Origin of the sequence: Kitasatospora sp. NPDC059088, assembly GCF_042738155.1 — a bacterium.
Taxonomy (GTDB): Bacteria; Actinomycetota; Actinomycetes; order Streptomycetales; family Streptomycetaceae; genus Kitasatospora.
This window is the reverse complement of record NZ_JBHYGR010000001.1, coordinates 42,745-155,994: the sequence shown is the minus strand read 5'-3', so window position 1 is coordinate 155,994 and position 113,250 is coordinate 42,745. Positions and strand designations below refer to the sequence as shown.

Sequence of the window (113,250 nt, the reverse complement as noted above, 5' to 3'; positions counted from 1 at the left end):
GTCCAGGATCAGCACGGGCGGGTTGCGCAGGATGGTGCGGGCGAGCGCGAGGCGCTGCTTCTCGCCGCCGGAGAAGCGGTAGCCGCGTTCGCCGACCAGGGTGTCGTAGCCGTCCGGGAGGGCGGAGATGGTGTCGTGGATCTGCGCGGCCCGGGCGGCCTCGACCAGTTCGGCGTCGCTGGCGCCCGGCTTGGCGAAGCGCAGGTTCTCGGCGACCGAGGCGTGGAAGAGGTAGGTCTCCTGGGAGACCACGCCGACCGCGCGGGCCAGGGTGTCGAAGGACAGCTCGCGCACGTCCACGCCGTCCAGGGTGACCCGGCCGCCGGTGACGTCGTACAGCCGCGGCACCAGGTAGCTGAGGGTGGTCTTGCCCGAGCCGGTCTCGCCGACGACGGCCAGGGACGTCCCGGCCGGGACCTTGAGCTCGACGCCGTCCAGGGTGGGGCGCTCCTGCTCGGGGTCGTACCGGAAGTCGACGGCCTCGAAGCGGACCTCGCCGCGGATGTCGGCCAGGGTGACCGGGTGCGGCGGTTCGGCGATCTCCACCGGCAGGTCGAGGTACTCGAAGATGCGCTGGAAGAGCGCGAGCGAGGTCTGCACGTCCACGCCGGTGGAGAGCAGGCTGACGGTCGGGCGGAACAGCCCCTGCTGGAGGGTGACGAAGGCGACCAGGGTGCCGACCGAGACGATCGGCGCACCGGCGGCGGAGGTCAGTCCGGCCGCCCAGTAGATCAGCGCGGGCATGGCGGCCATCACGATCATGATGGTGTTCATCCGCCAGCGCCCGGCCATGCTGGAGCGCACCTCCAGGTCGGCGAGCTGGTCGGACTGCTCGGTGAACTCCCGGGCCAGCGAGTCGGAGCGGCCCATGGTGCGGCCGAGCAGGATGCCGCTGACCGACAGTGACTCCTGGACCGCCGAGCTCATCGCGGCCAGCTGCTTCTGCCGCTCGGTGGTGATCTTCTTGCGCTCCTGGCCGACCCGGCGGCTGATCCAGACGAAGAGCGGGAGCAGCACCAGCGAGATGACGGTCAGCCGCCAGTCGAGGGCGACCATGGCGACGATCGAGGCGATCACGGCGGTGAGGTTGGAGACCAGGCTGGTCGCGGTGGAGGTCACCGTGGACTGCATGCCGCCGATGTCGTTGGCGATCCGGGACTGCACCTCGCCGGTGCGGGTGCGGGTGAAGAAGGCCAGCGACTGCCGTTGCAGGTGGCCGTAGACGGAGGTGCGCAGGTCGTGCATGACGCGCTGGCCGACGGTGGTGGAGATCAGCGTCTGCAGCACGTTGAAGACGCTGTTCACCACGGCGGTGAGGATCATCCCGAGCGCGAGCAGGCTGAGCAGCCCGGTGCGGCCCTGCGGGATGGCGGTGTCCAGCACGGCCTTGAGCAGGAACGGCGAGACGACGGACACCACAGCGGAGGCGGCGACCAGCAGCCCCACCGTGGTGAGCCGGCCCCGGTAGGGGCGGAAGAGCGCGATGATGCGGCGCCACTGGGCCGGCGGGCGGGGGTCGCCCTCGGCGCGTTCGGGCGGGGTCCAGTTGATGGCGGGCCTCAAGTACGGGCCTCCCTGGGTCGGGCGCGCCGGGGTGCGGGCGCGGACGGGGGTGCGGCGGCCGGACGGACACCAGCATAGCGAGAGTAGCTCATAGTTAGGCAAGCTAATAGTGAGGGTAGCTCTATTCCCTCGCGCCGGATCCACTCCCGCCGGATCCCCTCCCACTGGATTCCCTCGCGCTGGAGCTGCCCCCGCCCGGCCGACCGGCCGCCGCGCGCGTCAGTTCGTCCGGTACGTGCGCGCCGCCTTCGAGGACAGCCCGCCGAGCTTGCCGGACGGCAGCACCCGGGCGAGCGCCACGGCCAGCTTGTAGCGCTTGCCCGGCACGGACACCGAGCGACCGCGGGCGAGGTCACGCATCGCCTCGTCCACCACCCGCTCGGCCGAGAGCCAGGACCAGGCGGGGATGTTGCCCGTGCCCATGCCCGCCCGCTGGTGGAACTCGGTCCGGGTGAAGCCCGGGCAGAGCGCCATCATCCGCACCCCCGTCCCGCCGAGGTCGCGCAGCACGCCCTGGGTGAAGCTGACCACCCAGGCCTTGCTCGCCCCGTACGTGCCGCGCGGCAGGAAGGCCGCCACCGAGGCGACGTTCACGATCGCGCCCCGGCCGCGCTCGCGCATCCCCGGCAGGGCGGCCGTGGTCAGCCGCAGGATCGCCTCGACGTGCACCTTGAGCATGTCCAGCTCGTCCTGGAGCGGGACGGTCCCGAAGGCGCCCTTGTTGCCGAAGCCGGCGTTGTTGACCAGGAGGTCCACCGGGCGGGCGGCGTCCGCGAGCCGGGCCTCGACGGCGGCGATGCCCTCGTCGGTGGCGAGGTCGGCGGTCAGCACCTCCGTCTCCGCGCCGTACTTGAGCTGCAGGTTCGCGCTCGCGCGCTCCAGGCGCTCGGCGTCGCGGGCCACCAGGACGAGGCGGTAGCCGCTGCGGGCGAGCCTGCGCGCGAACGCGGCTCCGATGCCGGCGGTCGCGCCGGTGATCAAGGCTGTGGTCATGCCCAGACCGTACCGACTCACCGCAGCCGCGCCCACACCCAGGGCAACGTCCCAGCTCAGCGAGCTGCGGATGCAGGCACCGGATCGTGCTCGTAGTGTCGGACAGGGGCATCGCCCGACCGGGTGATGAAAACCAGACGAGGAGGCACATCTGATGCTTACTCAGTTCCGTACCGAAACCGCTTCGGCGTCACGCAGCGCGACGCTCGCCGAGGCCGAGACACTCGCGAGCCTGATGGTGGAGGACGAGGCCGTCGTGTCCGACGCGCCCACGTACTCGCCCGAGGCCGCCGGTGTCCTGCTGGCGCTGATCCTGCTGTCGCCGAAGCAGCCCAAGGAGAAGCCGACCCGGTGAGCCCCGGGCGGCCCGACCGCCGGGCCGGTTCGCCACGGCGGACCGGCCCACTCCGTACCGGGACCCAGCGCCCGCAAGGGAGGCACCACCGATGCCGTTCGCCGAGACGCCGCTGCGCGACACCTACGCCGCCGCCGTGGAACAGGTGGCGGGCCGGACCCTCGACGCCCTCCGCAACGGAGACGGCGCCGCCGCGATCGTGGACCCGGACACCGCCGCCACGCGCCCGCTGCTGGCTGCGGTACGCGTGCTCGGAGCGGACCTGTTCGCCCCGCAACTGTTCACCGGAACCGAACCGGACGGCCCCACCGCGGCCCTCCTGTCCGAAGGACGACGCGCCTTCCCGGCACCCGCGCCGGCCTCGCCCGAGGCGGAACTGGTGATCGGGTGGCAGGACTGGGCGGCCGGCCAACTGCTCGCCCGCACGCCGTACGGGACCGCCGGAGCACAACCGGCCCCGCTCCCCGACCCGGCCGCCATGGGCTGGCAGGCCTGGTCGGTGCGGATGGCACAGCTGTCCGCGCTCGCGCTGCCGGGCCTCGACGGTCCGGTGCACGAGACGGCCCGGACGAACACGTCGGCGCTCGCCCGCGGCACCGTCCGCGCCATGCTGCGCCGCGACCTCACCACCGCCGCCCGACTCACCCGCTGGCTCGCCCGGGCCGCCGCCGACGGCCACCCGTCGCGGCTGGAACTCGAACCCGTCCTGGAGCGGATCCGGCTGGCCGGCGACGGCAGCGCCCGCACCGGACTGGAGCTGGAAGCCGCCCGCCGACTGCTCCTGCGCTCCCGGCCGCCGACCGCCGAAGGGAACCGGGTACCGTGACCGACACCCTCGTCCTCGCCACCGCCCAACGGCTCGCCTCCCGCGCGCTGGGCTGGCTGCACACCTCCCACCGCAACGGCCTGGGCCGGATCCCCGACGACATCGTCATCGACCTCGCCGACCCCAACGACGTCTACAAGCCGCTGGGCGAAGTCGCCCTGGCCGCCTCGCTCGTACTGCGCGACGGCGTCACCGGGCCCGCCGACAGCCGGGCCGCGCAGGAACTGCTCGACCACGCCTGGGCGCAGTTGCGCGAGGGCGACCTGCTCTACGAGCGGCAGCTGCGCCACCTGACCATGACCGACCCGCTGGAGACCTACGCCCACTTCGCCCGGGCCGGGTACCGCCACCCCGCACTGGAGGAACTCCTCGACTCGCTCAGCCGGTTGCGGTCCGTGCACGCCGCCGAGGTCCAGCCCAACCGGCGGCTCGCCGTGGCCAACGCCCGACGGATCGTCGGGCTCGGCCACCGGCCGGACTGGTCCGCCCTGGCCGCCGGCACCTGGCTCGGCGCGACCCCCGAGCCCTGGACCGTCAACTGGATGACCGGCTACCAGGTCACCCACACCGTGTTCCACCTCACCGACTGGGGCGCCCGCCCGGACGGCCTGCCCGCACCGATGCTCGACTACCTGCGCGACTGGCTCCCGGTCTGGCTCGACATCTGGGCGGAGATCGGACAGTGGGACCTGGTGGCCGAACTCCTCGTCGTCGACGCGTGCATCGGCGAACCGGCCACCGGGCGGCAGGGCTGGGAGGCGCTGGCCACCGTCCAACGCGAGGACGGACTGCTCCCCCGCGACACCGACCCCGTCGACGAGGACCCCGAGCGGGCGTTCCGCGACCACGAGCACACCGCCGTCGTCGCGGTGGTCGCCGGGGACATCACGCTCGCCCGGGCGCTCGGCGCGACCACGGCGGCCGGGTGAACCCGGCCCCCGGACTCGACCCGCTGGTCGCCCGGGCGGTGCGGGCGGCCGGGCCGCACGCCACCGCCGTCACCGTCGCCGTCGCACGAGGGGGCGCGGAGGAGATCCGGTGCCACGGACGGCTCGGGCACCGGCCGACCGCGCCGCCGTGCACCCCGGACACCGTCTTCGAACTCGGCTCGGTGACCAAGACCTTCACCGCGCTGCTGCTGGCCGACCTGGCCGTACGCGGTGAACTCGCCCTGGACGACCCGGTGGAGAACCGGCTGCCGCCCCACTGGCGCCCGGCGCGCGTCCGTTCCACCGAACCGATCCGCCTGCTGCACCTGGCCACCCACACCTCCGGCCTGCCCCGCCTACCGCCGGGGCTGCTCGCGAGCGCCGCGCCGGCCTGGTCCAGCAACCCCTACGCCGCGTACGGCGACGAGCAGTTGAGGGAAGGACTGGCCCGAACCACCGTACGCGGCAGACCGGGCAGCCGGTACGGGTACTCCAACTACGGAGTCGCGCTCCTCGGCCGGGCCCTGGCCGAGACCGCCGCGATGCCGTACGGGGAGCTGCTCGCCGAACGGATCTGCCGACCGCTGGGGCTGCGCACCACGGGCTGCGCACCGGACACACCGGGGCAGGCGGTCGGACACCGGCGCGGGCGGGCGCTGCCGCCCTGGCGGATCCCCGGCCTCCCGGGCGCCGGCGCGGTACGGGCGAGCGGGGCCGACCTGATGCGCTACCTGAGGCTCCATCTCGACGGGGCGGACGGCGAGTTGGGGGCAGCGGCGCGGGACGTCCAGCGCTTGAGGCTGCGGCTGCCGCACTCGACCGACCGGCTCGGCCTGGTCTGGATGCACCGGCAGTCGGGCGGGCGGGACCTGTACTTCCACTCCGGCGGCACCCGGGGGTTCACCGCCTTCGTCGGCTTCGCGCCGCAGGGACCGGCCGCCGTCGCCGCGCTGGCCAACACCGCGCCCGCGCTCAACGGACGGTTCGTGCAGGCGGGGTACGAGCTGCTGCGGGCCGCCGCCCGGGCTGGCTAGACGGCCACCGCCTTGGCCCGGTCGGCGGCGATGTGCACCGCCAGACCGGCGAGCACCGTGCCCATCACGTACCGCTGGACGCGCAGCCAGGCCGGGCGGCGGCCCAGGAAGCCCGCGATGCCGCCCGCGGTCATCGCGATCAGGCCGTTCACGGTGACCGCGATCACGATCTGGACCAGGCCCAGCACCAGGCTCTGCAGGGCGACGTGGCCGCGCTCGGGCGCCACGAACTGGGGCAGCAGCGAGATGTACACGATGGCGATCTTGGGATTGAGCAGGCAGGTCAGGAAGCCCATCGCGAACAGGCGGCGCGGCGGGTCCGGCGGCAGCTGCTGCGGGGCGAAGACCGCCGCGCCGCCGGGCTTGACCGCCTTCCAGGCCAGCCAGAGCAGATAGCCGGCGCCGGCCAGCTTGATCCCGGTGTAGAGGGCGGGGACGACCGAGAAGACCGCGGCCACTCCGGCCGTCACCGCGACCAGGTAGACCAGGAAACCGGTCGCGACGCCCGTCAGCGAGACCAGTCCGGCCCGGCGGCCCTGGGATATCGAGCGGGACACCAGGTAGATCATGTTCGGTCCCGGCGACAGCACCATGCCCAGCGCCACGGCGGCGATGCCGAGCACGGCGTGGCCGTCCACGGCGGATGTCAACGTGTCCCACGCATCCAGCTCGTCCATGCGAGGAGGCTAGGGCGCGGAGCCGCCTCGATGCAATGATGGCTTTGCACTCGGTGCAATGGGCCCTCGGCCTCCCGGGGCGCGAAGGAGTGGGGGACCGATGGACGACTACCGGCTGATCGCGGACGAGGTCGCCGCCGACATCATGACCGGACGGCTACGGCCCGGCGGGCAGCTGCCCACCCAGCGGGCCTTCGCCCGCCGCCGGGGCATCGCCGCCTCGACCGCCGGCCGGGTCTACCGCGAACTCGCCCGGCGCGGGCTGACCGTCGGCGAGGTCGGCCGGGGCACCTTCGTCCGGGCCGGGCGCGGTACGGCGGCCGACGACGGGCGGATCCCGCTCGCCGAACCGGCCGACGCGCCGATCGACCTGGAGCTCAACTACCCCACCGTGCCCGGGCAGTCCGAACTGCTGGCCGCCGCACTGGCGCCGCTGCTGCGGGCGGACGCGCTCGGCGAGGCGCTGCGGCCGGTCGGCGCGGCGGGGACGGCGGCCGCCCGGCGGGCCTTCGCGGACCTGCTGTCGACGGATGCGGGCGACTGGGGCGCCGACCCCGGGGAGCTGCTGTTCGCGGGCAACGGGCGGCAGGCGGTCGCGGGGGCGCTCGCCGCGCTGGTGCCGCCCGGGCGGCGACTGGGGGTCGAGGCGCTGACCTACCCGGTGGTCAAGGCCGTGGCCGGACAGTTGGGCATCCGGCTGGTGCCGCTCGCGGTCGACGAGCACGGGCTGCGGCCCGACGCCCTGGCGGCGGCCCACCGCGCGGCGCCGCTCAGCGCGGTGTACGTCCAGCCCCGGCTGCACAACCCGCTCGGCACCAGCCTGCCGCCCGAGCGAGCGGCGGCCCTGGTCGGGGAACTGCGCCGACTGGACCTGCCGGTGGTCGAGGACGCGATCTGGTCCTTCCTACGGCCCGGGTCGGCTCCGCTCGCCGCGCTGGCGCCCGAGCGGACGGTGCTGGTCGACAGCCTCTCCAAGCGGCTCGCCCCCGGACTGACCACCGGGGTCGCGGTCGTCCCGGACGCGCTGCGCGAGCGGGTCGCGGGGGCGCTGCGGGCCGGCGGGTGGACGCCGAACGGCTTCGCACTGGAGGCGGCGGTGCGCTGGATCGGGGACGGGACACCGACCGCGGTGGCGGCGGCGAAGCGGGCGGACGCGACCGCCCGGCAGACGCTGGCCCGGGAGGTGCTCGCCGGACAGCGGCTGCGGGCGGACCCGTGCTCGTACTACCTGTGGTGGGAGCTGCCGGGGGCCTGGCGGGCGGAGACCTTCGTCGCCGCGGCCGCCCGGGCGGGCATCTCGGTCACACCCGCGGCCGCCTTCGCGGTGGACCCGCGGAGCACGCCGTCCGCGGTACGGGTGGGGCTGGCCTCACCGCCGTTGCCGGTGCTGGGGTGGGCGCTGGGGGTGCTGGCGGGGATCGCGGGGGCGGGTGAGGGTGGCGGGTGACAACTGACAGATGACAGATTTCGAAAGTTGTTATCCGTCATCTGTTATCCGTCATCTGTCAGTTGTCAGCTGTTCGCTGTCAGCCGTCAGTCCCCCGCCCCGTCCGCTCCCTCCGCACCGCGGTGTCAGCCGCGCCGCCGGCCCCGACCGCGCGCAGGCGGGAGGCGGCGGTGGCCGCGAGCTGCGGGGCGAGCTTGGCGACGTCGCGGGAGCCGACCACGGCGATCAGGCTCGGCAGCAGCCAGCGCACCGGCTGCATCCCGCGCAGCCACGCCTGGGCGTACACATGGGCCGAGCGCCGGGCGATCCCGGCGACGATCCGGTCCACGGCCGGCTCCAGCGGGTACGTCTTGTTGGCCGGCCACGGCAGCCGGCTGCGCATCTGCTTGAGCACGGCGTCCTCGTCGGCACCGCGCACCATGTCGGTGTCGGTCCAACTCAGGTACCCCACACCGACCTTGACGCCCCGGTAGGCGACCTCGGCGCGGATCGAGTGGGCGAAGGCCTCCACCCCGGACTTGCTGGCGCAGTAGGCGCTCATCAGCGGTGCGGGCGTGAGCGCGGCGAGCGAGGCGATCTGCAGCAGGTAGCCGCGGCTCTCGGTGAGGACCGGCAGGAAGGCCCGCGCGGTGGCGACGCTGCCGAGCAGATTGACCTCGATCACCCGGCTGAACGCCCGGTGGTCGCTGTCGGCGAGCGGTCCGCCGATCGCGATCCCGGCGTTGGCGACCACGGTGTCGATCCGCCCGTAGTGCTCCTTGATCCGCTCGGCGGTGTCAGCAAGCGCCTCCAGATCGGTGACGTCCACCTCCCACGCCGTGGCTGCGGCGCCGCACTGCGCCGCGACGGCCTTCAACTCCTCGGGTTCCAGGCCCAGTAGCGCGACCTTGGCCCCGCGCCGGGCCAGCTTCCGGGCCAGCGACGCGCCGACTCCACGGGCGGCCCCGGTGACCACCACGACCTGCGCGGACAGCGGCGGGATGGCATTCATGCGACGGTGGTCCTCTCGACGGCGGGATCGACGGCAGGGTCGACGGCGGGAGCGGGGTCAACGGCAGGAGCAGGGTCGACGGCAGGAACGGGGGCGGGGACGGAAGCGGTCCCGGTGGGCGCACCCGCCAGGTGGGCGGAGGCCATCCGGTGGATCTCGGCCGCGACCTCCACCGGACGCTCCAGCGGCGCCATGTGACCGACCCCGGGCAGCAGCAACAGCCCCTGCGGGTAGGCGAGTTCGGCGACCATCCGGTGGGCGTGCACCGGCGGGGTGAGCCGGTCCGCGGTGCCCGCCACCACGGCGGTGGGGGCGGTGATCCGGCCGAGCCCGGCCCGTACGTCCAGCCGGTCGAGCACTCCGGCCCAGTGGTAGCGGACCGCGGCCGGGCAGGCGTGCACGATCCGGGCCGTCGCCTCGACCTGCCCGGCAGGTGAACCCGGCCCCATGGTCGCGTACTTGAGCGCGGCCCGGCTCACTCCCGAGACCGGCCCGAGCGGCATCCGGGAGCGCAGCAGCTGCCGGTGCAGGAAGCGCCGCAGACGCGGGGCGCGCAGGCCGTCCGGCAGGACGGTGAGTTCGGCGACCAGGTCGGCCGGGCCGGTGGAGATCAGGACGTTCGCGGCGGTGCGCTCGGCGACCTCGGGGCGGCCGCCGGCGGCCATGATGGTCATGCCCCCCATGCTGTGCCCGGCCAGCACGGCCCGCTCCCCCGCCGGGACGGTCCGCGCGAGCACGGCGGCCAGGTCCTCGGCGAGTGCCCGGGTGGAGTAGCGGGCCCGGCTGGGCGGGATCTCGCTCTGCCCGTGGCCGCGCTGGTCGTAGGCCACCAGCCGGTAGCGGTCGGAGAGTTCGCGGATCACCGGGGCCCAGAAGGCCGTCGAGCAGGTCCAGCCGTGGGACAGCACCACGGTGGGAGCGCCGGGTTGGCCGTGCACCTCGACGTGCAGTCGGATGCCGTCCGCCGATCGGATGCTCAACTCCTCGACGGGCGTGGGCTGGACGTACTCGGCGGGGAGCTGGACGGCGCTCACGCGGTGGCCTCCTGGGCGGCGGTGGAAGCGGCGGGACGGGTGGTCCTCGGCCCGGTGCGCATGATCAGCTCGTACTCGCCCAGGTCGACCTTGCGGGTGGCGCGGCGGAAGGAGGTCGTGGAACCGGGCCAGAGCACGGTGTTCTTGCCGCTCGGGTCCAGGTACCAGCTGCGGCAGCCGCCGGTGGTCCAGACGGTGCGGTCCATCCGGTGCTGGAGTTCCAGGTTCCACTGCCGCTGGGCCCGGACGGTGGGCTGCATGGCGGCGGCGCCCACCGTGTCGAGCGTGGTCAACGCGTCGATCATGTAGTTCAGTTGGGACTCGATCATGAGGATCATCGAGCTGTTGCCGAGGCCGGTGTTGGGGCCGATCACGAAGAAGAGGTTCGGGAAGCCGTGCACGGCCGAGCCGCGCAGCGCCTCCATCCCGTCCTTCCACTCCTCGGCCAGGCTGGTCCCGTTCGCGCCGAACACCCGGGCTCCGACGGGCATGTCGGTGACGTGGAAGCCGGTGCCGAAGACGATGGCGTCGACCTCGTGCTCGCTGCCGTCGGCGGCCACCAGGGTGGAGCCGCGCAGTTCGCGCAGGCCGGAGGAGACGACCTCGGTGTTGGCCGCGGCGAGCGCCGGGTAGTAGGTGTTGCTGAGCAGGATGCGCTTGCAGCCGATCCGGTAGTCCGGGGTGAGCCTGGCGCGCAGCGCCGGGTCCGCGACGCCCTGGGCGATGTGGCGTTCGGCGAGCTGCTGGACGACGCGCAGCAGCCCGGGGCGGCGCACGAAGGCGTCGACCTGCATCTCGCGGAGCGCGAACAGGGTGCCGCGGCGGATCTTGGCGGTGACCGGCAGCCGGCCGTGCAGCCATTTCTCCAGCTGGCTGATCTCGCGGTCGCGGCGCGGCAGGACCCAGGCGGGGGTGCGCTGGAAGACGGTCAGCTTGCCGACCTTCGGCTGGATCGACGGGATGATCTGGGCGGCGGAGGCGCCGGTGCCGACCATCGCCACCCGCTTGCCGGCCAGGTCGAAGTCGTGGTCCCAGCGGGAGGAGTGGAAGACCTTGCCGGGGAAGGTGCTCAGGCCGGGCAGGTCGGGGATCTGCGGGTCGGCGAGCGGTCCGGCGGCGGAGACGACGGCGTCGGCGGTCCACTGGCCGGCCGCCGTGGTGATCCGCCAGCGGGTCTGCTCGGCCTCCCAACGGGCCTCCAGCACCTCGGCGTTGAAGCGCAGGTGGGGGCGTATCCCGAAGACGGTGGCGACCTTCTCCAGGTAGGCGCGGATGTCGGGCTGGCCGGAGAAGCTGCGCGGCCAGTCGGGGTTGGGCGCGAAGGAGAAGGAGTAGAGGTGCGAGGGCACGTCGCAGGCGCAGCCGGGGTAGCTGTTGTCGCGCCAGGTGCCGCCGACCGAGTCCGCGCGCTCCAGGACGACGAAGTCGGTGATGCCGGCGCGGCGCAGTCGGACGGCCGCGCCGAGGCCGCCGAAGCCGGAGCCGATCACGGCCACCCGCACGTGCGGTACGGCCTCCGTCGCGGCGCCGGGGTCGGGCGCCGGGGTCGCGCCGGGGCGGGGGCGCTTGCTGCTGGATGCCATGCGGCCTCCTCCTGAGGGTGGGGCGGTGGTCTTCACGCTCTTCCGGGGGCGGCGCCCTCGGAAACCTCCGGGGCCGTGCCCCGGAACCCTGCCAATCGCGCCAGTAATCACTGGCATGGTTGGCAGGGTAGTCCTTGCTGACACCGGATGGAAGAAGCACGACGGCCCGGATCCACCGGAAGTCCCCGGACTTCCCCCAGGGCCCGCCGCCGACGTGACGGACCTATGCTGATCGCCGTGGACAAGGTCAGAGCTGCTGCGGGCGACAGAAAACGCGAGTACCGGGTGGAGGAACTGGCCGAAGCGGCCGGGATCACCACCCGCACCCTGCGCTTCTACCGTGAGCGCAAGCTGCTCCCACCACCCCGCAAGGAGGGCCGGATCGCCTGGTACGGCGAGGAGCACCTGACCCGGCTGCGGATGATCGGCGAACTGCTCGACCGCGGCCACACCCTGGGCGGGATCGCCGAACTGATCGGCGCCGGCGAGAGCGGGCGGGACGTCGCCGAGCTGATCGGGCTCGAAGCCGCGATCGTCGCCCCCTGGTCGGACGAGACCCCGGTGCGCCTGGAGTGGGAGGAGCTCAAAGCCGCCTTCGGGGACCAGCTCACCGAGGAGAACACCGCCGAATCGATCGCCCAGGGCTACATCACCGTCGAGGAGGACGGGATCACCCACGTCAGCCGCCGGCTGATGGACGCCACCACCGAGCTGGTCGCCGAGGGCGTACCGCTCTCGGCCGTCCTGGACGCCAGCCGGCGCACCCGGGAGCACGTCGACGCCATCGCCGAGATCTTCATCGACGTGGTCAGCGACCACCTGCTCAGCGTGCTCTCCGCCGACACCCCGCTGGCGCCGGGCGAGGCGGCCCGGCTCACCGAACGCATCCTGCGGGTACGGCCGCTCGCCCGCACCGTCGCCGACGCGCAGTTCACCCTCGCGATGGACCGCCGGGTGCGGGCCGAGTACGCCGAACTGCTGCGCCAGCGACGGGAGTACGGCTCCGAGGCGTAGCGGGTCGGCTGGGCGGGCAGGGATTTCCGCGCCCCGTCAGTCCGTTGAGGAGCCGCCGATGCCCCGCACCCTCGGCCGTCGAACCCCCGACCGCCGAACTCTCAGTCGCCGCACGGCACTCGGCCTCGCCGCCGGGCTCGCCCCGGGCCTCGCGCTCGCCGCCTGCGGGGCCGACTCCCCCACGCCGGGCGGCGGTCCGACCGGCTCCGGCGGCACCCGTACCGTCCAGCACGCGCGCGGCACGAGCACCGTACCGGACCGGGCCGCGCGGGTGGTGGCCCTGGACACCGACGCCCTCGACTCGGTGGTCACCCTCGGGCTGAGCCCGGTCGGCGCCACCACCGTCAGCGAGGGGGCGCCCTTCCCCGGGTACCTCCCCGCCGAGCGGCTGGCCGGGACGAAGGCGGTCGGCGCGATCGGCCAGCCCAACCTGGAGGCGATCGCGGCGCTGCGGCCGGACCTCATCCTCAGCAACCAGGTCCGCGACGACAAGCGGTACGACCAGCTCTCCAGGATCGCTCCGACCGTACTGTCCAGGACCACCGGCCCGACCTGGAAGGAGAACGTCCAGCTGCACGCTGAGGCGATGGGGCGCGCGACCGAGGCCGAAGCGGCGGACGCGGCGTACCGGACCAAGGTGCGGGACCTCGTGACGGCACTGGGCGGGCCGACCAAGGCAGCGGCCACCCGGGTCGAGATGGCCCGCTTCCTGGCCGGCGCGCCCACCCGGCTCTACCTCGACGACACCTTCGTCGGCTCGCTGTTCAAGGACCTCGGGCTCGGCCGCCCGGCCAACCAGGGCAAGCCGGGGTTCTCACTGGAGATCAGCCCCGAGCAGGTGGACCAGGCGGCGGCCGACGTCATCTTCTACTCGGTGTACGGGGACGCGGCGAAGTCCGACCGGGCCCGGATCACCGAGGGAGCGCTGTGGAAGAACATCGACGCCGTCCGCACCGGCCGGGTGTACCAGGTGGACGACAGCCTCTGGATGCTCGGCATCGGCTACACCGGAGCCGGGCTGATCCTGGACCAGATCCGCAAGGACCTGGCGTGACGGCCGGCGGGTGGGGACGGACGGCCGGCGACTGACAGATCACGGCGAACAGATCACAGCAAACAGATAACAGATTTCAACATCTGTTATCTGACATCCGTTATCTGTTCGCTGTCGCCTGTCGTCTGTCGTCTGTCGTCTGTCGCCCGTCAGCCGTCCGACGCACCCGACGCACCCGACGCCAGAACCCGCACCCGGGCCCCGCAGCGCCACCCCGCAGCGCGGCCACGCACGCACGACGGCGGGGGCGACGGTGGTCCGCACACCGTCGCCCCCGCCGCCCGACCCGGCCGTTCGGCACCCACAGTCCGACCGGGACCTGCTCGGACGCGCCCCGGGTCGGGCCTGCCCAACTCAGGCCCGACCCGGTTCAGGCCCGAGTCAGTTGACGTTGACCGCGGTCCAGGTGGCCGCGACCGCGTTGTACTCGGCGCTGTTGGCGCCATACAGGTCCGACGCCGCGCTCAGGGTGGCCACACGGGCGCCCGCGTAGTCGGTCGTCGAGGTGAAGTACGCGGTCAGCGCCTTGTACCAGATCTGCGCGGCCTTGTCCCGGCCGATGCCGGCGAGCGAGGAGCCGTCCGCCGTCGGGCTGTTGTAGTTGAACCCGTTGATCGTCTTCGCGCCGCTGCCCTCGGACAGCAAGTAGAAGAAGTGGTTGGCCACGCCGGACGAGAAGTGCACGTCCAGGTTGCCGACGTTGGCGTCCCAGTAGTCGGCCGAGTTGCCGTCCTGACTCGGCTGGTCCATGTAGCGCAGCGGCTTGCCGTCGCCGTTGATGTTGATGAGCTCGCCGATCTGGTAGTTCGGCGGGTTGGCGGGCAGGTTGGCGTACCACTCCACCATGGTGCCCATGATGTCGGAGGTGGCCTCGTTGAGGCCGCCGGACTCTCCCGAGTAGTTCAGGTTGGCGGTCGCCGCGGTGACGCCGTGGCTCATCTCGTGGCCGGCCACGTCGAGTTCGGTGAGCGGGGCGCTGTTGTTGTTGCCGTCGCCGTACGACATGCAGAAGCAGTCGTCGCTCCAGAACGCGTTGACGTAGTTGGAGCCGTAGTGGACCCGGCTGAGGGCGCCGACGCCGTCGTTGCGGATGCCGTTGCGGCCGAAGGTGTTCTTGTAGAAGTCCCAGGTGGTGGCGGCGCCGAACTGGGCGTCCACGGCGGCGGATTCGCGGCTGTTGTTGGTGCCGTCGCCGAAGCTGTTGCTCGGGTTGGCGAACAGCGACCCGCTGCCCGACTCGCTGTTGCTCATGTCCGTGGTGGACTGGCCGCCGCGGCTGGTGTCCTTGAGCTCGAACTGCGAGCCGTTCTGGTTGGTGTTGAGGGAGACCTGGCCGACGAAGATGCCGTTGCCGGTGCCGGTGGCGGTCTCGATCTTCTCGTGGGTGGAGAGGACCTTGCCGTCGGCCGCGTCGGTGACCAGGATCTGGGCGCTCGGGGTGCCGTCGGCGCGCACGCCCTCGACGGTGGTCCGGTAGGCCAGGCGCGGGTTGCCGTCGGTGGCCCAGACGACCAGCTCGGCCTTGCCGACCTGGTGGACGCCGGTGATCGGGGCCTGGTCGGCGTCGATGGTCTGGCCGATGGTGGCCTTGACCGTGCCGGCGGCCTGGTCGGCGGCCTTGTCCGCGGGGATCTTCGGGGTCAGGCTCGGCAGCGCGATCCGGGCGGAGACGGCCTTGTCGACCGACTTCACGCCACCGTCGGACTTCTGGTGGACGACCAGGTCGCCACCGATCACCGGAAGGCCGGCGTAGGTGCGCTCGAAGCGCAGGTGCTTGGTGCCGTCCTGGTCGACGACGGCGTCCTTGGCCACCAGCTTCTCCTGGCCGCCGAGGCCGAGCACCTGGGCGAGCGGGGCGGACTGGCCGTTGGCCACGGCGAGCACGGCCGCGTGCTGCGAGGCGGCCTGCGCCTGCAGCGACGGGGCCGCGGGGGCGGCCTGGGCGGTGGTGGCCACCTGGATGACACCGGTCAGCATGGCCGTGGCCGAGAGCACGGCGACAGCAGCGAGCTTACGCTTCAACGTAAGAGTCCTTCCGGGAAACCGCGTCTGGGCGCGGTCGCACCACGCTCCGGGGGCCGGGGTCGGCACCTGTGGGGCGGAGCGGGCGCTGACGTGCAGGAACCCCGTGCGGTCGAGCGGCTTGCCACCGAGGGGTGGGGGTGGGGGCTACCGCTGGGGGGTGACCAGAAGCATGACAATCCAACAGATGAATTGACAGGTCTGCATCAGTGATTGGCCAGGTCCCGCCAGTTGGTAAAGGGATTCAAAAGGCGGTCAAACCGGGGCAATGCGAGCGGCCTTGCAGGGGGTTCCGATCCGAACCAGGCCCGACCGCCTGCGCCGACAGCGGATCGGTCACCGACCACCGGCCGGGGTGTCAATACCGATGACCGGCCGATCGGCTTTTACATCCTTGTAGAAGTTTCCATACACACCCTTGACGCCCCATTGGCGAGGTCCCGCCATCGAACGCCCTTGCCCGCCGGGGCGACGGCCTGATAGGACCGGCGCCCCGGTGACCGGCCGCCTACGCGCCGTACTCCCCTGCGGCGGCCAGCAGTTGGCGCAACGAGGGGTTCACCATCGGACGGCCGGCCACCCGCACCGTCGGCACGGTCTCGTTGCCGTCCGCGACCGAGCGCACGTAGGCGGCCGCGTCCGGGTCCTTCCAGATGTTGACCCGGGTGAAGCGGCGGCTGTACCGCAGGCGGGTGAAGAGCAGCCCGAACCGCAGCTTCATGCAGTAGGTGCACAAGGGGCGCCAGTAGAGCACCACTTCACCGCTCCCGGCCACCCCGTCCGTCGCCGAACCGTCCGTCGCCGCGCCGCTCGTTGCACCGCTCGCCGCGCCGCTCGTTGCGTCCGTCACTGCAGCCTCCACTCCTGCGCCGTGTTCCCGGGTGTGCACGCGACCATGGTGAGCTCGTTGCCGGGGCCGTTGTCCGTCATGCACGACTGGTTCTGGTAGTCGCCCAGCGTGTACGAGCCCGGGGTGCTGCCGTTGCGAACCGTCCACCGGGTCAGGAAGCTGTAGCCGTTGCTCAGCACGACCTTGCCGTCCATGGTCTGGACGAGCTGCGGGCCGCCGTTGTTGCAGGCGTTGAACAGGATCCAGTTGCCCGGGTCGGTGGCACGCACCCAGCCGTACTGCGAGGCGCCGCCGAGGACGATCGGGTTGTCGCCGTTGAGGTTGTCGCTGCGCATCCCGATCGGGCGGCCGTCCTTGACGCTGACGATGGTGCTCCAACTGCTGCCGCCGCAGGACGCGGGGCGGCCGGCCGCCGGCGGGGCGGGCGGGTTCCCACCCGCCGACGAACCACCCGAACCACCTGAACCTCCCGAACTGCCCGAGCCGGCTGAACCGCCTCCCTGGGAGGCCGGGTTGCCGGGCTTGGACGGCGGCTGGTCCGCCGCCGTCCCCCCGCCGGCGGGCTGGCCACCCGAAGCCCCTCCGGCGGCCGCGCCGCCACCGGGATTCGAGCCGCCGCGCCCCTGGGCGGCGCCGCTTCCGCCGCCGCCCTGGGCCGGTACGGGTACGGGCAGTTGGGTGCCGGGCGGCGCCCCGCCGACGGTGGCCTGCTGGTCGGCGCTCGGGGCGGCCGACGGGGTGTCGGTCGGTGACGGCATGACGGGTCCGGAGGTGGTTGCGGCCGGGGTGGTGGCGGCCGGGGCCGCCGGGACCGTCACCACCACGGTGGGCTGGGCGGCGGGCGGCACGGCCGCGTCGGACCGGCCGGGGCCGCGGTCGACCAGCAGCACCGTCGCCGTGCCCATCGAGATCACGATCGGGACGACCACCGGGAGCAGCAGGGTACGGCGCGAGCGGCGTCGGCCCGGCTCGGTCTCCGCCTGCGGGTCCGTCCGCACCAACTGCTCCGGAGCGGCTGGTGCGGCGCCGACAGCGGCCCCCACCGGGACGACTGCGGCGGCGTCCGCGGCACCAGGAGCCGCACCGGCCGGGTCAGCGGGCGCAGCACCGGGCGCCGCACCGCCCGCCGGGGCCGCACCGGCGTCCGCCCGGAGGTCGACCGTCCCGCTGTCCGCAGCCTTCCGGGCCGCCCCCGGCAGCCCGATCGCCACCCGGGCCGCCGCCGCCATCCCGGCGGCGCTCTCGAAGCGGTCCTCGGGCTGCTTGGCCAGCGCGGTGGCGATCAGCGCCCGGACCGCCGCCGGGAAGGTCTCCGGCAACTCCGGTACCGGCTGGTTGACGTGCTTGAGCGCGACCTGCAGCGGCCCCTCTCCCTGGTACGGCACCCGCCCGACCAGGAGCTCGTAGCCGACCACGCCGATCGAGTACAGGTCGGAGGCCGGGCCGGTGGTCTCCCCCGAGGCCTGCTCGGGGGACATGTAGGCCGCGGTGCCGATGACCGCGTACGGCGCGGTGAGCTTGGTGCTGGCGACGGCCCGGGCGATGCCGAAGTCGGTGATCACCACCCCGCCGTCCTCGCGCACCATCAGGTTGGAGGGCTTGAGGTCACGGTGCACGATCCCCCGCCGGTGGGCGGCGTGCAGCGCGTCCAGGGCGTCGCCGAGCAGGCGCAGCGCCCGCTCGGCGCTCATCGGACCGTCGTCCTCGAGTACCCGGTCCAGCGGCCGGCCCTCGATCAGGTCCATCACGATGTAGGCGCAGCGGGCGTCGTCGCCGTCCCCGCCGCTCTCCCCGTAGTCGTGCACGCCCACGATGCCGGGGTGGTCGACCGCGGCGACCAGCTGGGCCTCACGGCGGAACCGCTGGAGGCCGGTGCCGTCCTCGAACAGGTCCGCGCGGAGGATCTTCACGGCGACCGGCCGGGCCAGCACCCCGTCCTCGGCCCGCCAGACCGACCCCATCCCCCCGCCGCCGACCTTCTCGACCAGCGTGTACCGCCCGCCGAGCACGGTGCCCGCGCTACTCATCTCCCCTGCCCCCAGGTGTCATGACCCTCCCCGCCGGGTCGTCGGCACACAGTGTGCCAGAGCGTGCCGCGGGCCCAGCAGCCGCTGTGAGGAGGGGGATTGCCCCGGGAAGTCAGGCCTTCCGGGCGATTCGGACCTGCCGGGACACGGCCCGGACGGCCTCGGCGACCACCCCCGGCCGGTCCTGGTGGACGGCGTGCCCGGCCCCGGGCACCACCAGGTGGACGCCGAGGACGGCACCGGCCGTGATCCGCGCCTGCGCGGCGGTGAACCGGGCCCGCAGCCCGCGGGGCAGCCCCAGTGTCGCGCTCAGCACGGTGACCGGTACCTCGGGTGACGGCCCTGCGTCCAGGTGCCGGACCAGCGCGGCCAGGTCCGCGACCTGCGCGGCCAGGGTCGGGGCCGGGGAGCGGTCGGGTTCGCTGGCGCCGAGCCCGGCCCGGTCGTACGCCACGACCCTGGCTCACCCGGCGAGTTCGGGCAGCAGCGGGGCCCAGGTGAGCGAGCTGGTGCCCATCCCGGTGACCAGGACGACCGGCACGACCGGCACACCGCCACCCGGCCCGGAGCCCGACCCCGGACCGTCGCCCGGCTCCGGCACCGGCACCGCGCCGGGCCCTGCCTCCAGCCAGCGCAACGCCCGTCCGCCACGGTCGAGTTCACCCCGTCGCACACCGCCGGGCAGGTGCTCGGCCAGTGCCTCGGCGATGGCCTGCTGAACTCCGGTCAGGGCCGGTGCCCGGCCGGTCCGCACACCCCACCTGCTGGTTGCCACTTCCGCTCACCCGGCCGGCCGTCACGACGGAGCCACCCTACGTCGCTCCGTCCACGACCGGCCGGGGGTGCCTGGGCTGCCTGGGGTGCCTGGGCGGCGAACCGGGGCGCTACGCCGGCAGGTTGCGCTTCAACAGGTCGAACAGTGCCGACCAGTGCCGGGCGTCACCGCCCGCGTCGTACCGGGTGGTGTCGGCCTGGGTGTAGCCGTGCCCGGCGCCCTCGTACACCTCCGCCCGGTGGCGGACCCCGGCGGCGGTGAGCGCCTCGTCGAGGCGGGCGATCTGCTCGGGCGGCATCGACACGTCCTGGTCGGCGTGGCCGAAGTACAGCTCCGCGGTGATGCGTTCGGCGCGCAGGTGCGGGCTGCCCGGGCGGTCGGTGGCCAGGTGGCCGCCGTGGAAGCCGCCGACCGCGGCGATCCGGTCCGGGTGGCTGACGGCGGCGCTCAGGGCCAGGTAGGCGCCGAGGCAGTAGCCGGTGACGCCGATCGGACCGTCCTGGACCAGCGGGGACTCCTCGAACCAGGCCAGGAAGGCGCCCGCGTCGCGCGCGGCCGTCTCCGGGTCCCTGGCGGCGAGGAGCAGCGGGCCGAGCTGGGCGAAGATCTCGTCGCACTGCTCGATGTCGATCATCTCGGGCAGTTCCACCAGCGGTGCGCGGCCGCTGCGGTAGTACAGGTTCGGGACGAGGACGGTGTACCCGGCCTCGGCGATCCGGTCGGCCATGGCCTTCAGGTGGGGCCGGAGCCCGAAGGCGTCCTGGTAGAGCAGCACGCCGGGGTAGGGCAGGCCGTCATCGGGGTGGGTGAGATAGGCGTCGGCGGCGCCGTCTGCTGCCGGAATGTCCACGAGAGTTCCGCGCACAGTCATGGGTGAGAGCTCTCCTTAGGGTCGCGGGCAGCGTAACCGCTGCGGGCCCGGAACCGGGAACGCTCATGTCGGGACGACACGTTGGGCCTGACATGGGGCTGGTCGTGGGAGTGGCGTGCGTGGCCTTGGCCGCGGTCGGGCTGGTGCTACTGGCGAGTTGGCAGGTGTGGTCCGAGTCCTCGCCGCGCCGTCGTGAGCGCACGCCTGGAGCCGGTGGTGGTGGCGGCGGTGGCGGTGGCGGCGTGCTGGGCGAGATGCACGCGCTGTTCAGTCCGGGCAAGCGGATCCAGGTCGAGCAGCGCCGGGAGCAGACCTCCCGCCGGGACGACACCCTGGCCGGAGCCCCGCCGCACTTCGGGGTCGACCTGGACCGTGGCGTGGCGGTGCTGCGCCGGCCGGACGGCGCCAAAGGCCCCGGCACCGGCACCGAGCGTTAGGGCAGGCGCGGGCCGGGCAGGGGCGGGGCGCGTTCCGTGGACCGTCCGTCAGAACCGGCGGATCCGCTCCTCGTCCGTGGTGCGCGGGCAGGTCAGACAGGCGAGCGCCTCGGGCCCGACGGCGTAGTAGAGGCAGCAGCCGAGCCGGGTGCGGGTGTGGTGGTCCTGGCCGTCCGGCGTGCGCAGCCGGCGGAAGTCGGCGGCTCCGGGCAGCGGCAGGGTGCCGCCGGGCAGCAGGGCCGCGGCGGCGACGACGGCGGCGTCCTCCCCGGCCGAAGTACCCCCCGCCGTGTCGTCCTGCGCGTCGAGCATCCGGCCGAGGTACCAGACGGCGGAGGCGAGGTCGTCGGTCACCATGCCCCAGAGCGCGCGGTCGCGGCGCCGGGTCGGTCCGGCGAACGCGGCGAGCACCGGTTCGAGGTGGGCCACCACGGCGGCCCGTAGTTCGGCGCGCAGTTCGTCGTCGCCGGGGAGGGTGACGTGCCCGCGCGGGCGCAGGGCGAGGTCGCCGGTCGGGGCGTGCAGCCAGAGGTCGGCGGGGTCGACGGCGGGGACGCGCCGGGCGAGGTGCCAGGGGCCGGCGACGAGCAGGCAGACGGACCAGGTGTAGTGGTGGAGCAGTCGGGAGGCGGTGACGTGCGGGCGGGGCGCGCGGCCGTGTTCGGCGGCGATCCGCTCCTCCGCCCCGGACAGGACGGCGGCCAGGGCCCGTTCGTCGGCGGCGAGTCGGGCGCCCGAGTACCAGCCGTCGGCGGCCGAGGGGTCGGGTTCGGCGGGGTCGAGCAGGTGCAGCCGGAGCGCGGGGCAGAGGTCGCGCAGCCGCCGGTAGTCGCCGGTGAGGGCGGCCAGGGCGGTCGGGTCGGCCAGCTCCGTCCGGTCCGTCCGGTCCGTCCGGTCGGCCAGGCCGCTCAGGGCGGTCGACCGGTCCCCGGGGCGAACGGGCCGGGAGTCGACCGACCGGGAGCAGGCGGGTGCGACGGGCAGGGGTGTTCCGGGGACCATCCGCACTCCCGAGTTCGACTCCGAGTGATCGTTAAGGTGAGGCTCACCTTACAATGCCTCAAAGGGTGCACCGACCACCGAGCTGCGCACCCCGGTGTGATGTACGACCATCGGCACGATCTTGACGAATTTAGGCAAACCTAACCTAAGATGTCGACTCGTGCTGAGAACCGACCCACCCGCCACCACAGCCCCGGCGACGCCCCGTCCCGCGGCGGCGCTCCAGCGGCCGCTGCTGCTGGTCGCCGGTGTGGCCGCACTCGTGCTGTGCGCCGCCCTGAGCCTCGCGCTGGGCTCCCGCGCCATCCCGCTGTCCACCGTCGTCGACGCCCTCACCGGCGCCGCCCACGGCGGGGACGCCGACGTGGTGACGGGCCTTCGGGTCCCGCGCACGCTCATCGGCCTGGCCGTCGGAGCCGCGCTCGGCGTCGCCGGGGCGGTCGCCCAGGGCGTCACCCGCAACCCGCTGGCCTCCCCGGTCACCCTCGGCATCAACGCCGGCGCGAGCCTCGCCGTGGTCGCCGCGATCTACGCGCTGGACCTCTCCCGCCCCTCCCAGTACGTCTGGTTCGCCTTCGCCGGGGCGGCCGTCGCCGCCGTCTCCGCCTACGGCATGTCCCGGCGCGGCGGGGACCTCGACCCGATCCGGCTCGCGCTCGGCGGCACCGTGCTCACCGTGGTGCTCACCTCCTGGACCTCCGCGCTGATGCTGGCCAGTCACCGCACCCTGGACGAGGCCCGGTTCTGGCTGGCCGGCTCGATCGCCGGACGCCACCTGGACACCCTCACCCCGGTGCTGCCGTTCCTGGCGCTCGGCCTGGTGGCCGCCTTCGCGATCTCCCCCGCGCTCAACGCGCTGGCCCTGGGCGACGAGACCGCCCAGGCACTGGGCGTGCCGGTGGCGCGGATCCGGGTGGTCGGCGGACTGGCCGTCGTCCTGCTCGCGGGCAGTGCGATCGCCGTCTCCGGACCGGTGGCGTTCATCGGACTGGCCGCGCCGCACCTGGTCCGCGCCCTCCTCGGCAACGACCACCGCTGGCTGCTGCCCGGCTGCCTGATCACCGGCCCGCTGCTGCTGCTCGCCGCCGACGTGCTCGGCCGGCTCGTGGTGCAGCCCTCCGAGATCGAGGTCGGCATCGTCACCGCCTTCCTCGGCGCGCCGCTGCTCGCGGTGCTGGCCCGGAAGGTGGCCAAGTGAACGACCGGAACCAGCGAACCGTCAAGAGGTGCACCGTGCGTGGCGTGAGCGGGACGACCGCCGGCCGGAACGGGGTGGGCGCATGAGCTCGCTCGCCGTCCCGATGGGCGCGATCGCGCGCCGCCGGGCCCGTACCGCCGCCTGGTCGCTGCTGGCCGTCGCCCTGCTGGTGGTGCTCACCGGCATCGCGCTCGGCACCGGCCAGGTGAACATCTCCGCCTGGGACGCGCTGCGCGCACTGTTCGGCCAGGGCCAGTCCGGCGACGTCCTGGTGGTGCAGCAGTTCCGGGCGCCGCGCGTGGTGTCCGCGCTGATCGCGGGAGCCGGGCTGGCGATGGCCGGCTCGATGCTGCAGCGGCTGTTCCGCAACCCGCTGGCCGCCCCCGACACCATCGGGATCACCGGCGGCGCCTCCTTCGGCGCGGTGCTGATGCTCGCCACCGGCGCCTCCCAGCAGCTGATCCCGCTGGCCGCGGTCGGCGGCGGGCTGCTCGCCGCGCTGCTGCTCGGCGGCCTGGCCTGGCGCTCCAGGATGGCCGTGACCCGGCTGGTGCTGGTCGGCCTGGCGGTCCAGCAGGGCCTGGCCGCCGCCGTGAACCTGATGATCGTACGGTTCCCGGCCGAACTGGCCTCCTCCGCCATGCAGTGGACCACCGGCTCGCTGTACGGGCGCAACTGGACCGAGGTGTGGATCGGCGGCACCGCCATCGCCCTCACCGCCGGGGCCCTCGTGCTCTGCCAGCGGCGGGTCGCCGTCCTCGACCTCGGCGACGACTCGGCCGGCGGCCTCGGCCTCGACCCCGCCCGGGACCGGCTCTGGCTGCTGCTGCTCACCATCACCCTCGCCTCGCTGGCCGCCGCCCTCACCGGACCGGTCGCCTTCGTCGCCCTCGCCGTCCCCCACCTGGTCCGGCTGCTCGCCGGGCCGCCCACCCCCGGCACCCTCGGCCTCACCGCGCTCACCGGCGCCGTGCTGCTGCTCGCGGCCGACCTCCTCGTGCTGCACGTGATCCCCGTCCGCGGCCTGCCGGTCGGTGCCGTCACCGCCACCCTCGGCGCGCCCTGGCTCCTGGTGCTGATGATCCGCCAGGGCCGGCTTCCCCAGAGGAGCAGCTGATGACCTCCCTCCCGGCCCCCGCGACCGCCAACCGGCTCGCCGCCCACGGCCTCGGACTGCGCTACGGCGACCGGACCATCGTCGACGGCCTCGACCTCGAACTCCCCGGCGGCGCCGTCACCGCGATCGTCGGACCGAACGCCTGCGGCAAGTCGACCCTGCTGCGCGGCCTCGTCCGGCTGCTCGACCCGGCCGCCGGCACGGTCACCCTCGACGGCGCCGACATCCACCGGATGCCCGCCCGCACCCTCGCCAAACGGATGGGCCTGCTGCCGCAGCAGCCCGTCACGCCGGAGGCGGTCACCGTCGAGGCGCTGGTCCGGCTCGGACGCTACCCGCACCAGCGGATGCTCAGCCCGTGGTCCAAGGCCGACCAGGCCGCGGTCGAGGAGGCGCTGGAGCGCACCGGGACCGCCGAACTGCGCGACCGGCAGGTCGACCGGCTCTCCGGGGGGCAGCGCCAGCGGGTCTGGATCGCGCTCGCGCTCGCCCAGGAGACCGACCTGCTGCTGCTCGACGAGCCGACCACCTTCCTCGACCTGCGGCACCAGCTCGACGTGCTCGACCTGGTCGCCGACCTGCACACCGAGGCCGGACGCACCGTCGTCATGGTGCTGCACGACCTCGGGCAGGCCGCGCGGTACGCCGACCACCTGGTGGTGCTCAAGGACGGGCGGCTCGCCGCGGCCGGTCCGCCCGCCGAGGTCCTGACGGCCGAACTGGTCGAGGCCGTCTTCGGCGTGCCGTGCCGGGTGGTGCCCGACCCGGAGACCGGCACTCCGCTGGTCGTGCCGCGGGCCCGGGTGCGCACTGCCGCCGTGTCCGCCGCGTCCGCCGCGTCGGCCACCGTCTGACCTCCTCCTCCCGTCCCCCCTTCTCTTCCGCCTCCCCGTTCGACCCGATCCAAGGAACTCCGATGAACCGCCGACTCCCCGTCGCCGTCCTCGCCGTCACGCTGTCCGCCACGCTCCTCGCCGCCTGCGGCAGCAACGGGGACGGCGCCAAGTCCGGCGGTGACTCCGGCTCCTCCGCCGCCGCCTCGGCCGGCACCGCCGCCGGCTTCCCGCGCTCCGTCAAGCACGCCGCCGGGACCGCCCAGATCAAGTCCCAGCCCAAGCGCGTCGTGGTGCTGGACAGCGGTGAGCTGGACGACGTCACGCTGCTCGGCATCACGCCGGTCGGCGCGGTGTCCCCGCACATGAAGACCGAGGGCGGGTTCCCGAACTACCTCAAGGACAAGATCAAGGACACCAAGGACGTCGGCCCGATGAACGAGCCGAACCTGGAGCTGATCACCTCCCTCAAGCCCGACCTGATCCTCTCCTCCAAGGTCCGGCACGCCAAGGTGTACGACCAGCTGAACGCGATCGCGCCGACCGTGCTGGCCGAGACCACCGGCTTCCCGTGGAAGGAGAACCTGGCGCTGTACGCCCAGGCCCTCGGCAAGGAGGACGAGGCGAAGAAGGCGCTGGCCGACTACGAGGAGCGGGCGCACAAGCTGGGCGAGGCGATCAAGGCCAAGTACAACGGGACGATGCCGACCGCCTCGGTGGTCCGCTTCGTGGCCGGGCCGACCCGCCTGTACGCGAAGGCCTCGTACAGCGGCGTGGTGCTCAAGGACGTCGGCCTGACCCGCCCGGCCCCGCAGGACGTGGACAAGAACATCATCGAGGTCAGCGCCGAGCAGGTCAGCCAGGCCGACGCCGACCTGGTGTTCGTCACCACTGCCGACGACCCGTCCAAGACCAAGGAGAGCGAGGTCCAGCAGACCCCGGTCTGGCAGGGCCTGAACGCCGTCAAGAACAACAAGGTCTTCACCGTGCCGGACGAGACCTGGATGTCCGGCATCGGCGTCCAGGCCGCGGACGCGATGCTCGTCGACATCGCCAAGGCGGCGGGCGTGGACGCGCCCAAGTAGTCGTCGCGCCACAACGAACAGCTGACGGCGAACAGATTTCAGAATTCAACTTTCAGAGTTCATCTTTCAGACGACAGATAACAGATAACAGATAACAGATTTCAAACTCTGTCATCTGTTCGCCGTCCTTCGTCCGCCCCCACGCCCCGAGGACCATCCCCATGCGGCTCTACCTGCTCGCCCTCAACCCCACCGACTCGGTCACCCGCGGATTCCTGCCCGCCGCCGCCCGGCTCGGACTCGACGTCACCGTCCTCACCGACCACGTCGAGGCCCACCAACGCGCGTACGCCAGAGCGGAGTTCGCCTGCGAGGTGGTGGAGTGCGACGTCCAGGACTTCCGCGAGGTCATCGGCCTGATATCCCAGCACCACACCCCGGCCGCGGTGTTCAGCAACAGCGACCACCTGCAGACCCAGACCGCCCTGGTCGCCGAGTACTTCGGCCTGGCCGGCAAGGACTGGAAGGCCGCCCTGCGGACCAAGAACAAGGGCGAGCTGCGCCGCCACCTCGCCGAGCGCGGCCTGGACGCGGTGGAGTCCGCCGAGCTGGCACCCGGGCAGGACCCGAGCGGCCTCACACCCTCGTTCCCGTGCATCGTCAAGCCGCGCGAGGGCGTCGCCAGCGAGGACGTCACCCTGGTCGCCGACGCCGCCGAACTCGCCCTGCGGGTCAAGGAGATCCAGCAGCGCCGCCCCGGCGCCACCCTGGTGGTCGAGGAGTTCCTGGCCGGCGAGCTGTGCACCCTGGAGACCCTGGGCGACGGCCGGACCAGGCGCGTCCTCGGCGGCTTCCGCACCCAGCTCTCCCCGCCGCCGGACTTCATCGAAGAGGTGCTGACCTTCACCCCGGCGCACCCCCACCCGGTGGTCGAGCAGGTGCTCGCCCAGCTCGACGCCCTCGGGGTCGGACTCGGCGCCTGCCACACCGAGTTCGTCCTCCAGTCGGACGGCCGCGCCCGCATCATCGAGGTCAACTACCGCGCCATCGGCGACCAGTGCGACCTGATGCTCGCCGAGATCCTCGGGATCCCCTACTTCGAGCTGGTGCTGCGCGCCCACCTCGGCGAGGAGCTGCCCGCCGACCTGGGCGCCCGCGGCGACCGGCGGGCCCGCCACGAGCGGGTCTGCGCCGAGCAGCCCGGCACCCTGACCGCCGCCCCCGAGCCGCACTTCGAGCGACGGGCCGACGGGGTCACGCTGTCCTACCTGCCGGTGCGCGAGCTCGGCGCCCGGCACGAGCTCTACCGCACCAACCGCGACTACCTGGGCATCGTCTGGGCGGTCGGTCCGGACCAGGATGCGGTGGACGGCGCGGTCGCGGAGTTCATCGCCGCCAACCGCTGGGAGATCACCTCATGAACCCGGCCGATCATCCCGCCCCCACCGCAACGGCCCCCGCCGCAACGGCTCCCGCCGCTTCGACCCCGGCCGAGCAGCTCACCCTGCGGGTGCTGTCCGCCCTGCTGCGGGAGGACGTGCTCGGCCTGCGCACCCGGGGCACCCTGGAGCAGCGCCCCGATGGACCCTGGCTGAGCGACGGCTCGCTCGCCCTGCCGGTCGCCCCCGACGGCTTCCAGGCCGACCACGCCGCCCGACTGCCGGAGCTGGAGGTCGACGGCGCCCGGCTCACCGAACTGACCGCCGTCCTGGCCCTGCTGGCGGAGCGGGCCGATCCGCTGGACCGCCCCGGCCACCTGGCCTTCGCCGAGGAGTGCCGGCAGACCCTCGCCACCATGGAGCTGCACGACCGGGTGCGGCCCGAGGTGCAGGCCGAACTCGCCGAGCGCTACGGCAAGGACGTGGCGGACTGGGCCGGCCCGCGCGCCGCGCTCGGCTTCGAGGCCCTCGCCGCCTTCCTGGACCACCCGGTCTACCCGACCGCGCGGGGCCGCTCCGGCCTGAGCGAGGCCCAACTCCGCTCCTACGCGCCGGAGTTCCACCCGAGCTTCGAGCTGCGCTGGCTCGCCGTCCCGGCCGGCCGGCTGACCGTGCACGGCGACGGCCCGCTGCCCGCCTGGTGGCCGAGCGCCGAACAGCTGGGCGTACCGCGCGAGTTCGCCACCGTTCCGGTCCATCCGCTCACCGCGGACGAGGACTTCACCCGGATCGCGCCGGGCGCGGTGCTCGCCCCCGAGCCGTACCTCGAAGTGCTCCCCACGCTGTCCATGCGCACCGTCGCCGTGGCCGCCGACCCGTCCTGCCACCTCAAACTGCCGCTCGCCACCGCCACCCTGGGCCTGCGCAACCGCCGCACCATCAAGCCGGTCACCCTGGTCAACGGCGCGGTCGGACAGCGCCTGGTGGAGGCCGTGGCCGCCCGCGAACCGCGCTTCGCCGGGCGGATCCTGCACGCCGACGAACAGCACTACGCCCACGCCGAGGACGAGCTGCTGGCCGTCCTGCTGCGCCGCTACCCGGAGGGCCTGGACGACGCCGTCAGCGTCCCGCTGGCCGCCCTGCTCGCCGAGGCGCCCGACGGCCGGCTGGTGATCGACCACCTGGCCGACCGCTTCCACCACGGCTCCGTCCCCGCGCTGTACGAGGAGTTGCTGCGGCTGCTGGTCGACTGGCAGACCACCCTGTTCGGCCACGGCATCGCCCTGGAGTCGCACCAGCAGAACACCTCGCTGGTCCTCGACGGGACCGGCCTGCGGCTGCTCTACAAGGACAACGACGGCCCCCGGGTCAACACCGCCCGGGCGGTCCGCTCCCCGGTCCGCGAACTGGCCGCCCTGGTGGCCAAGTTCCGTGATCCGCGAATCCTCGGCGAGCAGGACCGCGCACTCACCGACCTGTTCACCACCATCACCGGCCACCTGTGCACCGCCTCGCTCGCCTTCGGCCTGGCCGCGCACGGCCGGGTGCCGCTGGCGCGGAGCCTGGAGCTGCTGCGCACCGTCCTCGGCGAGGCGGTCGACCGGCTGGGACCGGCCGGGCAACCGCTGCGCACCGACCTGCTGGACGCCGAACGGCTGCCGGTCAAGGCCATGGTGAGCGCCGGGTCGCTGCTCAGCAAGGAGCGCAGCGGCGCCGCGGACATCAACAAGCACTACACCGACGGCCCCAACTACCTCCTGTCCGGGGACCGCTCGTGACGACCGTCGAACCCCTGTCGCGGCCGACCGAGGCCGCGGGGCTGGACCGGCGCCAGGTGCACGCGGTGGCGGCCTGCTACTTCGTCGCCTCCTTCGCCGCCCTCGGTCTGCCGCCGTACCTCACCGAGATCCTCCCCACCCTCGGGGACCACAGCGGCCACTGGGCCGGTCTGCTGTACGTCGTGCCGACCGTCTTCACCGCCCTCGGCGCCCCGCTGTGGGGCCGGCTGGCCGACCGCTTCGGCCAGAAGCGGCTGCTGTTGCGCGCCCAACTCGGCCTCGCCGTCTCCTTCCTGCTCGCCGGAGCCGCCGACAGCCTGCCGGCGTTCACCGCCGCGCTGGTGCTCCAGGGCCTCCTCGGCGGCACCTTCTCCGCCACCAACGGCTACCTCGCCGCGGCCCTGGACGGCTCCCGGCTGTCCAAGGCGCTGACCCTGATGCAGGGCAGTGCCCGGGCCGCCCTGGTGGCGGCGCCGATCCTGGTGGGCGCACTGTCGCCGTGGATCGACCCGCACCGGCAGTACCTGGTGATGGCGGTGCTGCCGCTGACCGCCGCGGCGCTGCTCAACTCCCTGCCGGAGCCGGTCCGTCCGACCGTCGCGCCGGCGGGCCGCGCCGCCGCCGCGACCGCCGCGACCGCCGCGACCGGCCCGGCCGACCCGGCCGACCCGGCCGACCCGGCCGACCCGCCCGGCTCCCTCCGGCTGCTCTACGCCTTCGAGTTCGCCTTCGTCTTCGCCACCATCATCTCCTTCCCGTACCTGATCACCCTGGTCCAGCAGCGGCTGCCGGGGGCCGGCGGCACCGTCGCGGGCCTGCTGTTCGCGCTGCCGCACCTGGTCTACCTGGTCGCTGCCGGCCGGGTGCACGCCGCCGTCGAGGCACGCCCGCGCAGCGGACTGGCCCTGGGCTTCGCCCTGGTGGCCGTCGGACTGGTCGGCCACGCCCCGGCCCACTCACTGCTCACCTTCGCCCTCACCCGGGCCGTGCTCGGACTCGGCATGACCTTCGGCCTGGTCTGCCTCGCCGTCCTCGCCGCCGAAGCCGCCCGCGGCCGCGCGCCGGGCCGGATGTTCGGCACCCGCGAAACCGTCTCCAAGTGCGGTGGCGGCGCCGCCGGCCGGGCCGCCGCGCTCGCCAACGGCAGCGGCGGACCGGCCGCCCCGGTCGTCACCGGCACCGTCGCTGCACTGGCCGCCGCCCTGCTCGCCCTCCTGACCCGTAGGAGTCCCCGATGACCGCCCGGCCCACCACCCTCCCCGCCACCCTCCCCGCCGCGCCGTCGACCACGCCGTCGGCCACGGACCCCGCCGAACTGCCCGGCGCGGACGCGGCGGTGGCGCACACCCTGCTCAACTGCCTGCTGCGCGAGGTGTCCGCCCCCGAGCACCAGACCGCCGTCGACGACGGGCACCTGCTGCTGCGCCTGCCCCGCCGCGGCACCCTGCTGCGGGTCGCCCTGCGCCGCACCTCGCTGCTCGGGGCGCACCGGTTCACCGGCCCCGTGCACGAGGAAACCCCCGAAGGGTGGCGCGAGTTGGGCTGGCGCGAGCTCGCCGGGTACGCCCAGGAGGAGCTGGAACTGCGCACCGGCACGGTGAACGAGGAGTTCCTCGAGCAGGTGGCCTCCAGCCACCAGGGCGTCGGCGCGGGCCTGGCCGACCGGCCGGCCGCCGAGGCGGACCGCTACCTGGAGTCCGAGCAGGCCCTGCTGTTCGGCCACCGCTTCCACCCGGCCCCCAAGTCCCGCTCCGCCGCCCGGGGGGACTGGCGCCACTACGCGCCCGAGTCCCGCGCGGCCTTCCCGCTGCGCCACCTGGCCGTGCGCGCCGAGCTGCTGGCCGAGGAGTCCCTGGACCGGGACGCGAGCGCCGTCCTGGACGGCCTCGGCAAGGTGCCGGACGGCTACCGGCTGCTGCCCGCCCACCCCTGGCAGTACCAACTCATCGGCGACCACCCGCTGTTGCGCGCCGCCCTGGCCCGCGGCGACGTCCTGGACCTCGGCCCGCGCGGCGAGCACTTCGCCGCCACCGCCTCGGTGCGCACCCTGTACGGCGCGGACGCCTTCCTCAAGTTCAGCCTCAACGTCCGGATCACCAACTGCCTGCGCAAGAACGCCGCCTACGAGCTCACCGGCGCCGTCCGGCTCACCCGTCTGCTGGACCCGGTGCTGACCGACCTGGCCGGGCGCTTCCCGGACGCGGCGATGCTGCGCGAACCCGCCTTCCGCACCCTCGCCCTCCCCGGCGCCGACGGCCACCCCGACCGGGCCCTGTTCGAGGGCTTCGGCCTGATCCTGCGCGAGGGCTTCGGCGGCCTGCTGCGGCCCGGCGTCACCCCGCTGCTCGCCGGCGCCGTCGCCGACGAGCACCCGACCAGCTCGGCCCACATCTCCCGGCTGCTGGAGTCGAGTTCGGGCGGGGCGGCCGCGCTCGACTGGTGGCGCGACTACCTGCGACTGCTCCTCCCGCCGGTGCTGGCGGCCTACTTCGACCACGGCGTAGTGCTGGAGCCGCACCTGCAGAACGTGCTCATCGGCGTGGACGCGGACGGCCGGCCGGCCCAGGTGCTCTTCCGCGACCTGGAGGGCACCAAGCTCGTCCCCGAGCGGAACGCCGAACTGCTGGCCGCGCTGCCGCCCGAGGTGGCCGGCCCGATGACCTACGACGCCGAGCGCGGCTGGGACCGGGTGGTCTACTGCCTGCTGGTCAACCACGTCGCCGAACTGCTCGCCGCCCTCGCCGACCGCCACCCCGAGCTGGAGGGCGCGCTCTGGCAGGCCGTCCGGGACGCCCTGGAGGAGTACGCGGCCGCCCACGGCCGCCCGCCGCGGCTGCGGGCCCTGCTGGCCGGTGTCCCGCTGCCCGCCAAGGCCAACCTGCTCACCCGCTGGGAGCGCAAGGCCGACCGGGAGGCCGGGTACGTCCGACTGCCCTCCCCGCTGGCCGGCTCGGTGCTCGCCGAGGCCGCCCGCATGACCGCCCACCTTCCGACCGGGAGCGCCGTCCGATGAGCCAGACCCCCACCACCGGCGCCCCGGTGAGCGACGCCGTCCACCGCCACGTCGCCTCCCTCGCGCCCGACCAACTGCCCGCCTACGTCTACGACCTGGCCGTACTGCGGGAGCACGCCGCCGCCGTCCGGGCCGCACTGCCCGAGCGGGTCGAGCTGTACTACGCCGCCAAGGCCAACCCGGACGCGCCGCTGCTGACCGCGCTGCGCGCCGCCGTCGACGGCTACGAGGTCTCCAGCGGCGGCGAGTTGGCGCACGTACGGGCCGCCGTCCCGGACGCACCGCTGGCCTTCGGCGGGCCGGGCAAGACCCCCGCCGAGATCCTCGCGTCGGTGGACGCCGGAGTGCACCGCTGGCACGTCGAGAGCGAGCAGGAACTGCACCGGCTCGCCGCCGTCCTGGCGGAGCGCCCGGCGGCCGTCGTGGACGTCCTGCTGCGGGTGAACCTGCCGGAGGTCACCGAGGCCCTGGACGCGGTGCCGCTGGCGATGGGTGGACGGCCGACCCCGTTCGGGCTCGACCCCGACCAGGCCGAGGAGTGCGCCCGGCTGCTCACCGACGGCGGCCCGCTCGGGCGCCGGCTGCGGCTGCGCGGGGTGCACGCCCACCTGGCCAGCGGGCTGGCGGCGGACGAGCAGCTGGCGGTCGCCGAGCAGATCGTCACCTGGTCGGCCGAACTGGCCGAGCGGCACGGCTTCCCGCTCGCCGAGGTCAACGTCGGCGGCGGGATGGCGGTGGACTACGACGACCCGGCACGGCGCTTCGACTGGACGGCCTTCGGCGAGGGCCTGGCCAAGGTGCTCGACGCCCACCCCGGGCTGACCCTGCGGATCGAGCCCGGGCGGGCGCTGACCGCCTACTGCGGCTGGTACGCGACCGAGGTGCTGGACGTGAAGCGCAGCCACGGCGAGGACTTCGCGGTGGTCCGCGGCGGCACCCACCACCTGCGCACCCCGGCCACCCGCGGGCACTCCCAGCCCTTCGCGGTGCTCCCGGTGGACGCCTGGCCGCATCCCTGGCCGCGCCCCGCCGTCACCACCGGCCGGGCCACCCTGGCCGGGCAGCTGTGCACCCCGAAGGACGTCCTGGCCCGGGCGGCGGACGGCGCGGCGGGCCTGCGGACGGCGGACCGGGTGCTGTTCGCGATGGCGGGCGCGTACGGGTGGAACATCTCGCACCACGAGTTCCTGATGCACCCGCGGCCCGGGTTCCACTACCTGGGCGACTGACCCGCGGCCGGTCGGAGGCCGGCCGGCAGCCAACCGGCGACCGAAGCCGAACCGCCGGGGAACCGGCGGACAACCAACGGATAACAGATGACAGATTTCGAAATCTGTCATCTGTTATCCGTCATCTGTTCCCCGTTCTCCGTCCGCCGCCACCCGCCGGCCGACACCCGCTCCACCCACTCGTGGGAGAGTGGTAACCGGCGAAGGGAGCGCGAACGTGCTGATGGACAAGGTGGCGGAGATACTCGCCGAGGCGTCGGCCGAGGCGGTGGAGCCGCGCTTCCGGGCGCTGACCGCCGGCGAGGTGATGGAGAAGGCGCCCGGCGAGGTCGTGACCGTCGCCGACCGCGAGGCCGAGGCGATCATCGCCCGCCGCCTGCACGAACTGCTGCCCGTCCCGGTGGTCGGCGAGGAGGCGGTGTCCGCCGACCCGGCACTCGCCCTGGCCATCCACGACGAGCCCGCCGTCTGGCTGGTCGACCCGGTGGACGGCACCGCCAACTTCGTCGCGGGCCGCCCCGACTACGCCGTGATGTGCTCCCTGGTCCGCAGCGGCCTGACCGTCGCCTCGTGGATCTGGCAGCCCGCCACCGCGACCGCCTACCGGGCCGAACTGGGCTCCGGCGCCTGGCGGGACGGCGAACGCCTCACCCGCCGCCCGGCGCCCGCCGACGCCGGGAAGCTGACCGGCATCCTGAAAAGCCGCTTCCTCGCCCCGGCCGACCGGCACCGCCTGGAGTCCCACTGCGCGGCCTTCGGCGAGATCTCCCCCGGCCGCAGCGCCGCCGGGATGGAGTACCCCGACGTCGTCGAGGGTCGGACCGACTTCATCTTCTACTGGCGGACCCTCCCCTGGGACCACGCCCCGGGTTCACTGCTGCTCTCCGAGGCCGGCGGCGTCTCGGCCCGGATGGACGGCGCCCCGTACCGCCCCGAGGCCCCCGGCTGCGAGGACGGCCTGCTGGTCGCCGCCGACCCCGACACCTGGGAGCTCACCCGCGGCATCCTCCTGAACGGCTGACCGCACCGGACCCGCCCCCAGCCCGCCGGACCCCCCGTCCGCCCCGCCCCGCCCCGGCCCGGTCACCGCCCGCCCACCCGCGACGGCGACGGCGACAGCGACGGCGCCGCTACCCCGCCCGCTCCCCGGCGACCTTGCGCCCCGCGCCGACCACCTCCCGCAGCAGCGCCCCCACCTCGCCCGCCGTCGTGTGGGGGTTGAGCAGCGTGAGTTTCAGCCGCACCCGCCCGGGCCCGTCCCCCGGCAGTTCGGTCCGCCCGACCACCGCCCGTCCGGTGCGCAGCAGCAGCCGGCGCAGTTGCCCGTTCAGCTCGTCCACGGCGGCCTCGTCCGTCATCCCGGGCGGCCGGTAGCGGAAGAGCAGCGCGGTGAGGACGGGCTCGGCGTGCAGTTCGAGCGAGGGTTCGGACCGGACGGCGTCCGCGGCCGCCAACGCCAGGTCGTGGCAGGCGTCCACGAGCCGGCCGAGGCCTTCCCGGCCGAGGGTGCGCAGCGTGACGGCGAGCTTGAAGGCGTCGGCCCGCCGGGTGGTGCGCAGCGAGCGGCCGAGCAGGCTGGGGTAGCCGGCCTGCTCGTCGTCCACGGGGTTGAGGTACTCGGCGCGCCGGGCCAGCGAGACGTAGGTCTCGGCCCGGCGGACCAGGAAGACCCCGGCGGCCGCGGGCTGCCAGCCGAGCTTGTGCCAGTCCAGGGAGACCGAGTCGGCGCGGGCGATGCCGTCGAGCAGCGGGGCGAGCCGGTCGGAGAGCAGCGCGCCGCCGCCGTACGCGGCGTCGACGTGCAGCCAGGCGCCGTAGCGGCCGGCCAGGTCGGCGGCGGCGTGCAGCGGGTCGACGGCGCCGGTGTCGGTGGTGCCGGCGGTGGCGACGACGGCGATCGGGGTGCGTCCGGCCCAGCTGGCCTCGGCCAGGGCGCGTTCCAACTCCTCGGGGGGCATGCGCAGTCGGCGGTCGACGGGGACGGCGAGGACGGAGCGTTCGCCGAGTCCGAGCAGGGCGGCCGCGCGCTGGACGGAGAAGTGGGCGGCCTCGGAGGCGAGGATGCAGGGCCGGGCGCCGGCCGGGATCCCGTCCAGCTCGACGATGCCGTCGAGCTTCTGGTCCCGTGCCAGCATCAGGCCCATCAGGTTGGACTCGGTGCCGCCGGAGGTGAGCACCCCGGCCGCGCGGCGCGGGTCGTAGCCGACCAGGGTGGCGAGTTCGGCGAGCAGGGCGGTTTCCAGGGCGGTCGCGGCCGGGGCCTGGTCCCAGGAGTCCTGGGAGGGGTTGAGCACGCTGACCGCGAGGTCGGCGGCGGCCGCGACGGCGAGCGGCGGGCAGTGCAGGTGGGCGGCGCAGGCCGGGTCGGCGGGGTCGGCGGCGCCGTAGGCGAGCAGTTCGGTGAGCCGGGCGAGCGCGCCGCGTCCGCGGGCACCGGCGAGGCCGTCCGCGACCAGGGCGGCGATCTCGGCCGGGCTGCCGGCGGGCAGTGGCCCGGAGCGCAGCGCGGTGCCGGTGTCGAGGGCGTCGAGGACGGTGGCCAGCAGCGGGCCGAGGGCACCGGGCCCGGCGGCGCCGCCCGCGAGGGCGTCCGGATCGCCGCCCCCGCCGGGCAGTTCGGGCGGTACCGCCCCGGGGTCGGCGGCGGTCACGCCCCACCCCGCACCGTCGAACCCGAAGCCTGAACCCGAGCCGCTCCCGCGCCCGAGCCCGAACCCGATCCCGAAGCCGTGGCCTGAGCCGTGGCCGGAGCCTGAGCCGCCGAGGCCGCCGCGATCGCCTCCGCCAGCCGCTCCAGCACGGCCGCAACCTGCTCGTCGGTGATGGTCAGCGGCGGCAGCAGCCGCAGCACCGCGTCGTGCCGCCCGCCGAGTTCGACGATCAGCCCGCGGGCCAGGCAGGCCTCGCGGACCCGTACGGCGAGCGCCGGATCGGCCGGGCGGGCACCGCAGGCGTCGGGGTCGGCGCCGGGGTCGACCAGTTCGACCCCGATCATCAGCCCGCGCCCGCGCACGTCGCCGATCGCGGGCAGTTCGGCGGCGAGTTCGCGCAGCCGGGCGGTGATCCGCTCGCCCGCCACGGCGGCCCGCTCGGCCAGTCCGTGCGCGGCGACGTACCGCAGGGTGGCGGCGCCGGCGGCCATCGCGAGGGTGTTGCCGCGGAAGGTGCCGGTGTGGGCGCCGGGCCGCCAGCCGTCGTAGTCCTCGCGGTAGACGACCACGGCGAGCGGCAGGCTGCCGCCGATGGCCTTGGAGAGCACCATCGCGTCCGGGACGATGCCGCTGTGTTCGACGGCCCACATCGCGCCGGTGCGTCCGACGCCGGTCTGCACCTCGTCCACGATCAGGGGGATGCCGCGCTCGGCGGTGATCCGGCGCATCTCGCGCAGCCAGCCGTCGGGGGCGGGCACGACCCCGCCCTCGCCCTGGACGGCCTCCAGGACCATCGCGGCGGGCGGCACCACACCGCCGGAGGGGTCGTCGAGCAGCCGCTCGACGTAGGTGGCACCGAGTTCGGCGCCCGCCTCGCCGCCGACCCCGAACGGGCAGCGGTAGCCGTACGGGTAGGGCAGCCGGACGACCTCCCCGCCGCCGGGCAGCGGTTCCTTGACGGCGACGTTGCCGGTGAGCGCGAGGGCGCCGGCCGTCATGCCGTGGTAGGCGCCGGTGAAGGCGAGGGCGCCGGAGCGCCCGGTGGCGGTCTGCATCAGCTTGAGGGCGGCTTCGACGGCGTCCGTCCCGGCCGGTCCGCAGAAGTGCACCCGGGCGCGGGAGGCGAACTCGGGGGGCAGGCTCTCGAACAGCGCGCTGGTGAAGTCGTCCTTCTCGGCGGTGGCCAGGTCGAGCAGGTGCAGCGGGGCGCCGCTGTCGAGGGTGCGGCGGATCGCCTCCAGCACCACCGGGTGGTTGTGCCCGAGGGCGAGCGTCCCGGCGCCGGAGAGGCAGTCCAGGTAGCGGCGGCCGTCGGCGCCTTCGACGGTCATGCCGTGGGCCCGGACCGGGACGATCGGGAAGGACCGGGCGTACGTCCGGGCGGCGGACTCGCGGACGCGCTGGCGGCGCAGGATGGCTTCGCCGGCGGGCGGGGCCGCGGCGGCGGTGGCCCCGGAGGCGGCCTGGGCGGGTACGGCGGCGAGCGACAAGGCGAACCCCCAGAAGAAGTTAGGTAAGCCTAACTTTATCGCCCGTGACCTGCCGGAATGCCGCGGGGGCACCCAGAACCACCCGAGTGAGTGAACCTCCCCCGACAGCGCCCGCGGCGCCCCCGTCCGGCCCAACGAACGAGGGCACCGAAAGGTCACGGGCGGCAGCGCCCCATCCGCGCCCGCCACCAACCCCCCATCAACGCACCGCCGTCGCCGCCCCCATCAACGCACCGCCGTCGCCCCCCCATCAACGCACCGCCGTCGCCCCCCCATCAACGCCCCGCCGTCACCGCCCCTTCCAGCGGTAGCAGAGCTCCGGCCGCCCCACGCTCCCGTACTGCGGCTCGCGCACCGCCCGCCCGGTGTCCACCAGGTGCTCCAGGTACCGCCGCGCGGTGATCCGGGACACCCCGGCAGCGGTACCGGCGGCCGCCGCCGACAGGCCGGTCGAGGCCTCCCGCAGCACCGAGGCCACGGTGTCCAGGGTCGGCGCGCTCAGCCCCTTCGGCAGCGAGTTGCGCTCGGGCGTGCGGAGCAGGGCGAACGCCTGGTCGACCTCGTCCTGTCCGGTCGCCTCGCCGGTGCGCCCGAGGCTGTCCCGGTAACGGGCGTAGCGCTCCAGCCGGTCGTGCAGCGCCGCCGCGCTGAACGGTTTCAGCAGGTACTGCACGACCCCCGCCGAGACCGCCTGGCGCACCATGGCGAGGTCACGGGCCGACGTGACCGCGATGACGTCGGTGGCGTGCCCGGCCGCGCGCAGGGTGCGGCACAGCTGGAGGCCGTGGCCGTCCGGCAAGTAGAGGTCGAGCAGGGTGAGGTCGACGGGCGTCCCGGCGGCACGGGCCCGCTCCAGGAAGCGCAGCGCGTCGGCGCAGCTGTGCACGGTGCCGACGGCGCGGAAGCCGGGCTCGCGCTCGACGTACAGGGTGTGCGCGGCTGCGGCCACCGGGTCGTCCTCCACGACCAGGACGGAGATCCCGCTCGGGGCGGCACCGCTCACGCCGGAGCCGTCCACACCTCCGCCGCTCACGCCGACACCCCGCCCTGCTCCAGCTCCCGCACCCGGCCGCCGGTCAGCGGCAGCCGTACGGTGAGCACCGCGCCGCGCTCGCGCCCGACCTCGACGGTGCCGCCGTTGCGCCGGGCGGCCTGGGCGACCAGTGCCAGACCCAGGCCGTGCCCGTGGCCGTCCTGCTTGGTGCTCCAGCCGCGCCGGAACACGTCCTCGACGGCGGCCGGGTCGATGCCCGCACCGGTGTCGGCGACCCGCAGCAGCAGACAGGCGCCCCCGCCGCCCACGCCGAGCACCCCGCCGTCGACCGCACCGCCATCGCCCCCGTCGCCACCAACCCCATCGCCCGCATCGCCGTCGATCCGCGCGGTGACGGTGACCTCCGGCGGGCCCGGGCTCTGCGCGGCCCCGGCGATGGCGGCGTCCACCGCGTTGTCGATCAGGTTGCCGAGGACGGTGATCAGGTCCCGGGCGGAGAGCCCGGGCGGGAGCACCCCGTCGTCGATCCGGCTGTCCTCGGTGAGGGTCAACTCCACGCCCCGTTCGGCCGCCTGGGCCGCCTTGCCGAGCAGCAGCGCGGCCAGTACCGGCTCGCCGACCGCGGCGACCACCCGGTCGGTGAGCTGCTGGGCGAGGGCGAGTTCGGCGGTCGCGAACTCCACCGCCTGCTCGTGGCGGCCGAGTTCGATCAGCGAGACGACGGCGTGCAGCCGGTTGGCGGCCTCGTGCGCCTGCGCCCCGAGCGCCTCGGTGAAGCCGCGTACGGAGTCCAACTCTCCACTGAGCGACTGCAGTTCGGTGTGGTCGCGGAGGGTCACCACCCGGCCGAGACCGGTGCCGATGGTGGAGGTGTTGAGCACCACGACCCGCTCGGCGGTCAGGTGCACCTCGTCCCGGACCGGCTCCTCGCCGAGTACGGCGGCCACCAGGGCCTCCGGCAGCCCCAGCTCCGCCACCGGGCGCCCGTCCAACTCGCCTTCCAGACCGAGCAGTTCGCGAGCGGCATCGTTGCACAGCACCACCCGGTGGGCCCGGTCGAGCAGGATCAGCCCCTCCCGCACCGACCGCAGGGTCGCCTGGTGGTACTCGTAGAGATGGCTGAGCTCGTCCGGCCGCATGCCGTGAGTGTGCCGCCGCAGCCGGGAGTTGGCGAGGTAGGTGCCCGCCCCTCCGAGCGCCAGCGCGGCCACCGCGACCCCGACCAGGGCGAGCAGCGGTCCGCTCAGCTGCGCGGAGATGGACTCCAGCGTCAGCCCCACGCTGACCAGCGCGATCACCCGGTGCTGGTCGTCCCACACCGGGGTGACCACCCGGACGGAGGGGCCGAGCGTGCCGGTGTAGGTCTCGCTGCGGGTCTGCCCGGCCAGCGCCCAGTCGATGTGCCCGAGGTAGCGCTTGCCGATCTGCTCGGGCAGCGGGTGGGTCCAGCGCACCCCTTCGGTGTCCATGACGGTGATGAAGGAGACCCCGACGTCCTGGCGCACCTGCTCGACGTACGGCTGGAGCACCGCGGTCGGGTCCGGCCCGGCGACGGCGGAGCGCACGGACGGGGAGTCGGCGACGGCGTGGGCCACCGAGGTGACCTCGCGGCGGGCCGCGTCCTCGGTGCGCTCGGCGGTGAACAGGTACGCCAGCACCGCGCCACCCGCCACCACGGCGGCGACGATCACCACCTGGACGACGAAGAGCTGCCCGGCCAGGCTGCGGACCAGCCGGCGCGGCAGCGGGAGCCAGCGGCGACGCGAGCGGGTGGGGGCGGTGCTCACGGACATGCCTGCCAGTGTGCACCACGGCCCCGCACACTCCCGGGCCCCGGGCACCCCGCGCCCGAGTACTGCCCGGCCCCGAGCGGCACCCCGGCCGTTCCCGTCCCGCCGTGAACTCTATGAACGCAAACGTGACCTCCGTCACTCCAGGGCCCCATAGTCGGATCGGCCCACCACCCGGGGCCGCCAGGACTGCAGGGCGAAGGAGCCGCAGATGTCGACCACCGAGACCGCCACGGCGGGGGGACCCAGACGCGAGGACCGGACCCACTACCTCTACCTCGCCGTGATCGCCGCGGTGGTCGCGGGCGTGGTGGTCGGACTGGCCGCCCCCGGCTTCGCCGTCGAGTTGAAGCCGATCGGCACCGGGTTCGTCAACCTGATCAAGATGATGATCAGTCCAGTGATCTTCTGCACCATCGTGCTGGGCATCGGCTCGGTCACCAAGGCCGCGAAGGTCGGCAAGGTCGGCGGCCTCGCCATCGGCTACTTCCTCGCCATGTCGACCGTCGCCCTGGCCATCGGCATGGTCGTCGGCAACCTGCTGGAGCCCGGCGGCGGCCTGCACCTGACCGCCGCGCTCGCCAAGTCCGGCCACGCCCAGGCGGCCGCCGGCGGCGCCCAGTCGACCACCGACTTCCTGCTCGGGATGATCCCCGACACCCTGTTCTCGGCCCTCACCCAGGGCAAGGTGCTGCAGACCCTGCTGGTCGCACTGCTGGCCGGCTTCGCCCTGCAGGCCCTCGGACCGGTCGGCGCACCGGTGCTGCGCGGCGTCGAGCACCTGCAGCGGCTGGTGTTCCGGATCATGTCGATGATCATGTGGGTCGCGCCGATCGGTGCCTTCGGGGCGATGGCGGCGGTGGTCGGGGCGACCGGCGTCGACGCGCTGAAGAGCCTCGCCGTGATCATGATCGGCTTCTACGTCACCTGCGCGCTGTTCGTCGTCGTGGTGCTCGGGACCCTGCTGCGCCTGGTCGCCGGGGTCAACGTGTTCGCGCTGCTCAGGTACCTCGGCCGCGAGTTCCTGCTGATCCTCTCGACCTCCTCCTCTGAGAGCGCGCTGCCCCGCCTGATCGCCAAGATGGAGCACCTGGGCGTCAGCCGCCCGGTCGTCGGCATCACCGTGCCGACCGGCTACAGCTTCAACCTCGACGGCACCGCGATCTACCTCACCATGTCCTCGATCTTCATCTCCGAGGCGATGGACAAGCCGATGTCGATCGGCGAGCAGCTCTCGCTGCTGGTCTTCATGGTGATCGCCAGCAAGGGCGCGGCCGGGGTCACCGGCGCCGGGCTGGCCACCCTCGCGGGCGGCCTGCAGTCGCACAAGCCCGCACTGGTGGACGGGGTCGGCCTGATCGTCGGCATCGACCGGTTCATGTCGGAGGCCCGCGCCCTCACCAACTTCGCGGGCAACGCCGTCGCGACCGTGCTGATCGGGCACTGGACCGGCGAACTGGACGCCGAGCGCGCCCGCCGCGTCCTGGACGGCCGGCTGCCGTTCGACGAGCTGACCCTGGTCGACGGCCACGGCGGCGCCGCCCCCGAGCCGGAGGCCGTCCCCGCGGTGCCCGCGACGGCGGCCACGACGGCGGCCACCGTCTGAGCGCTCCCACGACTCCCCCGGTCCGGCGCCAGCACCTCCCCCGGAAACGGCGCCGGGCCGGGGGGCTTCCCGTTCCCGGCGCCGACCCGCACCGGGGCGGCGCGGGGCGGCGCTCGCGGAGCCCCCCCGACCCCCCGGCAGAACACCGGCGAGCCCCCGACCGCCCCGCCCACCCCCCGCCCCGCGCCGCCCCCCCCCCCCCGCCGCCCGCGGCGGGGGGGGGGGGGGGGCCCCCCGCGCCCCGGCCCCCCCCCCCGCGGGGCCCCCCCGGGTCGGCGCTCGCGGATCCCCCCGGAACCCGGGTCAGAACTCCTGCGAGCCGCTGACCGCCCAGGCCACCCCGCTGGCCGGATCCTCCAGCGCCACGTGCAGGTGGCGCAGCCCGGCGGCCGGCTCCTGCCAGGTGAAGCAGCGCATCCGGGCCACCAGGGCGTCCACCTCGCGGCGGTTCGGCCCGTCCACTCCGGCCATCGCGCCCAGCGCCCGCCAGAGCCTCAGCCGCCCGTGCGCGCAACCGTGCGTCCGGCCCACCGCGGCGGCCTGCACGAGCGCCGGGTAGGCCAGCGCGAACGGCAGGAACCCGCCGACCACCCGCCGGGCCCGGGCCAGCACGGCGGCCGCCGACGGGGCCGGACCGCGGACGCAGACCACCTCCGCCCAGGGCGCCAACGCGGCCAGCTCCGTCAGGCCCCGGGTGACCCGCTGACCGCCCGGCCGGGCCGTCGACTGCGGCAGGTCGACCTGGCCCAGGCCCTCCCGGCTGGCCGGCAGGGTCAGCACCGCGCTGCGCGCTCCCCCGCCGGGCAGGTACTCGCGCACCCGGGCGGCCTCCTCCCAGCCCGCCTTCTCCCAGGCTTCCAGGCGCAGCGGCACGCCCTCGGGGTCGGGCTCGGCACCGTAGGAGAGGTCCTCGCCGAGCAGCACCCGGGAGTGCGCCACCAGGCGGCGCACCGGCGCCGGACCGAGCAGCGGGGCCAGCCGCAGCCAGGAGTGGCGGGTCGCCAGCACCTCCCACAGCGGACCGGCGTCGTGGTCCGCCACCCCGGCGAAGGTCCCCGCGCCGCCGTCCGCGTCGAACAGCCGGACGGCCAGCTCGGGCGGCGCCGCGTAGGCGATCAGATGGCCGAGCGGCGCGGTCAGGGCCACCGCGGCCCGCTCACCGGCCTGCACGACGGCGGCTGCCCGGCCCTGCCGGTAGGCGGCGAGCAGCTCGGGCCAGCGACCGTCCTCGGCCAGGGCGCGGACGCTGTGGTCCTCGTACGTGATCACGATTTTCAGCGTACGGGCCGGGGTGGCGCATCAGCCGACTTGCCGTCGGCTCGGTGCGTCGGAGCGGTGACGGCATCTCAGGGGGCCGCCTCGGCGCTCGGCCGGGGCGGGCGACCCGGCGGGCGGCTCGGCGGACGGCTCGGCGGACGGCCGGGCTGTCAGAGCTCGTGCCGGCGCTCGTGCTCCAGGACGGCGCGCAACCGGCCGTGGGCGCGGCGGCGGGTGACGGCCAGGGTGCTGCGGTGCAGGCCGAGCAACTCGGCGGCCTCGTCGACGGAGTAGCCGTCGATATCCACCAGCACCACGGCACGGGCCTGCTTGACGGTCAGGAAGCCGAGCAGGCGGACCACCTCCCAGCGCGCCTGCAGCTCGGCCATCCCGCCGGGCGCCGGGCCGAACGCCACCGCCCGGCCGTGGCCCGCGGCCCCGGCCGACTCCGAGTGCTCGCGCAGCGCCGCCCGACGGCGCTCCCGGCGCCACTGGTCGCGCAGGATGTTCGTCATCGTGGTGAACACGTAGGCGTACGGCTGCGGGTGACTGAGGAAGCGCTCCGGGCGGCGGGCGATCCGCAGGTACGCGTCGTGGACGACGTCACCGGCGGCGAGCGGGCTCCCGGCGAGCATCGCGGCCGCCTGCTGGAGCCTGGGCAGCAACTCGGTGAACAACCGGTTGAAGTCCGCCGACTGGCGTTCCGTCGGCCCCGGGCCGAAGTCCTTGCGCGGCCCGCCCGCACACCGCTCGTTGCATTCCGCCATGCCGCTCTCCCCGGAAATCGGCACCCCGAACGCCCAGTTGGGGCGGTTTCCCACCCCTACCGGACATGTTGTGACACAGGTCACATCATAAGCCGTCCTCTCACTCTGCGCAGTCATTCGTGTGCAACTCGTCATCGACCGGTCCCAGGGCGGGAGTTCACCACCACCGGCCACCACTGACCACAACTGCGCCCATCGCAGGGACCGGGCGACGCTAACGGATAACAGATTTCAACATCTGTTATCCGTTATCCGTTATCTGTTCGCTGTCATCTGTTTTCTGTCATCTGTCATCTGTTCGCCGTCTTCCGTCCTCTGCTGCCCGTCCTCCGCTGTCCGTCAGCTGCCGGCCGCCGCCGGCGAGACCTCCGCGAGCAACCGGGCGGCGTGCACCCGGCCGGCGTGCTCGACCAGGTTGATCAGCACCTCCTTGCCGGAGGCGCGCTGCCGGGCATCGCAGAGCAGCACCGGAGTACCGGGGTCCAGGTCCAGCGCGCGGGCGACCTCGTCCGGGCCGTACTCGCGTGTCCCGGCGAACCGGTTCACCGCGACGACGAAGGGGATGCCGCGCTGCTCGAAGAAGTCCACGGCCGGGAAGCAGTCGGTCAGCCGACGGGTGTCGGCGAGCACCACCGCGCCGAGCGCCCCTTGGGCCAACTCGTCCCAGAGGAACCAGAACCGGTCCTGCCCCGGGGTTCCGAACAGGTAGACGGCCAGGCCCTCGCGGATGGTGATCCGGCCGAAGTCCATCGCCACCGTGGTACTGGACTTTCGCTCCACCCCGTCCAGGTCGTCCACCCCGCGCCCGGCCTCGGTCAGCCGCTCCTCGGTGCGCAGCGGACGGATCTCGCTGACCGCGCCGACCAGCGTCGTCTTGCCGACCCCGAACCCGCCCGCGACCAGGATCTTGAGCGCGAGCACGGAGTCGGACTGGTCCACCGGGCCCACCGGGGCGGACGGCCACCGGCTGATCGGGCGGTCCGGGCCGGCGGGGTGGTGACGGCCGGACGGACGGTCAGAGTGCGCGGAGCCCATGGATGACCTCCTGGAGGATGCGTTCGTCGGGGAGCAGGGCGGGCGGGACCGGGCGGTTGACCCGGATGAGCCCCGCCGCCAGCAGATCGCCGAGCAGCACCCGCACGACGCCCACCGGCAGGTCGAGGTCGGCGGCGAGCTCGGCCACGGACAGCGGTGTGCCCAGGCACCGACGCAGGATCTGCGCCTGCTCCGGACCGACCGGCAGCTCGGGCGCGTCCGGCGCGAGCGCCGGGTCGGGCAGCTCGGACACCACCACGGCGATCAGGTCGAACTGCTGCTCACCGCCCCCGGTCCGGCCCCCGGTCATGGCGTACGGGCGGACCAGCGGCCCGGCCTCGTCGTCGTACCAGTGGGCCCGGTGGGCGGCGGCGAGCGGGTTCCGGGGCAGCCGGTCGGGGTCGGCCCGCGGGTGCTCCGGATGTCGCTGGCGGTACGGATGGAAGGCGTCCTCCGCCCGGTGGTACGGGCCGTCCGGCCGGGGCACCGAGCTCACCCGCCGTGCGGCGTACGGGGCGTGGCGCTCAGGTGCTCGCCGACCCGGCGGACCAGTCTGGCCATCTCGTAGGCGACCAGCCCGAGATCGGCCCGCGCGGTCGCGAACACGGCCAGGCAGGTGCCCTCCCCGGCCGCCGCGACCAGGAGGTAGCCGCCCTCCAACTCGACCATGGTCTGCCGGACTTCGCCCGCGCCGAAGTGCCGTCCGGCGCCCTTGGCGAGGCTGTGGAACCCGGCCGCGACAGCCGCCAGGTGCTCGCCGTCCTCCCGGGTCAAGCCGGCCGAACTGGCCATGGCCAGGCCGTCGGCGGAGAGCATCACGGTGAAGCTCACCTCGGGCGCGCGCTGGACCAACTCGTCGAGGAGCCAGTTCAGTTCCCCCGTGCGGTGGGTGGTGCCGATCACGGCCGGTCTCCTTCGGTTCGGGTGTCGGGTCTCGCTCCGGGCCGGGCTTCCGGCCGGACGTCGGGCGGGGTTCCGGGCCCGACGTCGGACGGGGTTCCGGGCCGGACGTCGGGCCGCAGGCCGCGGGCCCAGCCGTGCTGGAAGGCCGCCATCGCCGCCCGCGCCTCCTCCGGACTGCGGGCCGTCGGCCCCGTACCGGTTCCGGTGGCAACTCCGGCACCGACTCCGCGACGGCCGTACGGGGCGGCGGCAGACGCCTCCCGCAGCTGCGGGGCGAGACTCGCCCGGCGCACCCGGCGCGGCAACTCCTCCGGACCGTCCACCGATCCACACTCACCCGGCATCGCGCCCGTCGGCGGTGCGGTGGCGCCGTGGTGGGGTTGCGGCGGACCGGGCTGCGAACGGGAGGCCGCACCCGGGCCCCCGTCCGCAGCCGGTCCGGCCGTCCGGGCACCGGAGGCCCGGAAGGGGGTGCGGCGCATCGGCTCGGGGTGGACGCCCCGGGCTCCGAACGGCAGCAGCGCCCCGCCCTCCGGCGGCGGCCCACCCGCCGCCGGAAGCTCTGTCCCCGCCACCCCGCTGCCCGGGAGGGCGGGTTCCGTTCCGGCCCCGGCCGGATCCGGCCCGGCCGGCGGCCACCACGCAGGCCCGACGCCGGGGGCCGGCCCCCGCTCGGACGCCGGCTCCCGCTCGGGTGCCGGTTCCCGCTTCGGCGCCGGTTCCCACTCGGGCACCGGCTCCGGCGTGATGTCCAACTCCGGTACCGGCTCGTAGCCTTGTCCCGGTCCCTCGCGCTCGTCGGCCAGCAGCCCGGTGGGCAGCAGAACCACCGCGGTGGTGCCGCCGTACGCGGAGGTCACCAGGGAGACCCGGACGTCGTGCCGTCGGGCCAGCCGGCTGACCACGAACAGGCCGAGCCGGTCGCTGTCGAACAGGTCGGTCTGTTCGGCCGCGGCGATCCGCCGGTTGGCGGCGGCCAGTGCGGCCGGACCCATCCCGAGGCCCCGGTCCTCGATCTCCACCGCGTAGCCGTTGCCGACCTGTTCACCGCGGATGTGCACCCTGGTGTGCGGCGGGGAGAACCCGGTGGCGTTCTCGACCAGTTCGGCCACCAGGTGGGTGAGGTCGGCGACGGCGTGGCCGACGACGGCGGCACGCGGCAGCGGGTGCACCTCGACCCGGGCGTACTCCTCGACCTCCGAGACGGCCGCCCGCACCACGTCCACCAGGGGGACGGGCCGCCGCCAGGCCCGGCCGGGGGCCGCGCCGGAGAGGATGATCAGGCCCTCGGCGTGGCGGCGCATCCGGGTGGTCAGGTGGTCCAGCCGGAACAGGTCGGCGAGCTCGGACGGGTCCTCGGTGCGGCGCTCCATGGCGTCCAGCAAGGCGAGTTGGCGGTGCACCAGGACTTGGCTGCGGCGCGCGAGGTTGACGAACACCCCGGACACCCCCGACAGCACCTCGGCCCGTTCCACCGCCGCCGTGACGGCGGCCCGCTGCACGGTGCCGAGCGCCCGGTGCACCTGGCCGATCTCGTCGTCGCGGCCGACCGGCCGGGGCGCCTCGGCTTCGATGTCCACCTCCTCACCCGAACGCAACTTCCGCATGGTGGAGGGGAGTTTGCGCCCCGCCAGGTCAAGTGCCGTGTTGCGCAGGCCGGTCAGCTCGGTGACCAGACCGCGGCCGATCCGCACCGAGATCACCAGCGAGGCGATCACCCCGAGCAGCCCGAGCAGGACGGCGATCCCGGCCGGGGTGAACAGGCCCAGCGCGTAGGGGTTCTGCTGTTCGGCGACGAGCCGACCGGCCCGGTCGGCGACGTCGCGCAGCCCGGCGGCGACGCTCCCGGCCACCGTCGCCCAGCGGTCCGCCGGCACCGCGGCGACGGCCGACCGGCCGTCAGCGGCGGTCCGGACCTCCTCCTCGTAGCCCACCAGTTCCCGGTGGTCCGGGCCGCCGGTGACGGAAAGCAGTGCCTCCCGGCCGGCGGAGCCGAGACCGGCGGCCGCGCCCTGCTCGAACGCGCGGCGGGCGAAGGCCGTACCGGCGAACTCCCGCAGCTGGTCGTCACCGAGCCCGCCGGAGAGCTCGGCGGACCGCAGCAACGCGTCCTCGCGGGAGAGGAGTTCGCGGGAGCGGTCCAGCTCCGGCAGCGCCCGCGCGTCGGCCCCGGAACGGCCGTCGGCCGTCGCGGCGACGGCACCGGACACGGCCAGTGCCCGGTCCACGGCCGCCCCGTAGGCGGCGTACGCCTCGGACCAGCCCACGCTCCGGGTGAGCACCCTGCCGCGCAGTTCGGGCAGGGCGGCGAGCGCGGTGCCGAGGCCGTCCAGGCGGGCGGCGGCGTCGGCGCCGAGGCCCTGGGCGTCGGCCCGGTTGTAGCCCTGGCCGGGGTGGCGCGGATCGGGGAACAGTGGGGTGAGCGCCCGGTCGGTGGCGGCGGCGGCCTCGCGCAGGGCACTCTCCCGCCCCGCGGCGGGCACCGTCCCCGGAACGAGGCCCGGACCGGCCAACAACTGTCCGGCGGCGGCGCGTTCGGCCTGCAGGCCGGCGACCGTGTCGGCGACGGGGGTGAGCAGGCTGCGCTGGGCGTCGCGCAGGCGCAGCAGGTCCCAGACGCCCTGGGCGGTGGTGACGGTGGCGAAGCCCCAGAGGGCGATGACGGAGACGACCGGGACCATCAGCAGGGCGATGATCCGGGCACGCACGCTCCGGGGACGCAGCCCACGCAGCCCGAGCGGCCCAAGCGGCCCGAGCAGCCCGCGCAATCGGGGGCCGGGGCGCGACGAGCGGGCGGGCGGTCCGGCGTGGGCACCCCGGCGGGCGCCGGGGGTGGTGCCACGGTCTTCTGGCATGGACGGGGCCTTTCAGGCGGGGGCGACGGGGCTCGGGCGGCGCGGACGGGCTCAGGCCGCACGGTCCCGGCCGTACGGATCCCGGCCGGCCGGGTCGAAGCCGTCCGGGTCCCGGCCGTACGGGTCGAAGCCGTCCGCGGCGGGGCCGTACAGATCTGTGAGCGCGAGGCCCGAGGGCACAGCGCCCGGGTCGGCCACGGGCCCGGCGGCAGGCCCGGCGAACTCCTCGATCGCCAGCTCCCCCGCCTCCGGGTACCCGGCCCGCTCCTGGGTGGTCGGGGAGAGCGCGACGAAGGCGGAGGCCAGGAAGAGGAACGAGCCGAGGCCGACGGCGAGCGGGAAGACGAAATCCATCGGGCTGACCCCGCCCAGACCGGTCCGGGCGGGATCCAGCTGGACGTGGACGGCGGCCATGCCCGTGTAGTGCATGCAGCTGACGGCGAGGCCCATACCCAGTGAGGCGGCGGCCGCGGCGTACCCGTTGCGGACGGTGACGGCGGCCCAGAGCGCGGCGGTGGCGGCACCGACCGCGACCAGGACGGAGAGGGCGACCGTCCCGCCGTCGTAGCGCAGCCCGCCGTGCATCCGGACGGCGGCCATCCCGAGGTAGTGCATCGCGGCGACGCCGACGCCGGTGGTGCAGCCCCCGCCCAGCAGGGCGAGGCCGCAGTGCCGGCCGTAGCAGACCACGGTCAGGCCGAGCCCGGTGACCAGTACGGCGACCAGCAGGCTCAGCACCGTGAGCGGCACGCTGTAGCGCAGTTCGGTGCCGTCGACGGCGAAGCCGAACATGGCGACGAAGTGCATGGTCCAGATCCCGGAGCCGATCGCGGCGGCCGCTGTGAGCAGCCAGTTCCGGCGGGCGGCGCCCGTGGCGGCCAGGCCGCGCAGGGTGCAGCGCAGCCCGAGGGCGGCGCCGGCGCAGGCCATCGCGTAGGAGAGGACAGGGGTCAGCCAGCCGAAGCTGAACTGGTTGAGGGCGCCCATGGGACCTCCGGTCGACCGGTCGGGCCCGGGGCGGAATGCGGTGCCCCCGGGCACCCCCGGCCGGGCGGACTGCATCCGACGGGCACATGGGCATATGCCCATCGCATGTGCGCTTCCGGCCTGGGGTGCGTGGGACGCTATCGAGCGGCCGGAATCGGCCAGACGAAGATCTGAAAAGCTGCACGCGTGGCGCGGGCGCTGTGTTCGAATGAAACGGTCCTGTGTCCGGCGGCGTCCGGGCGGGCGGGCGGCTGACGACGAACAGAAGACAAAAGTCAGAAGACAGATAACAGATGTTGAAATCTGTTATCTGTCTTCTGAAAGTTGAACTCTGAAACCCGTCAGCCGTTCCCGTCGGCCCAGCGCCGTCAGTCCTGCGCCGCGACCCGCACCCGCATCGCGCTCGCCGCCCGGAGCGTGATCCCCTGCGCGAGCGCCACCCGTCGGTCCACCACCTCCAGGTCGAAGTCCCGCAGCAGCACCCCGAGGGTCAGCACCGACTCCAGCATCGAGAAGTGCTGCCCTATGCAGGCCCGCGGCCCGCCTCCGAACGGGAACCACGCGTAGCGGTGCCGCGCCTTCTCCCCCTCCGGCAGGAACCGGTCCGGGTCGAAGCGCTCGGGGTCGACCCAGTGGTCCGGGTGCCGCTGGGTGACCAGCGGCGCGACCACGACCTGCGCCCCCGCCGGGATGACGTACCCGTCGATGACCGTCTCCTCGACCGCCCGCCGCCCGATCAGCGCCGCCGCCGGGTAGAGCCGCATCGCCTCCTTGATCACCCGGGTGAGGTACGGCAGCCGCTCCAGGTCCGCCGCCGTCGGCGCCCGCCCGGCCAGAACGGTCAGCGTCTCCTCCCGGGCGAGCTTGCGCTGCTCCGGGTGCTTGGCCAGCAGGTGCAGCGCGAAGGCCAGCGAGGTGGCCGTGGTCTCGTGCCCGGCGAGCAGGAACACCAGGACCTGGTCCCGGAGTTCGGCCGGGTCCAGCCGCTCGCCGTCCTCGCCGCGCGCCCGGCCGAGCAGGGTCAGCAGGTCGTCCGCCTCCTCGTCACCACCCCCGCGCGCGGCCCGCTCCGCGATGATCCGGTCGCAGACCTCGTAGAGCGCCCGCTGCGCCTCCAGGCCGCGCCGGTTGCCCGGCGTCGGCCAGGTGCGCGGGAACCGGACCGGCGCGAAGCCGCGCTCCTTGACGTACTCGCCGAGCACCGGGAAGCTGCGGTTCACCACCTCCACCGCCTCCTCCACGTCGGCGCCGAAGAGGATCCGGGCGACGGCCCGCAGCGCGAACCGCGACATCTCCTCCGCCGCGTCCACCACCCCGCCCGGCACCGCCCGCCAGCGCTCGGCGAGCGCCTGCGCCTCCTCGGCGAGCACCTGGGCGTAGCCGTCGACCCGGCGCCGGGTGAACAGCGGCTGGACCAGCCGGCGCTGGCGCTGGTAGACCTCGTCCTGGCTGGTCAGCAGCCCGTTGCCGACGCTGGTCCGCAGTTCGTCGTAGAAGCTGTTCTCCTTGCGGAAGTTCGCCGCCTCGCTGCCCAGCACCTGGTGGACGCCCTCCGGCGAGAACACCCCGTAGAACTCGACCCGCAGCCCGGGCGGCCCGGCCACCATGCGCACCACGTCGCCGTGGTCGCGCCGGGCCGCGAGGTAGGTGCGCAGCGGACGGCGGGTGAGGTCGAAGAGCGACCCGACCAGGGGGTTCCCGGCCGGTCCGGGTACGGCGGCTGCGGTGGCCATCGGCACTCCTTCTGGACTTCCTCGGCGCTGACGCGCACTCGGTGACCCTTCAACCTTACTGACGGGTATTCAGCCGAGGAAGACGCGCAAAGGGGCCAAGTCCGCGCCCGGTCGCCTCGGCTCACTCGTACTCGGTGCCGCCCTTGCGGGTCAGGTAGGCGTCGCTGACGACCTTGGCGATCGCCCGTCCGCCGAGCACCGGGCTCCAGCGCTCGACCGCCGGCCGGACCACCACGCCCTCGCGCAGGTGGAGTTCGCGCCCGGAGTGGGCTTCCTTGCCCTGCGCGTGGGCCAGCACCGTCGCGGTGTCGAACGGCCCGCGCCACAGTTCGGTCACCAACGGCAGTTCGCCGTCCAGGAGTTCGGCGGCCGACAGCCAGGTCAGCCGCCCGTCCACGACGGCCGACACGTCGAAGGCCGCGTACCCGGGGCGCTCGGTGCGCGCGGAGACGCCGTACGACAGGTCCTGCACGCCCTCGCCGAACACCTCGCCGAAGATGCCGATCCGCTCGGCACCCAGCCGTTCGGCCAACCGGGCCGCCACCGCCGGGATGTCGTACGCGCGCACCGCCCGCCAGTACAGGTTGCGCTCGTCCTCGACGAGCGCCAGCCCCTGCGCGCCGATCCCCTTGGACGAGACGTGCACCTCGCCGGTGGCGGCGGTGTACGTGACCAGGCAGCAGCTGCCGTGCAGCTTCTCGGTCAGCACCACGGGCTCGCCGGGCTCGAAGACGTCGGGGTGACGCTTGAGGTTCTCGATGTCCACCCAGGGCAGCAGGTCGGGCGCGCTGAGGACGTCACCGCTCATCGAGGTCGGCACCGGCGGCTGCCACTTGACGATCCCGAGCAGTTCGGCGAAGTCCTCGCCCCGCTCGGCCGCCCCGGCCAGGTCGGTGCCGGCCAGCGCGCCGGGCCGGCAGACGATGCCCTGGGACAGCTCCCCGCGCAGCCGTACCGCCCTCACCCGGTTCGCCGCACCGCCCGCCAGCTTGCCGGTCAGCCCCAGCTCCTCGACCAACTCCTCCGGCAGGACGGCCTGTTCGGGGATGTAGACGGCATGGTCGCCGGTCCGGTAGGAGCCCTTGGCCACCACGGCGCGGTAGAGGCCGACCTGGGCCAACTCCAGTGCGTCGGCGTTCGGGTGCTCCAGGATGACCAGCTTCTCGGCGGTGACGCGCAGCGTGGACATGGGCGGACTCCTCCCCGTGGATCCGTTCGGATCGACCTTCGGGCCCGGGCGGCCGACGGTCGGCCGCGCCTACGGGCTGCCGCCCACTCTGACCGCTCCACCTGCCCGGATGCGAAGGGTTTTCCACCAGGCGCCGCACAACGGCCGTACGACAGCCGCACGCCCGCCACGCGCCGAACCGCACGCCCGCCACGCGCCGAACCGCACGCCCGCCGCGCACCGAACCGGACCACCCCTCCGACCCGAACCGGCCCACCCTTCCGAGCCGGACCGGCCTCCCTTCCGAGCCGAACCGTCCGTGCACGTTTGAGCCTTCGCACAGCAGCCCCGAGACCGTCACCCCACTTCCGCTGTGCGATGTGACAGAGGATTTATCGCTCGCAACTGCGGCACTATGATCGCCGTAATGGCCGCACCTGCGGCCACACCTCCGCGCCCCTTCCGGCGCGAACCCTGGAGGGGAAGCACCGATGAGCACCCGCACCACCCCCACCCGCAGACTCGCCGTCGCCGCCGCCGCGGCCCTCGTCCTCAGCCTCGGGGCCACCGCCTGCGGCAGTGACGGCGGCAAGTCCTCCGGCTCCGCCTCCTCGGCCGCGACCACCGCCGCCACCGGCGCCGCCGGCGCGGCGGGCACCGACGGCGCCAGCGCCCCGAAGGCCAAGGGCGCCGTCACCGTGTTCGCCGCCGCCTCCCTCAAGGAGACCTTCACCGAGCTCGGCAAGAAGTTCGAGGCCGCCAACCCGGGTACCAAGGTCACCTTCAACTTCGGCGGCAGCTCCGCCCTCGCCACCAGCATCAACTCCGGTGCACCGGCGGACGTCTTCGCCGCGGCCAGCCCGGCCACCATGAAGACGGTCACCGACGCGGGCGGCGCGAGCGGCCAGCCGACGACCTTCGTCAAGAACACCCTCGCCATCGCCGTGCCCAAGGGCAATCCCAAGCACCTCACGGGCCTCAAGGACCTCACCGGCTCCGGCGTGAAGGTCGCGCTCTGCGCGAAGGAGGTGCCCTGTGGCGCCGCCGCCCTCACCGCACTGAAGGCGGCCGGCGTCGACCTCACCCCGGTCACCCTGGAGCAGGACGTCAAGGGCGCGCTCACCAAGGTCGAGCTCGGCGAGGTCGACGCCTCGCTGGTGTACAAGACCGATGTGCAGGCCGATGCTGCGAAGATCGACGGCGTGGACTTCCCCGAGGCCGCCAAGGCCGTGAACGACTACCCGATCGCCGCGCTCGCCAAGGCGCCGAACAAGGACGGCGCGGCCGCCTTCGTCTCCTACGTCCAGTCGGCCGAGGCCAAGCAGGTGCTGACCGCTGCGGGCTTCCAGGCGCCGTGACGGACCGCACCACCGGCAGCGACCGGGACCGGAACCGGGACTCCGGCGCCGGCCCCGGCACCACCCGGGACGACGCTGCCCCGGCAGCGGCGCGGGCCCCGGCACCGGCCCCGACAGGACCCGCGAACGCCCTGCCGGGCCGCCGCCGGGGCCCGCGCCGCCCCGGCGCCCAGCGCGTCCCGGTCGCCCTGCTGCTCCCGGCGCTGCTCGGCCTGGCGTTCCTGATCCTCCCGCTGGTCGGGCTGCTCGTCCGGGCGCCGTGGAGCGGCCTGTCCGAGCAGTTGACCAGCGCCGCCGTCTGGGACGCCCTACGGCTCTCGCTGATCTGCGCGACGGCCGCCACGGCGGTGTCGCTGGTCCTCGGCGTCCCGCTGGCCTGGCTGCTCGCGCGCACCGAGCTGCCCGGCCGGCGGGTGATCCGGGCGCTGGTCACCCTGCCACTGGTGCTGCCGCCGGTGGTGGGCGGTGTGGCGCTGCTGCTGGTGCTCGGGCGGCGCGGGATCGTCGGCTCCTGGCTGGACTCGGCGTTCGGCATCACCCTGCCCTTCACCACCACCGGGGTGGTGATCGCCGAGGCCTTCGTGGCGATGCCCTTCCTGGTGATCAGCGTGGAGGGCGCGCTGCGGGCGGCCGATCCCCGGTTCGAGGAGGCCGCCGCGACCCTGGGCGCCTCCCGGCTGACCGCGTTCCGCCGGATCACCCTGCCGATGATCGCCCCGGGGATCGCCGCCGGAGCCGTCCTGGCCTGGGCCCGGGCGCTCGGCGAGTTCGGTGCGACGATCACCTTCGCGGGCAACTTCCCGGGCCGCACCCAGACCATGCCGCTGGCCGTCTACCTGGCCATGGAGTCAGACCCGGAGGCGGCGATCGCACTGTCGCTGGTGCTGCTGGTGGTCTCCGTCGCCGTCCTGGTCGGCCTGCGCGACCGCTGGATGTCGACCCCGTGACCCCGGCCCCACCGTCCCGGCCCCGGACGGACGCCCCCGCACCCGCAGCCACGCCCACACGCACGGCCGCACCCGCACCCGCACCCGCACCCGCACCCAGGACGCCGACAGGACGGCCGCACCGATGACCCCCGCACCGCCCCCCGCACCCGCACCCGCTCCCGCACCGGGTGCCGGAGCCGGAGCCCCGTCCGCCTCCCTCGACGCCCACCTGCGGGTCGACCGGGCCGCGTTCGCCCTCGACCTGGCGCTCACCGCCGCCCCCGGCGAGGTGATCGCCCTGCTCGGCCCGAACGGCGCCGGCAAGTCGACCGCGCTGCGCGCCCTCGCCGGCCTGCTCCCGCTCACCGGCGGCCACCTGCGCCTGGACGGCCACGTCCTGGAGGAACCGGCCCGGCGCCTGCACACCCCCGCCGAGCAGCGGCCGGTCGGCGTGGTGTTCCAGGACTACCTGCTGTTCCCGCACCTGAGCGCGCTCGACAACGTCGCCTTCGGTCCGCGCTGCCAGGGCCGCCCCAAGCGCGAGGCCAGGGCCGAGGCGGCGGCCTGGCTGGAGCGGATGGGCCTGACGGACCACGCCTCGGTGCGCCCCGGCCGGCTCTCCGGCGGCCAGGCCCAGCGGGTGGCGCTGGCCCGGGCCCTGGCCGTCCGCCCCCGGCTGCTCCTGCTGGACGAGCCGCTGGCCGCCCTGGACGCCCGCACCCGGCTCGACGTGCGGTCCCAACTGCGCCGCCACCTGGCCGAGTTCGAGGCCGTGGCGGTGCTGGTGACGCACGACCCGCTGGACGCGATGGTGCTGGCCGACCGGCTGGTGGTGATCGAGGACGGCCGCGAGGTGCAGTCCGGCAGCCCGGCGGAGGTCGCCCGGCGTCCGCGCACCGACTACATCGCCCGCCTGGTCGGCCTCAACCTGTACCAGGGACGGGCCGAGGGCACCTCGGTCACCCTCCCGGACGGCACCGTCCTGACCAGCGCCGAGGAGCTGTCCGGACCGGCCTTCGTGGCCTTCCCGCCCTCCGCCGTCACCCTCTACCGGGAGCGGCCGCAGTCCAGCGCCCGCAACCTGTGGCAGGCCGAGGTCACCGGCCTGGACCTGCACGGCGACCAGGTGCGCGCCGAACTCTCCGGCGCCCTGCCGATGGCCGCCGACCTCACCCCGGCCGCCGTCGCCGAACTGGGGCTGGCCCCGGGGACACCGGTCTGGGCCTCGGTCAAGGCCGCCCAGACCCACGCCTACCCGGCCTGACCCGACCTGACCCGACCTGACCCGACCCTGCCCCGAGGCGCGCTCCACCGCGCCGGGCCGCCCCGCCGGGCGGCGCTACTCCGACGGCTCGACGAACCCCGACTCGTACGCGGCGATCACCGCCTGGGTACGGTCCCGCGCGCCGAGCTTCGCCAGCACGCTGCTGACGTGCGTCTTCACCGTCTGCACCCCGAGCACCAGCTGCTCGGCGATCTCGCCGTTGCTGAGCCCGCGCGCCATCATCCGCAGCACCTCGGCCTCGCGCCCGGTCAGCGCCGCGCGGTCCATGGCGGCGCGGGCGGCGGGGTTGCCGTGCCCGGCGGCCAGTCGCCGGATCGCGGCCGGGAAGAGCAGCGACTCGCCGGCCGCCGCCAGCCGTACCGCGTGGACGATCTCGGCCGGGCGGCTGCGCTTGAGCAGGAAGCCGTCCGCGCCCGCGCGCAGCGCCTGGTAGACGTAGTCGTCGTTCTCGAAGGTGGTGACGACCAGGATCCGCGGCGGCAACTCCCCCGGCGGGCCGGGGCGCAGCAGTTCGCGGGTGGCCGCCAGGCCGTCCATGACGGGCATCCGGACGTCCATCAGCACCACCCGCGGGCGCAGCGCGCGGGCCAGGACCACCGCCTCCGCGCCGTCGCCCGCCTCCCCGACGACCCGCAGGTCGCCCTGGGCCTCCAGGACCGCCCGCAGCCCGGCCCGGACCAGTCCCTCGTCGTCGGCGAGCAGGACGTCGGTCATCCCCGCCGCACCGGCAGCCGCACCAGCACCGGCACCGGTACCGGCTCCGGCTCCGACTCCGACTCCGGCACCGACGCCTCCGCCCGCAAGATCGTTCGTCACGAGCCCAAGCGTAGGGGCAGCCGGACGTCGAGCACCCACTCCGCTCCCCCCTCGCCGCCCGCCCCGACCGTGGCCTCCCCGCCGAGCAGGGTGGCCCGCTCCCGGATGCCGCGCAGCCCCTTGCCGCCCTTGCGCGAGCCGACCCGGCCGGGGCCGCCCCGGCCCGGCGCCGCCAGCCGGTTGGCACAGCGCAGCTCCAAGCTCCCGTCCCGGACGGCGATCCGGACGCCGACGGGCTCACCGGGTGCGTACTTGAGCGCGTTGGTGACGCCCTCCTGGACGATCCGGTAGGACTCGCGCGAGAGCACCCCGGGCAGCACGCCGGGCGGCACGTCGATCCGCGCGTCGACCGGACTGCCCGCCGCGCGGGCGGTGTCGAACAGCGCGGACAGCTGGTCGATGCCCGGCTGCTCGGTGGCCGTCCCGTGCCCGGCCGCCCCCTGCCCGGCCACGCCTCCCCCCGCCGTACCGCCGCCCGCCGGTGTCTCGCGCAGCAGCACCAGGGTGCGTTCGAGGTCCTCCATCGCCCGCCGGCCGGTCTCCTCGATGACTTCCAGCGCCTTGGCGACGAAGGCCGGGTCCCCGACCTCGCGCGCCGCACCCGCCTGGAGGACCGTCACCGTCAGGGCGTGGCCGATGGAGTCGTGCAGCTCGCGGGCCAGCCGGTTGCGCTCCAGCAGCCGCTCGGCCCGCAGTTCGGCCTCGGCCAGCCGCTCCGCCGGGGACGGCCCCAACAACCTTTCGGCCATGGCCAGTTGGAGGCGGCCGGCGCCGATGACCAGCCAACCGTAGCCGAGCACCACCAGCGGCGCGGACAGCAGGTACCGGGCGGCGCCCGGACCGGTCAGCAGGCCGTACGCACCGGTGAGCCCGAAGACCGTCACGAAGCCGATGGCCGAGCCGAGCGCCACCCGGCCGATCAGCCAGCCGGCCATCCGCCGCCGGTCGGCCCAGCTGCCGGAGGGCTCGACCCCGATGTCCTCCTCGCGGTCGGGCACCAGCAGCAGCCGGGCCTGCACGCCCTCGGCCCGCCGCGCCGCCGGGACGAGCGCGATCAGCGCCAGCAGCACCACGTCCGTCGCCGTGGCCTGCAGCACGATCGCGCCGAGGCTCCTGTGGTAGGTCCCCGGGTAGACCAGCAGGACGACGCCCGCGAAGATCCACCCGACCAGCAGGTGCAACAGCCGGGCGTACGTGACGCCGGCCACCAGCGGGGCGAGGATCGCGGTCGCTCCGTCCCTGAACCGGGACGCGGTCGTTCGTGGCATCCGGCCATCCTGCCAGCCCGGCGGCCGTCCCGACTCCCCCGCGGGGCCGCCGCGCCCCTCCCTCCCGGGAGGGAGGCGGATCCCCGCCGCGGCGGGATCCGCCCGGACCACCCCTCCGGTCGAATGGAACCACCGTCCGGGGAGAGCGACGGTGAGTACCTGCGAGGAGGGAGACGGCCGTGATCGAGATCCAGGGCCTGACCAAGGAGTACGACGGACGACGGGTCGTCGACGAGTTGTCCTTCGAGGTCCGGCCCGGCGTGGTGACCGGCTTCCTCGGCCCGAACGGCGCCGGGAAGAGCACCACCATGCGACTGATCCTCGGCCTGGACCGCCCCACCGCCGGGCGCGCCCTGGTCGGCGGCCGCCCGTACGCCGAACTCGCCCAGCCACTGCGGCAGGTGGGGGCGCTGCTGGACGCCCAGGCGCTGCACGGCGGCCGCACGGCGCAGGGCCACCTGCGCTGGCTCGCCGCGAGCAACGGCCTGTCGGAGCGACGGGTCGGCGAGGTGCTCGCCCAGGTCGGGCTGGCCGAGGCCGCGCGGCGGCGGGTCCGGGGCTTCTCGCTCGGCATGCGCCAGCGCCTCGGGGTGGCCGCCGCGCTGCTCGGCGATCCGCCGGTGCTGCTGCTGGACGAGCCGGTCAACGGCCTGGACCCGGAGGGCATCCGCTGGATCCGCACCCTGCTGCGCGACCTGGCCGCCGAGGGCCGGGCGGTGCTGGTCTCCTCCCACCTGATGACCGAAATGGCACTCACCGCTGACCACTTGGTGGTGATCGGGCGCGGCCGGCTGCTCGCGGACGCCGCCACCGCCGAGTTCATCGACCGCCACGGCCGGCCCCGGATCCGGGTGCGGGCCGTCGACCCGACCAAGCTGGCCGCCCTGTTCGGCACCGGCGACCACGGCCTCGACGCGACCGAAGTCGCCGACGGGGCCTGGGAGGTGACCGGCGCCGAGCCCGAGCGGATCGCGGCGCTCGCCGCCGCCAACGGCGTGGTGCTGTACGAGATCGCGGTCCAACAGGACTCCCTGGAGGAGGCGTTCATGCGGATGACCGCCGACAGCGTCGAGTACCGCGCGGAGGCCTCCGCATGAACCTCACCGCCCTGCGCGCCGAGCGGATCAAGCTCACCACCCTCCGCTCGCTCTGGCTCCCGCCGCTGATCGCCGTCCTGCTCACCGCCGGTGTCACCACGGCCGTCGGCGCGGCGCTCGGCGACACCGACCACAACATCACCGACGACCCGGGCGTCGGCATCTTCTACGGGCTCAACTTCGGCCAGGCCGCGCTGGTCTCCTTCGGAGTCCTGCTGATGGGCCAGGAGTTCAACACCCGGATGCTCGACGTCTCGCTCGCCGCCGTCCCCCGACGCGGCCGACTGTACGGCGCCAAGCTGGCGTTGGGCGCCCTGGTCGGCCTCGGCGTGGGCGCGGTCGGCACCGCGGGCGCCTTCGCCGGGTACGCGGCCACCGTCCCCGCCGAGTGGCACGGACCGGGCTTCGCCCGCGCGGCCACAGCCGGAGTGCTCTACCCGGCGCTGCTGGTGGTGCTCTGCCTCGGGGTGACCGCTCAACTCGGCAACCTCACGGCCGCCTTGGGCCTGCTGACCCCGACCGTCTTCCTGCTCTCGCCCCTGCTCTCCGGGGTGCCGGGGGTACGGAACGTCGTCCAGTTCCTGCCCGACCGGGCCGGCCAGTACGCGCTGCGCTACGCCGACGACCCGCAGACCGGGTACGGGCACTGGACCGGGCTGATCGTCATGGCGCTCTGGACGGCCCTGGCGGCGTACGGCGGACTGCGGTCCCTGCAACGCACCGGCCACTGAACCGGGCACCGGCCGCGAAACCGCGTACCGGCCGCGGACCCGGCACCGCCCCGAGTACCCCTGGACGAAAGAGAGACGGCGATGGCCTTCGGCAACGCCCTACGGGCCGAACGCATCAAGTTCACCACCCTGCCCTCGCAGTGGGCGGCACCGCTCACCGCCCTGGCACTGACCGTCGGCATCACCGCGGCCGTCGGCGCCAGCGAGGGCCCCCCGGCACCGGGCTCCGGCAAGGACCCGGCCGACATGATCTACTTCGGGCTGCTGTTCGGCCACGTCGCCGTGGCCTGCCTCGGAATCCTGCTGATCGGGCAGGAGTTCAACACCCGGATGCTCGGCACCTCGCTCACGGCGGTGCCCCGACGCGGCCGGCTGTACGGCGCCAAGCTCGCGCTCGGCGCCGGGCTGGGCCTGCTGCTCGGCCTGGTCTCGACGACGAGTTGCTTCCTCGCCGTCCGCGCCACCGCGGACCTGGACCTGTCGACCCCGGGCCTGACCCGCAGCTTCGTGGCGGGGGTGCTCTACCACCCGCTGATGGTGCTGCTCTGCCTCGGACTGACCGCGATGCTGGGCAACTTCAGCGCGGCGCTCGGCCTGCTCACCCCGATGGTGTTCCTCGGCACCACCTGGCTGGGCGCGATCCCCGGCGTCCGCGAGGTCGGACAGTTCCTGCCCGACCGGGGTGGCCTGTACGCGATGCGCACCCGGACCGAACCCGGCATCCACTACGGACACTGGACCGGACTGCTGATCATGGCGCTCTGGACGGCCGCGGCCGTCTACGGCGGGCTACGGGCGATGCGGCGGCACCAGGCCTCGGGCGGGTGACCGCCGAGAGCCGACCCGTGACAGCTGACAAGTGACAGAAAACAGATGACAGATAACAGCGAACAGATTTCGAAGTCTGTTCGCTGTTATCTGTTTTCTGTCATCTGTTCGCCGTCGCCTGTTCCCGGTCAGTCGCCCGCCGAACCGTCACCCCGCCACCCCGCCACCCCGTCACCCCGCGCCCGGGCGGGTCAGCCCGGCGTACGCCTTGGACAGGGTCGTGGTGATGCTGCCGACCTCGAAGGAGTGGCCGTCCACGCCGGACACCGGCTGCACCTCGTAGGCCGTGCCGGTGAGGAAGACCTCGTCGGCGCCCGGCAGTTCCTCGGGCTGGATGTGCCTCTCGTGGACGGGGATCCCCAGCTCCCGGGCGAGGGCCAGGACGGTCTGCCGGGTGATGCCGTCGAGGAAGGTGTCCGCGGTCGGCGTGTGCAGGGCCCCGTCGATCACCAGGAAGAGGTTGGCTCCGGTGGCCTCCGCCAGGTACCCGCGGTGGTCCAGGAGCAGGGCGTCGTCGCATCCGGCCGCCTCCGCCTCGTCGCGGGCGAGGGTGCAGATGTTGTACAGCGACGCCGCCTTCGCCCGTACCGGCGCGGTGTCGGGGGACGGCCGCCGCCACCGGGACGTGCGCAGCCGAATGCCGCGGCTCTGCGCGTCGCCGGAGAACACGTGCGGCCACTCCCAGGCGGCGATCGCGACGTGGACGGACGTCCCCGCCCCGGACACGCTGATCTGCTCGCTGCCCCGCCAGGCCACCGGCCTGACGTACCCGTCGACGATCCCCTGGTGCCGGATGGTCTCCTGCATCGCGGCGTCGAGTTCCGCAGGGGTGAAGGGGATACGGAAGTTCAGCTCCCCCGCCGAGGTGTGGAGGCGCTCGAAGTGCTCGGCGGACTTGAACGGCCGCCCGTCGTACACGCGGATGCCCTCGAAGATGCCGCCGCCGTAGTGCAGGCCGTGGGAGAGGACGTGCAGTTGGGCGTCGCGCCACGGCACGAACGCCCCGTCCAGCCAGATCACGCCGTCGCGGTCGTCGAACGGAACGGTGGTCACGCCTGCCCCTCGTGGTCGGTGTCGTCGGTGTCGACGGTGTCATCGGTGTCGTCGGTGTCATCGGTGTAGTCGATGCGGATGGACTGTTCCAGGAACCGGTGGAACTCCTCGGCCTCGGCGGTGTCCGCGTGGCGGGACAGCACGAACGCCGGGTAGCCGGTGAAATCCGGGTAGGGCCGCACGACGTCCCCGGGGAAGAGCATCTGCACGACGTGGTCGACCCTGGGGTCGTCGCGCAGTTCGGCCAGGCCGTGGATCGCGGTGATCCGTCCGGAACCGCCGCAGGGGACGATGTAGTTGGCCGCGGCCGCCACGGGTGTCGGCGACGGGCCGGAGCCCAGGGGTTCGGTGGCGGTGCCGGCGGCGATCCGCAGTGCCTGGGCGGCGAAGTCGATGCCGGTCACCCCGGAGGCGATGTAGTGGGACACCCCGGAGCCCCCGATCCGGGCTCCCATCTCCAGCAGGTACGGCGTCTCGCCGCCGCGCAGGCGCAGTTCCGTGTGGGTGGGCCCGTCGGTGATGCCGAGGGCCCGGTGCGCGGCGACCACCTCGCGCCGGACGGACTCCTGCACGGCGTCGGGCAGGGTGGCCGGTGCCCGGTAGACGCCCTCCTCGAAGTGCGGCCCCTGGGGGTCGCCCTTGTAGCCGATGGCCAGGACCCGCACGTCTCCGCCGTGGGCGAGGGACTCGACGGCGAACTCGGGGCCGTCCAGGTACTCCTCGACCACCAGGCCGTCCGTGCGGCCGAGCTTGTTCGCGGAGGTCTGCCACACCTCGTCCACGACGCTCTTGAGGCTCTGCGGGGTCTCCGCCTTGGTGACGCCGAGGCTGGAGAAGCCGTGAGCGGGCTTCACCACGACGGGGAAGGCCAGGCGCGCCGCCTTCTCCCAGTCGGCCGGGTCGTCCAGCCGGACGAAGCCCGGCACGTTGAGCCCGGCAGCGGCCAGACGCTCCCTCATGACGCGCTTGTCCTGCGCGCCGAGCGCCGCGTCGCGGCCGATTCCGGGGAGTCCGAGCAGCTCGGCGGCTTCGGCGACGAACGGCACGGCGGGGTCGTAGAGGGTGACGACGCCCTGGAAGGCGTTCGCCTCGTGCCGTCGCCGCAGGGCGTCCAGTGCACCGGCCGGGTCGCCTTCGACGTCCAGCCGCAGGAGGTCGACCACGGCCGGCGGCAACCGGTCCGCGGACACCGCTTCGTCGGGCCGGGGCACCAGCACGAGGTCGATCCCGGCCCGTTCGGCGCTCTCGAAGACCCAGGGGAGCGAGGTGCGCTGGTAGACCAGTACGAGGGTGGGCCTGGGGCTGTCCGCTGTCATCACGGGGTCCTTTGCGGTCACGAGGCGTTCTGCCGCCACGAGGTGTTCTGCCGTCACGAGGTCCTTCGCCGTCACGAGGTCCCCTGCCGGGCGGGCACTTCGGTCCCCTGCCCGGAGTGCGTCCCGTCCGGGGCCGCGGCGGCTGCGGGGGCCGCCTCCGCCGCAGGGTCCACCTCGACCACCTCGACCACCTCGGCCGCGGCGCGCCCGGCCGGGCGGGCACCGCCGATGGTGAGCCACACGCCGCCCCCGCACAGCAGGAGCAGCAGGATCACGAGCGGTCCGGGCGCGGCCTCCCGGCCCAGGGCCCACTCCCCCAGGCGCACCAGGAACGGCACCACGAGCGCGAGCGCGGAGGTGAACAACGGCCCCTTGCGCAGGATGAGTTCGTGCGAGATGAGGAAGACCGGGGCGGTGAGGACCGCGCCGAGGACCGCGATGCCGCCCCAGTCGGCCGGGGAGACGCCGCCGAGCGGGACGAACAGGGCGACCGCCAGCCCCAGCATGACCGTGCCCGCCCCGGTGACGGCGGGCAGGGCCGCGACCGGGGTCAGGTCCGCCATCCGCCGCCGGTAGACGTAGCCGTACACCGCGTACGTGAAGGTGCCGCCGAGCGCCAGCAGGCTCCCGCCCGCGAGGGCGCCGCCGCCGGCCCCTGAGCCCGCGCCGACGGCCGCGGAGCCGTCGGCGAGGGCGTACCCGCAGGCCGCGACGACGGCCAGCACCGTGCCCAGGACCTTGCGCGGCGAGGAGGGCTCGCGAAAGGCGGCGACCCCGATCACGAAGGTGATGCACGGCAGCAGGGAGACAATCAGGCCGACCCGGGAGGCTCCGATGAAGCCGGTCCCGAGCAGCGTTCCGGAGTAGTACGCGAAGAAGCCGAGGAAGGCCAGGAGCACGACGGTTCCGCGACGGGCGGTCGCGGCCCGGACGTCGGACCGCGACCGCGGGTACAGCAGGGCGATGACGGTGATGACCACGAAGCTGGCCGCCGTCCGCCCGGCCGCCACCGCCAGTGGGGGAACGCCGTCGACCAGCCGCCCGGCGAGCAGCCAGCCGGCGGCCAGCAGGGCGATCATCAGTGCCGAGAGGGCGGGCACCACGAGGTGTCCGCCCCGGCGGGGGCGCAGGGGCGCGCCCGTCACCATTCCGCCCGCTCGAACTCCAAGGCAGGCATCCGGTCCAGCCCCTGCTTGGCGCGCAGCAGGACCCGCTGGTCCTCGGTGAAGGCGTACCGCTGCCGTGCCCCACCAGCAGCGACACCGGCAGCGACACCAGCGGCGACACCAGCCGCGACCGACTCGGGCTCGGGAAGGTACCTGCGGACCAGCTCCTTGGCCGCCGAGCGGTACTCGTCGTCGGTCGTGACAGCGGCCTCCAACTCCTCGACCGTGGCGACGAATTCCCGCAGCGCGTCGAGGGCCTTGGCCCGGTCGAAGTGCAGCAGCCCGCCGTCGTCCGGGGAGCCGGCCAGCGCACCGTGCTCGCGCAGCCAGGAGTAGATGAACACCCCGGTGCCGGAGTCGAAGTTGCGGGTGGCGTCGTCCGCCTGCGGGTAGCGGAAGACCCGCTCCAGCAGGATCATGTCGACCTGTTCCGCCGCGAACGGGACGACACCGCTGTCCGCGCAGGCCAGCACGGTCTTGGCGTCGACCTTGATCTCCTCCAGCAGGCCGACGAACCAGTTCATCTTCAGCGAGATGTGCTGGTCGAACGGCCAGAGGCCCTGGTAGTGCATCGAGTCGTGCAGGTAGCCCCAGATGGCGCGGGCCTCGAAGCACACGTCGGCGTCCAGGCCCGTGGACGCGCGGGGCAGGGACTCCGGGGTCAGGACGGCCTCCGCGCCGCGGAGCGCGTAGGTCTCGTGGATCTTCCGCATCTTGTTGTAGAAGAACATGGCGTACGGCTGCTCGGTGATCTTGTCGTGAGCGGCCACGTTCTCCGGGAAGAACACCAGGCAGTTGCCCTGCCGGAAGCCCGCGCTGCCGGTGATCAGGATGAGCGACTGACAGTTGTTCTTGGGATGCGGGTACGACCCTGCCAGCTCCGGCAGCGCGGCGGGCTCCTTGCGCAGCGCGAAGAAGCAGTCCAGCCGCTTCCCCACGGGCGGCGCGCTGTTGGTGCTCTGCAGCGGTGCGAGGAAGAAGACGGCCGAACCGTCCTCGGGCACCCGCAGGGCGTCCCGCGAGCGGGCGAAGTGCGGCTTGGTGTCGAGGCCGGCCGCGAGCCAGCCGTCGACGTCGGCGGCCAGCGCGGCCGCCTGGTCGTCCTGTCCGCGCCGCGCGTACCAGGCGCAGGCCTCGTCGCGGATGCGGCCGAGCAGCGCGCGGTCCTCCGCGGTCGCGTCGGGGACGGTGCCGTCGTCCGCCTGACGCGCCCGGAAGCTGTCGACCTCCGGGATGAGGGAGCCGGCCAGTTCGTCGGCGTCGGCGAGCAGGTTCGCGGGGACGGGTGCGGTCGCGGTGGTCACAGGGCCGCTCCCACCGGGATCCGCCGCTCGTCCCCGGCACCGACCGCCAGCACCTGATGGACCGTGAACACCATGGGTACGGGGCCGAAGTCCCGCACCACGCGCAGCCCTTGGTCCTCTGCCGCGACGATGGTGGTGATGCAGCCCTCCACGCGGCCCTCGGCGCACTCGATGGCCGCCCGGGAGTTGCTCAGGACCTCCCGGATCTCCGTGCCGTCGGGCACGAGACCCGTCGGCGCCGGGTGCGAGGCGACGGTGGCGGGCGCGTCGACCCCGTTGGTGGCGAGCACCATGTTGTGCGTCGGCATGATGAAGCTGTCGACCATGTGCAGGCGGTGCAGGTTCCCGAACACCAGGGTGTGCAGCGCCGGGTAGACCGCGCAGGCGACCAGCGCGTGCCGTCCGTCGTCCGGTACGGCGTCGAGCGCGGACTCGATGGACGAGTGCAGCTCCACCGTCCCCCGGACTCCCCGGCGGCGCAGCCACTCGTGGGACGCTGCTTGCAGATTGGTGCCGCTCGGACCGAGCGTGTGCAGGTGCCGGACCTCGTCGACGTCCGCCCCGTTTTGGGCATGCCTCATCGGCTCCCCCTCCCCCAAAGAAAGAACACGGCGACCGTACCGGGTGGTTCCGGAAGGCCTCCGCTAGGAGAACATGCCCGCTGAAAGTGATCAAGTGACTGCAGATGTGATCTCGGATGGCGGGCTCGTGCTGCCCGCTCCCGGCCGCCGCCGCCCGGACGGCCCGCGACCGGGACTCCCCGTGCCGCGCAACCGCCGTTCTCCCGCGTGCCGTTGTGGTCCAAGTGGGTGTCAGCCGACCCGCAGGCCCAACGCCAGGGTCAGTTCGAGGACCCGGTCCGGTGACGCAAGATCCGGGAACAGCTCCCGCAGCTGCGACATCCGGTACCGGACCGTCTGAGGATGGACGAACAGCACCGCCGCCACCTCGTCCCGCCTGCCCTGGTGCAGCAGCCACGCCCGCAGCGTCTCCTCCAACCGCCGTGCGGTCGCGGCGGGCAGGGGCCGCAACGGCGCGAGGGCCCGGGCACGTAGGTCCGCGAACGCGTCCGCGTCGGCGCTCAGCACCAGTTCGGGCAGGTGGTCCTCGGTGTCGCGGATGTCGGCGGAGAGGGAGCGCGCGCGCACGGCTCGGGCGTACGAGGCGGACGCACGGATCCAGGGCCGGGCCGGGCCGACCACGGCGGTGCGGTCGGCCAACTGCCGCAGGAGGTGCGACCGGTCGGCGTCGGGGACGAGCAGCACTCCGGTGGCATCGGGCAGATCGTCGAGGACGAGGGTGCCCGGGTCGAGCGTGCGGTAGGCGGGCCGGGCCTGTGCGGCGGGCAGCAGGACCGCGGTCAGCGAACCCGGAGGCTGCCACCCGGCCCGTTGAACGGCGGCCAGCAGCACGTCCGGGCTCGCGCCGGCGAGGAGGTCGCGGGCCAGGTGTTCCAGGTGGCGCTCCTGGGCCCGGCCCCGGGCGGCCAGTTCGTCGGCGTGGCCCGCGGCGCTCGCGGCGGAGAGCTCGTCGATGTAGGCGAAGGTCAGTTCGGCGAACTTGGCGACCTCGGCGGCGGGCAGACCCGCGGGTACGGCACCCGCCGCCAGGCACCGCCAGGCCACCCGGGCGCCGACGCGGTAGGCGCTGAGCAGGGCGTCCATCGAACGGCCGTCGCGCACCTCGCCGCGGCCCAGCTCGTAGGCCGCGTCACCGGCGTCGCCGCCCGTGGCGTTCCCGCTCGCGAGGTCCAGGTAGTGCCCCAGGGCGGTGCGGACGGCCCGGCGGATGGTGCCGCCCATGCGGCCCGAGAGGGCGTTGGCGTACGGAGGGACCTCGTCGATGATCGCCTGGACGACCTCGTCGGCGGTGGCCGTCAGCGCGGCCCGGAGCGCGGCGACCGTCGTCCCGTCCAGGGCCAGCTCGCTGGCCCTCCGGATGGCATGGCTCATGTTCTTGTTCCCTACGAACAATTCTACCGGCCAGATTTACGTCCTGCGGTCAGGACTTTACGCCTCGGGCGCAGCAAGCTGGAGTCATGACGAGTGCAGCCCTCCGCAGCAGGGCCTGGAAACTGCTGGAGATGGTCACGACGCCCCTGCTGCCGTCGGACTACCTCGACCTGGTCAGCCCGCTGCGGGCGGGCGCCGACCTGCGGGGGCGCATCGAGGCCGTGCACCCCGAGACGGGTGACGCCGCGACCGTCGTGATCAGGCCGGGCCGGGGCTGGCGCGGCCACACGGCCGGTCAGTACGTGCGGATCGGGGTCGACGTCGACGGGAGGCGCCTGTGGCGGGCCTACTCCGTCACCTCACCGACGAACCGCCGGGACGGCCGCATCACGATCACCGTGAAGGCGATCCCGGACGGCAAGGTCAGCAACCACCTGGTCCGCGGGGTGGCACCGGGCACGCTGGTCCAGCTCGACCAGCCGACCGGTGACTTCGTCCTGCCGCCCACCAGGCCCGCCAAGGTGCTCTACCTGACGGCCGGCAGCGGCATCACGCCCGTGATGGGCATGCTGCGCGACATCGAGCTGGACGACGTCGTCATGGTCCACTGCGCGCCGCGGCCGCAGGACGTGATCTTCCGCGACGAACTGCACGGCCTGGTCGCGGACGGGAAGCTGCGCCTCACCGAGGTGCACACCGCCACGGACGGCACACTCGACATCGCCCGTCTCGGTGAGCTCGTGCCCGACTGGGCCGAGCGCGAGACCTGGGCCTGCGGCCCCGCGGGCCTGCTCGACGCCGCGGAACGGCACTGGAGCGAGCAGGGCGTCCGGGAGCGCCTGCACACCGAACGCTTCCGCCCCCGCATCGCCCTCGACGGCGACGGCGGCGGCGGCAACGGTGGCGGTGGCGGTGGCGAGGTCACGTTCAGCACCACCGGCAGGACCGTCGAGGCGGACGGCGCCACGCCGCTGCTGGACGTCGGCGAGGAGGCCGGTGTGCTCATGCCCTCCGGGTGCCGCATGGGCATCTGCTTCGGCTGCGTCACGCCGCTCAAGGCGGGCGCCGTCCGCGACCTGCGCACCGGCGAGATCACCGAGGCCGAACCGGGCGTCCTCATCCAGACCTGCGTGTCCGCCGCGGCGGGCCCCTGCGACATCGAACGGTAGACGCACCTTGACCGCCATCGACCCCACCGCCCACCTGACGGCGGAGCAGATCGAGGAGCTCGGCCGCGAGCTGGACGCGATCCGCGACGAGGTGATCGCCGACCGCGGCGAGAAGGACGCCGCCTACATCCGCAAGGTCATCTCGACGCAGCGCAAGCTCGAACTGGCCAGCAGGGGCGTGCTGCTGTTCTCGATCTTCCCGCCAGCGTGGGTGCTGGGCACCGCCGGCCTGTCGGTGGCGAAGATCATGGACAACATGGAGATCGGCCACAACGTCCTGCACGGCCAGTGGGACTGGATGCGGGACCCGAAGATCCACTCCACCACCTGGGAGTGGGACCACGTCTCGCCGTCCGACCAGTGGAAGCACTCGCACAACGAGCTGCACCACACGTACACCAACGTGATCGGCAAGGACAACGACCTCGGCTACGGCATCATGCGCGTCGACGAGGACCAGAAGTGGCACCCGTTCCACCTCGGCCAGCCGCTGTGGAACCTCGTCAACGCCTGCTTCTTCGAGTACGGCATCGCGGCGTACGACCTGGAGCTCGGCAAGAACCTGCGCAAGGACCGCCGCAGGAACCCGGAGTTCCGCGCGCGGGCCAGGGCCGTGGGCCGCAAGATCCGCAAGCAGGTGCTCAAGGACTACGTGATCCACCCGCTGCTGTCGGGCCCGTCGTTCCTCACCACGCTCGCCGCCACGTTCACCGCGAACCTGGTCCGCAACATCTGGACCCACTCGGTGATCATGTGCGGGCACTTCCCCGAGGGCGTACAGGTCTTCGAGCGGCAGTCGATCAACGGCGAGACGCGCGGCCAGTGGTACCTGCGCCAGATGATGGGCTCGGCGAACATCAGCGGCAGCAGGGCCATGCACTTCATGAGCGGCAACCTGTCCCACCAGATCGAGCACCACCTGTTCCCCGACCTGCCGAGCAACCGGTACGCCGAGGTCGCGGTGAAGGTGCGCGCCCTGTTCGAGAAGTACGAGCTGGAGTACGTCACCGGGCCGCTGCCCAAGCAGGTGTTCTCCGCGTGGCACAAGGTCTTCCGGCTCTCGCTGCCGAACCGGAAGCCCAAGGCCAGGACGCCGGACCGCGGGAAGGAACTCGTCACGGCCTGATCCCGGTACCGGTTCCCCGGATTCGGTCTCCCGGGCTCTGTTCCCCGGATTCGTCTCCCGGGCTCGGTGCCCCGGACTCGGTACCCCGGGTGACGACATCCCGTGGCGGGGTCAGCGTGCCGCGTTCACGGGCGCCGAAAGCGCAGGGTGGGGCAGTAGCGCTCGCCGCCTTCGAAAACGACGGTCGGCCCGGGGGCGATCTCCGTGAAGCCCGCGTCCCGGACCACCGGCAGTTCGCTGCGGACCAGTTCCTCCCACGCCCCCGGCTCCGCCGTGCGGACGGCGAGCGCGAAGCCCGACTCCGCCCACTCCTTGCGCTGCGCCTCGTCCAGCCGCCACCAGGCGAGCTGCGCCGCGTGGCCGGTCTGGGCCATGGTCTTGCCCGCGCTCATCTCCAGCTCCGGGTTGACCCACAGCACCGGCAGCCCCGGCGCGGGCGCGCCGACCTCGGCGGTCTCCTCCAGCTCCGTACCGGAGACCTGCAACTTCGCGAGGTCCTTCGGCCAGCCGTCCAGCGGGACCGGCGGGAACACCCGCACCTCGGCCTCCCGCCCCCGCACCGTGATGCCGGGCAGCTCCCCGGCCCGGCGCCACTCCCCGCCCCGGGCCCGCCGGACCACCTTGCGGATCCGGGCGTCCTCCCAGGCCGCGACCCGCTCCGCCCACTCCCCGTCCACCTCGGTCACCCGGGGGTCGGCGAGCAGGGTCAGCACCGCCCGCGCCGAGGTCTCCAGCGCGTCCGTGCGCCCGGGCGGCGTGGCCTTCTCCAGTCGGACCAGCAGCGGCAGCACGTACTGCGGCCGCGCGTCGCGGTCCTCGGGGTCGGGAGCGTCGCCGGGGGCGGGAGCGGGGGCCGGGTCATCGAACGGAGAAGTCACCCGTCCAGCATGCCAGCCCCGCCACCACCGCCCCGGCCCGCCCCCGTGCCCGCGGAGCGCGCCCCGAGCCGGCCGGCCGACCGGCCGGATTCAGCGCAGTCGCTGCCGCAGTTCGTCCACCGCCGTCCGGATCCCGGCGCTGTAGGCGTCCTCCGGCAGGGCGTCCAGGCTCCGGACCGCCCGTTCCAGCTGTTCGCGCGCGAGGTCGGGCTCCCCGAGCTTGAGGTGGTCGGAGGCCAGGTTGAGGTGCAGCGACGGATAGAAGGCCCGTACCTGGAGCGCGGAGTCGTAGGTCCGGGCGCGCTCGGCGGTCAGCGAGTCGGCGGCCGCGAGGGCCCGCCGGTCCCACTCCAGTTCGGCCCGGGGGTCGTCCTGGAGGTCGGCCAGATAGTGCGCCAGGACGCAGCGGTGGAAGACGTCCCGCTCGCCCAGTTCCTCCCAGAGGGCCTCGAAGCTGGCCCGCGCCTCGGCGGTCCGCCCGCGCTGCGCCGCCCGCACGCCGTCCAATCCAAGCGCGATCCGGCCGAGCGCGGACTCGTCCGGACCCGACTCCGCCGAGGACGCGCCGCGCACACCGGACACCCCAAACACATCAGACACATCAGACACATCGGACATGCCCGCAGCCTAGGGCCGGTCCGACGCATCCCGCCCGGCAAGGTCCGCCGGACAGGCCCGGCCGCCCGCTCAGCGCCGGTAGCCGCGCTGCGGGTCCCGCTCCTCGGCGTCCTCGTACATCAGGAACCAGCCCTCGGGGTGCGTCGCGGCCAGCAGCAGTTCGGTGCGCTGCTCCGCGCCGAGCTCCGGGTCGCCGTCGTCCGGCCCGAAGACGCCGAACAGTTCGTCGTGGCAGCCGTCCCAGTCGTAGTCGTACAGGTCGGCGGGCAGGTCGCCCATCATGTCGGCCACCGACTCGGGCTGGGAGCCCAGCAGCGTCCGGGCGTCCACCAGGGCCATCCGCAGCGCGATCTCATCGGCGAGGCAGCGCGGCAGCGGCCATTCGCCGAGCGCGAGGTCGTCGGCCAGGTCGTCGAAGGCCCGCGCCATGGTGCGCCGCCAGTTCCGGTGGAGCCGCCAAGTGCGCTGCGGCAGCCGGGCGAAGACCGTCCAGTCGACGTCCTCGCCGTCGACCACCGGGTCGTCCCCGTGCTCGTCGAGGTCGTCGTAGGCGGCATCGGCCAGGCCGAGCAGCTGGGCGTGCAGCAGGCAGGCGGTGCGCGGGGTGAGGGTCCAGTCGGCGCCCGCGCCGCCCTCCTCGTCCTCGCCGTCCAGCGGGAACAGTTCGGCGAAGTCCGGGGTGAAGTCCTCGGTGACGCTGATCTCCAGCGTGCCGCCGATCGCCTCGACCCCGGGAATGGCGGCCACCAGCCGGTCCGGGTGGAGCAGCGCGCCGAGCGCCGCGTTGGCGTCCTCGGCCACCTCGCGCAGCAGTTCACGGCGCTGGCCGGCCGGGTCGACGCCGTCGAAGTCCAACTCCTCGACGGCCCTGATCGCGGCCGCGCGCAGCGCCGGCCAGTCATTGATCCGCAGGCCCAGCACCACCGTCGCCTCGATCTCCGGCGCGCCGGAGTACTCTGCCGCGCCCGGCCCCTGCGGATGATCGCTTCGCTCGCCCATGGGGCTACGGTACGGCTTTTCGGCCGCCCGATCACCGGTCCGTACCAGCTTCCGGAGAGCTTCTCGGCCACCGCCCGGCCGCGCCTCTGTCACCCGGACGCACGACACCGGCAGGATGGCCCCCATGGCTGACATCAACGAGTACGGCGGCGGGCAGGGCCCGAACGCCGACGTCATGGTCGTGACCACCAACGACATCCCCGGCTTCCGGGTCGACCACGTGATCGGCGAGGTCTTCGGGCTGACCGTGCGCAGCCGCCACATCGGCAGCCAGATCGGTGCCGGGCTCAAGTCGCTGATCGGCGGCGAGCTGCGGGGTCTGACGAAGACCCTGGTCGAGAGCCGCAACGAGGCGATGCAGCGGCTGATCGAGCAGACCAAGGCGCGCGGCGGCAACGCCGTCCTGATGATGCGCTTCGACGTGACGGAGGCGGCGGACGTCGGCACCGAGGTCTGCGCGTACGGTACCGCCGCGGTGATCTCGCCGATCGGCTGAGGCCCAGCACCTCACCACGGACCTGGCCGCCCCACGCCGCCCCCGCGCTGCGCGGGAACAGCCACCGCCACCCCGATGTTTCACGTGCGTGACTGTTTACGGTGCAACAGGTGCAACAGGGGCGACAGGGGCGACGGACGAAACCGGCGCGCGGCGCGTGGACGTCCTGGTGGTGGGTGCCGGACAGGCCGGACTGTCCGCCGCCTACCACCTCGGCCGCCGCGGCTTCGCCCCCTACCGGGCGGGAGTCGACGGCGGCTTCGTCGTGCTCGACGCCAACCCCGCCCCGGGCGGCGCCTGGGCCCACCGCTCGCCGTCCCTGCGGATGGCCACCGTGCACGGCTTCCACGACCTCCCGGACGCCGAGCTCCCGGCACCCGACCCGGAGGCCCGCGCGCGGGAGGTCGTGCCGGGGTACTTCACGGCGTACGAGAACCGGCACGCGCTCCCGGTCGTGCGCCCGGTCGCGGTGCGCGCCGTACGCGCCGAGTCCGAGCGCCCCGACTCCCGGCTGCTGGTCGAGACCGACCGCGGCACCTGGTCCACCCGCGCGCTGATCAACGCCACCGGCACCTGGACCCGCCCGTTCCTCCCCCACTACCCCGGCCACTTCGCGGGCCGTCAGCTCCACTACGCCGAGTACCGCGGCCCCGAGGAGTTCGCGGGCCGGCGCGTCCTGGTGGTGGGCGGCGGCGCCTCGGCGATCCAGGTGCTGTCCGAGGTGGCCGCGGTCGGCGAGACGGTCTGGGTCACCCGTTCCGAACCCGTCTTCCACGAGGGCCCGTTCACCCCCGAGTACGGGCGCGCGGTGGTCGCCAAGGTCGAGGAGCGGGTCCGCCAGGGCCTGCCGGTGCGCAGCGTGGTGAGCGTGACCGGCCTCGGCCCGTCCGTCGCCTACCGCCGCGCCGAGGAGCTGGGGGCGCTGCACCGCCGCCCGATGTTCGACCGGCTCACCGAGCACGGAGTCGCCTGGGGCGACCAGGAGTTGGCAGTGGACGCGATCGTCTGGGCGACCGGTTTCCGCCCCGAGGTCGGCCACCTCGCCCCGCTCGGCCTGCGCTCCCCCGGCGGCGGCATCGCGCTCACCGGCACCCGCGCCACCGCCGACCCGCGCGTCCACCTGGTCGGCTACGGGCCGTCCGCCAGCACCATCGGCGCCAACCGGGCGGGCCGCGCCGCCGTCAACGACCTGGTCGAGCTGCTCGGGGACCCGACCGGGCGGGCCGGTCGGGTCGGCCTGGACGATCGGGTCGGGGCGGCCGGGGCGGCTGGGGCGGCCGAGCGCGGGACCGTACCCGTCCCCGCCGCCGTCCCCGCCTGACGGCCCGGGTCAGCGGTCGTAGTCGACGGTGACCCGGTCGGTGACCGGCCGGGCCTGGCAGGTGAGGACGTAGCCGGCCGCCAGTTCCTTCTCCTCCAGCGCGAAGTTGCGGCGCATCTCCACCTCTCCCTCGGTGACCAGGGCCCGGCAGGTGCCGCACACCCCGCCCTTGCAGGCGAAGGGCAGGTCGGGGCGGGAGCGCTGGGCTCCGTCCAGGATCGAGCGGTCGCGCGGGAGGGTGAGGGTGCTGCCGCGGCCGTCGAGGACGACGGTGACCTCGCTGCGCTCGCCGGCCTCGGCCCCGGCCGCGCCGTCGGGGCCGTCCAGGTCCTCGTCCCGCTCGGCGAGCGGCTCGTCCTCGGCGTGGAACAGTTCTTGGTGCACCCGCTCCCCGGGCACGGCCAGGTCGGCGAGCAGTTCCTTCGCCCCGGTGACCATGCCGAACGGCCCGCACAGCCACCAGTGCCCGACGGCGTCGACGTCCACCAGCGCCGCCAGCAGCGCCCGGACCCGCTCCGGGTCCAGCCGGCCGCTGAGCAGTTCGGCGTCCCTGGTCTCCCGGGAGAGCACGTGGACCAGCTGGAACCGGCCGAGGTAGCGGTCCTTGAGGTCGGCCAGCTCGTCCGCGAACATCACGGTGTCGCTGCGCCGGTTGCCGTAGAGCAGGGTGACGGTGGAACGGCGGTCGGCGGCCAGCACGGAGGCGGCGATCGACAGCATCGGGGTGATGCCGGAACCCGCCGCGAGCAGCACGTGATCGGCGGGGACGCCGAGTTCGGGGGAGAACAGGCCGGACGGGGTCAGCACCTCGACCTCCTCGCCGGGCCGGGCCTCGCGCACCAGCCAGCGCGAGAACAGCCCGCCGGGCACCTCGCGGACGGCGATCCGCAGCGGGCCGCCGACGGGCGCGCAGATCGAGTACGAGCGGCGCTCGTCGGTGCCGTCCACCAGCTTGCGCAGGGTCAGGGTCTGGCCGGGGCGGAACGCGAACTCGTCCGCAAGGGCGTCCGGCACCGCGAAGGTCACCGCCACGGCGTCCTCGCAGAGCCGCTCCACCCGCTCGATCCGCAGCCGGTGGAAGCTCGGCCGACGGGCCGGGCGGACGGGGTCCGTCACAGGGGTCGCGGCGGGCATTCAGATCTCCTTGACGCGTTCGAACGGCTCGCGGCAGGCGCGGCAGCGCCAGAGCGCCTTGCAGGCGGTGGAGCCGAAGCGGGACAGCTCCTCCGTGTCGGCGCCCCCGCAGTGCGGGCAGGGCACGGGGGCCGCGGCGCCCGTGCGGGTGGCGCCGAGGGTGAGCGGGACCGGCCCGGGGCCGGACATGAGGGCCGAGGTCGGGCGCGGCGGGGCGATGCCCGCCTCGGCGAGCTTGCGGCGGCCCTCGGCGGTGATCAGGTCGGTGGACCACGGCGGGTCCAGCCGCAGCCGCACCCGGACGTCCGGGTACCCGGCGGAGCGCAGCCGGCGGTCGACGTCGGCGGCCATCTCGGCGACGGCCGGGCAGCCCGAGTAGGTCGGCGTCAGCCAGGCCGTCACCGTACCGCTGCCGTCGTCCACCTCGACCCCGGCGAGCACGCCCAGGTCGGCCAGGGTGAGCATGGGCAGCTCCGGGTCCGGGACGGCCGCGGCCACCGACCAGGCCCTCTCGCGGACGGTGTCCGCGGTGCCCGTCACCACGTCGCCCCCGGGTGGGCGCGCGCCACCACCTGCAGCTCGGCGAGCAGCGGGCCGAGCGCCTCGGTGTGCACCCCGTCGCGGCCGGCCCGGCCCAGGACGGTGGCCAGCGGCGGGAGGTCCGGCACGGTCAGTCCGGCCTCGGCGAGGACGGCGGCGAGCTCGCGCAGCACCGGTTCGCGCAGACCGGCCGGGTCGACCCCGGCCCGCAGCTCCACGGGGTGCGCGGTGAACAGCTCCTCCAGCAGCGGCCAGACGGCGTCCAGCCCGGCCTGCATCCGCTCCGCCGAGTACGGCGTGCCGTCGCCGAGGCGCAGCGTCCAGGCCGTGGCGTACTCGCGGTGGTACGCGAGTTCCTTGACGCCCCGGGCCGCGACCGCGGCCAGCACCGGGTCCGGGTGGGCGCTCAGCGCCTCGTACAGCGCGCCGCGGGCGGTGGCGAACAGCAGCAGCCGGGCGATCGAGTGCGCGAAGTCGCCGTTCGGGGTCTCCACCAGGCGGACGTTGCGGAACTCGTGGTCCTCCCGCCAGTAGGCCAGGTCGTCCTCGGTGCGGCCGGAGCCGTCCGCCTGGCCGGCCCGGGTGAGCAGCAGCCGGGCCTGGCCGAGCAGGTCCAGGCCCAGGTTGGCGAGCGCGACCTCCTCCTCCAGCTCGGGCGCCCGGGTGCACCACTCGATCAGCCGCTGGGAGAGCACCAGGGCGTCGTCGCCGAGCATCTGGCAGTAGGCGGCGAGGTCGGCACCGGCCATGCCGGCGGGCAGGGCGGTGTCCACGCCGAGCAGCGGGTCGGTGAAGCCCGTCCCGTACGCCCAGCGGCCCTCGCCCTCGGGGCCGGGGGTGGCCCCGGCGAGGCTGAGGTAGACGTGGTCGTCCTCGGTGGCGGACGTGGTGTGGTCGTGCACGGTGGCTCCCCCGTCAGATGTGCGGGACATCCTCGGGGATGTCGTAGAAGGTCGGGTGGCGGTAGACCTTGTCGCCGCTGGGCTCGAAGAACGGGTCGCGCTCGTCCGGGGTGGAGGCGGTGATCGCGTCCGAGCGGACGACCCAGAGGCTGACGCCCTCGTTGCGGCGGGTGTACAGGTCGCGGGCGGCGAGCAGCGCCATCCGGTCGTCGGCGGCGTGCAGCGAGCCGACGTGGACGTGGTTCAGGCCGCGCCGGGGGCGCACGAACACCTCGTACAGCGGCCAGCCGGCCTTGGGGCCTGCCTCGGACTCGGTCACTTCTCGTTCTCCTGTTCGGGGGTGGGCCGCTCGGCGGCCGCGGCGTGTCCGGCATCGACGGCGTGTCCGGCGTCGGCGGCGCGCTTGGCGGCGTAGGCGACGGCCGCCTCGCGCACCCAGGCGCCCTCCTCGTGCGCGGCCCGGCGGCGGTCGACCCGCTGGGCGTTGCACGGGCCCTGCCCACGGATGACCCTGGTCAGCTCGGACCAGTCCGGCTCGCCGAAGTCCCAGCCGCCGCGCTCCTCGTTCCGGCGCAGCTCGGGGTCGGGGAGGGTGACGCCCAGGTGCTCGGCCTGCGGGACGGTCATGTCGACGAAGCGCTGCCGGAGCTCGTCGTTGGTGTGGCGCTTGATCCGCCAGGCCATCGAGCGGGCGGTGTTCGGCGAGTCGGCGTCCGGCGGGCCGAACATCATCAGCGACGGCCACCACCAGCGGTCGACCGCGTCCTGGACCATCCGGCGCTGGCCCTCGGTACCGCGCATCAGGGTCATCAGGAGCTCGTAGCCCTGGCGCTGGTGGAAGGACTCCTCCTTGCAGACCCGCACCATCGCGCGGGCGTACGGACCGTAGCTGCAGCGGCAGAGCGGGACCTGGTTGCAGATCGCGGCGCCGTCCACCAGCCAGCCGATCACGCCGACGTCGGCGAAGGTGAGGGTGGGGTAGTTGAAGATCGAGGAGTACTTCTGGCGGCCGCTGATCAGCTTCTCGGTGAGCTCGGCACGGTCGACTCCGAGGGTCTCGGCGGCGGCGTAGAGGTAGAGGCCGTGGCCCGCCTCGTCCTGGGCCTTGGCGAGCAGGATCGCCTTGCGGCGCAGCGAGGGGGCCCGGGTGAGCCAGTTGCCCTCGGGCTGCATGCCGATGATCTCGGAGTGGGCGTGCTGGGCGATCTGGCGGATCAGGGTGGCCCGGTAGGCGTCGGGCATCCAGTCCCGGGGCTCGATCCGCTGCTCGGCGGCGATCACCGCGTCGAACCGGTCCTCCGGCGTCTGCGCGGGGACCGCCTCTTCCACCTCTGTTGTCACCACGGTCCCCTCTCGTGTTCCTGCTCCGGCTTCCCGGCTCCCTGGCCTGGACGGCGGGGAGCCAACCGACTGACCGTTCGGTCGGTACCATTCTGCGCGGCGGGACGGAGAGATGGCAAGGGACGCCGACGAATGGGCGGGCGCGAGGGGCAGGGAGCGAGGGGCAGGCCGAGGGGCGGCGAACAGAAAACAGACAACAGATAACAGCTGACAGAATCTGAAATCTGTCAGCTGTTATCTGTTCGCTGTTACCTGTCAGCCGTCAGCCGTCAGCCACCGAGGGTCACCCCTCCGCGCGGTCCCGCAGTCGCGGCAGCGGCACCGCGAGCAGCGCCGCCAGCAGGGCGATCCGCGGCGCGAGCTGGTCCAGCTTGATGTACTCGTGCCGGGCGTGGGCGCCGGCGCCGACCGCGCCGAACCCGTCCAGCGTCGGCAGACCGCGCGAGCCGGGCAGGTTGGTGTCCCCGGCACCGCCGGCCGGGGCGCCGTCGAGCTGCTGCCCGAGCACCGCGGCGAGCGAACGCACGTGCCTGAGCAGTGGGTTACCGGTGCGCTCGGGCCAGGCCGGCCGGCTGGACAGCACCTCCGTCCGCACCCGCGCGCCCGGCCGCAACGCGGTCAGCCGCGCGAGGTTGTCGAGCGTGCGGCGCTGCGCCTCGGTGGTGGAGAAGCGCAGGCCGAGCTCCGCCTCGGCCCGTCCGGCGACCACGTTCGCCCGTGAACCCCCGCTGATCCGACCGGTGTTGAGCTCCGTACCGGGCTGGCCCGCGAGGTCGCGGACGAGCACCAGCTGGTCGACCAGCTCGTCCACCGCCGACACCCCGTCGTGGGCGTCGTTGCCCGCGTGGGCCTCCCGGCCGGTGACGGTGAGCCGCACCCGGGTACTGCCGCGCCGCGCGGTCTTCAACCGGCCGTCCGGATGCGGCGGCTCCAGTCCCAGGACGGCCGCCGCGCCCCGCAGTTGGCGCTCGACCAGGCCACGCCCGTCCGGACTGCCGACCTCCTCGTCGGACACCACGACCAGCCGTACGGTGCGGTGCGGCCGCTGCCCCAGGTCGGCGAGCAGCGCCAAGGCGCCCTCCAGGACGGCGAGTCCGCCCTTCATGTCGACCACCCCGGGCCCGGTGAGCCGCCCGTCCTGCTCGGTCACCGGCCAGTCCGCCAGGGTGCCGGCGGGCCAGACGGTGTCGTGGTGCCCCACGATCAGCAGGTGGGGCAGGGTCTCGTCCCGCCCCTCCCACTCCAGCACCAGGTGGTCACCGGCCGGTCCGGGTTCACGGCGGGCGGTTGCCCCGGTGGCCCGGAATCCGGACTCCAACTCCTCGGCGAGCGCGTCGAGTCGGGGCGCGTCACCACTCGGCGATTCGATCCGGGCCAGGTCCGCGCACCGCCGCCGGACGGCGCCGGCGAGGGTACGGGCCCGGGTGCTGAGCGCCTGCGGCAGTCCGGGCAGCGCAGCGGTGATGCTCGTCGCAGCGGCACCGGCGGCGACAGCGGCAACAGCGCCGGCGGATCCGACCGCCACCGCACTGGACTTCGCCATCACACCGGACTTCGCCGTGGCATCGACCTTCACCGCGGCCACCGACGCGGCCGTAGCACCGGGCCTGACCGCGGCACCGGTCGTGGACGTCGCGACCGGCGGGCTCTCGACAGCGGAACCGACGGTGGACGAACCAACGGTGGACGAACCGACCTTGGCGGAACCGCCCAGGGCGACCAGGGCCTCACCGTCGGCCGCGGCGGGAACGGTCACGGGTACGCGGTCGGGTTCCGCGGCGCTGCCCGGTGCGGCCGGCGACCCGACGATCTGGGGACTCAACGCTCGCCTCCGCGGCCGCAGCCGGTATTCAGCGGCCGCACCGGCCGACCGCCCCCGCCCGGGTGCCAGGCCCGGCCGGACCGCGCCGGTCGGCCGGGGGGCCGGACGGCCCGTCGGAACGGCCCGTCTGGTCCAAGTGCGGTGGAACGGTTGGGCGGCGTGCTTGGCATCTGCGTCCTCCTCGCTCGATCCGGTGGCCCCGGTTCCGCCCGGAGCCCCGTGGACGGCGGCTTCCTGGTGGCGGGCACAAGGGCCGGACCGCCGCAGGGAAGCCGAGATGTGAGCCTAGAAGAACCGTTCGGTTTCCTGCGAGGTGGCCCTGCTCCCAGCGTGCCGGTACGGGCCCCGGTGCCGGGCACCCGTCGGCGGAAGCGGCGGGCGCTCGGCGGGCGGGCCCGGATCGACGCGCGGGCACGGTCGCCGGATCGCGCCCATCTCCACCATGGACCCGCCGCCCGGGTTCGGCAGCGCAAACCGCCAAGGCACGGCATTTCCACGCCGGATGGGTGACAGCGGCTCAGCGGGCGGTACCAACCGGAGGCACGCGACGGCTCAGGGAAGCCCGCGGCGACACCTGGACCGAAGCCCGGGGAACATCCGTGTGAACACCGTCCGACGCTGCGCCCCGCCCTGCCCTCGCGAGCGCCCGCGGTCAGGCGCCGTCCCCGACGAGCCCCGCATCGCGTGCGAGCAGCGCCGCCTGGACCCGGTTGGCCACGCCGAGCGCGGTCAGGATCCGACTGACGTGCGCCTTGACGGTGCTCTCCCGCATTCCCAGGACGCCCGCGATCTCGGCGTTGGACAGCCCGTCGGCGAGCTCCCGCAGCACGTCGGTCTCGCGCGGGGTGAGCCCGGCGATCCGGCCCCGGGCGGCGACGGAGCGCGGCGCGCCGACCCGGTGGTACCGGTCGATCAGCCGTCGCGCGGCGGCGGGGTGCAGCATCCCCTGGCCGGCGGCGACCACGTGGACGGCGCGGGCGATCTCGGCGGGCGGGGTGTCCTTGAGTAGGAAGCCGTCCGCCCCGGCGGCGAGCGCCTGGTACACGTACTCGTCCAGGTCGAAGGTGGTGAGCGCGATGACCCGCGGGGCGTCTGGGAGTTGGCGCAGCCGCCGGGTCGCGGCGATCCCGTCGAGGCGGGGCATCCGGATGTCCATCAGCGCGACGTCGATCCGGCGGCCGCGGGCGAGCTCGACGGCCTGCAGCCCGTCGGCGGCCTCGGCGACCACGGTCAGGGCCGGGTCCTGGGCGAGGAGGTCGACCAGGCCGAGGCGCACCAGTGCGTCGTCGTCGACCACCATCGTGCGGATCATGCGGTGTCCTTCGGCTGCGGGGGCTTCTTCCGGGACGGCGACCTCGGCGACGGCGGCTCCGGTGACGGGGGCCTCGACGGCGTGACCTCCGGCGGCGCCACGGCGTGGGGTGGCGGCACGGCGTGGGATGGCGGCACGGCGTGGGATGGCGGCACGGACTGCGCCGGCCGGTCCGGCGCGGGCAGCCGGGCGGAGAGCCGGAAGCCGCCGGCACCGTCCGGCCCGGCGTCCAGGTGGCCGCCCAGCGCGCCGACCCGTTCGCCGAGGCCCACCAGCCCGTACCCGCCACCCGAGACCGGCCCATTCGGCGTCGTCCCTCCGGGGCCGTTGCGGACCTCGACGGTGGTCGCCGGTGCCCCGTAGCCGACCCGGACGGTGACGGGCGCGGCGTGGGCGTGCTTGCGGGCGTTGGTCAGCGCCTCCTGGACCACCCGGTGCACGGCGAGCCGATGGGTGGTGGGCACGGCCTCCGGGTCTCCCGCCAGGGCGAGTTCGACCTGCTGCCCGGCCTGGTTCGCCTCGTCGATCAGGTCGGTGAGGTCGCGCAGCGCAGGTGCCGGGACAGGCGGCAGGACGGGAGGCGGGCCGGACAACGGGACGGACAACGGGACGGACGACCGGCCGGACAACGGGACGGACAGCGCCCCGGTCGACGACCCGAACGGCGCGGACCACTCCCCGGACGGTACGGGCACGTCGGCCTCGGCGGCGGCCCGCTCCGGCGGTTCGGCGCGCAGGGCGCCCAGGACGTCGCGCAGGTCGTCGAGCGAGCGGGCGGCGGTGGTGCGCAGGAGTTCGAGACGGTGGGTGAGCCGGTCCGGGTCGGCGGCGACGGTCCCGGCCCGGGCCTGGTCGCGCAGCACTCCGGCGTGCAGCACCAGCAGGCTCAGCCGGTGGGCCAGCACGTCGTGCATCTCCCGGGCGATCCGGGCGCGTTCGGCGGAGCGGGCCTGCTCGGCGCGCAACTCCCGCTCCCGCCGCAGGGTTTCGACCTGGGCGTGCAGCGTCCGGATCAGCATCCGGCGGCCGTGCAGCCACAGCCCGAAGGACAAGGTGGCCGCCTGGAGGAGGAGTTGGGAACCGGTCGTGCCGGCCCAGCCGACCAGCGAGTCCGCAGTGATCGCGCTGCCCACGGCGATCACCGCGCCGCCGGCCGCCGCCGGACCGACCCGGCCGAGGGAGGCCAGGTAGTAGACGCTGATCAAGCCCGGGAAGGCCCGGTTGAGCAGCCCGCCGGTGAGCACCGGCAGGACGGCCGAGGCGACGGGGTGACGGCGGGCGAGCAGCAGCGAGAGCGCGGCGAGCACGGCCACCGCCACCCGGGGCAGGCGCAGCGGGCCGTCGAGGTGCAGCCACTGGAAGACGCCCTCCTCGACGGCGAGCCCGAGGATCCCGAGCAGCAACAGGCTGTCGGCCCAGGGCCGGTGGTCCGGGCCGTACCAGCCGAGCAGGCCTGTGCGCATGGAGCTCCTCCCCGCCCGGTCCCGTCCACCCGCTCGAATGCTACGGGCGGACGGCGGCGCGGCACCCCCTCCTCCCGGACGTCGGCACCCTCGACTTTCGTCGGGGGTCGGCGCCGCTCACCGGCCGATCCGCGGCGTTCCCGCGCTCCCTAGCGTCGTCGACATGACGACCGAACAGCTCCACCCGAGCCCCGACTCCCCTCCGCAGCAGCACAGTTCAGCCGACACGCACGACCGGCAGGGCGTGCACGACCAGCACAGCGCGCACGAAACGCACGACACGCACAGCACGCAAGCCGGGCAGGCCGCGCCCAGCACCCACGGCTCTCCGTACGGCGGGGACCGCCTGCTGTTCCTCGCCGAGGCCCTGCGCACCTTCCACGACACCGGCGCCCTGGCGCCGAGCGGACCGGCGCTGGTGAACGCCCTGGTGGTGCCGGCCACCAGCCGCCCGAACCGGCCGATCTCGGTACTGGAGGTCGGCGCCGGCACGGGCGTGGTGACCCGCCGGCTGGCCCAGGTGCTGCGCCCCGGCGACCGGCTGCACGTGGTCGAGGCGAACCCGCGGTTCGCCGACCGGCTGCGGGAGGACCCGGTCCTGGCCGCGCGCCGGCCGGGGGTGGGGCTGCGACTGTCGACCTGCCGGGTGGAGGAGCTGCCGGAGGCGGCCGCGCCGACGGGGGCCGCGGCCGAGCGGTACGACGTGATCGTGTCCGGGCTGCCGTTCACCAACTTCGAGCCGGCCCTGGTCCGGCGCATCCTCGACCTCTACCTGCGTCTGCTGGCCCCGGGCGGCGAGCTGACCTACTTCGGGTACCTCGGCACCACGACGGCCCGCACCCTCACCTCGGGCCCCCGTCGGGGCGCCCGCCACCGGGCGGTGGTGCGGCTGCTGCGGCGGTTCGAGGCGACGTACGGACTGGGCGAGCGCACGGTGTGGCGCAATCTGCCGCCCGCCCGGGCCCACCTGCTGCGCTCCCCGGGGCCGTACTCCTGACTCCTGGCGACGTGACTCCTCGCGGCGTGACTCTTCGCGGCGCGACTCTTCGCGGCGCGACTCCTAGCGGGCATCTCGCCGCGAACAAATGACAAAAGACAGCGAACAGATTTTGAAATCTGTTCGCTGTCGTGCCATAGTGAGATCCGGGTCACACTGCCCCCGCCCTCCGGCACCGCACCCGCCCCTGGAGCTCCCATGGCCTCGACCACCCGCCCCGCCCAGCGCCCCCTCGGCACCTCCGGCCCCGTCACCTCCGCCCTCGGCCTCGGCTGCATGGGCATGTCCGACCTCTACGGCCCGGCCGACGAGGCCGAGAGCATCGCCACCATCCACGCCGCCCTGGACGCCGGGATCACCCTCCTCGACACCGGCGACTTCTACGGCATGGGCCACAACGAGCTGCTGATCCACGAGGCCCTGCGCGGCCGCGACCGCGACAGCGTCCAGATCAGCGTGAAGTTCGGAGCCCAGCGCGGCCCCGACGGCCAGTGGCTCGGCTACGACACCAGCCCGGCCGCCACCAAGACCGCGCTGACGTACACCCTGCGCCGGCTGCGCACCGACCACATCGACGTCTACCGCCCCGCCCGGCTCGACCCCAAGGTCCCGATCGAGGAGACCGTCGGCGCCATCGCGGACCTGGTGAAGGACGGCTACGTCCGCCACATCGGCCTGTCCGAGGTCGGCGCCGACACCCTGCGCCGCGCCGCCGCCGTCCACCCGATCAGCGACCTGCAGATCGAGTACTCGCTGCTCAGCCGCTCCATCGAGGCGGCCGTCCTGCCCACCGCCCGCGAACTCGGCATCGGCATCACCGCGTACGGCGTGCTCTCCCGCGGCCTGCTCAGCGGCCACTGGAACCCGGACCGCTCGCTCGCCGGCACCGACTTCCGCACCGCCAGCCCCCGCTTCCAGGGCGACAACCTGACCCACAACCTCGCCCTGGTCGAGGCGCTGCGCGCGGTCGCCGACGCCAAGGGCGCCGGCGTCGCCCAGATCGCCATCGCCTGGGTGGCCTCGCGCGGCGAGGACGTCGTCACGCTGGTCGGCGCCCGCCGTCGCGACCGGCTGACCGAGGCGCTCGGCTCGCTGGACGTCACGCTCACCCCCGCCGACCTGGCCGCCATCGAGGCCGCCGTCCCCGCCGGGGCCGCGGCCGGCGACCGGTACGCTGCCGCGCAGATGGCGCGCCTGGACAGCGAGCGCTGACCGAGCCCGCGCTGACCGGCGAGAACCCTCCGCACCACCCGACCGCACGACCCTAAGGACGGCCCCGTGACCACGGACACCGCACTCACCGCCGAGCAGATCCTGATCGCGGCGGAGGAAGCCCTCCGGCGGTTCGGCCCGGCCAAGGCCACCGTCGTGGACGTCGCCCGGGAACTCGGCGTCAGCCACAGCAGCGTCTACCGCCACTTCCCCAGCAAGGCGGCGCTGCGGGAGGCGGTCACCCAGCGCTGGCTGAACCAGGCGCACTACGACCTGGAGATGGTCGCGAACGACGCCGGCGGCGCCGTCGAGCGCCTCCAGCGCTGGCTGACCACGCTGTTCGGGGCCAAGCGGAAGAAGGCACTGGACGACCCGGAGCTGTTCGCCACCTACCTGGTGCTGGCCGAGGAGAACAGCACGGTCGTCGACGCGCACGTCGAGACCCTGGTCAAGCAGATCGCCCAGATCGTCCACGACGGCATGGACGCCAAGGAGTTCCAGCTCGCCCACGTCCCCTCCACCGCTCGCGCGGTCTTCGACGCCACGGCCCCCTTCCACAACCCGGTCTTCGCCCACACCTGGTCCGAGCCCACCGCGGACGAGCGCTTCGCGGCGGTCTGGAAGCTCGTGCTCAGCGGCTTGAAGGGCAGGCCCGCCGAGCTGGTCCCCGAGCCGACGGAGTTCTGAGCGGGGCCCGTCCTCGTGCGGAGCGCGCCCCGAGCGGGGCCCGTCCCGTGCGAGGGCGGTGAGGCGTCGGCGGCCGGAGCGAAATCCGGTCGTCGGCGCCTCACCCTTTCAGGCAGACTGTCGCACCCAGTTGATCTCACTCGGAGGATGACATGCGTGCGGCCGGTCCCGTCCTGGACAGCCTGCGGGGGCTCGCGCTCGGCGACGCCTTCGGTGACCGGTGGTTCTCCGTCCCGGTGGACGAGGCACCCGCCGCCCTGGCGGCCCACCTGGTCCGCCCGGCGCCCTGGCACTGGACCGACGACACGGCGATGGCCCTCGTCCTGGTCCGCCACCTCGCCGCCCACGGCGAGGTCCGGCAGGACGCGCTGGCCGCCGGGTTCGCGGCCGAGTACGCCCGCGAGTACCAGCGCAAGTACGGCCCGTCGATGCACCGGGTGCTGCGCGGGATCGGCGCCGGCGGGAACTGGCGCGCCATCACCTCGGGCCAGTTCGAGGGCCAGGGCTCGTACGGGAACGGCGCCGCGATGCGGGTCGCCCCGCTGGGCGCCGGGTTCGCCGAGGACCTCGACGAGGTCGCCCGGCAGGCCGAACTCCAGGCGCTCACCACCCACTCCCACCCCGAGGCGGTCACCGGGGCGGTGGCGGTGGCACTCGCCGCGGCGCTCGCCGTCCGCAGCCGGGGCCACCGGGCGCCTGGTCGGACCGAGCTCCTCACCGAGGTCGCCGACCGGCTGCCGGAGAGCGACGTCCGCTCCGGCCTGCGGATCGCCGCCCGGCTGCCGGAGCACACCAGCGTCCGGCACGCCGCCAACGTGCTGGGCTCGGGGCTGATGATCTCCGCCCCGGACACCGTCCCCTTCGCCCTCTGGTCCGCCGCCGGGCACCTGGACTCACTGCCCGACGCGATCTGGCACACCCTGGAGGGCTGGGGCGACATGGACACCACCTGCGCCATCGCCGCCGGCGTGGTGGCCGCCCGCACCGGGCTCTCGGACGTACCGGCCGACTGGCTCGCGGCCTGCGAGGAGCTGCCGGAGTGGGCCGCCGACCGGTAGCCGGAACGCCGGAGGCACCGGGCAGTCAGCTCCGGGCGGTCAACGGCGGGCGGTCAGCGCCAGGCAGTCACCGCCGGGCGGTCAGCGCCGGGCGAGGAAGCGGAGCACCCGGTAGCCGATGAGCAGGACCATCGCCCCGCCGATCGCCGACACCCAGGTCGTGACGTCGAGGAGGCCCACCCTCACCGTCCCGTGCATCCAGTGCAGGACGATCCAGGTGCCGATGTAGGAGCCGGTGATCCCGATCAAGGTGCTGCCGATCAGACCGCGCTCCCCCCTCGACATCGCCATCCTGGCCAGCGTCCCCGACACCAGGCCGAGCACGATCCACTCCATCCAGCTCATCCGCCGCCCCTTGCGTCATCGGTGTGACGAGACCCCGCCGCGCTCGTCCGTCAGCGGCGCGAGTTGCCGAACAGCAGCCGGTAGGCGATCAGCAGCACCAACGCGCCGCCGATCGCCGACACCCAGGTCGGCCCGTCGAAGAAGCGCGCCGTGATCGACCGGTGCAGGAAGTGCGACGCGATCCAGCCGCCGACGAAGGAGCCGGCGATCCCGATCAGGGTGGTCACGATCAGACCGCCCGGGTCCCTCCCGGGCAGCAGCAGCTTGGCCAGGGCCCCGGCCACCAGGCCCAGCACGATCCACGCGACGACGCTCATCCGAACCCGTCCCTCCCGTCCGTGGCGCGACGGCCCCGTCCCGCGCGCTCTGCCACGGAGGACGCCGACACCCACCGAGGCGGTTCCGGCCGACCCCGGCCGACGGCGGGATCCGGCCACCCGGAGCCGACCGGTCCGCGCGTGGCGTCCTTCCGGCCGGTCGTACCCGCCGAAATACTGCGGCCATGCGCATCCTGATCGCCACCGCCGGCTCCCGGGGCGACGTCGCACCCTTCACCGGGCTCGGCGTCCGCCTGCAGGCGGCCGGACATCAGGTGGCCGTCGCCACCCACGCCACCTTCGCCGACTCGGTACGGGCCGCTGGACTGGAGTTCCGTCCGCTGCCCGTCGACCCGCGGGCCGAACTCGCCTCCACCGAGGGCCGGCGACTGCTGCGGGCCGGCAGCGGGCCCGGCGTCGTCCTGCAACTCCTGCGCCTGGGGCGGAGGTTCATGCCCGCCCTCGGCGACGGCATCGCGGACGCGACGGCGCTCGGTGCCGACCTGCTGCTCACCACCAGCACCACCAGTGCGCTCGGCCAGGTCGCGGCCGAGGCGGCCGGCATCCCCACCATCGGGCTGTACCTCCAACCGCTCTCCCCCACCCGCGAGTTCGCCCCGGCCGTGACCGGCGCACGCTCGCTCGGACGGCCCGGCAACCTGCTCGCCGGCCACGCCGTCCAGGCGGCCACCGACCAACTGTTCGTGCCGGCCGTCCGCGGACTGCGCCGCCGGCTCGGGCTGCCGCCACTGGGCATCGCCCGGGCCCGACGCGACCACCCCGTCCTGCACGGCTTCTCGCCGCGCGTCGTCCCCCGGCCGACGGACTGGCACCCCCGACTGGACGTGGCCGGGTACTGGTGGCCCGCCGGACCCGCGGGCTGGCAGCCCCCGCAGCGGCTGCTCGACTTCCTGGCCGCCGGACCGCCCCCGGTCTTCGTCGGCTTCGGCAGCCTGGTCGTGCCCGATCCCGAACGACTCACCGCGACCGTCCTCGCCGCCGGCCGCGCCGCCCGGGTGCGCCTCCTCCTGCAGTCCGGCTGGAGCGGCCTGGCCGCCGAGGACTCGGAGACCGTACTGACCATCGGCGACACCCCGCACGACTGGCTGTTCCCGCGCACCGCGGCCGTCGTCCACCACGCGGGCGCGGGCACCACGGCGGCCACCCTCCGCTCCGGCACCCCCACCGTCCCGGTGCCCGCCCAGCTGGACGCCCCCTTCTGGTCCGCGCGGCTCACCGCGCTCGGCGTCTCCCCCGGCCCGGTACCCCTGCGCGCCCTGACCCCCGCCCACCTGGCCGCCTCCATCCGCCAGGCCCTGGACGACCCCCACTACCGCACCCGCGCTCGCTCCGTCGCAGCCGCCCTCGCCACCGAGGACGGCGCCGCCAAGGTCCTGGCCGCGGTGGAGGCGACGGGTGACGGGTGACAAATGACAGATGACGGATAACAGATGACAGCGAACAGATTTCGAAATCTGTTCGCTGTCATCTGTTATCCGTTATCCGTTCGCTGACATCTGTCACCCGCCAGTTGTCACCCGCCCGCCGCTCCCCGTTCCTCCTGCCCCCGACCCGTTCCGCCCCGCCCCTCTCCTCGCCCCGCGCTCAGCACCAGGTAGACCACCGCCGACGACGCGAGCCCCACCGCCCACCCGTAGTCCGCCAGCGGCTGGAGGAACGGGACCAACCCGTCCACCGGGAACGGCCCCTGCTTCACCCCGTGCGCGTCCACCGTCGAGTACGACCCCCCGACCGCCAGCAGACCGCCGACCAGCAGCGCGGTGACCGCCCGCCAGTTCCATCCGCCCGCGTACCAGTAGGCGCCGAACGGCCGGTAGAGCTCGGCGAGTTGCAGCCGGGTGCGGCGCAGCAGCCAGTAGTCGGCGATCAGCACCCCGGCGACCGTCCCGAGCAGGCCGCCGACCACGCCCAGCCAGACGTAGATGTAGACGTGCGGGTCGGCGGTCAGCCTCCACGGGAAGATGGCGATCCCGACCACCCCGGTGATCAGCGCCCCGGTACGGAAGTTGACGAACCGGGGCACCAGGTTGGCCAGGTCGTACGCCGGGGAGACGACATTGGCCGCGATGTTCACCGACAGCGTCGCGATCAGGACCGTCAGCAGCGCGAACAGGAGCGCCACCGGGCTCTCCATCTTCGCGGCGAGCTTGATCGGGTCCCACACCGGTTCGCCGTACACCGCCGCGGAGCCCGAGGTGACCAGCACCGACAGCAGCGCGAAGAGCGTCATCGTCGTCGGCAGACCGAGGGCCTGGCCGCGGATCTGTGCCCGCTGACTGCCGCCGAAGCGGGTGAAGTCGGGGATGTTGAGCGCCAGCGTGGACCAGAAGCCGATCATCCCCATCAGCGAGGGGAAGAAGACCTTCCAGAACCCGCTGCCCCAGCCCAGTTTCGACGGCTGGTCGAGCAACGGGCCGAGCCCGCCCGCCTTGACGCCGATCCAGACCAGCAGGGCGAGCGCGCCGACGATGACGAACGGCGCCGCCCAGTTCTCGAAGCGCCGTAGCGCCTCCATCCCCCGGGCGATGATGACCATCTCGATCAGCCAGAACAGCAGGAAGGAGGCCCACTGCGTCCACGGGTAGCCGCCGAACTCGGTTGCGGTCCGCCAGGATTCGCCGAGAAGCCGGCCCGCCAGCAGGAAGATCCCCTCACCCCCGATCCAGGTCTGGATGCCGAACCAGGCGCAGGCGACCGTCGCCCGGATGAGCGCGGGCAGATTGGCGCCACGCAGCCCGAACGAGGCCCGCGCGAACACCGGGAAGGGGATGCCGTACTTCGTCCCGGCGTGTCCGGTGAGGAGCATCGGCGCGAGCACGATCAGGTTGGCGAGCGCGATGGTCAGCACCGCCTGCTTCCAGTCCATCCCGAGCGCGACCAGACCCGAAGCCAGCGTCCAGGAGGGGATGTTGTGGGCCATGCCGACCCAGAGCGCGAGGAAGTTGTAGGTGGTCCAGGTACGCCGCCGCACCGGGACCGGCCGGAGGTCGTCACTGGTGAAGCCGTTGGGAGGCAACACCCCTTCGGCCGGGTCGAGTTCGACCCGGCCGTCGGGATGCTGCCGCTGTCCGCCGCCGCCGGTCACGGTGTCGGCCATGGGCAACTCCCTTCTGCCACGGGCAGGATCAAGGAATCACGGGCTTAGGGGCCACAGACCCAGGGGGCCACGAACTCACGAGGCCGGCGGTTCAGAGGTGTGGGATGACGTCCGCCCCGTAGGCGTCGATGGTGGCCTCGACCGCGTCATGCATGGCGTAGACGGCGAACTGGTCGACGCCGAGCGAGCGGAGTTCGGCGAGTCGGGCGCGCTGGGCCTCGACCGGTCCGATCAGGCAGAAGCGGTCGACGATCGCGTCCGGGACGAAGGCCGTGTCGGGGTTCCCGGCCCGTCCGTGGTGGCTGTAGTCGTAGCCCTGGCGGTCCTTGATGTACTCGGTGAGGGCGTCGGGTACCAGGTCGGAGTGTTCGCCGTAGTGGCTGACCAGATCGGCGACGTGGTTGCCGACCATCCCGCCGAACCACCGGCACTGCTCCCGGGCGTGGGCGAGCGCGGCGGGCGAGTCGTCGGCGGTGACGTACGCGGGCGCGGCGACGCAGATGGTGACATCGGCCGGGTCCCGTCCCGCCTCGACGGCGGCCGCCCGGACGGCCTTGACCATGTACTCGGTGAGGTAGGGGTCGGCCAACTGGAGGATGAAGCCGTCTGCCTGACGTCCGGTCAGAGCGAGTGCCTTGGGCCCGTACGCGCCCATCCAGATCGGCAGCGAGGCGCCGGGGCCGACCCACGGCAGGTGCATCTCGGTGCCGTCCACCTCGGCGGTGCGTCCCTCGGCCAACTCCTTGACGGCGTGCATGGCTTGGGAGAGCCGGTCGAGGGTGGCGGGGCGTCGGCCTGCGACCCGCATGGCGGAGTCGCCGCGGCCGATGCCGCACACCGTCCGGTTGCCGTACATGTCGTTGAGGGTGGCGAACAGGGAGGCGGTGACCTCCCAGGTGCGGGTGGAGGGGTTGGTGACCATCGGGCCGACGGTGAGGCGCTCGGTCTCGGCCAGGATGCGGCTGTAGATGACGAAGGGCTCCTGCCACAGCACGCAGGAGTCGAAGGTCCAGCCGTGGCTGAACCCGGCCTGTTCGGCGCGGATCATCCGGTCGATGAGCAGGCGGGCCGGCGGGTCGGTCTGGAGGACGAGGCCGATGTCCATGGGGTGCTCCGGGAGAGGGATGGGAGGGCGGCCCGGGGCCGGCGCACTCGGCGTGGCCCCGGGCGACGAAGGCGAGACGAAGGCGAAGCGATGCAAAGCGAAGGGAAGGAAAGGAAAGGGACGAGAACCGAAAGGAAGGCGAAGGGGATCAGGTCAGGTACTGGCAGGTGTCCCGGCGCAGGAAGGCGCCGTGTCCGGCCCGGCCGAGCCAGCGGCCGTCGTCCAGCACGACGGTGCCGCGCGAGAGCACCGTCCGGGCCCGGCCGGTGAGTCGGCGGCCCTCGTAGGCCGAGTAGTCCACGTTCATGTGGTGGGTGGCGGCGGAGACGGTCTGCACCGCGGTGGGGTCGTAGACGACGAGGTCGGCGTCGGCGCCGGGCGCGACGGTGCCCTTGCGCGGGTGCAGCCCGAACATCCGGGCCGGGGTGGTGCAGGCGATCTCGATCCAGCGGCGCCGGCTGATCCGTCCGTCCACGACGGCCTGGTGCAGCAGGTCCATCCGGTTCTCCACGCCCGGGAGGCCGTTGGGGATCTTCGAGAAGTCGCCGCGGCCGAGTTCCTTCTGCCCGACGTAGCAGAACGGGCAGTGGTCGGTGGAGACCACCTGGAGGTCGTTGGTGCGCAGCCCGCGCCAGAGCGCCTCCTGGTGCTCGCGCGGCCGGAGCGGCGTGCTGCACACGTACTTGGCGCCCTCGAAGCCGTCGGCGCCCTCCTCGGCGAGATTGTCGGTGGAGAGGAAGAGGTACTGGGGGCAGGTCTCGCCGAAGACGGGGAGCCCGGCGTCGCGGGCCCGGGCGAGTTCGTCGAGCGCCGAGGCGGCGGAGACGTGCACCACGTAGAGCGGACTGCCGGCCACCTGGGCGAGCTTGATCGCCCGGTGGGTGGCCTCGGCCTCCAGGAGTTCGCGCCGGACCTCGCCGTGGTAGCGGGGGGCGGTCCGCCCGGCGGCGAGGGCCTGTTCGACCAGGACGTCGATGGCGATGCCGTTCTCGGCGTGCATCATGATCAGCCCGCCGTTGGCCGCGCCGCGCTGCATGGCGCGCAGGATGCGGCCGTCGTCGCTGTAGAAGACGCCGGGGTAGGCCATGAAGAGCTTGAAGGAGGTGGACTCGCCGGAGTCGACCAGCGTGTCCATCTCCTTGAGGACGGCGTCGTTGACGTCCGAGACGATGGTGTGGAAGGCGTAGTCGATCGCGCAGTTGCCCTCGGCCTTGGCGTGCCAGGCGTCCAGGCCCTCGCGCAGCGCCCCGCCGACGGGCTGGACGGCGAAGTCGACGATGGTGGTGGTGCCGCCCCAGGCGGCGGCGCGGGTGCCGGTCTCGAAGGTGTCGGAGGCGGCGGTGCCGCCGAACGGCAGCTCCATGTGGGTGTGGGCGTCGACGCCGCCCGGGATGACGTAGTGGCCGGTGGCGTCGATGACGGTGTCGGCGGTCCAGGCCTCGGCGGCGGCGCTGCCGGTGGCGGCCAGGGCGGCGACGCGCTCGCCCTCGATCAGGACGTCGGCGTGGAGTTCGTCGGTGGCGGTGATGACGAGGCCGCCGCGGACGACGGTGCGCTGCTGCGGGTCACGGGTGGTCATCGCGCTGCTCCTCAGGCCTCGGCGAGGGGTCCGTAGGCGTCGGGCCGGCGGTCGCGGTAGAACGCCCACTGCTGGCGGACCTGTTCGATCAGGCCGAGGTCGAGGTCGCGGACGACCAGTTCCTCCTCCTTGTCGGAGGCGGCCTCGCCGACGAACTGGCCGCGCGGGTCGACGAAGTAGGAGGTGCCGTAGAAGTCGTTGTCGCCGTACTCCTCGGTGCCGACCCGGTTGATGGCGGCGACGAAGTACTCGTTGGCGACGGCGGCGGCGGGCTGTTCGAGCTGCCAGAGGTAGGCGGACAGGCCGCGGCTGGTGGCGGAGGGGTTGTAGACGATCTGCGCGCCGGCCAGGCCCAGGGCGCGCCAGCCCTCGGGGAAGTGCCGGTCGTAGCAGATGTAGACGCCGACCTTGCCGACGGCGGTGTCGAAGACGGGCCAGCCGAGGTTGCCGGGCTTGAAGTAGTACTTCTCCCAGAAGCCCTTGACCTGCGGGATGTGGTGCTTGCGGTACTTGCCGAGGTAGCTGCCGTCCGCGTCGATCACCGCGGCGGTGTTGTAGTAGACGCCGGTCTGCTCCTCCTCGTAGACCGGTACGACGATCACCATGCCCAGTTCGCGGGCGAGGTCCTGCATCCGGCGCACGGTCGGCCCGTCGGGGACGGCCTCGGCCCAGCGGTAGTGCTCGGGTTCCTGGACCTGACAGAAGTACGGGGCGTTGAACACCTCCTGGAAGCCGATGATCTTCGCGCCCTGGGCGGCGGCCTCGCGGGCGTACCGCTCGTGGAGCGCGATCATGCTCTCCTGGTCGCCGGTCCAGCGGGTCTGGACGAGCGCGGCACGGACGATCTGCGACATGGGTACCTCCGCAACTCCGCGTCCCGGCCGTGCGGTCGGGCCCGCGGTCTGAGGGTTGACGGGGCGGGTCTCGCCCGCGGCTCCGCTCGGGGGCCGCGGGGGTCTACGGGAAGGGTCTACGTGCGTAGAAGGCGCGATCTGTAGACGGTAGGCCGGGCTTCGGTCGCCTGACAATACGTCGGCGGTAACGCCTGCGGGGCGATCTTGTTACGCGGACACGCGGGTGGCCATGGGTGGGATGAAATGCTCATCTACCCCATTGGTGGCCTCCTTACTCATTCGAGTGAAAGCGGGCGCCGGGGGTGCGGAATCGGCCACGACAGGGTAAAACGCGCCTTGACGGTGCGACAGATCGTCATCTGGCGCGCCTACGGGGCGACTTCGGTGATCATGAGCTGATCATCCGGCGATCGGTTGCGGGGCCGGATGCGGGATCGGCCACGGGGATCGACGGTCGGCCGGGGGCCGAACGGGGGGGTGGTACTGATGACAGCGACGGACGAGCGCGCGGAGCGCACGTCGGGTACGTCGGGCACGGCGGGCATGCCGGCGGGGCGGCCGCCAGCGCTGCCGGCCTGGGCCGGCCTGCTGCTCGCCCTCGGGGCCCTGCTGCCGCTCGCCGCCGGCCTCCTCCTCGCCCCCGGGCAGGTACCGAGGGCCGGGCTGACGGCCCTGCGCCTGGCCGGCTCCCGGGCGGCGGCCGAGGCGGTGGTCGGCGGGAGCTCCGGAGCGTACCGGGCCGCCCTGGGCGACGAGCCCTGGCTGATCGCCGGCTACGGGCTGACGCTGACGGCCGCGGCCCTGCTGGGCGGGTACGTGCTCGGGCGGCGCCGCCGGCTCGGGCCGGCCCTGATGGTCGGGGCCGCCGGGCTGCTCGCCGCCGGCTGCGACCTCGCCGCCGACGTCCTGCTGCGCCTGGGGCTCGACCACGCCGACTCCGACACCCCCTTCGCGGTGGCGGCGGCGCTCACCACCGTCAGCCGGCTGCTGCTCCTGCCCGCCGGGGTGGCGGCCGCGGCCCTGCTCGCGGTGACGGCCGCCAGGGCCGCCCGCGGGTTGCGCGCCACGGCGGTGAAGCCGGGTGACGACGCCGACCCGGACCGCCCGGCGCTGATACCGCCCTGGCCCGTCCTCACCCGGCACGGCCGCCCGCTGCACGGGCCCCGGCACGGGCTCCGGCACGCGTCCCGATCCGAACCACCGCACGAACCACCCCACGAACCGCCGCGCGACTCCCGGCGGCAGCAGGCGGCGACGCCACCCGACGCTCCCGGCGCCCACGCCCACTGGCGGGACGCCGGCCGGGTGCCGCCCGGCCGCGAGCCCGCCGAGCTGGGCTTCTGCGCCTCGGGCGGCGGCATCCGCTCGGCCTGCGTCACGCTCGGCGCGCTCCAGGCCCTACGCCCGGGGCTGAAACGGGCCCGCTACCTGGTCTCCGTCTCCGGCGGCGGGTACACCGTGGGCGCGCTGCAGCTCGCGCTCAGCGACTCCGCCCCCGGCAGCCCGGTCCGCGCCGTCTCGGGCCTGACGGCCGACACGGTGCTTGAACCCGGCTCCCCGGAGGAGGACCACCTCCGCCGCCACAGCAAGTACATCGCCGACGGCACCGGCGAGTGGCTGGTCGCCCTCGGCACGCTGCTGCGCGGCGTGCTCTCGGCGCTCACCCTGCTGCTGGCCGCCGTGCTGGTGCTCGGCCTCGGCCTCAGCCGCTTCTACCACGCCGTCCCGGTCACCGACCTGGACGCGCTGGCCGCCGCCGGCCTGCGCCACCCGGGCGCCGTGCCGGGCGGGTTGGAGTTCCGCGCCCCCGCCCTGGCCGCCCTCGGCGTGGTACTGGGCGCGGCGGCCTGCTGCTGGCTGCTCTGGCTGCTGGCCTTCCCACCGCTCGGCTGGCACGCGCTGCTGCCGCGCGCGCTGCGCCGGCTCAACTACGCCGCGCTCGCGCTGGCCGGGCTGCTGGCCCTCGGGGTGCTGGCGGTGCCGGGCCTGGCCTGGGGCGCGGTCCGGCTCCAGCAGGCGCTGGCGGCCGGCCCGCGACTGACCGGCGCGGGGCTCAGCCTGACCGTGGTGCTCAGCTACCTCGCCCTGCTGCTCGGCATACTCTGGCGCGACCGCCGGGCGATCGGCAGCGGCGTGCGCGCGGCCGCCGGGGCGCTGCGCGGCGCCGGCCGGATCGGCGGCGGGCTGACCGCCAACCTCCCGCAGTACCTGGTGGTCTGGGCCGCCCTCGGCACTCTGACGGCCGGTGCGCTGCTGGCCCTCGGCTGGGCGATCGCCACCGGGTACGCCTGGCCGACGGCCGTCCAGGTGCTGCTGCCGCTGGTGCTCGGCGCCGTCGGGCTGAACCTCGACCAGACCTGGATGAGCCTGCACCCGTTCTACCGGCTGCGCCTGGCCTCGGCCTTCGCCGTCCGCCGGGTCACCGAGGGCGGCCGCTCGCTCGCCCGCCGGTACGACTTCTACCGGGAGCAGACCTGGCTGAGCCACTACGGCGCCCGGCACCCCGACTTCCCCCAGGTGATCTTCTCGGCGGCAGCCAACCTGTCGGGCAACTCCCGTACCCCGCCCGGCCGTCGGGCGGTCTCCTTCTCGCTCTCGTACGACTACGTGGGCGGCCCGGACGTCGGCTACGCGCGCACCGACCTGCTGGAGCGGCGGACTCGTCGGCACATCGCCCGCGACCTCACCGTGCAGTCCGCGATGGCCGTCTCCGGCGCCGCCTTCTCCTCCGCGATGGGCCGCCAGTCCCGGGTCTACCAGGGCCTGTTCGCGGTCACCAACGCCCGGCTCGGGACGTGGCTGCCCAACCCGGCGGAGCTCGGCCCGGCCTGGTCCGGCACGCCCGACTGGCGCCGCGCCGGGGAGCCCGCCGTACGCCGACTGCCCTACCAGCTCCGCGAACTGACCGGCCGGTTCCCGGCGGACGACCGCTTCCTGCTCACCACCGACGGCGGGCACTACGAGAACCTCGGGCTGGTCGAACTGCTACGGCACCGGGTCCGGACGGCGGTGAGCATCGACGCCAGCGGGGACTCCGGCTACGCCGCCAACCTGGCCGCCGCCATCACCCTGGCCCGCGAGGAGCTCGGCGTCGTCATCACCCTGCACCGACCGGAGCTGCTGATCCCGGGCAGCGCCACCACCGGCCGCACCCCCGACGGGGGCCACGGCAGCGACCACGACGGGGCCGGTGCCGACGGGACCGACGCCGACGGCGGCACGCCCCTGCGCGGGCTGGCGGCCCAGCTCTCCGAACGGCTCTCGGCCCGGGGCGTGATCACCGGGGACGTCCGCTACCCGGCCATCGACGGCGAGCCCGACTCCGAACGGCACGGCACGCTGATCGTCCTCCAGGCGGTGCTGACCGCCGACATGCCGTACGAGCTGCAGTCCTACGCGGTGACCCACCCGGCCTTCCCGAACGACGGCACCAGCGACCAGTGGTTCGACCACCAGCAGTTCGACGCCTACCAGACGCTCGGCCGCTACCTGGGCGAGCAGGCCGGCCCGGTGATCGAACAGGCGCTGTCCGCCGCTGCGGCGGCCACCGCGCCACCCGCACCCGTGCCCGCGCAGCCGCGGGGCGAAGAGCCCACAGCACCCGAGCGGCCCGCCGAGGACCGGACCGGGAGCTGAGCAGGGAGCTGAGCAGGGAGCTGAGCAGGGAGCTGAGCAGGGAGCCAGGCAGGGAGCCGGGCAGCAGGCTGCGCAGCGCGCTGAGCCGGCTCCCCGGCCGGGGCGTCGGGCCGCCCGTTCACGGGGCGCAACAGGCCGCAACGAACGGGCGCCCCGGCTTGACTTCGTGCGACCGGCTCGGAAAAGATCCGGGGCATGGACTCCGGCACCACTCTGGTTTGCCGCCTGCACGTCGATCTGCGACGCCAGGCGAGTTCCATCTGTGCCTGTTGACCCTGTTCCACTTCGCCGGTTCCGCCCTGTGACCACTGCCAGGACCCGCACCGCGCACCCGTACCCGCAGTCCTGAAACCCGCCCGCCCGGCGGCACCGCCCGTGCCGTGCCCGGCCGAGCACGGGCCGCTCCGCCGGCCCGCGGCCCGCAGCCCGCGGCCCCGCCGCCGGATCCGAGCGCCCCTCCCGACGTTCCCGCCGCACCCGAGGACGCCTCATGAGCCTGGACCTCGCAACCGAGACCCCGACCCGCCGCCCCGAGCAACCACCGGCCGCCGGCCCCGCCACGGGCGCCACCACCGCCCCGGTCACCGGCCCCACGACCGGCCCCGCCGCCGACCCCGCACAGCCCCCGCTCAGCCCGAGCACCCTGCGGACCGTGGTCCGCGAGCTCGCCGAGCGGCCCGACCAGTGGATCCACCTGGTCCGGCTCTCCACCGAGGAGCGCTGGTACCAGCGGCTGGTCGCCGACGACGACCACGAGGTCTGGCTGATCAGCTGGCTGCCCGGCCAGTCGACCGGCTTCCACGACCACGGCGGTTCGCGCGGCGCGTTCACCGTCGCACTCGGCGAACTGGAGGAGCTGTCCCTCGGCGGCCCCGACCAGGGCCTGCTGATCCGCAGGGTCCCGGCCGGCACCGCCCGCGCCTTCGGCCCGGAGTACGTGCACGACGTGCGCAACACCGCCTCGGGCCCGGCGGTCACCCTGCACGCCTACTCGCCCCCGCTGAGCTCGATGGCGCACTACGACCTGCGGGCCGGCGGGCTCGTCCGCACCTCTGAGGAAGGACCGGAGCAATGGTGACCACGATCGACGACCTGGTGGAGCGGGCCCGCGAGGGCGTCCACCGCCCGCGCGCCCGGGAGGCGTACCAGGCCCAGCTGGACGGCGCGCTGCTGGTGGACATCCGTCCGGTGGCGCAGCGGGCCGCCGAGGGCGGGATCCCCGGCGCGCTGGTGATCGAGCGCAACGTGCTGGAGTGGCGGCTCGACCCTACGGGCAGTCACCGGATCCCCGAGGCCTCGGGCTACGACGTCGAGGTGATCGTGGTCTGCTCCGAGGGCTACGCCTCCAGTCTGGCCGCGGCCTCGCTGCGCGAGCTCGGGCTGCACCGGGCGACGGATCTCGACGGCGGTTTCGTCGGCTGGGCGGCGTCCGGGCTGCCGACCCGTCCGGGCGACTGAACCCGAGGTCACATGGGGTGTTCCCGGGCGGCTGAGCCCGGGTCACCTCCCGGGCCGGCGGGCCGCCGGGACGGGAGTCACGCCACGTGCCGGGCGGTAAATCAGGGACAGGAGATGATGCAGGTCATAGTCTGATCAGAGTTTCCGCCGGTCCGAAGCTGGGCAGCCAGGCGGGCGGAAGAACGCCCGGGCGGTGCGACCGCCGCCAACCGAACGACCCGAAAGACCGACCGACACAGGCGCCGCCTCCCCGGGGCGCCCTGACGAGGAAACACTCCGTGATCAGATTCGAGGGCGCCGGCAAGCGCCACCCAGACGGCACCATCGCGGTCGAGGGACTGGACCTGGAAGTCCCGACCGGTCGGATAACCGTCCTGGTCGGGCCCTCCGGGTGCGGCAAGACCACCCTGCTGCGCATGGTCAACCGGATGGTCGAGCCCACCTCGGGCCGGGTGCTGCTGGACGGCGCCGACGTCGCCGAACTGGAACCCGCCAAGCTGCGCCGAGGCATCGGGTACGTGATCCAGCAGGCGGGGCTGTTCCCGCACCGCAAGGTGATCGACAACATCGCCACCGTCCCCTACCTGCTCGGCTGGGACCGCAAGAAGGCCCGGGCCCGGGCCGCCGAACTGCTCGAACTGGTCGGCCTCGCCCCCGAGACCGCCAAGCGCTACCCGTTCCAGCTGTCCGGCGGCCAGCAGCAGCGGGTCGGCGTGGCACGGGCGCTGGCCGCCGACCCGCCGGTCCTGCTGATGGACGAACCGTTCAGCGCCGTCGACCCGGTGGTGCGGGCCGGGCTCCAGGAGGAGCTGCTGCGCCTGCAGTCCGAGCTGCACAAGACCGTGCTGTTCGTCACCCACGACATCGAGGAGGCCGTGCGGCTCGGCGACCAGGTCGTGGTGCTGCGCGAGCACGGCCGGATCGCCCAGCTGGCCGACCCGCACACCCTGCTCACCGCCCCCGCGGACGACGGCGTGGCCGCCTTCCTCGGCCGCGACCGGGGCCTGCGCGGCCTGGGCCTGCGGCCCGCGAAGGCCGTCGAGCTCCGCCCGATCGAGGACGGACCCGGCCACGGGGGCTGGGAGTTGGCCCTGGACGACGAGCGCCGCCCGATCGGCTGGATCGACCGCGCCGCCGGTGCCACCGAGCTGCAGCCGGTCGCCGGCTACCGCCCGGACACCGACACCCTGCGCGCCGCGCTGGACGCCGCCGTGCTCTCCCCCGCCGGGGTCGCGGTCGCGCTGGACGCCGACGGCCGGGCGGTCGGCACCGCGGGCCGGGAGGCCGTCCTGGCCGCGCTCACGCCGGTCGCCCCCACTCCGGCCCTCACGCCGGTCGCCCTCACCAAGGCGGACCCGGAGGTCCCGGCGAACGAAGCGGACGCGGCGGACGCGGCGGACGAAGCGCTCCCGCAGCCACCCGCGCAGACCCCGGCGGACGGAGCCGACGGTGGACGATGAACCGATCGTCCGCTGGTACTGGATCGGCGACCACGTCGGCTACCTCGGCAACCTGCTCGCCGACCACGCCGTGATCGCCCTGGTCCCGGTGCTCATCGGCCTGCTGCTGGCGGTCCCGCTCGGCCTGGCCTGCGCCCGCTTCCCCCGGCTGTACCAGCCGCTGTCCGCCGTCTTCAACATCGTCTACGCGCTGCCCTCGCTGGCCGTCTTCGTGGTGCTGATCCCGTACACCGGGCTCGCCACCCAGGCGACCGTGATGATCCCGCTCACCTTCTACGCCCTCGCCGTCCTGCTGCCGACCACGGTGGACGGGCTGCGCGCCGTCCCGGACTCCGTCCGGCAGGCCGCCACCGCGATGGGGTACGGGCCCTGGCACCGGCTGACCGCCGTCGAACTGCCCGCCGCCGTGCCGTACCTGATCGCCGGGCTGCGGGTCGCGGCGGTGTCCAGCATCTCGCTGGCCAGCGTCGGCGCGCTGATCGGCCGCGGTGGGCTGGGCTACCTGTTCATCGACGGCTTCCAGCGGACCTTCCCGACCCCGATCGTGGCCGGGATCGTGCTGATCGCCGTGCTGGCGCTGGCCGTCGACCTGCTGCTGGTGGCCGCCCGCCGGCTGCTCGCGCCGTGGGCCGTCCGGGAGCAGGGGGCGGGCTCGTGAACTGGCTGAACTGGCTGAGCGACTTCTTCTCCGCCCCGGACCGCCGCAGCGGTCCGGACTCGGTCGTGCACCGGGTCTCCGAGCACCTGCTGCTCTCCGGCGAGGCCCTGCTCTTCGCGGCGCTGCTGGCCGTCCCGCTCGGGCTGCTGATCGGCTACACCGGGCGCGGGGTCACGGTGGTCACCGCGCTGGCGGGGGCCGCCCGCGCCCTGCCGACCCTGGGCCTGGTCACGCTCGCGGTGCTGCTCGCCGGGGTCGGCGACACCGCCGTCCTGTTCCCGCTGGTCGCCCTGGCGGCGCCGCCGCTGCTGGTGGCGGCCGTCGAGGGGGTGCGCGGCACCGACCCGGACGTCCGGGACGCCGCGCGCGGGATCGGCCTCACCCACCCGCAGGTGCTGTTCCAGGTCTGCCTGCCCTCCGCCGCGCCGACCCTGCTGGCGGGCTTCCGGACCGCGACCGTCCAGGTGATCGCGACCGCCACGGTGGCCGCCTACGTCGGGCTGGGCGGCCTCGGCCGCTACGTCATCGACGGGCTGGCCACCCGGCAGTACGCGGTGACCGTGGGCGGCGCGCTGCTGGTGGTGCTGCTCGCGGTCGGCGCCCAACTGTTCTTCGCCCTGCTCGCCCGGTTCGCGCTCCCGCCCGGGGTGCGCGCCCAGCGCCGGACCCGCTGAGGCCCCTCCCTCTTCTCCCTCCCATCCGCTCCGGAAGGACAACTGTCACCATGTCGACATTCAAGGGAAGCCGCCGCGCCGTGCTCCTCGGCACTCTCGCCGCACTCGCCCTGGGCGCCACCGCCTGCGGCTCATCGGGCAGCGGCGACCCGCTCGGCGGCGGGTCGAGCGCCTCAGCCGGCGCCACGGCCTCCGGCAGCGGTGCCGCCTCGGGCGGGTCCGGCGGTGCGGGCGGTTCCGGCGGGACCGTGGTGGTCGGCTCGGCGAACTTCCCCGAGAACGTGCTGCTCGGCTCGATCTACTCCCAGGCCCTCAAGGCCAAGGGCGTCAAGGTCCAGGAGAAGTTCAACATCGGCAGCCGCGAGGTGCTCTACGGGCAGCTGCAGAGCGGCAACCTGACCGTCCTGCCCGAGTACAACGGCGCGCTGCTCGCCTACCTGGACGCCAAGAACACCGCCGTCACCACCCCGGACGTGAACGCGGCGCTGACCAAGGCGCTGCCCGCCTCGCTGGCGATCCTCGACTCCTCCCCCGCGGAGGACAAGGACTCGCTCAGCGTCACCCAGGAGACCGCCGACAAGTACAGCCTCAAGAGCATCGCGGACCTCGCGGCCAAGGCCGGCGAGTTCACCATCGGCGGCCCGCCGGAGTTCAAGACCCGCCGCGAGCAGCAGTTCAAGGACGTCTACGGGCTGACCTTCAAGGAGTGGAAGCCAACCGCCGACACCACCGCGAACGCGCTCAAGGACGGCAACATCCAGGTCGGCAACGTGTTCACCACCGACCCGAAGATCGTCCAGTACAAGCTGGTGCCGCTGAGCGACCCGAAGAACGTCTTCGGCGCGCAGAACGTCACCCCGCTGATCAACAAGGCCGGCGTGGACGCCAACGCGACGGCGGCGCTCAACGCGGTGTCGGCCAAGCTCGACACGGCCGGGCTGACGGCGCTGATGAAGCGGGTCTCGGTCGACAAGGAGGACCCGTCGGCGGTGGCCAAGGACTGGCTGAAGAGCAACGGGCTCGGCTGACGGTCCGACCCGGTCCTGACCCGGCTGGACCCGGCCCGGCTCGACCTGGCCCGGCCCGGGGATCGACGGCAGCGGACGGCGGCGCGGAGGGTTTCCCTCCGGGGCCGCCGTTCGCCGTTCCCGGGCCGTTCGGGGCGGCCCCACGGGACCTTCCCTTCTACGCCGCGAACATGACAGTGTGGCGCCATGCGCACTCGTCTCCTCGCCGCCTCCCTCACGGCACTCGCCGCGGTGAGCCTCGCTGCCTGCTCCAGCTCCGGTTCGAGCTCGGGATCGGGCTCCGGCTCGAGCTCGGCCAAGGCCACCGTCGCGGCCGGCTCCCCCACCGTCGCCGCCACCGCTGACGCAACGGCCGACGCCACGGCCTCGACAGGCACCCCGGCACCCACCACGGCCGCGCCGTCCGCGCCCGCCGACCCGGGCTCCACGGCCGGCGCGGACGGCTCGGCCCCGGCCAAGCCCGCACCGCCGGCCGACGCCGGCCTGCCCGCCAAGCCGGACGCCGACCTGACCGGCAAGGTGGTCGCCGCACTGAACGCGATCGACCCGGCGATCGTCGGCGGCAAGCCCGACCAGGCGGTGGAACAGGCCCGCAAGCAGTGCCAGGCGCTGTACCAGTTCCCCAAGGACAAGGCGAAGCTGGCCCAACTGGCCGACCAGCACTTCACCTCGCCCGAGCACCCGCAGGGCTTCGGACCGGACACCGCCGCGAAGATCGACGACGCACTGCGCTCCACCCTCTGCCCCGCGGCGCGCTGACGCCGTCCACGCCACCCCCGCACCACCCCGAACCGCCCGGTGTCCTGAGCTCCGGGCAGCCGTGGCCGCGCCCCGCCCGCCGGGTGCGCGGCCATCGGCGTCCCCGCCCTTCGGTGGCCGGGGCCGTCCGCTGACGAACTGTTAGGTCTCTTGACAGACCAGTGGTCTAGTCCAAACATAAGCATGTCGATCCGACCGGGATGCACTGTGGGGGTGTGACCACCGGCGGCTGAGGCACTGCCCTGCCCTGCTCCGCTCCACCCCCGCTCCGTACGGCGTGCGCACCTTCGCACCACCTCCCGCACCACCTCCCGCCTCCACCCGAGGCGGTGGGCTCCGCACGCCCTTGTGTCCGCATCGAACGCCCCCTGCACCCGCCCCCGCACACCCGCCTCCGGCTCCGCACGTCCGCGCGGTCGACCCCACACGACCACCGGACGAGCCGTGGCCCGCACATCCCCAACGTCCTGCCCCACCAAGTCTGTTGGAGAATCCATGCGTCTTCGCAGAACCCTCCGGGCCGCGCTGACGGCCTGCGTCACACTGGCCGCCTCGGCCGGTCTGGTCGCCGCCGGGACGGGCTCCGCCCAGGCCGCCACCCCGCTCCCCACCCGGGTCTTCGCGCCCTACTTCGAGTCCTGGACCGGTCAGAGCCCCGCCACCCTGGCCGCCCAGTCCGGCGCCAAGTACCTGACGATGGCCTTCCTCCAGGCCGCCACCAAGGGCTCCTGCACCCCGTACTGGAACGGCGACACCTCGAAGCCGGTGTCCTCCTCCACCTTCGGCGCCGACATCGCCACCATCCGCGCCAACGGCGGGGACGTGATCCCCTCCTTCGGCGGCTACACCGCCGACAACACCGGCACCGAACTGGCGGACAGCTGCACCGACGTCAACCAGATCGCGACCGCCTACGAGAACCTGATCACCACCTACGACATCAGCCGGATCGACCTCGACATCGAGGACAACTCGCTGACCAACACGGCCGGCATCGACCGCCGCAACAAGGCGATCAAGGTCGTGCAGGACTGGGCCGCCGCCAACGGGCGCAGCATCCAGTTCTCCTACACGCTGCCGACCACCACCGGCGGGCTGGCCGACAACGGCCTCGCGGTACTGCGCAACGCCGTCAGCAACAAGGCGCGGATCGACGTCGTCAACATGATGACCTTCGACTACTACGACAACGCCACCCACGACATGGCGGCGGACACCCAGACCTCGGCGCAGGGCCTGTACAACCAGCTGGCCCAGCTCTACCCGACCAAGTCCCCCGCCCAGCTGTGGGGTTCGATCGGGATCACCGAGATGCCCGGCATCGACGACTTCGGCGCCGCCGAGACCTTCACGGTCGCCAACGCCACCACCGTGTACAACTGGGCGGTGTCCAAGGGCATCAACACGCTGTCCTTCTGGGCGCTCCAGCGCGACAACGGCGGCTGCCCGGGCAAGGGCGGGGACGACTCCTGCTCCGGGATCAACCAGGGCACCTGGGACTTCACCCACATCTTCGCGCCCTTCACCAGCGGCTCGACGGTGACCAACGACTTCTCGGTCGCGGTGAACCCCAACTCCGCCACCGTAAAGGCCGGTTCGTCCGCCTCGGCGGCAATCGCGACAGCGGTCACGGCGGGCTCGGCGCAGAACGTCAGCCTCTCGGTCAGCGGCGCCCCGACCGGCGTCACCGCCACCGTCACCCCCGGCAGCGTCACCGCCGGCAACAGCGCCACCCTGAACGTCACCACCACCTCGTCGGTGGTGCCCGGGAGTTACCCGCTGACGGTCACCGGCAGCGCGGCCTCCGGCAGCCACACCGGCGTCTTCACGCTGACCGTCACGGGCAACCAGCCGGGCAACGACTTCTCGGTCGCGGTGAACCCGAACTCCGGTACCGTCGCGGCCGGTTCGTCCGCCTCGGCGGCGATCGCCACGGCGGTCACGGCGGGCTCGGCGCAGAGCGTCAACCTCTCGGTCAGCGGCGCCCCGACCGGCGTCACCGCCACCGTCACCCCCGGTAGCGTCACCGCCGGCAACAGCGCCACCCTGAACATCGCCACCACCTCGGCCGCGGCGGCGGGCACCTACCCGCTGACCGTGACGGCCACCGCGCCCTCCGGCAGCCACACGGCGACCTACTCGCTGACCGTCACCGGCACGGCCCCGTCGACCGGCCTGGTCAACGGTGACCTGGAGACCGGCAAGGTGGCCCCCTGGACCTGCCAGAGCGGCGGCGGCATCGTGACCACGCCGGTCCACTCCGGCTCGTACGCGCTGCAGGCCGCGGCCTCCGCGAGCCAGACCGGCGACTGCACCCAGACCGTGACGCTCAAGCCCAACACCAGCTACACGCTGAGCGGTTGGGTGCAGGGCAACTACGCCTACCTGGGTGTCAGCGGTGGCGCCAACGCCAGCACCTGGACCATCTCCTCGGGCTGGACCAAGCTCTCCGTCCCCTTCACCACCGACGCCTCCGGCAGCGTCACGGTGTACCTGCACGGCTGGTACGGGCAGGGCAGCGTGTACGGGGACGACTTCTCGATCTCCTGAGCGACGGGCGGCAGACGGCAGCTGACAGCTGACAAGTAACAGATAACGGATAACAGCTGACAGATTTCAACATCTGTCAGCTGTTATCCGTTTGTTGTCATCTGTCCGGGCCCACTCGGGCCCGCTCAGACCCCTCCGCCCCCTCCCGCAGCTGCCCAGGCCGGCACAGCGTCGCGTACGTCGCCAGCGCCAGCACACCGCAGCCCAGCACCACCAGCGCCAGCAGGGTCGCCGACGGCCGCCCGCCGAGGCTGCTCAACGGCGCGACCACCGCGCCGCACAGGAAGTTGCCCGTCCCCAACAGCGCCGAGGCCGTCCCGGCCGCCTGCGGCTCCACCAGGCTCAGCGCCTGCGCCGCCGTGTTCGGCAGCACCACCCCGAGGCTGCCCATCAGCACGAACAGCGGCGGGCAGAACCCGGCCAACCCGAAGTCCCACACCGCGGTCAGCAGCACCAGCGCCACCCCGGCCGCGACCGCCGTCCCGAGCCCGGCCAGCATCAGCGACCTCGCGGCGAAGCGCGGCGCAAGCACCCGCCCGTTCAGCTGGGTCATCACCACGATGGAGAGCGAGTTCAGCCCGAACAGCAGGCTGTAGGTCTGCGGCGACACCTGGTAGACGTGCTGGAGGACCGTCGAAGACCCGCTGATGTACCCGAACAGCGCGCCGAACGCCAGCGAGCTGGTCAACGCCAGCCCCAGGAAGGGCAGGTGGCGCAGCAGCCGCGCCATCGTGCGCAGCGTCGCGGCGACCCCACCGCCGTCCCGGGCCTGCGGCGGCAGGCTCTCGCGCAGCGCGCCGAACGCGGCCAGGGTGAGCAGCAGTCCGAGCGCCGTCAGCGCCCCGAAGGTGCCGCGCCAGGAGGTGAAGCGCATCAGCTGCGCCCCGATGATCGGGGCGAGGATCGGTGCCAGCCCGGAGATCAGCGCGATCGAGGCGAGGAAGCGCAGCATCGCCACGCCCTGGAAGCGGTCCCGGGCGACGGCCCTTCCGATGACCAGTCCGGCCGACCCGGCCGCGCCCTGGACGAAGCGGGCCGCGATCAGCACCGCCAGGTTCGGCGCGAACACGCACACCACGCTGGACAGGGTGTAGACGACCAGCCCGGCGAGCAGTGGCGGCCGGCGCCCGAAGCGGTCGCTGAGCGGCCCGAAGAGCAGTTGCCCGGCCGCCACCCCGACCATCGAGAAGGTGAGGGTGAGCTGGACGGCCGCCGGTTCGGCGACCAGGTCGTCGGCGATCGCGGGCAGGCCGGGCAGGTAGAGGTCGGTGGTGAGCGGGCCGAGCGCGGTGAGGCCGCCGAGGACGACGACGGTGGCCCGGCCGGCGGCTGCCGACCTGCCGGACGCCGGGGCCGGGGCTTGGGCTGGATCGGTCGACGTGTCGTCGGTGGGACCGACGGTCGGGCCGGGCATGGCTCTCCTAACGGACGCGGTGACGTGGGGTTCGTTCGCGATCCGTCCTATCGCAGCCCCTCGGACGCGTTGACGGCAGGGGTGCACCGGGACGGATCCGCCCACCGGCCGATCCACAGCACGCGCACGACGAAGGCCCGCCCGCACCTTCCGGTGCCCGGCGGGCCGTTCGTTCCCTGGTCAGGACGGCTGATCCGGGACCAGTGCCCGGTCAGCACCCTCAGTGCTTGGCGACGTGCTCGGCGCGAAGGGCCGCCTGCAGTGTCGCGCCGTCCTGCCACGCGTAGAGCTGGTTGCCGGTGAGCGTCACATTGTAGTGCCCGCAGGTGCCGATGGCCTTGGCCGCGATGCCCTCCGGGAACCAGCCCGCCTTGAGCGAGACCGGCACCGGGTGCGGCCCCTTGCCCGGCACCCCGGTGTTGCAGCCGGAGGGCAGCCGGCCCTCGGGGAGGGTGGCGCGCAGCAGCCGGTCGTCGCCGGTGGTGGACCTCAGGTACTTGACCGAGGAGGCGTTGTCGGGCAGCCAGGTCGGCATCGAGCGACGCTCGGCCTTGGCCTGCGAGCCGCTGTCGAACGCGGCCTGCTCCTGGTGGCGCCCGTCGTACCACTCGGACACCCGCGGGCCGATTGCCACCGCTGCCACGGCGACGGCCATGCCGGTGCCCGCGACTCCCAGCGCGACCTTGCTCACGATGCCCTTCATGCCTGGCTGCCCTCTCCGTGTGCGGTGCCGGTGCGTCCGGTGGGTCCGGTACGTCCGATGCCTGTGCTGCGTCCGTTGCCTGTGCTGCGTGCGGTGCCTGTACGACGCCCGGTGCCTGTACGACGTCCGGTGCGGCCGGGACCGTCGCCGGCCCGTCCGTGACCCGTCCGAGCTGAACGGTCCGCCGTCCGGGTGTATCCATGGTGGCGCGGGCCGACCTTCCGGATCGTCACCACCAGGTCGCGAGCTTGCATCCAACCCACGGGGTACCGTCTCCACCTTCAGGCGTATGTCCGTGGGGCCGACCCCGGAGGTAGGTGCCGCTCCGGCGCTCGGGCTGCCACGCCGGGCCCGGGTACGTCCCGGGCCCCGATCGAGCCTGACCCAGGCGGGGCGCCGCCGCAGCCCGGTGTGCTGCACCCGGGGCACCGGCCCGTGGCGGACGGGGCGCACGGCGGGCCGGAGCCAGGGCTGGACCGGGGCTGGGACTGGGGGCGGGGCGCCGGGTCAGACGGTCGCGGCGACCGGCCGGGCGACGGGGAAGGGGCGGCCGTCGAGGGTCCAGTGCGGGTCGATCGGGCGCAGCAGCGAGGCGTACACCTGGGCGGCGACGTCGGGGTGGCGGATCTCGCCGGCGGGCGGGCCGGCCGGGATGTCGTGCCCGGCGCAGGCGACCCAGGCGGTCCGCTCCTCGACGGTGCGGCCGCCGTGGCCGCCGGCGTCGACGTGCCCGTGGTCGGTGACCACGATGACGGTCCACTGCTCCTGCGGATAGCCCTCCCGGCCGCGGACGGCGTCGAGCAGGCGGCCGAGGCGCTCGTCGGCGGTGCGCATCGAGGCGCGGTACTCCTCGCCGCAGCCGAGGAAGTGGGCGGTCTCGTCCACGGCGCCCAGGTAGACGAAGGAGGCCTCGGGGTCGGCGGTGCCCAGGACGTGGACGGCCTCCCGGGTGACCTCCTCGTCGACGGCCTCCCAGGCCTCGGGGGTGTCCTCGGCGGGGGCCACGTAGGAGAGCCGGCCGGGGGCGCGGAACAGCGGGCCGCCGGACTCGTTGATCATCAGCGGGTCCCAGCCGGCCGCGACGAAGGTGCGGCGGCGGTCGCCGCGGTTGAGGCGGGTGGCGAAGTCGGGGAAGACGTCCAGCCGGTTGCCGCCGAGGTGGTTGCCCCAGACGCCGTGCTTGGCGGGCTCGACGCCGGTCACGATGGTGGCCCAGCACGGTCCGGACATGGTCGGGGTGGAGTCCGCGACGGTGACCGGCACCAGGAACCCGGCCTCGGCGACCTCCTGGAGGCGCGGCATCGGCACCTGGGCGAGGTAGTCGTGGCGGACTCCGTCGATCCCGACCACGAGGACGCGGGGGCGGGGCCACTGGACTGCGGACATGGTGGGGCTTCCTTTCGGTCGTGCACACCCGGCCGCGCCCGCCGAGGGCGCCGCCGACCGCGCCATGCTTCACGGCCGGCCGTACCGGTCGGCGACGGGGTGCCGAACGGCTGGTGTCCGCGAGGTGTCGGGAGCGTCGGGAGCCTAGCGAGGTGTCGCGAGGTGTTGCGAGGTCAGCCCGCCGCCCGGACGAAGCGGCGGTCGGACTCCGCGAGGTCGGCGGCCGGCCCCGCCGCGCGCAGGACGACGTCCAGGACGCCGTCCGGGTCCGCGGCGTAGCAGTTCGCGAACCAGGGCAGGTTGGCCTCGACCACGGCCCAGTGCTCGACCGGGTCGTACGGGTCGGCGATCGGGCCGACGTCCAGCGCGACGGCGCTGGGCAGGGCGAGCGGCCCGGTGCCCCCGACGGCGTCGAGCAGGCGGCGGGCGAACGCGGTGGCCTCGGCGGTGAGCGGAGCCGGGTCGAGCCGGCCGAAGCGCGCGTAGCGGCTACCGGTGCGCACCTGCCCGTCGAGCAGGAACAGCCGGTACTCGGCGGTGAAGGTCACCGGCTCGCTGACCAGGACGGAGGTGTCCGGGCCGATCCGCTCGCCGGTGCGGGGCAGCCGGGAGCCGTCCGGGTGGACGGCGGGCGGGAAGGACTTGTCGGCGGGCGGCTTGACGAAGGCGGGGTGGCGCAGCGTCCAGGCCTCGGCAAGGGTGGTGAGTTCGATCCGGCGGCGGGTGAACTCCTCCGGGAGGCGGGCGAGCCAGTCGTCCTCGGGTTCGAGCAGGGCGAGCCCGAGCGGCGCCGCGATCCGGGCGGCCGCGAGCGGCCCGCCGTACCAGTGGACGGGCCGTCCGGCGAGCCGCCCGACCGTGTCCGGCCCGGCCAGTACGGCGGTGGCCAGGCCCCGGCGGGCGGCGGCCCCGGTGAGCAGGCCGGTGGTGCCGGTCGGCTGGGCCGAGGTGAGCAGGACGGGCGCGCGCACGGCCGTCAGCCCACCGGGCGGAACTCGTGGACGACCTCGATCCGTCCGACGATGTGCCGGTTGAACTCCTCCAACTCCTCGGCGGGCACCCAGAGTTCGAGGATCGTCCGGCCGCCGGCCCGCTGCACCGGGTAGCGGGCGAGGAAGTCCGTCTCCACCTCGAAGCGGGTGACGTAGCCGACGCCGGAGGCGGGCACGTTCCAGTCGCGGGCGATCCGGATCGCGTAGTCCTCGTTCAGCACGGGGTAGAAGATCGGCTGCTCGGGCAGCCGGGGCGGCCAGGCGCGCCGGTCGGCGGCCTCGACCAGGGCCAGCTCCTCCGGGCCGGTGGGGCGCCAGAGGGTGGTGGTCGGGAGGTGCTGCCGGGCGGGCTGACTGGTCATGGCGGGACGGTAGCCGGGCCGTGAGGGGCCCGGCCACCGGTTATTCGCCGTTCGGGGCGGGGGGCGGCGGTCGGTCAGCGGTAGGCGGACTCACCGGTGATGGCCTCGCCGAGGACCAGGGTGTGGATCTCGCTGGTGCCCTCGTAGGTGAGCACCGACTCCAGGTTGTTGGCGTGCCGCAGCACCGGGTACTCGGTGGTGATGCCGTTGGCGCCGAGGACGGTCCGGGCGCTACGGGCGATCTCCAGCGCGGTGCGCACGTTGTTGAGCTTGCCGAAGCTGACGTGCGGCGGGCGGGCCGCGCCCTCCTCCTTGAGCCGGCCGATCCGCAGGGCCACCAGGTACGCCTTCTCGACCTCCAGCATCATCTCGACCAGCTTCTGCTGGGTCAGCTGGAAGCCGGCGATCGGGCGGTCGAACTGGATCCGGCTCTTCGCGTAGTCCAGCGCGGCGGTGTAGCAGTCGCGGGCGGCGCCGACGGTGCCCCAGAGGATGCCGTAGCGGGCCTCGTTGAGGGAGGAGAGCGGGCCGCGCAGGCCGGTGACGCCGGGCAGCACGGCGTCGGCGGGCAGCACGACCTCGTCGAAGGCCAGCTCGCTGGTGACGGAGGCGCGCAGGGAGAGCTTGCCGTGCACGTCGGTCGCGGTCAGGCCACGGGTGCCGCGCTCGACCAGGAAGCCGCGCACGCCCTCCTCGGTCTGCGCCCAGACCACGGCGACGTCGGAGATGCTGCCGTTGGTGATCCACATCTTGCTGCCGGACAGCACCCAGTCGCCGCCCTCGCCGCCCTTGCGGACCGCCCGGGTGCGCATGTTCGCCGGGTCCGAGCCGAAGTCGGGCTCGGTGAGGCCGAAGCAGCCGATCAGCTCACCGGCCGCCATCCCGGGCAGCCAGCGCTGCTTCTGCTCCTCCGAGCCGAAGGCGTGGATCGAGCGCATCGCCAGCGAGCCCTGGACCGAGACGAAGCTGCGCAGCCCCGAGTCGGCCGCCTCCAGCTCCATACACGCGACCCCGTACGCCACGGCGTCGGCGCCCGCGCAGCCGTAGCCGTCGAGGTGCATGCCGAGCACGCCCAGCGCGCCGAGTTCGGGGGCGAGTTCGCGGGCCGGGAAGACACCGCGCTCGAACCAGTCGCCGATGTGCGGGCGGATCCGCTCCTCGGTGAACCGGCGGACGGTGTCACGGACCAGCCGCTCCTCGTCGGTGAGGAGGTCGCCGACCGCGAGCAGGTCGGCCGGGTCGATCCGGGTCGGCTTCGGCATGGAAGCTCCTTGTAGTCTCGGCGGGACATCGGCGAGTATTCCGCAACCCGCCCGGTCAGGGACCGACGGGAGCGAGTGAGGAAGGCGACATGTCCGGCACGGCGTACGTGGTCGACGAGGTGACGGCCGAGGAACTGGACGGCTCGGTGGCCGAGTTCGCCGGGCTGCTGACGGCGACCGTCCACGACGGTGCCTCGGTCGGCTTCCTCGCCCCGCTGGAGCCGGACGAGTCCGCGGCGTGGTGGCGGGCACTGGTCCCCGAGCTCGCGGCTGGACGGCTGGTGCTGTGGACCGCCCGGGCGGCGGCCGACGGGCGGCTCGCCGGGACGGTGCAGCTGCGGCCGGCCACGACGGCGAACGGGCGGCACCGGGGCGAGGTGGCCAAGCTGATGGTGCACCCGGCGGACCGCGGGCAGCGGCTGGCCGGGCGGCTGCTGGCGGCGCTGGAGGAGCGGGCGGCTCGGTCGGGGATCCGGCTGCTGGTGCTGGACACCGAGACGGGCAGCCCGGCCGAGCGGATGTACGAGGCGGCGGGCTGGACCCGGGTCGGCTCGGTGCCCGACTACGCGGCCGACACGACCGGCGTGCTGCACCCGACGACCATCTTGTTCAAGTCGCTGGTGCGCTGACGGGAACGGCCGGGCCGAACGCGAACGGCCGGTACGGAACACGGAAGGGGAGGCGGGGCATGGCGCGTTGGGCGCTGGTCGTCGAGGAGACGGTCGGGATCGGCAAGGACCGGACCTGGGGCAACAAGGTGCTCGGCGAGGTCGAGGGCACCCGGGAGGAGGCCGTCGCGGAGCTGCGGCGGATCGTCCCGACCTACACCCCGGAGCATCCGATGAGCAGTCGGCAGCAGACGCTGCTGCGGGACGGGGACACGTACCTGCTGATCTCGCGGGGGAGCATGCGGGACTACCACTGCGTGTTCAAGGTCTGGGAGCTGCTGTGGGACAGCAAGCGGCCCGAGGTGCAGGCGGAGCGGTTGACGACTGACGACTGACAGATAACAGATGACAGTGTTGGGCGGAGAGATGAACCATTTTGGAATCATGGAACGGTTTGGGGGACACCGACCCCCCGCCCCCCGCCCCCCACGCCGCCCACCCCCACCCCCCCC

The 113,250-nt window shown here is 74.0% G+C and carries 103 protein-coding genes (1 of these 103 only partly in view); 46 read left to right on the top strand and 57 right to left on the bottom strand.

The window, feature by feature from the left end:
- Positions 1-1,563, bottom strand: partial view of an ABC transporter ATP-binding protein gene (locus ACFWXO_RS00705; RefSeq protein WP_380521055.1) — the 5' portion only. 270 nt of this gene lie to the left of the window's left edge; the window shows 1,563 of its 1,833 coding nt (coding positions 1-1,563); its start codon is at positions 1,561-1,563; the stop codon falls past the left edge of the window.
- Between the two features lie 219 nt (positions 1,564-1,782).
- Positions 1,783-2,556 carry an SDR family NAD(P)-dependent oxidoreductase gene (locus ACFWXO_RS00700; protein WP_380521053.1) on the bottom strand — a complete coding sequence of 258 codons (774 nt, stop codon included), beginning with the start codon at positions 2,554-2,556 and terminating at the stop codon, positions 1,783-1,785.
- A gap of 154 nt (positions 2,557-2,710) precedes the next feature.
- Between ACFWXO_RS00700 and ACFWXO_RS00695 the strand changes: the two genes are divergently transcribed.
- From ACFWXO_RS00695 to ACFWXO_RS00680, 4 genes are all read left to right on the top strand, one after another.
- The gene (locus ACFWXO_RS00695) at positions 2,711-2,911 is read left to right on the top strand and encodes a hypothetical protein (RefSeq protein WP_375891366.1); all 201 of its coding nucleotides are present in this window, start codon (positions 2,711-2,713) and stop codon (positions 2,909-2,911) included.
- Between the two features lie 91 nt (positions 2,912-3,002).
- Positions 3,003-3,737 (top strand): hypothetical protein, encoded by a 735-nt coding sequence (locus tag ACFWXO_RS00690; RefSeq protein WP_380521052.1) that lies wholly within the window; start codon positions 3,003-3,005, stop codon positions 3,735-3,737.
- Entirely contained in the window at positions 3,734-4,666 is a 933-nt protein-coding gene (locus ACFWXO_RS00685; RefSeq protein WP_380521050.1) for a DUF6895 family protein, read from the top strand. The genes ACFWXO_RS00690 and ACFWXO_RS00685 overlap by 4 nt, the downstream gene beginning before the upstream one ends.
- The gene (locus ACFWXO_RS00680) at positions 4,663-5,700 is read left to right on the top strand and encodes a serine hydrolase domain-containing protein (protein ID WP_380521048.1); all 1,038 of its coding nucleotides are present in this window, start codon (positions 4,663-4,665) and stop codon (positions 5,698-5,700) included. Before ACFWXO_RS00685 ends, ACFWXO_RS00680 begins: the two co-directional genes overlap by 4 nt.
- Here ACFWXO_RS00680 and ACFWXO_RS00675 read toward each other — a convergent pair.
- Positions 5,697-6,377, bottom strand: coding sequence for a LysE family translocator (locus ACFWXO_RS00675; RefSeq protein ID WP_380521046.1), 681 nt, complete (start codon positions 6,375-6,377; stop codon positions 5,697-5,699). The two genes, ACFWXO_RS00680 and ACFWXO_RS00675, sit on opposite strands and share 4 nt — an antisense overlap.
- A 100-nt stretch (positions 6,378-6,477) precedes the next feature.
- Between ACFWXO_RS00675 and ACFWXO_RS00670 the strand changes: the two genes are divergently transcribed.
- Entirely contained in the window at positions 6,478-7,824 is a 1,347-nt protein-coding gene (locus tag ACFWXO_RS00670) for a PLP-dependent aminotransferase family protein (protein ID WP_380521044.1), read from the top strand.
- Between the two features lie 79 nt (positions 7,825-7,903).
- Here the strand turns inward: ACFWXO_RS00670 and ACFWXO_RS00665 are convergent, their stop codons facing one another.
- From ACFWXO_RS00665 to ACFWXO_RS00655, 3 genes are read right to left on the bottom strand one after another with little or no spacing between them, the layout of a single operon-like run.
- Positions 7,904-8,815, bottom strand: a complete 912-nt coding sequence (locus ACFWXO_RS00665; RefSeq protein ID WP_380521042.1) for an SDR family oxidoreductase — start codon at positions 8,813-8,815, stop codon at positions 7,904-7,906.
- Positions 8,812-9,849 carry an alpha/beta fold hydrolase gene (locus ACFWXO_RS00660; protein ID WP_380521040.1) on the bottom strand — a complete coding sequence of 346 codons (1,038 nt, stop codon included), beginning with the start codon at positions 9,847-9,849 and terminating at the stop codon, positions 8,812-8,814. Before ACFWXO_RS00660 ends, ACFWXO_RS00665 begins: the two co-directional genes overlap by 4 nt.
- Complete coding sequence (locus ACFWXO_RS00655) at positions 9,846-11,432, bottom strand: flavin-containing monooxygenase (RefSeq protein WP_380521038.1); 1,587 nt, start codon at positions 11,430-11,432, stop codon at positions 9,846-9,848. Before ACFWXO_RS00655 ends, ACFWXO_RS00660 begins: the two co-directional genes overlap by 4 nt.
- A 225-nt stretch (positions 11,433-11,657) precedes the next feature.
- Between ACFWXO_RS00655 and ACFWXO_RS00650 the strand changes: the two genes are divergently transcribed.
- Both ACFWXO_RS00650 and ACFWXO_RS00645 read left to right on the top strand, forming a co-directional pair.
- Entirely contained in the window at positions 11,658-12,446 is a 789-nt protein-coding gene (locus ACFWXO_RS00650; protein WP_375891348.1) for a MerR family transcriptional regulator, read from the top strand.
- 58 nt (positions 12,447-12,504) lie between these two features.
- Complete coding sequence (locus ACFWXO_RS00645) at positions 12,505-13,500, top strand: ABC transporter substrate-binding protein (RefSeq protein WP_380521036.1); 996 nt, start codon at positions 12,505-12,507, stop codon at positions 13,498-13,500.
- 381 nt (positions 13,501-13,881) lie between these two features.
- On the opposite strand, the gene ACFWXO_RS00640 is transcribed toward ACFWXO_RS00645, so the two are convergent.
- The 6 genes from ACFWXO_RS00640 to ACFWXO_RS00615 all read right to left on the bottom strand — a co-directional run bounded on the left by ACFWXO_RS00640 (position 13,882) and on the right by ACFWXO_RS00615 (position 20,045).
- Positions 13,882-15,477, bottom strand: a complete 1,596-nt coding sequence (locus tag ACFWXO_RS00640) for a M4 family metallopeptidase (protein ID WP_380521142.1) — start codon at positions 15,475-15,477, stop codon at positions 13,882-13,884.
- 553 nt (positions 15,478-16,030) lie between these two features.
- On the bottom strand, positions 16,031-16,372 hold the full coding sequence (locus ACFWXO_RS00635; protein WP_380521033.1) for a glutaredoxin domain-containing protein: 342 nt from the start codon (positions 16,370-16,372) through the stop codon (positions 16,031-16,033).
- Positions 16,369-18,399 (bottom strand): serine/threonine-protein kinase, encoded by a 2,031-nt coding sequence (locus ACFWXO_RS00630; protein ID WP_380521031.1) that lies wholly within the window; start codon positions 18,397-18,399, stop codon positions 16,369-16,371. Before ACFWXO_RS00630 ends, ACFWXO_RS00635 begins: the two co-directional genes overlap by 4 nt.
- A 112-nt stretch (positions 18,400-18,511) precedes the next feature.
- Positions 18,512-18,853 (bottom strand): hypothetical protein, encoded by a 342-nt coding sequence (locus ACFWXO_RS00625; protein WP_380521029.1) that lies wholly within the window; start codon positions 18,851-18,853, stop codon positions 18,512-18,514.
- Between the two features lie 9 nt (positions 18,854-18,862).
- Complete coding sequence (locus ACFWXO_RS00620; protein ID WP_380521027.1) at positions 18,863-19,174, bottom strand: hypothetical protein; 312 nt, start codon at positions 19,172-19,174, stop codon at positions 18,863-18,865.
- A 109-nt stretch (positions 19,175-19,283) separates the two neighbouring features.
- Entirely contained in the window at positions 19,284-20,045 is a 762-nt protein-coding gene (locus ACFWXO_RS00615) for a dienelactone hydrolase family protein (RefSeq protein ID WP_380521025.1), read from the bottom strand.
- Between the two features lie 119 nt (positions 20,046-20,164).
- Here ACFWXO_RS00615 and ACFWXO_RS00610 point away from each other — a divergent pair, with 119 nt between their 5' ends.
- Complete coding sequence (locus tag ACFWXO_RS00610; protein ID WP_380521023.1) at positions 20,165-20,482, top strand: DUF6191 domain-containing protein; 318 nt, start codon at positions 20,165-20,167, stop codon at positions 20,480-20,482.
- 48 nt (positions 20,483-20,530) lie between these two features.
- On the opposite strand, the gene ACFWXO_RS00605 is transcribed toward ACFWXO_RS00610, so the two are convergent.
- Positions 20,531-21,484: an iron-sulfur protein gene (locus ACFWXO_RS00605; RefSeq protein ID WP_380521021.1), complete on the bottom strand. Its 954-nt coding sequence runs from the start codon at positions 21,482-21,484 to the stop codon at positions 20,531-20,533.
- A gap of 232 nt (positions 21,485-21,716) precedes the next feature.
- Here ACFWXO_RS00605 and ACFWXO_RS00600 point away from each other — a divergent pair, with 232 nt between their 5' ends.
- The 10 genes from ACFWXO_RS00600 to ACFWXO_RS00555 all read left to right on the top strand — a co-directional run bounded on the left by ACFWXO_RS00600 (position 21,717) and on the right by ACFWXO_RS00555 (position 34,077).
- Positions 21,717-22,682 carry a FecCD family ABC transporter permease gene (locus tag ACFWXO_RS00600; RefSeq protein ID WP_380521140.1) on the top strand — a complete coding sequence of 322 codons (966 nt, stop codon included), beginning with the start codon at positions 21,717-21,719 and terminating at the stop codon, positions 22,680-22,682.
- Between the two features lie 82 nt (positions 22,683-22,764).
- Positions 22,765-23,799 carry a FecCD family ABC transporter permease gene (locus ACFWXO_RS00595; protein WP_380521019.1) on the top strand — a complete coding sequence of 345 codons (1,035 nt, stop codon included), beginning with the start codon at positions 22,765-22,767 and terminating at the stop codon, positions 23,797-23,799.
- Positions 23,799-24,653 carry an ABC transporter ATP-binding protein gene (locus tag ACFWXO_RS00590; protein WP_380521017.1) on the top strand — a complete coding sequence of 285 codons (855 nt, stop codon included), beginning with the start codon at positions 23,799-23,801 and terminating at the stop codon, positions 24,651-24,653. Before ACFWXO_RS00595 ends, ACFWXO_RS00590 begins: the two co-directional genes overlap by 1 nt.
- A gap of 62 nt (positions 24,654-24,715) precedes the next feature.
- Positions 24,716-25,717: an ABC transporter substrate-binding protein gene (locus ACFWXO_RS00585; protein WP_380521015.1), complete on the top strand. Its 1,002-nt coding sequence runs from the start codon at positions 24,716-24,718 to the stop codon at positions 25,715-25,717.
- A gap of 161 nt (positions 25,718-25,878) precedes the next feature.
- Positions 25,879-27,078, top strand: coding sequence for an acetyl-CoA carboxylase biotin carboxylase subunit family protein (locus ACFWXO_RS00580; RefSeq protein WP_380521013.1), 1,200 nt, complete (start codon positions 25,879-25,881; stop codon positions 27,076-27,078).
- A complete protein-coding gene (locus tag ACFWXO_RS00575; protein WP_380521011.1) occupies positions 27,075-28,814 on the top strand; it encodes an IucA/IucC family protein in 1,740 nt (579 codons plus the stop codon). Before ACFWXO_RS00580 ends, ACFWXO_RS00575 begins: the two co-directional genes overlap by 4 nt.
- Entirely contained in the window at positions 28,811-30,052 is a 1,242-nt protein-coding gene (locus tag ACFWXO_RS00570) for an MFS transporter (RefSeq protein WP_380521009.1), read from the top strand. The genes ACFWXO_RS00575 and ACFWXO_RS00570 overlap by 4 nt, the downstream gene beginning before the upstream one ends.
- Complete coding sequence (locus ACFWXO_RS00565) at positions 30,049-31,827, top strand: IucA/IucC family protein (protein ID WP_380521007.1); 1,779 nt, start codon at positions 30,049-30,051, stop codon at positions 31,825-31,827. The genes ACFWXO_RS00570 and ACFWXO_RS00565 overlap by 4 nt, the downstream gene beginning before the upstream one ends.
- Positions 31,824-33,056: a type III PLP-dependent enzyme gene (locus ACFWXO_RS00560; protein ID WP_380521006.1), complete on the top strand. Its 1,233-nt coding sequence runs from the start codon at positions 31,824-31,826 to the stop codon at positions 33,054-33,056. The genes ACFWXO_RS00565 and ACFWXO_RS00560 overlap by 4 nt, the downstream gene beginning before the upstream one ends.
- 223 nt (positions 33,057-33,279) lie before the next feature.
- Positions 33,280-34,077, top strand: a complete 798-nt coding sequence (locus tag ACFWXO_RS00555; RefSeq protein WP_380521139.1) for an inositol monophosphatase family protein — start codon at positions 33,280-33,282, stop codon at positions 34,075-34,077.
- Positions 34,078-34,186: 109 nt separating this feature from the next.
- On the opposite strand, the gene ACFWXO_RS00550 is transcribed toward ACFWXO_RS00555, so the two are convergent.
- The 4 genes from ACFWXO_RS00550 to ACFWXO_RS00535 all read right to left on the bottom strand — a co-directional run bounded on the left by ACFWXO_RS00550 (position 34,187) and on the right by ACFWXO_RS00535 (position 39,984).
- Positions 34,187-35,671, bottom strand: a complete 1,485-nt coding sequence (locus ACFWXO_RS00550) for a pyridoxal phosphate-dependent decarboxylase family protein (protein WP_380521137.1) — start codon at positions 35,669-35,671, stop codon at positions 34,187-34,189.
- Between the two features lie 32 nt (positions 35,672-35,703).
- A complete protein-coding gene (locus ACFWXO_RS00545) occupies positions 35,704-37,197 on the bottom strand; it encodes a diaminobutyrate--2-oxoglutarate transaminase (protein WP_380521004.1) in 1,494 nt (497 codons plus the stop codon).
- A gap of 289 nt (positions 37,198-37,486) precedes the next feature.
- Positions 37,487-38,230, bottom strand: a complete 744-nt coding sequence (locus tag ACFWXO_RS00540) for a response regulator (protein WP_375890561.1) — start codon at positions 38,228-38,230, stop codon at positions 37,487-37,489.
- On the bottom strand, positions 38,227-39,984 hold the full coding sequence (locus tag ACFWXO_RS00535; RefSeq protein ID WP_380521001.1) for an ATP-binding protein: 1,758 nt from the start codon (positions 39,982-39,984) through the stop codon (positions 38,227-38,229). The genes ACFWXO_RS00540 and ACFWXO_RS00535 overlap by 4 nt, the downstream gene beginning before the upstream one ends.
- A gap of 208 nt (positions 39,985-40,192) precedes the next feature.
- Here ACFWXO_RS00535 and ACFWXO_RS00530 point away from each other — a divergent pair, with 208 nt between their 5' ends.
- Positions 40,193-41,587, top strand: coding sequence for a cation:dicarboxylate symporter family transporter (locus tag ACFWXO_RS00530; protein WP_380521000.1), 1,395 nt, complete (start codon positions 40,193-40,195; stop codon positions 41,585-41,587).
- A gap of 303 nt (positions 41,588-41,890) precedes the next feature.
- On the opposite strand, the gene ACFWXO_RS00525 is transcribed toward ACFWXO_RS00530, so the two are convergent.
- From ACFWXO_RS00525 to ACFWXO_RS00485, 9 genes are all read right to left on the bottom strand, one after another.
- Positions 41,891-42,856 carry a hypothetical protein gene (locus ACFWXO_RS00525; protein WP_380520998.1) on the bottom strand — a complete coding sequence of 322 codons (966 nt, stop codon included), beginning with the start codon at positions 42,854-42,856 and terminating at the stop codon, positions 41,891-41,893.
- 158 nt (positions 42,857-43,014) lie between these two features.
- Entirely contained in the window at positions 43,015-43,611 is a 597-nt protein-coding gene (locus ACFWXO_RS00520; protein WP_380520996.1) for an RNA polymerase sigma factor, read from the bottom strand.
- 339 nt (positions 43,612-43,950) lie between these two features.
- Positions 43,951-44,550 (bottom strand): ATP/GTP-binding protein, encoded by a 600-nt coding sequence (locus ACFWXO_RS00515; protein ID WP_380520994.1) that lies wholly within the window; start codon positions 44,548-44,550, stop codon positions 43,951-43,953.
- 76 nt (positions 44,551-44,626) lie between these two features.
- Entirely contained in the window at positions 44,627-45,037 is a 411-nt protein-coding gene (locus tag ACFWXO_RS00510; protein ID WP_380521135.1) for a DUF742 domain-containing protein, read from the bottom strand.
- Between the two features lie 101 nt (positions 45,038-45,138).
- Positions 45,139-45,549: a roadblock/LC7 domain-containing protein gene (locus tag ACFWXO_RS00505; protein WP_380520993.1), complete on the bottom strand. Its 411-nt coding sequence runs from the start codon at positions 45,547-45,549 to the stop codon at positions 45,139-45,141.
- Entirely contained in the window at positions 45,546-48,257 is a 2,712-nt protein-coding gene (locus tag ACFWXO_RS00500; RefSeq protein ID WP_380520991.1) for a nitrate- and nitrite sensing domain-containing protein, read from the bottom strand. The genes ACFWXO_RS00505 and ACFWXO_RS00500 overlap by 4 nt, the downstream gene beginning before the upstream one ends.
- Before the next feature lie 198 nt (positions 48,258-48,455).
- Complete coding sequence (locus ACFWXO_RS00495; protein ID WP_380520989.1) at positions 48,456-49,391, bottom strand: MHYT domain-containing protein; 936 nt, start codon at positions 49,389-49,391, stop codon at positions 48,456-48,458.
- Positions 49,392-49,759: 368 nt separating this feature from the next.
- Entirely contained in the window at positions 49,760-51,124 is a 1,365-nt protein-coding gene (locus ACFWXO_RS00490; protein ID WP_380520987.1) for a cytochrome P450, read from the bottom strand.
- A 121-nt stretch (positions 51,125-51,245) separates the two neighbouring features.
- Positions 51,246-52,313, bottom strand: coding sequence for an RNA ligase (ATP) (locus tag ACFWXO_RS00485; protein WP_380520985.1), 1,068 nt, complete (start codon positions 52,311-52,313; stop codon positions 51,246-51,248).
- 470 nt (positions 52,314-52,783) lie between these two features.
- Between ACFWXO_RS00485 and modA the strand changes: the two genes are divergently transcribed.
- The 3 genes from modA to ACFWXO_RS00470 all read left to right on the top strand — a co-directional run bounded on the left by modA (position 52,784) and on the right by ACFWXO_RS00470 (position 55,843).
- Entirely contained in the window at positions 52,784-53,650 is an 867-nt protein-coding gene (modA, locus tag ACFWXO_RS00480; protein WP_380520983.1) for a molybdate ABC transporter substrate-binding protein, read from the top strand.
- Between the two features lie 131 nt (positions 53,651-53,781).
- Positions 53,782-54,597, top strand: coding sequence for an ABC transporter permease (locus ACFWXO_RS00475; protein WP_380395982.1), 816 nt, complete (start codon positions 53,782-53,784; stop codon positions 54,595-54,597).
- Between the two features lie 124 nt (positions 54,598-54,721).
- Complete coding sequence (locus tag ACFWXO_RS00470; RefSeq protein ID WP_380520981.1) at positions 54,722-55,843, top strand: ABC transporter ATP-binding protein; 1,122 nt, start codon at positions 54,722-54,724, stop codon at positions 55,841-55,843.
- A 75-nt stretch (positions 55,844-55,918) separates the two neighbouring features.
- Here ACFWXO_RS00470 and ACFWXO_RS00465 read toward each other — a convergent pair whose 3' ends face one another.
- Together ACFWXO_RS00465 and ACFWXO_RS00460 are read right to left on the bottom strand one after the other, a co-directional pair.
- A complete protein-coding gene (locus ACFWXO_RS00465; protein WP_375890584.1) occupies positions 55,919-56,578 on the bottom strand; it encodes a response regulator in 660 nt (219 codons plus the stop codon).
- 98 nt (positions 56,579-56,676) lie between these two features.
- Positions 56,677-57,948 carry a sensor histidine kinase gene (locus tag ACFWXO_RS00460; RefSeq protein ID WP_380520978.1) on the bottom strand — a complete coding sequence of 424 codons (1,272 nt, stop codon included), beginning with the start codon at positions 57,946-57,948 and terminating at the stop codon, positions 56,677-56,679.
- 179 nt (positions 57,949-58,127) lie between these two features.
- Here ACFWXO_RS00460 and ACFWXO_RS00455 point away from each other — a divergent pair, with 179 nt between their 5' ends.
- The 3 genes from ACFWXO_RS00455 (at position 58,128) to ACFWXO_RS00445 (ending at position 60,604) form a co-directional block, all read left to right on the top strand.
- Positions 58,128-59,045, top strand: coding sequence for an ABC transporter ATP-binding protein (locus ACFWXO_RS00455; protein WP_375890588.1), 918 nt, complete (start codon positions 58,128-58,130; stop codon positions 59,043-59,045).
- Positions 59,042-59,776, top strand: coding sequence for an ABC transporter permease (locus tag ACFWXO_RS00450; RefSeq protein WP_380520977.1), 735 nt, complete (start codon positions 59,042-59,044; stop codon positions 59,774-59,776). The genes ACFWXO_RS00455 and ACFWXO_RS00450 overlap by 4 nt, the downstream gene beginning before the upstream one ends.
- Positions 59,777-59,857: 81 nt before the next feature.
- Positions 59,858-60,604, top strand: a complete 747-nt coding sequence (locus ACFWXO_RS00445) for a hypothetical protein (protein ID WP_375890591.1) — start codon at positions 59,858-59,860, stop codon at positions 60,602-60,604.
- 171 nt (positions 60,605-60,775) lie between these two features.
- Here ACFWXO_RS00445 and ACFWXO_RS00440 read toward each other — a convergent pair whose 3' ends face one another.
- The 6 genes from ACFWXO_RS00440 to ACFWXO_RS00415 all read right to left on the bottom strand — a co-directional run bounded on the left by ACFWXO_RS00440 (position 60,776) and on the right by ACFWXO_RS00415 (position 67,395).
- Complete coding sequence (locus ACFWXO_RS00440) at positions 60,776-61,657, bottom strand: branched-chain amino acid aminotransferase (RefSeq protein WP_375890593.1); 882 nt, start codon at positions 61,655-61,657, stop codon at positions 60,776-60,778.
- Positions 61,654-62,973 (bottom strand): ATP-grasp domain-containing protein, encoded by a 1,320-nt coding sequence (locus tag ACFWXO_RS00435; RefSeq protein WP_380520974.1) that lies wholly within the window; start codon positions 62,971-62,973, stop codon positions 61,654-61,656. Before ACFWXO_RS00435 ends, ACFWXO_RS00440 begins: the two co-directional genes overlap by 4 nt.
- A 71-nt stretch (positions 62,974-63,044) precedes the next feature.
- The gene (locus tag ACFWXO_RS00430; protein ID WP_380520972.1) at positions 63,045-64,073 is read right to left on the bottom strand and encodes a DMT family transporter; all 1,029 of its coding nucleotides are present in this window, start codon (positions 64,071-64,073) and stop codon (positions 63,045-63,047) included.
- 41 nt (positions 64,074-64,114) lie between these two features.
- On the bottom strand, positions 64,115-65,443 hold the full coding sequence (locus tag ACFWXO_RS00425) for a DUF6421 family protein (protein ID WP_380520970.1): 1,329 nt from the start codon (positions 65,441-65,443) through the stop codon (positions 64,115-64,117).
- The gene (locus ACFWXO_RS00420) at positions 65,440-66,024 is read right to left on the bottom strand and encodes a bacilysin biosynthesis protein BacA (RefSeq protein ID WP_375890601.1); all 585 of its coding nucleotides are present in this window, start codon (positions 66,022-66,024) and stop codon (positions 65,440-65,442) included. Before ACFWXO_RS00420 ends, ACFWXO_RS00425 begins: the two co-directional genes overlap by 4 nt.
- 231 nt (positions 66,025-66,255) lie before the next feature.
- Positions 66,256-67,395, bottom strand: coding sequence for a PucR family transcriptional regulator (locus tag ACFWXO_RS00415; RefSeq protein WP_375890603.1), 1,140 nt, complete (start codon positions 67,393-67,395; stop codon positions 66,256-66,258).
- Positions 67,396-67,481: 86 nt separating this feature from the next.
- On the opposite strand from ACFWXO_RS00415, the gene ACFWXO_RS00410 reads away from it, so the two are divergent.
- Both ACFWXO_RS00410 and ACFWXO_RS00405 read left to right on the top strand, forming a co-directional pair.
- Entirely contained in the window at positions 67,482-68,564 is a 1,083-nt protein-coding gene (locus tag ACFWXO_RS00410) for a ferredoxin reductase (protein WP_380520967.1), read from the top strand.
- Positions 68,565-68,571: 7 nt separating this feature from the next.
- Complete coding sequence (locus tag ACFWXO_RS00405; RefSeq protein WP_375890607.1) at positions 68,572-69,690, top strand: fatty acid desaturase family protein; 1,119 nt, start codon at positions 68,572-68,574, stop codon at positions 69,688-69,690.
- 125 nt (positions 69,691-69,815) lie between these two features.
- Here the strand turns inward: ACFWXO_RS00405 and ACFWXO_RS00400 are convergent, their stop codons facing one another.
- The 3 genes from ACFWXO_RS00400 to ACFWXO_RS00390 all read right to left on the bottom strand — a co-directional run bounded on the left by ACFWXO_RS00400 (position 69,816) and on the right by ACFWXO_RS00390 (position 72,185).
- On the bottom strand, positions 69,816-70,568 hold the full coding sequence (locus tag ACFWXO_RS00400; RefSeq protein ID WP_380520964.1) for a peptidyl-tRNA hydrolase: 753 nt from the start codon (positions 70,566-70,568) through the stop codon (positions 69,816-69,818).
- A gap of 90 nt (positions 70,569-70,658) precedes the next feature.
- Positions 70,659-71,168 carry a hypothetical protein gene (locus tag ACFWXO_RS00395; RefSeq protein WP_380520962.1) on the bottom strand — a complete coding sequence of 170 codons (510 nt, stop codon included), beginning with the start codon at positions 71,166-71,168 and terminating at the stop codon, positions 70,659-70,661.
- Positions 71,169-71,255: 87 nt separating this feature from the next.
- On the bottom strand, positions 71,256-72,185 hold the full coding sequence (locus tag ACFWXO_RS00390; RefSeq protein ID WP_380520961.1) for a hypothetical protein: 930 nt from the start codon (positions 72,183-72,185) through the stop codon (positions 71,256-71,258).
- Between the two features lie 124 nt (positions 72,186-72,309).
- Between ACFWXO_RS00390 and ACFWXO_RS00385 the strand changes: the two genes are divergently transcribed.
- Both ACFWXO_RS00385 and ACFWXO_RS00380 read left to right on the top strand, forming a co-directional pair.
- Positions 72,310-72,681, top strand: a complete 372-nt coding sequence (locus ACFWXO_RS00385) for a YbjQ family protein (RefSeq protein ID WP_375890615.1) — start codon at positions 72,310-72,312, stop codon at positions 72,679-72,681.
- A 157-nt stretch (positions 72,682-72,838) separates the two neighbouring features.
- Positions 72,839-74,002, top strand: coding sequence for an NAD(P)-binding domain-containing protein (locus ACFWXO_RS00380; protein ID WP_380520959.1), 1,164 nt, complete (start codon positions 72,839-72,841; stop codon positions 74,000-74,002).
- A gap of 9 nt (positions 74,003-74,011) precedes the next feature.
- Here ACFWXO_RS00380 and paaE read toward each other — a convergent pair whose 3' ends face one another.
- From paaE to ACFWXO_RS00340, 8 genes are all read right to left on the bottom strand, one after another.
- On the bottom strand, positions 74,012-75,136 hold the full coding sequence (paaE, locus tag ACFWXO_RS00375; RefSeq protein ID WP_375890619.1) for a 1,2-phenylacetyl-CoA epoxidase subunit PaaE: 1,125 nt from the start codon (positions 75,134-75,136) through the stop codon (positions 74,012-74,014).
- Positions 75,137-75,679 carry a 1,2-phenylacetyl-CoA epoxidase subunit PaaD gene (paaD, locus tag ACFWXO_RS00370; RefSeq protein ID WP_380520957.1) on the bottom strand — a complete coding sequence of 181 codons (543 nt, stop codon included), beginning with the start codon at positions 75,677-75,679 and terminating at the stop codon, positions 75,137-75,139.
- On the bottom strand, positions 75,673-76,608 hold the full coding sequence (paaC, locus tag ACFWXO_RS00365) for a 1,2-phenylacetyl-CoA epoxidase subunit PaaC (RefSeq protein ID WP_380520955.1): 936 nt from the start codon (positions 76,606-76,608) through the stop codon (positions 75,673-75,675). Before paaC ends, paaD begins: the two co-directional genes overlap by 7 nt.
- On the bottom strand, positions 76,592-76,897 hold the full coding sequence (paaB, locus tag ACFWXO_RS00360) for a 1,2-phenylacetyl-CoA epoxidase subunit PaaB (RefSeq protein WP_375890625.1): 306 nt from the start codon (positions 76,895-76,897) through the stop codon (positions 76,592-76,594). Before paaB ends, paaC begins: the two co-directional genes overlap by 17 nt.
- A complete protein-coding gene (gene paaA, locus ACFWXO_RS00355) occupies positions 76,894-77,922 on the bottom strand; it encodes a 1,2-phenylacetyl-CoA epoxidase subunit PaaA (RefSeq protein WP_380520952.1) in 1,029 nt (342 codons plus the stop codon). The genes paaB and paaA overlap by 4 nt, the downstream gene beginning before the upstream one ends.
- 280 nt (positions 77,923-78,202) lie before the next feature.
- On the bottom strand, positions 78,203-79,675 hold the full coding sequence (locus ACFWXO_RS00350; protein WP_380520950.1) for a M20 family metallopeptidase: 1,473 nt from the start codon (positions 79,673-79,675) through the stop codon (positions 78,203-78,205).
- Positions 79,676-80,393: 718 nt separating this feature from the next.
- On the bottom strand, positions 80,394-81,053 hold the full coding sequence (locus ACFWXO_RS00345; protein ID WP_375890631.1) for a response regulator: 660 nt from the start codon (positions 81,051-81,053) through the stop codon (positions 80,394-80,396).
- The gene (locus ACFWXO_RS00340) at positions 81,050-82,516 is read right to left on the bottom strand and encodes a sensor histidine kinase (RefSeq protein WP_380520947.1); all 1,467 of its coding nucleotides are present in this window, start codon (positions 82,514-82,516) and stop codon (positions 81,050-81,052) included. The genes ACFWXO_RS00345 and ACFWXO_RS00340 overlap by 4 nt, the downstream gene beginning before the upstream one ends.
- 163 nt (positions 82,517-82,679) lie before the next feature.
- On the opposite strand from ACFWXO_RS00340, the gene ACFWXO_RS00335 reads away from it, so the two are divergent.
- The 4 genes from ACFWXO_RS00335 to ACFWXO_RS00320 all read left to right on the top strand — a co-directional run bounded on the left by ACFWXO_RS00335 (position 82,680) and on the right by ACFWXO_RS00320 (position 86,470).
- Positions 82,680-83,513: a class I SAM-dependent methyltransferase gene (locus ACFWXO_RS00335; RefSeq protein ID WP_380520945.1), complete on the top strand. Its 834-nt coding sequence runs from the start codon at positions 82,680-82,682 to the stop codon at positions 83,511-83,513.
- Between the two features lie 198 nt (positions 83,514-83,711).
- Entirely contained in the window at positions 83,712-84,725 is a 1,014-nt protein-coding gene (locus tag ACFWXO_RS00330) for an aldo/keto reductase (RefSeq protein WP_380520943.1), read from the top strand.
- A 66-nt stretch (positions 84,726-84,791) separates the two neighbouring features.
- On the top strand, positions 84,792-85,412 hold the full coding sequence (locus ACFWXO_RS00325; protein WP_380395915.1) for a TetR family transcriptional regulator: 621 nt from the start codon (positions 84,792-84,794) through the stop codon (positions 85,410-85,412).
- Between the two features lie 152 nt (positions 85,413-85,564).
- Positions 85,565-86,470 carry an ADP-ribosylglycohydrolase family protein gene (locus ACFWXO_RS00320; protein WP_380520941.1) on the top strand — a complete coding sequence of 302 codons (906 nt, stop codon included), beginning with the start codon at positions 85,565-85,567 and terminating at the stop codon, positions 86,468-86,470.
- Positions 86,471-86,551: 81 nt separating this feature from the next.
- Here ACFWXO_RS00320 and ACFWXO_RS00315 read toward each other — a convergent pair whose 3' ends face one another.
- A complete protein-coding gene (locus ACFWXO_RS00315) occupies positions 86,552-86,815 on the bottom strand; it encodes a GlsB/YeaQ/YmgE family stress response membrane protein (RefSeq protein WP_375890643.1) in 264 nt (87 codons plus the stop codon).
- Between the two features lie 50 nt (positions 86,816-86,865).
- Positions 86,866-87,132 carry a GlsB/YeaQ/YmgE family stress response membrane protein gene (locus tag ACFWXO_RS00310; RefSeq protein WP_375890644.1) on the bottom strand — a complete coding sequence of 89 codons (267 nt, stop codon included), beginning with the start codon at positions 87,130-87,132 and terminating at the stop codon, positions 86,866-86,868.
- Positions 87,133-87,317: 185 nt separating this feature from the next.
- On the opposite strand from ACFWXO_RS00310, the gene ACFWXO_RS00305 reads away from it, so the two are divergent.
- Entirely contained in the window at positions 87,318-88,559 is a 1,242-nt protein-coding gene (locus tag ACFWXO_RS00305) for a glycosyltransferase (protein WP_380520938.1), read from the top strand.
- Between the two features lie 107 nt (positions 88,560-88,666).
- Here ACFWXO_RS00305 and ACFWXO_RS00300 read toward each other — a convergent pair whose 3' ends face one another.
- From ACFWXO_RS00300 to ACFWXO_RS00285, 4 genes are all read right to left on the bottom strand, one after another.
- Positions 88,667-90,250, bottom strand: coding sequence for an NCS1 family nucleobase:cation symporter-1 (locus ACFWXO_RS00300; RefSeq protein WP_380520936.1), 1,584 nt, complete (start codon positions 90,248-90,250; stop codon positions 88,667-88,669).
- Between the two features lie 91 nt (positions 90,251-90,341).
- Positions 90,342-91,355, bottom strand: coding sequence for a TIGR03842 family LLM class F420-dependent oxidoreductase (locus ACFWXO_RS00295; protein ID WP_380520935.1), 1,014 nt, complete (start codon positions 91,353-91,355; stop codon positions 90,342-90,344).
- A gap of 148 nt (positions 91,356-91,503) precedes the next feature.
- Positions 91,504-92,934 (bottom strand): dihydropyrimidinase, encoded by a 1,431-nt coding sequence (hydA, locus tag ACFWXO_RS00290; protein WP_380520934.1) that lies wholly within the window; start codon positions 92,932-92,934, stop codon positions 91,504-91,506.
- Between the two features lie 11 nt (positions 92,935-92,945).
- Positions 92,946-93,788: a nitrilase-related carbon-nitrogen hydrolase gene (locus ACFWXO_RS00285; RefSeq protein WP_375890653.1), complete on the bottom strand. Its 843-nt coding sequence runs from the start codon at positions 93,786-93,788 to the stop codon at positions 92,946-92,948.
- Positions 93,789-94,274: 486 nt separating this feature from the next.
- Between ACFWXO_RS00285 and ACFWXO_RS00280 the strand changes: the two genes are divergently transcribed.
- The 10 genes from ACFWXO_RS00280 to ACFWXO_RS00235 all read left to right on the top strand — a co-directional run bounded on the left by ACFWXO_RS00280 (position 94,275) and on the right by ACFWXO_RS00235 (position 106,011).
- Positions 94,275-97,424: a hypothetical protein gene (locus ACFWXO_RS00280; RefSeq protein WP_380520931.1), complete on the top strand. Its 3,150-nt coding sequence runs from the start codon at positions 94,275-94,277 to the stop codon at positions 97,422-97,424.
- Positions 97,425-97,619: 195 nt separating this feature from the next.
- Entirely contained in the window at positions 97,620-97,697 is a 78-nt protein-coding gene (locus ACFWXO_RS00275; protein WP_101948289.1) for a putative leader peptide, read from the top strand.
- Positions 97,698-97,914: 217 nt separating this feature from the next.
- Positions 97,915-98,502, top strand: a complete 588-nt coding sequence (locus ACFWXO_RS00270; protein WP_380520929.1) for a cysteine dioxygenase — start codon at positions 97,915-97,917, stop codon at positions 98,500-98,502.
- Entirely contained in the window at positions 98,496-98,882 is a 387-nt protein-coding gene (locus tag ACFWXO_RS00265) for a rhodanese-like domain-containing protein (protein WP_375890658.1), read from the top strand. Before ACFWXO_RS00270 ends, ACFWXO_RS00265 begins: the two co-directional genes overlap by 7 nt.
- Positions 98,883-99,160: 278 nt before the next feature.
- Entirely contained in the window at positions 99,161-100,342 is a 1,182-nt protein-coding gene (locus tag ACFWXO_RS00260; RefSeq protein WP_380520927.1) for an ABC transporter ATP-binding protein, read from the top strand.
- Positions 100,332-101,000 carry an ABC transporter permease gene (locus ACFWXO_RS00255; RefSeq protein WP_375890662.1) on the top strand — a complete coding sequence of 223 codons (669 nt, stop codon included), beginning with the start codon at positions 100,332-100,334 and terminating at the stop codon, positions 100,998-101,000. Before ACFWXO_RS00260 ends, ACFWXO_RS00255 begins: the two co-directional genes overlap by 11 nt.
- The gene (locus ACFWXO_RS00250) at positions 100,997-101,674 is read left to right on the top strand and encodes an ABC transporter permease (protein WP_380520924.1); all 678 of its coding nucleotides are present in this window, start codon (positions 100,997-100,999) and stop codon (positions 101,672-101,674) included. The genes ACFWXO_RS00255 and ACFWXO_RS00250 overlap by 4 nt, the downstream gene beginning before the upstream one ends.
- Before the next feature lie 50 nt (positions 101,675-101,724).
- Complete coding sequence (locus ACFWXO_RS00245; RefSeq protein ID WP_375890666.1) at positions 101,725-102,702, top strand: ABC transporter substrate-binding protein; 978 nt, start codon at positions 101,725-101,727, stop codon at positions 102,700-102,702.
- Positions 102,703-102,888: 186 nt separating this feature from the next.
- Positions 102,889-103,461: a hypothetical protein gene (locus tag ACFWXO_RS00240; protein WP_380520922.1), complete on the top strand. Its 573-nt coding sequence runs from the start codon at positions 102,889-102,891 to the stop codon at positions 103,459-103,461.
- A 495-nt stretch (positions 103,462-103,956) separates the two neighbouring features.
- Positions 103,957-106,011, top strand: a complete 2,055-nt coding sequence (locus ACFWXO_RS00235) for a glycosyl hydrolase family 18 protein (protein WP_380520921.1) — start codon at positions 103,957-103,959, stop codon at positions 106,009-106,011.
- 97 nt (positions 106,012-106,108) lie between these two features.
- Here the strand turns inward: ACFWXO_RS00235 and ACFWXO_RS00230 are convergent, their stop codons facing one another.
- The 6 genes from ACFWXO_RS00230 to ACFWXO_RS00205 all read right to left on the bottom strand — a co-directional run bounded on the left by ACFWXO_RS00230 (position 106,109) and on the right by ACFWXO_RS00205 (position 112,130).
- A complete protein-coding gene (locus ACFWXO_RS00230) occupies positions 106,109-107,425 on the bottom strand; it encodes a multidrug effflux MFS transporter (protein WP_380520918.1) in 1,317 nt (438 codons plus the stop codon).
- Between the two features lie 220 nt (positions 107,426-107,645).
- Positions 107,646-108,128, bottom strand: coding sequence for a hypothetical protein (locus ACFWXO_RS00225; RefSeq protein ID WP_375890675.1), 483 nt, complete (start codon positions 108,126-108,128; stop codon positions 107,646-107,648).
- A 507-nt stretch (positions 108,129-108,635) separates the two neighbouring features.
- Complete coding sequence (locus tag ACFWXO_RS00220; protein ID WP_380520916.1) at positions 108,636-109,514, bottom strand: alkaline phosphatase family protein; 879 nt, start codon at positions 109,512-109,514, stop codon at positions 108,636-108,638.
- Positions 109,515-109,687: 173 nt separating this feature from the next.
- Complete coding sequence (locus ACFWXO_RS00215) at positions 109,688-110,485, bottom strand: ATP-grasp domain-containing protein (protein WP_380520914.1); 798 nt, start codon at positions 110,483-110,485, stop codon at positions 109,688-109,690.
- A 5-nt stretch (positions 110,486-110,490) separates the two neighbouring features.
- Positions 110,491-110,868, bottom strand: a complete 378-nt coding sequence (locus ACFWXO_RS00210) for a hypothetical protein (RefSeq protein ID WP_380520912.1) — start codon at positions 110,866-110,868, stop codon at positions 110,491-110,493.
- A gap of 74 nt (positions 110,869-110,942) precedes the next feature.
- A complete protein-coding gene (locus ACFWXO_RS00205) occupies positions 110,943-112,130 on the bottom strand; it encodes an acyl-CoA dehydrogenase family protein (protein ID WP_380395895.1) in 1,188 nt (395 codons plus the stop codon).
- 89 nt (positions 112,131-112,219) lie between these two features.
- On the opposite strand from ACFWXO_RS00205, the gene ACFWXO_RS00200 reads away from it, so the two are divergent.
- Together ACFWXO_RS00200 and ACFWXO_RS00195 are read left to right on the top strand one after the other, a co-directional pair.
- Positions 112,220-112,759: a GNAT family N-acetyltransferase gene (locus ACFWXO_RS00200; protein ID WP_380520909.1), complete on the top strand. Its 540-nt coding sequence runs from the start codon at positions 112,220-112,222 to the stop codon at positions 112,757-112,759.
- Positions 112,760-112,818: 59 nt separating this feature from the next.
- Positions 112,819-113,133 (top strand): hypothetical protein, encoded by a 315-nt coding sequence (locus ACFWXO_RS00195; protein ID WP_380395893.1) that lies wholly within the window; start codon positions 112,819-112,821, stop codon positions 113,131-113,133.
- Positions 113,134-113,250: the final 117 nt, after the last annotated feature.

Excerpts from the sequence above, each read along its gene's own strand:
- ACFWXO_RS00700 (WP_380521053.1), bottom strand. The coding sequence starts at position 2,556 with ATGACCACAGCCTTGATCACCGGCGCGACCGCCGGCATCGGAGCCGCG.
- ACFWXO_RS00695 (WP_375891366.1), top strand. The coding sequence starts at position 2,711 with ATGCTTACTCAGTTCCGTACCGAAACCGCTTCGGCGTCACGCAGCGCG.
- ACFWXO_RS00690 (WP_380521052.1), top strand. The coding sequence starts at position 3,003 with ATGCCGTTCGCCGAGACGCCGCTGCGCGACACCTACGCCGCCGCCGTG.
- ACFWXO_RS00675 (WP_380521046.1), bottom strand. The coding sequence starts at position 6,377 with ATGGACGAGCTGGATGCGTGGGACACGTTGACATCCGCCGTGGACGGC.
- ACFWXO_RS00670 (WP_380521044.1), top strand. The coding sequence starts at position 6,478 with ATGGACGACTACCGGCTGATCGCGGACGAGGTCGCCGCCGACATCATG.
- ACFWXO_RS00665 (WP_380521042.1), bottom strand. The coding sequence starts at position 8,815 with ATGAATGCCATCCCGCCGCTGTCCGCGCAGGTCGTGGTGGTCACCGGG.
- ACFWXO_RS00655 (WP_380521038.1), bottom strand. The coding sequence starts at position 11,432 with ATGGCATCCAGCAGCAAGCGCCCCCGCCCCGGCGCGACCCCGGCGCCC.
- ACFWXO_RS00650 (WP_375891348.1), top strand. The coding sequence starts at position 11,658 with ATGCTGATCGCCGTGGACAAGGTCAGAGCTGCTGCGGGCGACAGAAAA.
- ACFWXO_RS00645 (WP_380521036.1), top strand. The coding sequence starts at position 12,505 with ATGCCCCGCACCCTCGGCCGTCGAACCCCCGACCGCCGAACTCTCAGT.
- ACFWXO_RS00640 (WP_380521142.1), bottom strand. The coding sequence starts at position 15,477 with ATGCTGACCGGTGTCATCCAGGTGGCCACCACCGCCCAGGCCGCCCCC.
- ACFWXO_RS00630 (WP_380521031.1), bottom strand. The coding sequence starts at position 18,399 with ATGAGTAGCGCGGGCACCGTGCTCGGCGGGCGGTACACGCTGGTCGAG.
- ACFWXO_RS00615 (WP_380521025.1), bottom strand. The coding sequence starts at position 20,045 with ATGACTGTGCGCGGAACTCTCGTGGACATTCCGGCAGCAGACGGCGCC.
- ACFWXO_RS00605 (WP_380521021.1), bottom strand. The coding sequence starts at position 21,484 with ATGGTCCCCGGAACACCCCTGCCCGTCGCACCCGCCTGCTCCCGGTCG.
- ACFWXO_RS00595 (WP_380521019.1), top strand. The coding sequence starts at position 22,765 with ATGAGCTCGCTCGCCGTCCCGATGGGCGCGATCGCGCGCCGCCGGGCC.
- ACFWXO_RS00590 (WP_380521017.1), top strand. The coding sequence starts at position 23,799 with ATGACCTCCCTCCCGGCCCCCGCGACCGCCAACCGGCTCGCCGCCCAC.
- ACFWXO_RS00585 (WP_380521015.1), top strand. The coding sequence starts at position 24,716 with ATGAACCGCCGACTCCCCGTCGCCGTCCTCGCCGTCACGCTGTCCGCC.
- ACFWXO_RS00580 (WP_380521013.1), top strand. The coding sequence starts at position 25,879 with ATGCGGCTCTACCTGCTCGCCCTCAACCCCACCGACTCGGTCACCCGC.
- ACFWXO_RS00575 (WP_380521011.1), top strand. The coding sequence starts at position 27,075 with ATGAACCCGGCCGATCATCCCGCCCCCACCGCAACGGCCCCCGCCGCA.
- ACFWXO_RS00565 (WP_380521007.1), top strand. The coding sequence starts at position 30,049 with ATGACCGCCCGGCCCACCACCCTCCCCGCCACCCTCCCCGCCGCGCCG.
- ACFWXO_RS00560 (WP_380521006.1), top strand. The coding sequence starts at position 31,824 with ATGAGCCAGACCCCCACCACCGGCGCCCCGGTGAGCGACGCCGTCCAC.
- ACFWXO_RS00555 (WP_380521139.1), top strand. The coding sequence starts at position 33,280 with ATGGACAAGGTGGCGGAGATACTCGCCGAGGCGTCGGCCGAGGCGGTG.
- ACFWXO_RS00535 (WP_380521001.1), bottom strand. The coding sequence starts at position 39,984 with ATGTCCGTGAGCACCGCCCCCACCCGCTCGCGTCGCCGCTGGCTCCCG.
- ACFWXO_RS00530 (WP_380521000.1), top strand. The coding sequence starts at position 40,193 with ATGTCGACCACCGAGACCGCCACGGCGGGGGGACCCAGACGCGAGGAC.
- ACFWXO_RS00520 (WP_380520996.1), bottom strand. The coding sequence starts at position 43,611 with ATGGCGGAATGCAACGAGCGGTGTGCGGGCGGGCCGCGCAAGGACTTC.
- ACFWXO_RS00495 (WP_380520989.1), bottom strand. The coding sequence starts at position 49,391 with ATGGGCGCCCTCAACCAGTTCAGCTTCGGCTGGCTGACCCCTGTCCTC.
- ACFWXO_RS00490 (WP_380520987.1), bottom strand. The coding sequence starts at position 51,124 with ATGGCCACCGCAGCCGCCGTACCCGGACCGGCCGGGAACCCCCTGGTC.
- ACFWXO_RS00485 (WP_380520985.1), bottom strand. The coding sequence starts at position 52,313 with ATGTCCACGCTGCGCGTCACCGCCGAGAAGCTGGTCATCCTGGAGCAC.
- modA (WP_380520983.1), top strand. The coding sequence starts at position 52,784 with ATGAGCACCCGCACCACCCCCACCCGCAGACTCGCCGTCGCCGCCGCC.
- ACFWXO_RS00470 (WP_380520981.1), top strand. The coding sequence starts at position 54,722 with ATGACCCCCGCACCGCCCCCCGCACCCGCACCCGCTCCCGCACCGGGT.
- ACFWXO_RS00465 (WP_375890584.1), bottom strand. The coding sequence starts at position 56,578 with ATGACCGACGTCCTGCTCGCCGACGACGAGGGACTGGTCCGGGCCGGG.
- ACFWXO_RS00460 (WP_380520978.1), bottom strand. The coding sequence starts at position 57,948 with ATGCCACGAACGACCGCGTCCCGGTTCAGGGACGGAGCGACCGCGATC.
- ACFWXO_RS00450 (WP_380520977.1), top strand. The coding sequence starts at position 59,042 with ATGAACCTCACCGCCCTGCGCGCCGAGCGGATCAAGCTCACCACCCTC.
- ACFWXO_RS00445 (WP_375890591.1), top strand. The coding sequence starts at position 59,858 with ATGGCCTTCGGCAACGCCCTACGGGCCGAACGCATCAAGTTCACCACC.
- ACFWXO_RS00435 (WP_380520974.1), bottom strand. The coding sequence starts at position 62,973 with ATGACAGCGGACAGCCCCAGGCCCACCCTCGTACTGGTCTACCAGCGC.
- ACFWXO_RS00420 (WP_375890601.1), bottom strand. The coding sequence starts at position 66,024 with ATGAGGCATGCCCAAAACGGGGCGGACGTCGACGAGGTCCGGCACCTG.
- ACFWXO_RS00415 (WP_375890603.1), bottom strand. The coding sequence starts at position 67,395 with ATGAGCCATGCCATCCGGAGGGCCAGCGAGCTGGCCCTGGACGGGACG.
- ACFWXO_RS00410 (WP_380520967.1), top strand. The coding sequence starts at position 67,482 with ATGACGAGTGCAGCCCTCCGCAGCAGGGCCTGGAAACTGCTGGAGATG.
- ACFWXO_RS00390 (WP_380520961.1), bottom strand. The coding sequence starts at position 72,185 with ATGGGCGAGCGAAGCGATCATCCGCAGGGGCCGGGCGCGGCAGAGTAC.
- ACFWXO_RS00385 (WP_375890615.1), top strand. The coding sequence starts at position 72,310 with ATGGCTGACATCAACGAGTACGGCGGCGGGCAGGGCCCGAACGCCGAC.
- paaE (WP_375890619.1), bottom strand. The coding sequence starts at position 75,136 with ATGCCCGCCGCGACCCCTGTGACGGACCCCGTCCGCCCGGCCCGTCGG.
- paaC (WP_380520955.1), bottom strand. The coding sequence starts at position 76,608 with ATGTCCCGCACATCTGACGGGGGAGCCACCGTGCACGACCACACCACG.
- ACFWXO_RS00345 (WP_375890631.1), bottom strand. The coding sequence starts at position 81,053 with ATGATCCGCACGATGGTGGTCGACGACGACGCACTGGTGCGCCTCGGC.
- ACFWXO_RS00340 (WP_380520947.1), bottom strand. The coding sequence starts at position 82,516 with ATGCGCACAGGCCTGCTCGGCTGGTACGGCCCGGACCACCGGCCCTGG.
- ACFWXO_RS00335 (WP_380520945.1), top strand. The coding sequence starts at position 82,680 with ATGACGACCGAACAGCTCCACCCGAGCCCCGACTCCCCTCCGCAGCAG.
- ACFWXO_RS00330 (WP_380520943.1), top strand. The coding sequence starts at position 83,712 with ATGGCCTCGACCACCCGCCCCGCCCAGCGCCCCCTCGGCACCTCCGGC.
- ACFWXO_RS00320 (WP_380520941.1), top strand. The coding sequence starts at position 85,565 with ATGCGTGCGGCCGGTCCCGTCCTGGACAGCCTGCGGGGGCTCGCGCTC.
- ACFWXO_RS00315 (WP_375890643.1), bottom strand. The coding sequence starts at position 86,815 with ATGAGCTGGATGGAGTGGATCGTGCTCGGCCTGGTGTCGGGGACGCTG.
- ACFWXO_RS00310 (WP_375890644.1), bottom strand. The coding sequence starts at position 87,132 with ATGAGCGTCGTCGCGTGGATCGTGCTGGGCCTGGTGGCCGGGGCCCTG.
- ACFWXO_RS00305 (WP_380520938.1), top strand. The coding sequence starts at position 87,318 with ATGCGCATCCTGATCGCCACCGCCGGCTCCCGGGGCGACGTCGCACCC.
- ACFWXO_RS00300 (WP_380520936.1), bottom strand. The coding sequence starts at position 90,250 with ATGGCCGACACCGTGACCGGCGGCGGCGGACAGCGGCAGCATCCCGAC.
- ACFWXO_RS00295 (WP_380520935.1), bottom strand. The coding sequence starts at position 91,355 with ATGGACATCGGCCTCGTCCTCCAGACCGACCCGCCGGCCCGCCTGCTC.
- hydA (WP_380520934.1), bottom strand. The coding sequence starts at position 92,934 with ATGACCACCCGTGACCCGCAGCAGCGCACCGTCGTCCGCGGCGGCCTC.
- ACFWXO_RS00285 (WP_375890653.1), bottom strand. The coding sequence starts at position 93,788 with ATGTCGCAGATCGTCCGTGCCGCGCTCGTCCAGACCCGCTGGACCGGC.
- ACFWXO_RS00280 (WP_380520931.1), top strand. The coding sequence starts at position 94,275 with ATGACAGCGACGGACGAGCGCGCGGAGCGCACGTCGGGTACGTCGGGC.
- ACFWXO_RS00275 (WP_101948289.1), top strand. The coding sequence starts at position 97,620 with ATGGACTCCGGCACCACTCTGGTTTGCCGCCTGCACGTCGATCTGCGA.
- ACFWXO_RS00270 (WP_380520929.1), top strand. The coding sequence starts at position 97,915 with ATGAGCCTGGACCTCGCAACCGAGACCCCGACCCGCCGCCCCGAGCAA.
- ACFWXO_RS00265 (WP_375890658.1), top strand. The coding sequence starts at position 98,496 with ATGGTGACCACGATCGACGACCTGGTGGAGCGGGCCCGCGAGGGCGTC.
- ACFWXO_RS00245 (WP_375890666.1), top strand. The coding sequence starts at position 101,725 with ATGTCGACATTCAAGGGAAGCCGCCGCGCCGTGCTCCTCGGCACTCTC.
- ACFWXO_RS00240 (WP_380520922.1), top strand. The coding sequence starts at position 102,889 with ATGCGCACTCGTCTCCTCGCCGCCTCCCTCACGGCACTCGCCGCGGTG.
- ACFWXO_RS00235 (WP_380520921.1), top strand. The coding sequence starts at position 103,957 with ATGCGTCTTCGCAGAACCCTCCGGGCCGCGCTGACGGCCTGCGTCACA.
- ACFWXO_RS00230 (WP_380520918.1), bottom strand. The coding sequence starts at position 107,425 with ATGCCCGGCCCGACCGTCGGTCCCACCGACGACACGTCGACCGATCCA.
- ACFWXO_RS00225 (WP_375890675.1), bottom strand. The coding sequence starts at position 108,128 with ATGAAGGGCATCGTGAGCAAGGTCGCGCTGGGAGTCGCGGGCACCGGC.
- ACFWXO_RS00220 (WP_380520916.1), bottom strand. The coding sequence starts at position 109,514 with ATGTCCGCAGTCCAGTGGCCCCGCCCCCGCGTCCTCGTGGTCGGGATC.
- ACFWXO_RS00210 (WP_380520912.1), bottom strand. The coding sequence starts at position 110,868 with ATGACCAGTCAGCCCGCCCGGCAGCACCTCCCGACCACCACCCTCTGG.
- ACFWXO_RS00205 (WP_380395895.1), bottom strand. The coding sequence starts at position 112,130 with ATGCCGAAGCCGACCCGGATCGACCCGGCCGACCTGCTCGCGGTCGGC.
- ACFWXO_RS00200 (WP_380520909.1), top strand. The coding sequence starts at position 112,220 with ATGTCCGGCACGGCGTACGTGGTCGACGAGGTGACGGCCGAGGAACTG.
- ACFWXO_RS00195 (WP_380395893.1), top strand. The coding sequence starts at position 112,819 with ATGGCGCGTTGGGCGCTGGTCGTCGAGGAGACGGTCGGGATCGGCAAG.